At 70.5% G+C, this 115,343-nt stretch carries 69 protein-coding genes and 2 pseudogenes (1 of these 71 running past the window's edge); 47 read left to right on the top strand and 24 right to left on the bottom strand.

The window, feature by feature from the left end; translation table 11 throughout:
* The 3 genes in view from EIZ44_RS17690 to EIZ44_RS17685 are tightly spaced (at most 21 nt apart) and all read left to right on the top strand, a layout consistent with a single transcriptional unit that may run on beyond the window.
* Positions 1 to 823: the 3' end of a DUF2334 domain-containing protein gene (locus tag EIZ44_RS17690; protein ID WP_240691337.1), read on the top strand. It extends 860 nt beyond the left edge of the window; the window shows 823 of its 1,683 coding nt (coding positions 861–1,683); the start codon falls outside the window, past its left edge; it ends in the stop codon at positions 821 to 823.
* 21 nt (positions 824 to 844) lie between these two features.
* Entirely contained in the window at positions 845 to 1,018 is a 174-nt protein-coding gene (locus EIZ44_RS44740; RefSeq protein ID WP_167754176.1) for a hypothetical protein, read from the top strand.
* Complete coding sequence (locus tag EIZ44_RS17685; protein ID WP_134729795.1) at positions 1,015 to 2,283, top strand: glycosyltransferase family 2 protein; 1,269 nt, start codon at positions 1,015 to 1,017, stop codon at positions 2,281 to 2,283. Before EIZ44_RS44740 ends, EIZ44_RS17685 begins: the two co-directional genes overlap by 4 nt.
* A gap of 6 nt (positions 2,284 to 2,289) precedes the next feature.
* On the opposite strand, the gene EIZ44_RS17680 is transcribed toward EIZ44_RS17685, so the two are convergent.
* The 3 genes from EIZ44_RS17680 to pdhA are packed head-to-tail and all read right to left on the bottom strand — an operon-like array spanning position 2,290 to position 5,638.
* Positions 2,290 to 3,525: a dihydrolipoamide acetyltransferase family protein gene (locus EIZ44_RS17680; protein WP_134729793.1), complete on the bottom strand. Its 1,236-nt coding sequence runs from the start codon at positions 3,523 to 3,525 to the stop codon at positions 2,290 to 2,292.
* Complete coding sequence (locus EIZ44_RS17675; RefSeq protein WP_167754175.1) at positions 3,525 to 4,541, bottom strand: alpha-ketoacid dehydrogenase subunit beta; 1,017 nt, start codon at positions 4,539 to 4,541, stop codon at positions 3,525 to 3,527. Before EIZ44_RS17675 ends, EIZ44_RS17680 begins: the two co-directional genes overlap by 1 nt.
* Entirely contained in the window at positions 4,538 to 5,638 is a 1,101-nt protein-coding gene (gene pdhA, locus EIZ44_RS17670) for a pyruvate dehydrogenase (acetyl-transferring) E1 component subunit alpha (RefSeq protein WP_134667403.1), read from the bottom strand. Before pdhA ends, EIZ44_RS17675 begins: the two co-directional genes overlap by 4 nt.
* A gap of 161 nt (positions 5,639 to 5,799) precedes the next feature.
* Here pdhA and EIZ44_RS17665 point away from each other — a divergent pair, with 161 nt between their 5' ends.
* Positions 5,800 to 6,231, top strand: coding sequence for an Lrp/AsnC family transcriptional regulator (locus tag EIZ44_RS17665; RefSeq protein WP_037715277.1), 432 nt, complete (start codon positions 5,800 to 5,802; stop codon positions 6,229 to 6,231).
* Positions 6,232 to 6,238: 7 nt separating this feature from the next.
* Here EIZ44_RS17665 and EIZ44_RS17660 read toward each other — a convergent pair whose 3' ends face one another.
* Both EIZ44_RS17660 and EIZ44_RS17655 read right to left on the bottom strand, forming a co-directional pair.
* The gene (locus EIZ44_RS17660) at positions 6,239 to 6,727 is read right to left on the bottom strand and encodes a GNAT family N-acetyltransferase (RefSeq protein ID WP_106961461.1); all 489 of its coding nucleotides are present in this window, start codon (positions 6,725 to 6,727) and stop codon (positions 6,239 to 6,241) included.
* A 37-nt stretch (positions 6,728 to 6,764) separates the two neighbouring features.
* Positions 6,765 to 7,487 carry a VOC family protein gene (locus EIZ44_RS17655; RefSeq protein ID WP_134729791.1) on the bottom strand — a complete coding sequence of 241 codons (723 nt, stop codon included), beginning with the start codon at positions 7,485 to 7,487 and terminating at the stop codon, positions 6,765 to 6,767.
* 151 nt (positions 7,488 to 7,638) lie between these two features.
* Here EIZ44_RS17655 and EIZ44_RS17650 point away from each other — a divergent pair, with 151 nt between their 5' ends.
* From EIZ44_RS17650 to EIZ44_RS45930, 5 genes are all read left to right on the top strand, one after another.
* On the top strand, positions 7,639 to 8,325 hold the full coding sequence (locus EIZ44_RS17650; protein ID WP_134729789.1) for a GNAT family N-acetyltransferase: 687 nt from the start codon (positions 7,639 to 7,641) through the stop codon (positions 8,323 to 8,325).
* A 254-nt stretch (positions 8,326 to 8,579) separates the two neighbouring features.
* Positions 8,580 to 9,350: a thioesterase II family protein gene (locus tag EIZ44_RS17645; protein ID WP_037810581.1), complete on the top strand. Its 771-nt coding sequence runs from the start codon at positions 8,580 to 8,582 to the stop codon at positions 9,348 to 9,350.
* Complete coding sequence (locus EIZ44_RS17640; RefSeq protein ID WP_134729787.1) at positions 9,343 to 10,911, top strand: acyl-CoA carboxylase subunit beta; 1,569 nt, start codon at positions 9,343 to 9,345, stop codon at positions 10,909 to 10,911. Before EIZ44_RS17645 ends, EIZ44_RS17640 begins: the two co-directional genes overlap by 8 nt.
* 246 nt (positions 10,912 to 11,157) lie before the next feature.
* The gene (locus tag EIZ44_RS45535) at positions 11,158 to 11,424 is read left to right on the top strand and encodes a hypothetical protein (RefSeq protein WP_167754174.1); all 267 of its coding nucleotides are present in this window, start codon (positions 11,158 to 11,160) and stop codon (positions 11,422 to 11,424) included.
* Positions 11,352 to 11,600 carry an acyl-CoA carboxylase epsilon subunit gene (locus EIZ44_RS45930; RefSeq protein WP_276323733.1) on the top strand — a complete coding sequence of 83 codons (249 nt, stop codon included), beginning with the start codon at positions 11,352 to 11,354 and terminating at the stop codon, positions 11,598 to 11,600. Before EIZ44_RS45535 ends, EIZ44_RS45930 begins: the two co-directional genes overlap by 73 nt.
* Before the next feature lie 342 nt (positions 11,601 to 11,942).
* On the opposite strand, the gene EIZ44_RS17630 is transcribed toward EIZ44_RS45930, so the two are convergent.
* Genes EIZ44_RS17630 through EIZ44_RS17620 form a run of 3 tightly spaced genes read right to left on the bottom strand, consistent with a single transcriptional unit; the run spans position 11,943 to position 14,997 of the window.
* Positions 11,943 to 12,596 (bottom strand): response regulator transcription factor, encoded by a 654-nt coding sequence (locus tag EIZ44_RS17630; protein ID WP_037810579.1) that lies wholly within the window; start codon positions 12,594 to 12,596, stop codon positions 11,943 to 11,945.
* 23 nt (positions 12,597 to 12,619) lie between these two features.
* On the bottom strand, positions 12,620 to 13,735 hold the full coding sequence (locus EIZ44_RS17625) for a sensor histidine kinase (RefSeq protein ID WP_167754172.1): 1,116 nt from the start codon (positions 13,733 to 13,735) through the stop codon (positions 12,620 to 12,622).
* Entirely contained in the window at positions 13,726 to 14,997 is a 1,272-nt protein-coding gene (locus EIZ44_RS17620; protein ID WP_134729781.1) for a nucleotide disphospho-sugar-binding domain-containing protein, read from the bottom strand. Before EIZ44_RS17620 ends, EIZ44_RS17625 begins: the two co-directional genes overlap by 10 nt.
* A gap of 235 nt (positions 14,998 to 15,232) precedes the next feature.
* Between EIZ44_RS17620 and EIZ44_RS17615 the strand changes: the two genes are divergently transcribed.
* A complete protein-coding gene (locus tag EIZ44_RS17615; protein WP_037810576.1) occupies positions 15,233 to 16,165 on the top strand; it encodes a proline iminopeptidase-family hydrolase in 933 nt (310 codons plus the stop codon).
* Positions 16,158 to 17,117, top strand: a complete 960-nt coding sequence (locus tag EIZ44_RS17610) for an ACP S-malonyltransferase (RefSeq protein WP_037810575.1) — start codon at positions 16,158 to 16,160, stop codon at positions 17,115 to 17,117. Before EIZ44_RS17615 ends, EIZ44_RS17610 begins: the two co-directional genes overlap by 8 nt.
* Here the strand turns inward: EIZ44_RS17610 and EIZ44_RS17605 are convergent.
* Positions 17,110 to 17,355: a phosphopantetheine-binding protein gene (locus tag EIZ44_RS17605; RefSeq protein WP_037810574.1), complete on the bottom strand. Its 246-nt coding sequence runs from the start codon at positions 17,353 to 17,355 to the stop codon at positions 17,110 to 17,112. The genes EIZ44_RS17610 and EIZ44_RS17605 overlap by 8 nt on opposite strands.
* 235 nt (positions 17,356 to 17,590) lie before the next feature.
* Between EIZ44_RS17605 and EIZ44_RS17600 the strand changes: the two genes are divergently transcribed.
* The 7 genes from EIZ44_RS17600 (at position 17,591) to EIZ44_RS17570 (ending at position 40,768) form a co-directional block, all read left to right on the top strand.
* Complete coding sequence (locus EIZ44_RS17600) at positions 17,591 to 19,090, top strand: AMP-binding protein (RefSeq protein ID WP_134729779.1); 1,500 nt, start codon at positions 17,591 to 17,593, stop codon at positions 19,088 to 19,090.
* A gap of 190 nt (positions 19,091 to 19,280) precedes the next feature.
* The gene (locus EIZ44_RS17595; protein WP_240691336.1) at positions 19,281 to 20,750 is read left to right on the top strand and encodes an AMP-binding protein; all 1,470 of its coding nucleotides are present in this window, start codon (positions 19,281 to 19,283) and stop codon (positions 20,748 to 20,750) included.
* Positions 20,747 to 21,961, top strand: coding sequence for a type III PLP-dependent enzyme domain-containing protein (locus EIZ44_RS17590; protein WP_134729777.1), 1,215 nt, complete (start codon positions 20,747 to 20,749; stop codon positions 21,959 to 21,961). Before EIZ44_RS17595 ends, EIZ44_RS17590 begins: the two co-directional genes overlap by 4 nt.
* A complete protein-coding gene (locus EIZ44_RS17585; RefSeq protein WP_043836784.1) occupies positions 21,958 to 22,434 on the top strand; it encodes a cobalamin B12-binding domain-containing protein in 477 nt (158 codons plus the stop codon). The genes EIZ44_RS17590 and EIZ44_RS17585 overlap by 4 nt, the downstream gene beginning before the upstream one ends.
* A complete protein-coding gene (locus EIZ44_RS17580) occupies positions 22,431 to 23,699 on the top strand; it encodes a methylaspartate mutase (RefSeq protein ID WP_134729775.1) in 1,269 nt (422 codons plus the stop codon). The genes EIZ44_RS17585 and EIZ44_RS17580 overlap by 4 nt, the downstream gene beginning before the upstream one ends.
* Positions 23,696 to 24,892: a cytochrome P450 gene (locus EIZ44_RS17575; RefSeq protein ID WP_134729773.1), complete on the top strand. Its 1,197-nt coding sequence runs from the start codon at positions 23,696 to 23,698 to the stop codon at positions 24,890 to 24,892. Before EIZ44_RS17580 ends, EIZ44_RS17575 begins: the two co-directional genes overlap by 4 nt.
* A gap of 108 nt (positions 24,893 to 25,000) precedes the next feature.
* Positions 25,001 to 40,768 carry a type I polyketide synthase gene (locus EIZ44_RS17570; protein ID WP_205673193.1) on the top strand — a complete coding sequence of 5,256 codons (15,768 nt, stop codon included), beginning with the start codon at positions 25,001 to 25,003 and terminating at the stop codon, positions 40,766 to 40,768.
* A 275-nt stretch (positions 40,769 to 41,043) separates the two neighbouring features.
* On the opposite strand, the gene EIZ44_RS17565 is transcribed toward EIZ44_RS17570, so the two are convergent.
* Positions 41,044 to 41,442 carry an MBL fold metallo-hydrolase gene (locus tag EIZ44_RS17565; RefSeq protein WP_240691335.1) on the bottom strand — a complete coding sequence of 133 codons (399 nt, stop codon included), beginning with the start codon at positions 41,440 to 41,442 and terminating at the stop codon, positions 41,044 to 41,046.
* On the opposite strand from EIZ44_RS17565, the gene EIZ44_RS46275 reads away from it, so the two are divergent.
* Positions 41,365 to 41,649 (top strand): TetR family transcriptional regulator C-terminal domain-containing protein, encoded by a 285-nt coding sequence (locus tag EIZ44_RS46275; RefSeq protein ID WP_439098603.1) that lies wholly within the window; start codon positions 41,365 to 41,367, stop codon positions 41,647 to 41,649. The genes EIZ44_RS17565 and EIZ44_RS46275 overlap by 78 nt on opposite strands.
* Complete coding sequence (locus EIZ44_RS45530; RefSeq protein WP_240691334.1) at positions 41,601 to 41,750, top strand: TetR family transcriptional regulator C-terminal domain-containing protein; 150 nt, start codon at positions 41,601 to 41,603, stop codon at positions 41,748 to 41,750. Before EIZ44_RS46275 ends, EIZ44_RS45530 begins: the two co-directional genes overlap by 49 nt.
* Positions 41,751 to 42,061: 311 nt before the next feature.
* Here the strand turns inward: EIZ44_RS45530 and EIZ44_RS17555 are convergent, their stop codons facing one another.
* Together EIZ44_RS17555 and EIZ44_RS17550 are read right to left on the bottom strand one after the other, a co-directional pair.
* Positions 42,062 to 42,331, bottom strand: coding sequence for a hypothetical protein (locus tag EIZ44_RS17555; protein ID WP_205673190.1), 270 nt, complete (start codon positions 42,329 to 42,331; stop codon positions 42,062 to 42,064).
* Between the two features lie 230 nt (positions 42,332 to 42,561).
* Positions 42,562 to 43,830, bottom strand: coding sequence for an HNH endonuclease signature motif containing protein (locus tag EIZ44_RS17550; RefSeq protein ID WP_134729769.1), 1,269 nt, complete (start codon positions 43,828 to 43,830; stop codon positions 42,562 to 42,564).
* A 288-nt stretch (positions 43,831 to 44,118) separates the two neighbouring features.
* Here EIZ44_RS17550 and EIZ44_RS17545 point away from each other — a divergent pair, with 288 nt between their 5' ends.
* Both EIZ44_RS17545 and EIZ44_RS17540 read left to right on the top strand, forming a co-directional pair.
* Complete coding sequence (locus EIZ44_RS17545) at positions 44,119 to 46,707, top strand: helix-turn-helix transcriptional regulator (RefSeq protein ID WP_134729767.1); 2,589 nt, start codon at positions 44,119 to 44,121, stop codon at positions 46,705 to 46,707.
* On the top strand, positions 46,704 to 46,904 hold the full coding sequence (locus EIZ44_RS17540; RefSeq protein ID WP_134667390.1) for a LuxR C-terminal-related transcriptional regulator: 201 nt from the start codon (positions 46,704 to 46,706) through the stop codon (positions 46,902 to 46,904). The genes EIZ44_RS17545 and EIZ44_RS17540 overlap by 4 nt, the downstream gene beginning before the upstream one ends.
* Positions 46,905 to 46,957: 53 nt before the next feature.
* Here the strand turns inward: EIZ44_RS17540 and EIZ44_RS17535 are convergent, their stop codons facing one another.
* From EIZ44_RS17535 to EIZ44_RS17515, 5 genes are all read right to left on the bottom strand, one after another.
* Positions 46,958 to 47,917, bottom strand: coding sequence for an NAD-dependent epimerase/dehydratase family protein (locus EIZ44_RS17535; protein WP_037810563.1), 960 nt, complete (start codon positions 47,915 to 47,917; stop codon positions 46,958 to 46,960).
* Between the two features lie 15 nt (positions 47,918 to 47,932).
* The gene (locus EIZ44_RS17530; protein ID WP_134667389.1) at positions 47,933 to 49,225 is read right to left on the bottom strand and encodes a nucleotide sugar dehydrogenase; all 1,293 of its coding nucleotides are present in this window, start codon (positions 49,223 to 49,225) and stop codon (positions 47,933 to 47,935) included.
* Between the two features lie 64 nt (positions 49,226 to 49,289).
* Complete coding sequence (locus EIZ44_RS17525; RefSeq protein WP_043836772.1) at positions 49,290 to 49,973, bottom strand: PIG-L deacetylase family protein; 684 nt, start codon at positions 49,971 to 49,973, stop codon at positions 49,290 to 49,292.
* Between the two features lie 205 nt (positions 49,974 to 50,178).
* Positions 50,179 to 51,288, bottom strand: coding sequence for a sensor histidine kinase (locus EIZ44_RS17520; protein WP_134729765.1), 1,110 nt, complete (start codon positions 51,286 to 51,288; stop codon positions 50,179 to 50,181).
* Positions 51,279 to 52,532 (bottom strand): nucleotide disphospho-sugar-binding domain-containing protein, encoded by a 1,254-nt coding sequence (locus EIZ44_RS17515; protein ID WP_240691345.1) that lies wholly within the window; start codon positions 52,530 to 52,532, stop codon positions 51,279 to 51,281. The genes EIZ44_RS17520 and EIZ44_RS17515 overlap by 10 nt, the downstream gene beginning before the upstream one ends.
* 221 nt (positions 52,533 to 52,753) lie before the next feature.
* Between EIZ44_RS17515 and EIZ44_RS17510 the strand changes: the two genes are divergently transcribed.
* A complete protein-coding gene (locus EIZ44_RS17510; protein WP_167754171.1) occupies positions 52,754 to 58,090 on the top strand; it encodes a type I polyketide synthase in 5,337 nt (1,778 codons plus the stop codon).
* Positions 58,091 to 58,190: 100 nt separating this feature from the next.
* On the opposite strand, the gene EIZ44_RS17505 is transcribed toward EIZ44_RS17510, so the two are convergent.
* Both EIZ44_RS17505 and EIZ44_RS17500 read right to left on the bottom strand, forming a co-directional pair.
* Positions 58,191 to 58,451: a hypothetical protein gene (locus EIZ44_RS17505; protein ID WP_063697782.1), complete on the bottom strand. Its 261-nt coding sequence runs from the start codon at positions 58,449 to 58,451 to the stop codon at positions 58,191 to 58,193.
* Between the two features lie 109 nt (positions 58,452 to 58,560).
* Positions 58,561 to 59,376: a thioesterase II family protein gene (locus EIZ44_RS17500; RefSeq protein WP_043836766.1), complete on the bottom strand. Its 816-nt coding sequence runs from the start codon at positions 59,374 to 59,376 to the stop codon at positions 58,561 to 58,563.
* Between the two features lie 296 nt (positions 59,377 to 59,672).
* Here EIZ44_RS17500 and EIZ44_RS17495 point away from each other — a divergent pair.
* The 8 genes and pseudogenes from EIZ44_RS17495 to EIZ44_RS17460 all read left to right on the top strand — a co-directional run.
* Positions 59,673 to 67,889: pseudogene (locus tag EIZ44_RS17495) on the top strand (beta-ketoacyl synthase N-terminal-like domain-containing protein); the annotation flags it as partial.
* A 251-nt stretch (positions 67,890 to 68,140) separates the two neighbouring features.
* Positions 68,141 to 68,557 carry a DUF1707 domain-containing protein gene (locus EIZ44_RS17490; protein ID WP_134729760.1) on the top strand — a complete coding sequence of 139 codons (417 nt, stop codon included), beginning with the start codon at positions 68,141 to 68,143 and terminating at the stop codon, positions 68,555 to 68,557.
* Between the two features lie 143 nt (positions 68,558 to 68,700).
* Entirely contained in the window at positions 68,701 to 69,597 is an 897-nt protein-coding gene (locus EIZ44_RS17485; RefSeq protein ID WP_043836761.1) for a nucleotide disphospho-sugar-binding domain-containing protein, read from the top strand.
* Positions 69,598 to 69,844: 247 nt separating this feature from the next.
* Positions 69,845 to 75,082: pseudogene (locus EIZ44_RS17480) on the top strand (type I polyketide synthase); the annotation flags it as partial.
* Positions 75,067 to 79,842 (top strand): type I polyketide synthase, encoded by a 4,776-nt coding sequence (locus tag EIZ44_RS17475; protein ID WP_439098605.1) that lies wholly within the window; start codon positions 75,067 to 75,069, stop codon positions 79,840 to 79,842. The pseudogene EIZ44_RS17480 and the gene EIZ44_RS17475, both read left to right, overlap by 16 nt.
* 24 nt (positions 79,843 to 79,866) lie before the next feature.
* Positions 79,867 to 90,243: an SDR family NAD(P)-dependent oxidoreductase gene (locus EIZ44_RS17470; protein ID WP_439098604.1), complete on the top strand. Its 10,377-nt coding sequence runs from the start codon at positions 79,867 to 79,869 to the stop codon at positions 90,241 to 90,243.
* 113 nt (positions 90,244 to 90,356) lie between these two features.
* Positions 90,357 to 91,280, top strand: coding sequence for an ATP-binding cassette domain-containing protein (locus EIZ44_RS17465; protein WP_134729753.1), 924 nt, complete (start codon positions 90,357 to 90,359; stop codon positions 91,278 to 91,280).
* Complete coding sequence (locus EIZ44_RS17460) at positions 91,280 to 92,107, top strand: ABC transporter permease (RefSeq protein ID WP_134729751.1); 828 nt, start codon at positions 91,280 to 91,282, stop codon at positions 92,105 to 92,107. Before EIZ44_RS17465 ends, EIZ44_RS17460 begins: the two co-directional genes overlap by 1 nt.
* A gap of 348 nt (positions 92,108 to 92,455) precedes the next feature.
* Here EIZ44_RS17460 and EIZ44_RS17455 read toward each other — a convergent pair whose 3' ends face one another.
* Both EIZ44_RS17455 and EIZ44_RS17450 read right to left on the bottom strand, forming a co-directional pair.
* Entirely contained in the window at positions 92,456 to 93,085 is a 630-nt protein-coding gene (locus EIZ44_RS17455) for a ScbR family autoregulator-binding transcription factor (RefSeq protein ID WP_134729749.1), read from the bottom strand.
* 135 nt (positions 93,086 to 93,220) lie between these two features.
* Entirely contained in the window at positions 93,221 to 93,931 is a 711-nt protein-coding gene (locus EIZ44_RS17450; protein WP_134729747.1) for a helix-turn-helix domain-containing protein, read from the bottom strand.
* A 344-nt stretch (positions 93,932 to 94,275) separates the two neighbouring features.
* On the opposite strand from EIZ44_RS17450, the gene EIZ44_RS17440 reads away from it, so the two are divergent.
* From EIZ44_RS17440 to EIZ44_RS45135, 5 genes are all read left to right on the top strand, one after another.
* Positions 94,276 to 94,506, top strand: a complete 231-nt coding sequence (locus EIZ44_RS17440; protein WP_037810549.1) for a hypothetical protein — start codon at positions 94,276 to 94,278, stop codon at positions 94,504 to 94,506.
* Entirely contained in the window at positions 94,503 to 95,273 is a 771-nt protein-coding gene (locus EIZ44_RS17435; RefSeq protein WP_134729745.1) for an ABC transporter ATP-binding protein, read from the top strand. Before EIZ44_RS17440 ends, EIZ44_RS17435 begins: the two co-directional genes overlap by 4 nt.
* The gene (locus EIZ44_RS17430; protein ID WP_134729743.1) at positions 95,270 to 97,822 is read left to right on the top strand and encodes an ABC transporter permease; all 2,553 of its coding nucleotides are present in this window, start codon (positions 95,270 to 95,272) and stop codon (positions 97,820 to 97,822) included. The genes EIZ44_RS17435 and EIZ44_RS17430 overlap by 4 nt, the downstream gene beginning before the upstream one ends.
* A gap of 94 nt (positions 97,823 to 97,916) precedes the next feature.
* A complete protein-coding gene (locus tag EIZ44_RS17425; protein WP_134729741.1) occupies positions 97,917 to 98,804 on the top strand; it encodes a nucleotide disphospho-sugar-binding domain-containing protein in 888 nt (295 codons plus the stop codon).
* A gap of 59 nt (positions 98,805 to 98,863) precedes the next feature.
* A complete protein-coding gene (locus EIZ44_RS45135; RefSeq protein WP_205673189.1) occupies positions 98,864 to 99,436 on the top strand; it encodes a hypothetical protein in 573 nt (190 codons plus the stop codon).
* 87 nt (positions 99,437 to 99,523) lie between these two features.
* Here the strand turns inward: EIZ44_RS45135 and EIZ44_RS17415 are convergent, their stop codons facing one another.
* Positions 99,524 to 100,291, bottom strand: coding sequence for an AfsR/SARP family transcriptional regulator (locus EIZ44_RS17415; RefSeq protein ID WP_037810546.1), 768 nt, complete (start codon positions 100,289 to 100,291; stop codon positions 99,524 to 99,526).
* Positions 100,292 to 100,566: 275 nt separating this feature from the next.
* Between EIZ44_RS17415 and EIZ44_RS17410 the strand changes: the two genes are divergently transcribed.
* A complete protein-coding gene (locus EIZ44_RS17410) occupies positions 100,567 to 101,184 on the top strand; it encodes a ScbR family autoregulator-binding transcription factor (protein WP_240691333.1) in 618 nt (205 codons plus the stop codon).
* Between the two features lie 128 nt (positions 101,185 to 101,312).
* Here the strand turns inward: EIZ44_RS17410 and EIZ44_RS17405 are convergent, their stop codons facing one another.
* Positions 101,313 to 101,939: a ScbR family autoregulator-binding transcription factor gene (locus EIZ44_RS17405; RefSeq protein WP_037810545.1), complete on the bottom strand. Its 627-nt coding sequence runs from the start codon at positions 101,937 to 101,939 to the stop codon at positions 101,313 to 101,315.
* A gap of 183 nt (positions 101,940 to 102,122) precedes the next feature.
* On the opposite strand from EIZ44_RS17405, the gene EIZ44_RS17400 reads away from it, so the two are divergent.
* The 8 genes from EIZ44_RS17400 to EIZ44_RS17370 all read left to right on the top strand — a co-directional run bounded on the left by EIZ44_RS17400 (position 102,123) and on the right by EIZ44_RS17370 (position 108,194).
* Positions 102,123 to 103,091: a ScbA/BarX family gamma-butyrolactone biosynthesis protein gene (locus tag EIZ44_RS17400; protein ID WP_134729737.1), complete on the top strand. Its 969-nt coding sequence runs from the start codon at positions 102,123 to 102,125 to the stop codon at positions 103,089 to 103,091.
* Positions 103,088 to 104,053, top strand: a complete 966-nt coding sequence (locus tag EIZ44_RS17395; RefSeq protein WP_205673188.1) for an NAD-dependent epimerase/dehydratase family protein — start codon at positions 103,088 to 103,090, stop codon at positions 104,051 to 104,053. Before EIZ44_RS17400 ends, EIZ44_RS17395 begins: the two co-directional genes overlap by 4 nt.
* Positions 104,054 to 104,180: 127 nt before the next feature.
* Positions 104,181 to 105,089 carry a ribonuclease Z gene (locus EIZ44_RS17390; RefSeq protein WP_134729735.1) on the top strand — a complete coding sequence of 303 codons (909 nt, stop codon included), beginning with the start codon at positions 104,181 to 104,183 and terminating at the stop codon, positions 105,087 to 105,089.
* Between the two features lie 8 nt (positions 105,090 to 105,097).
* A complete protein-coding gene (locus tag EIZ44_RS45130; RefSeq protein WP_205673186.1) occupies positions 105,098 to 105,325 on the top strand; it encodes a hypothetical protein in 228 nt (75 codons plus the stop codon).
* Positions 105,271 to 105,909, top strand: coding sequence for a phosphotransferase (locus tag EIZ44_RS17385; protein ID WP_240691343.1), 639 nt, complete (start codon positions 105,271 to 105,273; stop codon positions 105,907 to 105,909). Before EIZ44_RS45130 ends, EIZ44_RS17385 begins: the two co-directional genes overlap by 55 nt.
* A gap of 107 nt (positions 105,910 to 106,016) precedes the next feature.
* The gene (locus EIZ44_RS17380; protein WP_134729733.1) at positions 106,017 to 106,637 is read left to right on the top strand and encodes a dihydrofolate reductase family protein; all 621 of its coding nucleotides are present in this window, start codon (positions 106,017 to 106,019) and stop codon (positions 106,635 to 106,637) included.
* 19 nt (positions 106,638 to 106,656) lie between these two features.
* Positions 106,657 to 106,980: a YciI family protein gene (locus tag EIZ44_RS17375; protein ID WP_134729731.1), complete on the top strand. Its 324-nt coding sequence runs from the start codon at positions 106,657 to 106,659 to the stop codon at positions 106,978 to 106,980.
* On the top strand, positions 106,977 to 108,194 hold the full coding sequence (locus tag EIZ44_RS17370) for an RNA polymerase sigma factor (protein ID WP_134729729.1): 1,218 nt from the start codon (positions 106,977 to 106,979) through the stop codon (positions 108,192 to 108,194). Before EIZ44_RS17375 ends, EIZ44_RS17370 begins: the two co-directional genes overlap by 4 nt.
* 28 nt (positions 108,195 to 108,222) lie before the next feature.
* Here EIZ44_RS17370 and EIZ44_RS17365 read toward each other — a convergent pair whose 3' ends face one another.
* Entirely contained in the window at positions 108,223 to 108,750 is a 528-nt protein-coding gene (locus EIZ44_RS17365) for a GNAT family N-acetyltransferase (protein WP_167754170.1), read from the bottom strand.
* A 283-nt stretch (positions 108,751 to 109,033) separates the two neighbouring features.
* Here EIZ44_RS17365 and EIZ44_RS17360 point away from each other — a divergent pair, with 283 nt between their 5' ends.
* Both EIZ44_RS17360 and EIZ44_RS17350 read left to right on the top strand, forming a co-directional pair.
* A complete protein-coding gene (locus EIZ44_RS17360; protein ID WP_134729725.1) occupies positions 109,034 to 110,005 on the top strand; it encodes an alpha/beta hydrolase in 972 nt (323 codons plus the stop codon).
* 311 nt (positions 110,006 to 110,316) lie between these two features.
* On the top strand, positions 110,317 to 113,667 hold the full coding sequence (locus EIZ44_RS17350) for a TM0106 family RecB-like putative nuclease (RefSeq protein ID WP_134729723.1): 3,351 nt from the start codon (positions 110,317 to 110,319) through the stop codon (positions 113,665 to 113,667).
* Positions 113,668 to 115,343: the final 1,676 nt, after the last annotated feature.

The raw sequence follows: 115,343 nt of genomic DNA, 5'->3' as shown, positions 1-115,343 counted from the left end.
TGAAGTCCGGGCGATCACCGACTACCTCAGCGGGCACGGCGTGCCGTTCTCGCTGGCGGTGTATCCGTATTACGCGGACCCGCGTGGTGCGGCGAACGGCGGCAAGCCGACGTTCGCGCGACTGGTGGACAGTCCGGAACTTGTTGCGGCACTGCGCGATGCGGTCGCGCGGGGCGGAACGTTGGTGATGCACGGCTACAGTCACCAGTACAACGAGACCGACAATCCGTATTCGGGAACCAGCGCCGCGGACTACGAGTTCTATCGCGCGACCGTCGACCACCAGGACAACGTGCGGCTCAGCGGACCGGTGCCGGAGGATTCGCCGGAGTGGTTCCGCGGCCGCGTCGCGACTGGTCTCGCCGAGTTTGACCGAGTTGGGCTGCCTCGGCCGGATGCGTTCGAGTTCCCGCATTACGGCGGGTCCGCTGTGGACTATCAGGAGGCCGGCCGGGTCTTCCCGATGCGGTACGACCGGGGCAGCTACTACGCCGGTCAGTGCGACGGCGGCCACTGTGGACGGACAGACGTGTCCTATCGCGAGGTTTACGGCCAGTTCTTCCCGTATCCGGTCCGCGACGTCTACGGGACTGTCGTGGTGCCGGAGAATGTCGGGAACGTGGCTCCGGCCAAGTTCAACCAGCACGCCGCCCGCACCGCCGACGACATCCTGTCCGACGCGAAAACCCATCGCGTGGTGACCGACAGCGTCGTCAGTTTCTACTATCACTCGTTTCTCGGCATCGGCGACCTCCGGAAGGTGGTCGAAGGCATCGAGGGGCTCGGCTATCGCTTCGTGTCCCCGGCCGCCGTCGCTGCTTGAGTTTGTTCTGGAAGGAAAGAAATGTCTGTCACCCGGGTCGCTCCTGCCGTCGTGTCCGCCGCCGCGATCGGTGTCGCGCCGTTCCACGGGGTGCTGTGGTTTGTCCTGTCGGTCGCCGGATTCGTCGCGATGGCGTTCACGGTCCGTTCGGTCCGGCTGCGTGCCAGTGGTTCCCGGGGCCGGCACGCGGCATGACGCAGCCGTGGTGGTTCGTGCTGCTGCTCTGCTGGTGGCCGGTCCACAACCTAGTACTGGCGGCCTTCGCTTGGCGGGCACCGCGGCCCGCTACTGAACGCGCGTCGCGCCCGTTGCTGTTCTGGATCGTTATTCCGGCGTTGAACGAAGAACGCGTTATCGCCAACACGGTGCGACACGCATTACGGCTGGGAACGCCCGAAACTCCGGTGCGAGTGCTGGTGATCGATGACGGATCTGATGACGCTACGCCAGAGATCGTCGCGGGCATCGCTGATGATCGGTTGCATGTGCTGCGGCGTGACTTGCCTCAGGCACGACGCGGAAAGGGCGAAGCGCTCAACGCGGGTTATCGCTACATCGACGCCATTGCCGAGCAGGAGGGCACGGTTTCCCAGACTGTCGTGGGCATCATCGACGGTGACGGGCGCGGCAGCACGGGGCTGCTCACTGAGGTGGCGGCGATGCTGCGCAGCCGCGGCGTCGGTGCGGTGCAGTGCCGGGTGCGAATCCACAATAGACACCGGTTGCTGGCGTTGCTGCAGGACTTGGAGTTCGGCGCGATCGCGGATGCTTCGCAGTCGTTGCGGGACGTGCTCGGCAGTGTCGGGATGGGCGGCAACGGGCAGTTCACGCGACTGTCGGTATTGCGGAAGTTCGGGCCGTCTCCGTGGAGCGATTGTCTGGTCGAGGATCTTGAATTGGGCCTGCGGCTGCACCTAGCCGGAGTGCGGATCCGGTACACGCAACGGGCTTGGGTGACCCAGCAGGGGCTGGAAGACGCGCGCCGCCTGCTTCGGCAGCGGACCCGGTGGGCGCAGGGGAATCTTCAGTGCTCACGGCATTTGCGCAGTCTCGCGACCTCTCGATTCATTGCCGGGACCGGATTGTTCGACTTCCTGGTCTATCTGGTCGTGCCGTGGCTGACTGTTCCGCTGTCGTTGATCGCCGCGGCGCTGCTGGTGATCGTGCCCGCGGCGCTGCTGACCGGGAACACGTTCGGCGGCTTGGTCGCGGAGACCGGGAACCTGGCGCAGGCGGTGGCGTGGTGGCTGGCGGCCTTGCTGCTGCCCGGGATCATGTGGGCGATCGTCTACTTTGTCCGGTTGCGCGACGAACCCCTGCACCGCGCGTTGCTGGCCGGGTTGTGCTATCCGGCGTTCCTGTTGCTCGGCGTGCTGGCGACGTGGCGGGCGGTGTTCCGGATCGTCTTGAAGCGGAACGTGTGGGCGAAAACGGAAAGGCTGGCAGAGTTGCCAGCCTGACCGTCCTCAGAGAGTGCGCAGCAGTCGCACGGGGTTTTCGATGCAGTCGGCGACGAACCGGAGGAAGCCGCCCGCGGTGCCGCCATCGCAGACGCGGTGGTCGAACGCCAGCGTCAGCTCGGTGATCTTCCGCGCGGTGACCTGACCGTCCACAATCCACGGCCGGTCGATGATCCGGCCGACGCCGAGGATCGCCACCTCCGGGTAGTTGATGATGGCGGCCGAACCGTCCACTCCGAACACGCCGTAGTTGTTCACGGTGAACGTGCCGCCGGTGAGGTCGGCCGGGGCGAGGCGTCCGGCGCGCGCCTGTTCGGTGCGGTCGGCGAGTGCCGCGGAGAGGTCTTCCAGGGTCTGCTGGTGCGCGTTCTGGACGACCGGGACGACCAGACCGCGGTCGGTCTGCGCGGCGAAGCCGAGGTGCACGGCGGACGGGATGACGATCTCGTCGCCTTCCAGATGCGCGTTCAGCTCGGGGAACCGGCGCAGTCCCGCGACGGCGAACCGGCCGATGAGCGCGAGCAGGCTGATCTTCGGGGCGTGCGGATCGCTGTTGAGCGCGGTGCGCAACTGCAGCAGTTCGGTCGCGTCGACATCCACCCAGACGGTCGCCTCGGGGATCTCGCGGCGGGAGCGGGCGAGTTTGTCGGCGACGGTTTTGCGCAGGCCGCGCAAGGGGATTCGCTGCTCGTCCGAGGTGGGGACTGTTGGGGCCTCGGTGGCGGCGATCGCGCGTTCGACGTCGGCGCGGCTCACGATGCCGTCGGTGCCGGTTCCGGTGAGCGCGTGAAGGTCTACTCCGGACTCGCGGGCGAGGCGGCGGACCAGCGGCGACACGACACGAATACGGTCCGAAGTGGACTTCGACGCAGGAACCGGTGCGGTCGCTGGGGCCTTGCTGCCGCGCGGCCGCCGCGCGCGCCGAGTGCGGGTTTGGCTGGTGCCGTATCCGATCAGGACGTTCCCGCTGCCCTCCGGCGTCACGACGCCGGGTTCGGTGAAGTCCGCGGCACTGTCCACTGTGATCAACGGGCTGCCGACGGTCAGTACTTCGCCCGCTGCTCCGTGCAGCGTCGCGACTCGGCCCGCGAACGGCACCGGCACCTCGACGCTCGCCTTCGCGGTCTCGACCTCCACGACGGTCTGGTCCACGGTGACAGTGTCGCCGACCGCGACGTGCCACGCGACGATCTCCGCCTCGGTCAGGCCTTCGCCGAGGTCCGGCAGTTTGAAGACGGCCATCACTTCTCCCCGTCGAGCGGTGCCGCGTCGTCCCACTGGAGGCGTTCGATCGCGTCCAGGATCCGGTCGACGCCCGGCAGGTGGTGCTGTTCCAGATTCGGTGCGGGATAAGGAATGTCGAATCCGGCGACGCGCAAGACCGGCGCTTCCAGGTAATGGAAACAGTGCTCGGAAAGCTGCGCTGCGACTTCGGCGCCGTAACCGCAGAATCGACTCGCCTCGTGCACCACGATCGCGCGACCGGTGCGCCGCGCGGACGCGGCGACGGTCTCCAGATCGAATGGCGCGAGGCTGCGCAGATCGATTACCTCGGCGTCGTAGCCTTCTTCGGCGGCCGCTTCGGCAGCTTCGAGCGTGGTGCCGAGAGCGCCGCCGTAGGAAATGAGGGTGACGTCGCTGCCTGCGCGGCGAATCACCGCTTTGTCGAGACCGGGCGAACGGTGTTGCGGGTCAACGGTTCCCTTTTCCCAATACCGGCGCTTGGGTTCCAGGAAAATGACCGGGTCCGGGCTGTCGATCGCCTCGCGGAGCAGGGTGTAGGCGTCGTCCGGCGTGGCCGGAGTGACGACGCGCAGGCCGGCTGTGTGCGTGTAGTAGACCTCGGACGAGTCGCAGTGGTGCTCGACGCCGCCGATGCCGCCGCCGTAGGGCACGCGGATCACCACGGGCAGTTCGACCTGGCCCTTGGTGCGGTTGCGGAGTTTGGCGAGGTGGCTGGTGATCTGCTCGAACGCGGGGTAGGCGAACGCGTCGAACTGCATCTCGATCACCGGGCGCAGGCCGTTCATCGCCATCCCGATCGCGGTGCCGACGATGCCCGATTCGGCGAGCGGCGAGTCGAAGACGCGAGCGTCGCCGAAGCGCGCGGCGAGTCCGTCGGTGACGCGGAAGACGCCGCCGAGCGTGCCGACGTCCTCTCCGAAGACGAGCACGCGTTCGTCCTCGGCCAGTGCGTCGGCGAGCGCGCGGTTGAGCGCCCCGGCGAGCGACAGCGTCGTGTCCAGAGTGGCGGTCATGCCTGGTCCTCGGTGTTCTCGTGCGCCAGTTCGGCGGCCTGCTGGCGCAACGCGGCGGTCGGTTCGGCGTAGACGTGCCGGAAGAGGTCCGCCGGGTCGAGCTCGGTGTCGACATTCATCCGCTCGCGCAGTGCCGCAGCTTCTTCTTCGGCGCGCGCGTCGATCTCCTGCTGCACCTTGTCGTCGAGGAGACCACGGTCGGTGAGGTACTGCTTGAGGCGGCTGATCGGATCGCGCGTGAGCCACTGCTCCACTTCGGCCTTCTCGCGGTAGCGCGTCGCGTCGTCGGCGTTGGTGTGCGACTCCATGCGATAGGTGACAGCTTCGATGAGCGTCGGTCCTTCGCCAGCCGCGGCGCGTGCGACAGCCTGCTCGACGACAGCGTGTACGGCGGCAGCGTCGTTGCCGTCAACGAGAACGGAGGGCATGCCGTAGCCGACGCCCTTGTACGCGAGCGAAGGTGCGGCGGTCTGCTTCTCGAGCGGGACGCTGATGGCGTAGCCGTTGTTCTGTACGAGGAAGACCACCGGTGCCTTCCAGACAGCGGCGAAGTTCAGCGCTTCGTGCGTGTCGCCTTCGCTGGTGGCACCGTCGCCGACGAGAACGAGCGAGACCGTGTCCTCGCCCTTCACGCGCGCCGCGTGCGCGAAGCCGACCGCGTGCAGCGTGTTGGTAGCGAGAGGCGTGCACTGCGGGGCGACGTTGGCGCGGTACGGGTCGTAGCCGCAGTGCCAGTCGCCGCGCAGCAGCGTGAGCACCTCGACCGGGTCGACGCCGCGCGCGACGACGGCCATCGAGTCGCGGTAGGTGGGGAAAAGCCAGTCCTGTGGGCGAAGCGCGAGGATCGAACCGATCTCGGCGGCCTCCTGTCCGCGCGCTGACGGGTACACCGCGAGCCGGCCCTGTTTGGTGAGCGCGGTGGCCTGGGTGTCGAAGCGGCGTCCGGAAACCATGCCGCGGTAGAGGCGGAGGAGGACGTCGTCCGCGGGCATCGCGAGCGCCGGGTCGGGCGCGGGCGTGCCGTCGGCGGTCACGAGGCCGAGCGGCTCGTCGCTGGGCAGGAAACAGGACGCGGCAGTGCGTTCCGTAGTGGTCACCGACAGCTCCCATCGACAAAGACGAGTAGGCCCTGATACTCGCTGTCGGGCGATCAGGGATCCAGACTTGACGAAGAACTGTGGAATGATGGCCTGGTTGACAGGTTGTGGTTGGACGATTGGCTTGCGAGGTGGCGCGGATGTCCCAGCCGGGTGGACAAATGGCAGCGGCGCTGGACGAGGTCGACCTGAAACTCATCGCTGAGCTGAAGAAAGACGGCCGCGCCTCGATGCGCGCCCTCGCCGAACGCGCGCACATTTCGCGGGCCGGTTGCTACACGCGAGTGGAGCGGCTGCACCGCGAGGGCGTGATCACGGGGTACGCGGCGGTCACCGATCCGCGCCGGATGGGTCAGGGTTTGGCGGCGTACGTGTACTTGAAGGTCACGCAGAACTCGTGGCGCACGGTGAGCGCGGAGCTCAAGCACATCCCGGAAATCGAACACGGCGGCCTGGTGTCCGGCGACAACGACCTGATCCTGTTCGTGCGGACCCGCGACGCGGACAGCCTGCGGGACTTGGTGTTCGAACGGTTGCAGAACATGCCGGACGTGCTCTCGACGCACACCGTGCTGGTCTTCGACGAGCTGTGAGCCTCCGTCAGGCCGGTTTCACCAGGTAGACGGCGAGTTGGTAGACCCCGGTGGCTTCGAACGGCATCGGTGTGCGGCGGTACCCAGCGCGTTCGTAGAGGGCGATGTTGCGCTCGCTGGACGCGCCGGTGAAGAGGACGAACTGCTTCGTCTCCGGCGGAGCGTGCCGCTCGGCGTGTTCGAGGAGCAACCGCCCGAGGCCGCGCCCGGCGAGGTCCGGCGCGACCATCAAACGGCCGATCTCCCAGCCGCCGTCCTCGACGGTGCGGGCCCGGACCGCCCCGACGAGCCGGTGTCCCTGCCGGACGATCCAGCTGCGCCAGGTCTTGATCGCCTCGCGCACCTCGGCGAGGTCCTCCCTCAGCGCGGGATGCTCCAGGGTGTTGTTGAGCAGGGCTTCCTGCACCCAGCAACACCGCTGGAGCACCATCAGCTCGGCGGCGTCGTCGGGGGTCGCGGGGAGCAGGGTCGCGCCGGGGAGGGTTTCGAGGTCCACCTGTTCTGTTCTAGCACCGGTTCCGGGGAGTCGGGGTTCACGAGCCAAGAACGAACTCCGTGCCGAACGGATCCTTGATGGTCACCATGCGTCCGTAGGGGCTGTCCTGTGCCTCGACGACCTCGCCGCCGTGCTCGACCGCCCGTGCGCCTGCCGCGTCGGCGTCGGTGGCGAGGAACAGGGTGCCCCATGCCGGTGCCGCGGCGGACGGATCGCCGAAGACGCCGCCGATTTCGTGGCCGTCCGGGCGGCGGAGGAAGGTGAAGTCGACGCCGGGCAGGTCGTCGTTGCCGTCGAGGGTGAAGGCGAAGACCTCGCAGTAGAAGTCACGTGCTGGTTTGGGGGCTGGCGTGACGAGGTCGTTGCGCAGCAGAGTGCTGGGTTCGTTGACGAGCCGGGCACCGGGGAGCTCTCGGCCTTGCCAGAGCCCGAACCGCGCACCGGTCGGATCTTCCGCGACGGCGATACGGGCGTGCTCTCCGTCGTCGTGGGGTTGGTCGAGGAGCTTGCCTCCCGCGTCGGTGACAGCTTTGGCGGTGCTGTCGCAGTCGTCGGTCGCGAAGTAGACGGTCCAGGCTGGTCGCGGGTCGGTTCCTTGGCGCAGGCCAGCGACGGGTAGGTCGCGGAGCTGGCACTGATCGCCGTCGAAGGTCCAGCCGAGGACAGCGCCGTAGAAGCGCTGCGCGCGGTCCAGATCCGGTACGGCGAGGTCGATCCAGGTCGGGGTGCCGAGCGGCTGGTTGCGGTCGACGGTGCTCATCGGGGTCCCTTCGTCGGTGATGGCGGCGACGCTAGGGCCGATCGCGGACAGCTGCGGTCCTCGGCTGCTCACCATGTGGGAGGCAGTGGCCGCGTCCGGCCCGGGGCACGCATTCTGGACGGGCACCCCGGATCTGGAATGGCAGGCGAGAATGAGCACGTCCCCGCTCGAAAACCCCGCTTGGGCCGCGCTGAGCGGCCCGCACGCTTCGTTCGCGGAGCAGAAGGGGCAGGTGCTGCGGTATCCGGTGGATGTCTCTCCGTTCCTCGCCGTGCCCGACCAGCCGGACGAACACGTGTGGCACGACATCGCCGACCTCGTCGGACCGGGCGCGTCGACCGTCGTGGTCGGGAAGGTCGGGACGCCGCCGCCTGCGGGCTGGACGGTGGAGTCCGAGATCGCCGGTGTGCAGATGGACGGTTCGGCCGCGCCCGCTGCCGCCGACCCGGAAGCGGTGCGCCTGACCGAGGCGGACGTGCCGGAAATGCTCGACCTGGTGTCGCGCACGAAGCCCGGCCCGTTCCTGCCCCGGACGATCGCCCTGGGCGCCTACCTGGGCATCCGCCGTGACGGTGCACTGGTGGCGATGGCGGGCGAGCGGCTGCACGTGCCGGGATGGACCGAGATCAGCGCGGTGTGCACCGACCCGGCGTTCCAAGGGCAGGGCTTGGCGGCCCGGCTGGTCCTCGCGGTGGCCGCGGGGATCCGGGAACGCGGCGAGCGGCCGTTCCTCCACGCGGCCGGGACGAACACCGGCGCGATCCGGTTGTACGAGAAGCTGGGGTTCCGGCTTGCTCGCGAGATGCAGTTCGGCGTTTACCGGGCTCCTTCGCTGTAGTCGGCGGTTCCGGCGGGCGGTGCAGTTGGTCGCGGTGGCCGACCTGCACCAGGTCGGCGTGCGTGATGCCAGCCATCGCTGACGGTTCTTCGGCGAAGGCTCCTTTCGGCCTAGGGGCGGACCTGACTGTCCATTGTGGATCTAGGGGGAGTTAGGGGTCGTTGCGCGCGGTGGGCGCGGTTACCGTGGGTCGGCGAAGAAGGATCCGTGGCCGGGTCGTCCCGGCGCAGACGTCGGAAAGGCGGTGGGACGACATGACGGGTAGCGCGAATTCCGACGAGGACAGCTGGTTTCGCCGCTTCCACACGTCGCCCGAGGCGAAGGCAAGGCTGGTGTGCTTGCCGCACGCCGGAGGTTCGGCTCCGTTCTACTTCCCGGTTTCGCGGGCGCTCACGCCGGACATCGAGGTGCTGGCGGTGCAGTATCCGGGCCGCCAGGACCGGCGGCACGAACCGTTCCTGACCACCGTCGACGCGCTGGCCGACCGGATCGCCGAGCTGCTGCGCGGCCGCGACGACCTGCCGCTCGCGCTGTTCGGGCACAGCATGGGCGCGATGATCGCCTTCGAGGTGACCCGGCGGCTGGAGGCCGCGGGCACCGAGGTGCACACGCTTTTCGTCTCCGGACGCCGGGCACCGACGCGGCTTCGCAACGAGAACGTGCACACCCGCACCGACGACGGCGTGATCGACGAACTGCGCCGGTTGAGCGGCACCGAAATGGACCTGCTCGGCGACGACGATGTCGTGCGGATGATCCTTCCCGTGGTGCGCAACGACTATCGCGCCGTGGAGACCTACCAGTACCGGCCGGGTGCGCCGCTGGCCGCCCCGGTGGTCGCGTTCACCGGCACCGCCGACCCGGTCGCCTCGGTGGACGAGGTCCGGTCGTGGAGCGAGCACACTTCGGCGGGCTTCGAGCTGGTCCCGCTCGCCGGCGGGCATTTCTTCCTGACCCGGCACCAGGACGTGATTCTCCAGCACTTGACCGATCGGCTTGTCGACAAGGGGCGTGCACATGTCTGAGGCACTGGCGGTCGGATTCGACAGCAAGCTCGAGGAACTGCGGGAGATCAAGGAGGACGCGCGCCGCGGGCCGGACGACGCCGCGACCGCTCGGCAGCACGACCGCGGCAAGCTGACCGCGCACGAGCGCATCGAACTGCTTCTCGACCCAGGTTCGTTCACCGAGATCGAGTCCTTGCGCCGGCACCGCGCGACGGCTTTCGGTCTCGAACACCGCAAACCGTACTCGGACGGCGTGGTGTGCGGCTGGGGGACGGTGTACGGACGCACGGTTTTCGTGTACGCCCACGACTTCCGCATTTTCGGCGGCGCGCTCGGCGAGGCGCACGCGCAGAAGATCCACAAGGTGATGGACCTCGCCGCGACGGCCGGGGCTCCGCTGGTGTCGCTGAACGACGGGGCCGGTGCGCGGATTCAGGAGGGCGTGACGGCGCTCGCCGGGTACGGCGGGATTTTCCAGCGCAACACCCGGTCTTCGGGAGTCATCCCACAGATCTCGGTGATGCTCGGCCCGTGCGCGGGCGGTGCCGCTTATTCGCCCGCGTTGACGGATTTCGTCTTTATGGTGCGCGAAACGTCGCAGATGTTCATCACCGGCCCGGACGTGGTGCACGCGGTGACCGGCGAGGAGATCACCCAGAACGGTCTCGGCGGCGCGGACGTGCACGCCTCGACGTCGGGGGTCGCCGCGTTCGTTTACGACGACGAACCCAGCTGTCTCGAGGATGTGCGGTACCTGATTTCGTTGCTGCCGTCCAACAACAACGAGGTGCCGCCAGTGGAGCCGACGGCTGATCCGGTGGATCGCCGCACGGACAAGCTGCTTGAGGTGGTGCCGACGGACGCGGCCCGCGCGTACGACATGTGTGCGGTGATCGAGGAAATCGTCGACGACGGCGAGTTTCTTCAGGTGCATGCCGGTTGGGCGACGAACGTGGTGTGCGCCTTGGCGCGCCTCGACGGGCACGTGGTCGGGATCGTGGCGAACCAGCCGGCGACGCTCGCCGGGGTGCTCGACATCGAGGCGAGCGAGAAGGCCGCGCGGTTCGTGCAAACCTGCGACGCGTTCAACATTCCGCTGGTGACGCTGGTCGACGTGCCGGGTTTCCTGCCCGGGGTGGACCAGGAGCACGGCGGCATCATCCGGCACGGTGCGAAGCTGCTGTACTCCTACTGCAACGCGACGGTGCCGCGTGTGCAGGTGATCCTGCGAAAGGCCTACGGCGGCGCGTACATCGTGATGGACTCGCGGTCGATCGGCGCGGACGTTTCGCTCGCGTGGCCGACGAACGAGATCGCGGTGATGGGTGCCGAGGGCGCGGCGAACGTGATCTTCCGGCGCGAGATCAACGCTGCCGACGACCCGGAGGCGGTGCGGCGGCAGAAGATCAAGGAGTACAAGACCGAGCTGATGCACCCGTACTACGCGGCTGAACGCGGACTGGTCGACGACGTGATCGAGCCCGGCCGGACGCGGGAGATGCTGATCCGGTCGCTGTCGATGTTGCGGGCCAAGCACGCCGACGTTCCGGCGCGCAAGCACGGGAACCCGCCGATGTGATGGCGGCCCGGGTCGCGCGGTTAGGGACGGGGGATGTGATGGGGGCGGCGGAGTTGGAGGTTCTTGCCTCGGTTGGCGAGTCGGGCGGTGCGCGGAGTGGGGCCGGCGGGGTGCCGGGTGGTTCTGGTTCGGTTGCTGGGACGCATGGGGAATGGTGCGAGGGGATGGCAGGGGACGTAGGTGTGGCCAGGACGAGGCTTCCTGCGGTGTCGCGGGGAGTTGCTGGCTTGGGGGTTGCTTCTGCGCGTGATGGACGGCGTGATGCGCTGGCAGCGGCTGCGGATGTGGCGGCCGGGGAGCGCGATGGACGGCGTGATGCGCTGGCGGCGGCTGCGGATGAGGTTGCCGGGGAGCGCGATGGACGGCGTGCTGCGGGGGCAGCGGCTGCGGGCGTGGCTGGCGGGGAAGCTGCTGGGTTGCGTGGTGAACGGCCTGCCCCGGTGGCGGCGTCTGCGGGTGCGGTTGACCGGGAAGCTGCTGGGGAGCACGGTGAACAGCGCGCTGCGGCGGTAGTGCCCGCAGTACGTGTGGTGCGTGGGAATCCGGATGACGTTGAAGTGGCTGCGTTGATGGTGGCGTTGGCCGCTGTCGGTCAGGCTGCGGGGGCTGGGGGCGCGGAAATTGCTGTGCCGTCACCTCGGCGACCGTTGGCAAGGTTTGTTCCGGCGACGAGCTGGCGGGCGCGGTAGCTCGGCTCGTCCAGGGCGTGAGGGAGCGAGGACCGTATCGGCGCAGGGCGATGCGGGCTTTTCGCAGTACCGCGGCTCCGGTTTCGGCGGCTGTGCGGAATGCGGGTCTTCGAAACAGTCGGGCGGGGCGAGAAGCCGATCTGGTAGGCACGAGCGATCGGCGGCGGGTGGCAGAAGTGCGCGTGGCAGCAGCGGCCGCACTCGCGGTGCGAGTGTCAGAAGCCTTGCGCCACAACAGAATGACTACCTCGTCCACAACGGACGACAGGGGAACAGGTCCAAGATCCATATCCCCAAGTTACCGCCGCCGGTCGAACATCTGCACGGTATCGATCCGGTGAATCAGGCGTGTACTGCGGTGCTGTCCAGGTAAGTCAGGACGGCGCGGATGCGGCGGTTCTGGTCCCGGCTGGCTTCCAGGCCGAGCTTCGCGAAGATGTTGCTGATGTGGTTTTCCACTGCTCCCTGAGTCACCACCAAAGCCTTGGCGATGGCCGTGTTCGACAGGCCTTGTGCCATCTGGGCGAGCACCTCGGTTTCGCGCGCGGTCAATGCCTCCAACGGATCCCGGCTGCGGGAAAGCATTTGGGCGACCACGTCCGGGTCGATGGCTGAGCCGCCGTCGGCGACGCGGCGGACTGCTTCCAGGAAGTCCGCTACGTCGGCGACTCGTTCCTTCAGCAGGTAGCCGACGCCGGACGTGCCTTCCGCGATCAGGTCTACCGCATAGCTTCCTTCGACGTACTGCGACACCACCAGCACCGGCAGGCCGGGGATTTCCTTGCGGGCGGCCAAAGCCGCGCGCAGGCCCTCGTCGGTGAAGGTCGGGGGCATGCGGACGTCGGCGATCACCAGGTCGGGGCGGTGGTCTCGGATGGCTACCAGCAGATCGTCGCCGTTGTCGACCGCGGCGGCGGTTTCGATGCCTACGTCCGCGAGCAGGCTTTGCACCCCGGCGCGCAACAGTACCGAGTCTTCCGCGATCACGACGCGCATTTTCCTTGCCTCCACAACAGGATTCACCAGCGGACGGGCAGATCGGCTCGCACGACGGTGGGGCCGCCGGCGGGGCTGACGACGGTGAGCACGCCGTCGATCGTGGCGGCGCGGTCGGCCAATCCGGCCAAGCCGCCGCCGGGGCGCATCGACGCGCCGCCGTGGCCGTTGTCGGTGATCTCGACGACCACGGTGTCGTCGTCGCGGGTCACTCGCACGGACGCGCGGTCGGCGCCGGAATGTTTGGTCACGTTGGTGAGCGTTTCGCTCACGATGAAATAAGTGGTCGTCTCGACAGGTGCGGGCGGACGGGGTTGTACGGTAACCTCGACCTCAATAGGGATAGGCATTCTTGCGGTAAGAGAAGACAATGCTGCGTCCAGGCCGCGATCCTGGAGCACCGGCGGGTAGATGCCGCGCGCGAGGTCACGCAACTCCGAGACAGCGAGTTTGGCGTCGGCGTGTGCGGCTCCGATGAGTTCGCGGACCGCGGTCGGGTCGTCGAGGTCGAGTTTGAGCTGGGCGCGGCCCAGGCTCATCGCGACGGACACCAGCCGCTGCTGCGCGCCGTCGTGCAGGTCTCGTTCGATCCGGCGTCGTTCGGCCTCCACCGCGTCGACTCCGCGCGCTCGCGAGTTCTGCAGCTGCTGCGTGCGCGCTTCCAGTTGCGCGGTGCGGTTCGGGCCGAGGAACGACGTCGCCAGTTCGCCGTGCACGGCCCCGATGCGCGGTGCCACGAAAATACCGAAAGGAGGTACCGCGATGGATACGACGCCCGCCACGAATTCCACGATGCCCAACGGAAAAGCGATGAGCACGAACGCGAACTCGTGCCAGGTGGCGGCGTCGAGCAACCGGGCTTGCCACACCGCGAGCATGCCCGGTCCGGCCGGCTGCCGGCGGACCGGTTCGGCGACGGTGACGCCGAGCATCTGGCGTGCCCAGCGTCGTTCGAAGGTGCAATACGAACGCATCAGCGAGGTCGCGACCAGCAGGACGGGGATGCCGATCCAGAGCATCGTCGTCGCGACGCCGACCAGCATGGTCACCAGGATCAGCACGAACGCGACGAGCCGGATCGGGAGGCTCAGCACGAGAAACCCGATCGCCCGCATGGTCGGCGGCCGCGTCACGGGCATAGCGCCATCCGTTCCAGTTCCGGTACGAGGTCGTCGAGAGTGGGTGTCGCGAGCATCTCGTCGCGCACCTCGACCGCACATTCGCGAAAGGACGGTTCTTCCAGCAACCGGCACACTCCCGCCCGGACCCTCGAAGGGGTTGCGTTCTCGAGGTCCACCAGCAAACCGTTGCCGCGCTTCGCCTGCGCCACCGCCGAGCAGCGTTCGCTCCACGTGGTGCCTGGGATGACCAGCTGCGGGACGCCGTTGACCGCCGCGTTGCTGATCGTCGCGCCGTCGCCTTGGTGCACAACAGCGGAGCACGTGGCGAGGAGTTCGTTCATCGGCGCGGAATCGACCGCGCGGACGTTTTCCGGGATCGCGTGCACGGACGCGAGCTGGCTTGCGTCCGCCGTGGCGATCACCTCGATGTCGAGGTCGGCGAGGCCGTCCAGCAGGTCGCCGATGGAGGGCTCCTCGATACCGGGGGTCTGGCAGTCCGAGCTGCCGAGAGTGAGCAGCACCCGCGGCCGCGTCGGGTGCTCCAGCATCCACGAGGGGAGGGGCATCGGCTTGTCCTGCGGCACGAACCGGGCCGGGAGGTAGTCGACGTCCACGCCGTCGTACCGCAGATACGACGGATGGCAGTCGATGGTCCGCACGCCGTAGCGCAGGGTTTCGTCGTAGTCCGCGCCGAATCGGCCGACCGCGGCGGACATCCACGTCACGAACGGGTCCGGCGATGTGTCGGAGGTGTTTTCGGGGCGGCTGGCTCCGCGATCGCGGTACTGCGCGCCGAGGCGGGCGGTCTGGTCGGCGGCGTCGATCATCCGCAGGTGCGGCACCCCGAGCGCGTGCGCGACGATCGGCGCGGCGTAGACCACCGGGTCCCACACCACGAGGTCCGGCTGCCAGTGGCGCGCGAAGAGCACGAGTTCGTCGAGCAGCGAGTCCGGCGTGGTCCAGCGGAACACGTCGACCCAGTGCTCGTACACGTTGCGCACGTACTCGTCGGTGTAGCACTCGGGACGGCTTTCGGAGATCCGGAAGTCGCCCTGCCTCGCGGTGTTGCCGTCGACCTGGAGCCTGCGGTGCCGGGCGACGTCGAGTTCGTCGCCGAACCACATGGCGTCCAGCCCGGTCTCGGCGAACGACGCGACCTCGCGCGGGTTGCGCTGCCCGACGAAGCGCACCTCGTGCCCTGCCGCGGCCAGCGCCCAGCCCACCGGGGCCATGCTGTACACGCGAGCCCTCGTCGGGAGGACCATCAGCATCACGCGCATCGCGGCGGCTCCCGGGATTCGTAGGTGCGGCGGGACAACGGAAACGGTAGGGCCGGGTCACCGCCCCGCCCACCCGGTAGGGGACCCCTGAATCCGGCGCGGGGAACGCGGATTTGGCTCGGCTTTAGATGCCCCTTAGGGGCTGGTGGCGCGCGGGTGCCGGGGGATAGACAGGTAACCGGATCCGGCCGCGCTGCGCCGGAGAAGGACGAGGGAGGCGAACGAGGTGATGAGCATGGCCGTGGCGCCCACCGCGAAAGGCTGGGTCCCGTTCGGCGAGCACCGCACCTGGTACCGGGTCACCGGGCAACCGGGAGGGGCGGCGCCCGCCGTGGTCGTGGTGCACGGCGGGCCGGGCAGCACCCACGACTACCTGCTGAGCCTGACCGAGCTCGCCGAGCACGGATTCCCGGTCGTGCACTACGACCAGCTCGGCAGCGGCGGATCGAGCAGGCTGCCGGACGCCGACCCCGGATTCTGGAACCCGGAGCTGTTCGGCGACGAGCTGGACAACCTGGTGCACCGGCTCGGCATCGAGGACAACTACGTCCTCTATGGACAGTCCTGGGGCGGGCTGGTCGTCGCGCGGCACGCCGCGGAGCGTCCGGACGGCCTGCGCGGGCTGGTGATCGCCAACTCGCCGGCGTCGTACGAGCTGTGGCGCAGCGAAATGGACCGGCTGCGCGCGCTGCTCCCGCCCGGCGTCGACGAGGGCCTGCGGGCGCACGAAGCGGCCGGCACGACGGACACGCAGGAGTACTTCGACCTCATGCGCGTCTTCTACGACCGGCACGTCTGCCGCGTGCTGCCGTGGCCCGCCGACTATCTCGCGTCCTTCATGGAGATGGCCGACAACAACACCGTCTACTCGGTGATGAACGGCCCCAGCGAGTTCACCGTCACCGGCACGCTCGCGGACTACTCGGTGATCGACCGCCTCGACGACATCGAGGTGCCGACCCTGCTCATCTCCGGCGCGCACGACGAGGCCACCCCGGCCACCGTGCAGCCGTACTACGACCGGATCCACGACGTGCGCTGGGAGATCCTCCCGGAATCGAGCCACGTCCCCCATCTCGAGGAACCGCAGCGGTTCCGCGAAATCCTGCTGGGATTCCTGCAGGAAGTCCATTCCCCCGCCGAAAGAGAGGTCGCCAGTCATGGATGACGCCAGCCAGGCCGGATCGGCGGTCGTGTTCCCCGGGATGAGCCCGTGCCGGTTCGTCGACTTCGGCAAGTTCCTGCTCATCAACCCGTTCGCGCGCAGGCTCATCAAGGACGCCGACGACCGGCTGGGCTACTCGCTGGTCGACCGCTTCCGCGAGGCCGAGGGCGACTACTCTGAGTACGCCCAGGTCGGGTTCATGCTTACCTGCGTCGCGCTCGCCGAATGGGCCGAACAGGAGTACGGGATGAGCCCGGACTACTGCACCGGCCCGAGTTTCGGGGAGAAGCCGGCCAGCGTGTACGCCGGTTCGCTGACTTTCCCGGACGCGGTGTGGATGACCGCGAAGCTCGCGCAGTGCCTCGACGAGTTCTTCGCGACCGAGCACACCGACGTCGTCACGCACTCGTTCGTCCGCACGCCGGAAGAGAAACTGCGCGACGCGCTGACCGAACTGGACGGGCGCGGCGAATGGTCGGACATCTCCTGCTACATCGACCACGACTTCTACATGGTCTCGGTGCGGGAGCGGAACCTCGACTGGCTCAAGCAGACCGTGCGGGGCATGGGCGGGCTGTCGCTGTACACGATGCGTCCTCCGCTGCATTCGCGCGCGTTCGGCGCGTTGCGGCGCAAGGCCGAGGACGAGGTGCTCGGCGGCCTCGACTTCCATGATCCCCTCCTTCCGATCATCGCCGACCAGGACGGTTCGGTGCTGCGGACTGGCGAGCAGGTCCGCACGATGCTGCTGGACAGCATCGTCGAGCCGCTGCGCTGGCCGGACGTCGTCTCGTCGCTCGAACAGCTCGGCGTGCGCAAGCTGTGGGTGGCCGGGCCGGACACGCTGTTCGGCCGCGTCCGTGCCACCACCAGCCGGTTCGAGGTGACCACGGTGAACCCGCGGCTCGCGCTGCAGCCGCGGCGGCGCGGCGCGGGTCCTTCGCGGGTCAGCTAGCCGGCTGCAGCTTCGACAGCGTCGTCCAGAGGCGTCCGGGGTTCTCGAACGTCTCCAGGTTCAGCGCGTCGTCGGAGAACCGGACGTTGTACTTCTCCTCCAGCACCGCCAGCAGTTCCACCGTGGCGAGCGAGTCGAGGCCGTACTCCTTGAGCGGGGTTTCGGCGGTCAGCGCCTCGTCGGCGGGCAGGAACGGAAGGTACGGGCGGAGGGCTTCGTCGAAAGAGCTGTCCCACATGGCTACTCCGGTGGCTGGGTCGGGCACTTCACCCGGGCAGGGAAACCGACCGCCCGGTTCGGTTTTGAACCTTACCCCGCGCCGCCGCTTCCGGGCGACGCACCGGCACCCCTATTACCGATCCGGCCGAAAGCCGCCTGACCCCCGACCCGGCACGGAACCGTTGCCGCGAAGCCACGAGGCCGTGACTGTGGTCGGGTCAGCAGCGATCGGCACAGCAACGCGGAGGACCACGATGGACACGACGACCACCTCGGGACTGCATGCGCGGTTTCTGCGCGGGCTGGCCCGTTCCGAGTCCCGGCCGGCGGTCAGCGTCGGCGGGCAGACGCTGACCTACGGCGAACTGCACGAGCGGGCGTTGCTGTGGGGCGGCGCGCTGGCGGAGTCCGGCGCCCGCACGGTAGGGGTGCTGGCCGGCAAGGGCGTCACCGCCTACGCCGGGATTCTGGCCGGGTTGTACGCGGGGGCGACGGTCGTCCCGCTGCGGCCGGACTTCCCGGCGGCCCGGACCGCGCAGATGGTCGAGGCGGGGGAGGTGGACGCGCTCATCGCCGACGAACGCGGCCTGACCGTGGCTCCGCCGGTGAAGACGCTGCTGGCTCCGGAGGCCGGTCAGAAGGGATTGCTTCACCCGAAAACCGCGCTCAGCGAGCCCGTGGCCGTGCGGCCGGAGGACTCCGCGTACATCCTGTTCACCTCGGGCTCCACGGGTCGGCCGAAGGGAGTCCGGATCGGCCACGGCTCCACCGAGCACTACTTCGGCCTGCTCGACGCGCGGTACGACTTCACCCCGGACGACGTGTTCTCCCAGACGTTCGACCTGAACTTCGACTGCGCCATGTTCGACCTCTTCTGCGCGTGGGGCGCGGGCGCGGAAGCGGTGGTCCTGCCGGGAGCTGCGTACCGGAATGTGCCGGCGTTTGTGGAGGAGCGCGGCCTCACCGTGTGGTTCTCCACGCCGAGCGCGATCGATCTGGTGCGTCGCACCGGACGGCTCACCCCAGATGCGATGCCCGGTCTGAGGTGGAGCTTCTTCGCCGGGGAAGCATTGACCGTCCGCGACACCGCGGACTGGCGGGCGGCGGCGGGCAACTCCGTGACCGAAAACCTCTACGGGCCTACGGAGCTCACCATCACCGTTGCCGGGTACCGGTGGGACGACGAGGAAACCCCGCGGATCGCGGTGAACGGCGTGGTGCCGATCGGCGCGGTGCACGAGGGGCACGAGTACGTGCTCATCGACGAGAACGAGGCGGGAGAGGGCGAGCTCGCCATCGCCGGACCGCAGCTGACGCCGGGCTACCTCGATCCGGCGGACGAGAAGGGCCGGTTCCTCGACCGCGACGGGCAGCGGTTCTACCGCACCGGCGACCGGGTGCGGCGGCTCGGCGGCGGCGACCTGGCGTACCTGGGGCGGCTTGACTCGCAGGTGCAGGTGCTCGGCTGGCGCGTGGAGCTCACCGAGGTGGAGCACGCGCTGGAGACGTGCGGGGTGCAGGCGGTGGCGCTCGGCGTCCAAGGGGACGGCGGGACGGAGCTGTTCGTCTTCTACACCGGTCCGCGGCGGCCGGTGATCGAACTGGTGCGGGCGCTGCGGGCGGTGCTGCCCGAGGGCGTGATCCCGCGGCGGTACGAGCACGTCGAGGAGTTCCCGTTGAATTCCAACCGGAAGATCGACCGGAAGACGCTCGCCGCGCGGGCCGCGGAGCTGCTGAGTCCGGTGCCCGCCTAGTCGTTCGCGAAAGGGCTCCTTGAGGGAATGCGGATTCCCTCAAGGAGCCCTTCGTGTTGTCCGGGTCGGAGCGGCAGAGTGCCAGCTAGGGGCCGTTAGGGGTGTGGATCACCGCCTGCGCGCGGATAACTTTCCGGACGTCGGGGAGCGATCCCGCGCAGGCACGGTGATTCTACGAATCCTTTCGGGAGTGGCAGTCGTGAACGAATCCGGTTCTCTCGTCCATGCCCTGCTCGACGCGGCGGCGGCCAGTGCGCCGGATGCCGCCGCGGTGCGCGACCGGGCGGGGGTGTGGACGTATGCCGAGCTGGCCGCTTGGAGTCACGCGGTGGAGGCGGTTCTCGCGCGGCGCGGGGTCGGGCGCGGCGATCGCGTCGTGGTGCAGTTGCCGACGGATCGGGCGCTGGTCGCGCTCTTCCACGGGACTTCGCGGCGGGGCGCGGTGTTCGTGCCGATCAATCCGGCGATGAAGCAGTTCCACTTCGATTCCGTCGTCGCGAACGCCGAGCCGGTGCTGATTATCCAGCCGGACGAGTTCGCTCCACTGTGGACGGAGGTCGAAGAAGCTCACCGCGAGCAGACCCGTGTCGAGCCGACTGAGGTCGATTTGGACGACGTCGCGGTGCTCGTGTACACCTCCGGCAGCACGGCCGCGCCCAAGGGCGTCATCGGGCCGCACCGGCAGGTCACCTTCGCGGCGGGCGCGATCCAGGCGGTGCTCGGCTACCGCCAGGACGACGTCGTCTTCTGCCGGTTCCCGATGTCCTGGGACTACGGCCTGTACAAAGTCCTCCTCTCGACACTCGGCCGCAGCGAGATCGTGCTCGCCGACGCCGAATCCGATCTTCGCCTGCTGCAACGGATGCGCGAGGTCGGCGCGACGGTCGTCCCGATCGTGCCTTCGCTCGCCACGATGATCGCCACCCTCGCCGAGCGGGAGCAGGGCGAATCGGCTCCGGTGCGGCTGTTCACCAACACCGGTGCGGCGCTGCCGGATTCGACGATCGCGAAGCTCCGCGCCGCTTTCCCCGGCGTCCGCGTCGTCCGCCAGTTCGGGCAGACCGAGTGCAAACGGATCACCGTCATGCCGCCCGAGGAGGACACCGAGCGTCCGGGTTCGTCGGGTCTTCCGCTGCCGGGGACGACCGTGTACATCCTCGCTGCCGACGGAACTCCGTTGCCCGCCGGGGAAATCGGCGAGATCGTGGCCGCCGGACCGCACGTGATGCCCGGCTACTGGCGCGCTCCGGAGCTGTCGGCGCGAGCGTTCCGCCGCGACGAGGCCACCGGCGAGCTCCGCCTGCACACCGGCGACTACGGCCGGCTCGACGAGGACGGCTACCTCTACTTCGAGGGCCGCCGCGACGACATGTTCAAGCGCAAGGGAATCCGGATGTCCACGTTGGAGATCGAGGCCGCCGCGATGGACATCCCCGGCGTGCGCGCGGCGGGCGCGATCCCGCCGAGCGAGACCCGGGACCTGGCGATCTGCGTGGAGAGCGACCTGCCGCCGACCACGGTGCTCAAGGAACTGGCGCAGCGGCTCGAGCCGCAGAAGGTGCCCGCGCTGTGCCACGTCGTGGACGAGTTCCCGCTCACCGCGCACGGCAAGAACGCGACGAAGGAACTCGCCCTGCTGGTGGAAGGTGCCCGCAAATGAGCAAGTACGACGAGCTGGCCGCACGGTTCGGCACGCCGGCTTACGTGTACGACCTTGACGTGACCGCGCAGTCGCGCGATCAGCTGTTCGGCCTGCTGCCGGAGGGCTTCGCGGTCTACTACGCGCTGAAAGCCAACCCGCATCCGGAGATCGCCCGCGAACTCCGCGAGGGCGGCTGCCGCGCGGAGATCAGCTCGACCGGCGAGCTGGCCAACGCGCTGACCGCCGGGTTCGCGCCGGAGGACATCCTCTACACCGGCCCGGGCAAGACTGACGGCGAGCTGGACGCGGCGATCACCGCGGGCGTCCGGCTGTTCTCCGTGGAATCGCTGACTGACCTGCAGCACATCGGTGCGGCGGCGGAGCGCCAGAACACCGTCGCGCGGTGCCTGTTGCGGATCAACACCACGCAGGGCAGTGCGTCGACCGGGATCCGGATGATGGGCCGCCCGTCGCAGTTCGGCGTCGACGCCGAGACCTTGCCCGAGCTGATGCCGCTGTTCAAGGCGGTCGCCGGGGCGAAGATCGTCGGCGCGCACTTCTTCACCATGAGCAACGCCCAGGACGAGGACGCGCTGCTCGGCGAGTACGAGTTCGTGCTGCAATCGGCCGCGCAGCTGCGTCAGGAGACGGGGCTGCCGCTGGAACTGCTCGACATCGGCGGCGGGTTCTCGTCGCCGTACGCGGTTCCCGGCGAGCGCACCGACTATCCGAAGCTGCGCAACGGTTTGGAACAGCTTCTCGACCTCTACCTGCCGGAATGGCGCGGCGGCGAGGTCGAGCTGGCCTGCGAATCCGGCCGCTACCTGTCCGGCACGTGCGGGACGCTGCTGGCCGGGGTCGTGAACGTGAAGGAGAGCCGGGGCCACCGGTTCGTCATTCTCGACGCCGGGATCAACGTGGTCGGCGGGCTTTCCGGGATCGGCCGTCTGCTGCCCGCCGCGGTCGGTGTCGACCAGGTCGGGGACAACCCGGGGCAGCTCGTCGGTCCACTGTGTACTCCCGGGGACTCGCTTTCGAAGGCCGCGAAGCTGCCCGAGCTGTCCGCTGGAGATCTGCTGACCGTGCCGAATGTCGGTGCGTACGGGGTCACCGCGAGCCTGATCAGCTTTCTCGGTCGGCCCGCGCCGACCGAAGTCGTGGTCCGCGGCGACGAGGTCATCTCGGTGTCGCGATTGGATTATCAGCGAGCTTATGAGGTGTCGCCATGAGCGAGGAAGTCCACGCGTACAGCGGCAGCGTCATCGAAGAACCCGCCGGGCGCACGGTGATCGTGAGCAGCATGGCGTCGGACTCGCACACCTGGAATCTGGTCTACCTCGAACTTCTCGTGGCGGAACTCGGCTTCGAGGTCGTGAACCTCGGTGCGTGCGTGCCGGACGAGCTGCTGGAGTCCGAATGCGTCAGCCGCCGTCCGGCGATGCTGGTGCTGAGCAGCGTCAACGGGCACGGCTACCAGGACGGGCTGCGGGTCGTGCAGCGGCTTCGCGCACAGCCGGAGCTGCGCCGGCTGCCGATCGTCATCGGCGGCAAGCTCGGCACCGGCGGACCGCTTTCGGACGAGCAGACCGCGGAACTGCTGTTCGCCGGGTTCGACGGAGTCTTCGACGAGCAGAACGCCGCCGCCTTCCGGCATTTCGCGGCCACGCTTCCCGGCGGCGTCAGCCAGTTGGAGGAGGCGTGAGCTTCGAGCGGTTCGTCGCGCAGCGGCACGCGGCCGGGGAACTGGTCGTGCAGCCGCGCATGGGCTTCGACAGCCCGGCCGCGATGCGCGCCGGTCTGGTCGCGACGAAACAGGCGAACGCCGCGACCGTCGGCACGCTCACGCTCGACAGCTACACCCGCGTCCGCGACACCGATTCCGCGGCACACGCGTTGCGGAACGGAATTCCGCTCAATGGCTACCCGATCGTCAACCATCCGCCCGAGGTGACCCGGGCGATGCTCGACGGTCTCGAAGGCCCGGACTTCCCGGTGCAGGTCCGGCACGGTTCGGCGCGGCCGGTGGACATCTTCCGCGCGATGATCGCCGCCGGGCTGCACGCCACCGAGGGCGGACCGATTTCCTACTGCCTGCCCTACAGCCGCACGCCGCTCGACGAGTCCGTGCGGAATTGGGCGTATTGCTGCGATCTGCTGGTCGACGCCGAACATCCGGGCGGCCGTCCGCATCTGGAGACGTTCGGCGGCTGCATGCTCGGGCAGTTGTGTCCGCCGAGCGAGTTGGTGGCGATCAGCGTCCTGGAGGCGTTGTTCTTCTACCGCAAGGGCGTGCGCAGCATCTCGGTGAGCTACGCGCAGCAAACGAATCTGCACCAGGACCGCGAAGCCGTCGCCGCGCTGCGCCGGTTGTGCGCCGAGCTGTTGCCGGAAGCGACCTGGCACGTGGTGATCTACGCGTACATGGGCCTCTTCCCGCGCACGCCCGACGGCGCGATGCTGTTGCTGGGCAAGGCCGCTGAGCTGGCGATGAGCACTGATTCGGAGCGGTTGATCGTGAAGACCGCCGCCGAAGCGCACCGCATCCCGACCGTCGAGGAGAACGTGACCGCGCTCGAACACGCGGCTGCGTCGGCGAGGGGGATCAAAGCCATCGTGGACGAGGACAACCAGGTCTACCGCGAGGCCTACGCCCTGGTCGACGCGGTTCTGAACAGTCACGCGGATCTCGACCGCGCGCTCGTGGTCGCCTTCAAACGCGGTCTGCTCGACGTGCCGTACTGCCTGCACCCGGACAACGCGGGACAGGCGCGCAGCACTCTCGACGCGGACGGCAGGCTCGGCTGGTCCGAGCTCGGTTCGCTGCCGTTGCGCGGGATCGCCGAACGCGCGCCGAGCGGCCGGATCACCTCGTCGACGCTCATGTCGGCGCTTTCCTACGTCCAGCACACCCATGACACCCAGGCATTGGAGCAGCCGATGACCGCGATCGGAGGGGAACCGCGATGAGCACTCGCCGGACTGTCCGGGCGTATCCGTTCGACATGCACGAGACGTCCGTTTCCGAGACCTACCACCAGTTGCAGCGCGACGAGCCGATGAGCCGGGTCCAGATGCCGTTCGGCGAACAGGCTTGGCTGGCGACGAAGTACGCCGACGTCAAGCTGGTGACCGCCGACCCGCGGTTCAGCCGCGAACTGGCACAGGGTCTCGACCAGCCGCGCATGCGTCGCCAGCAGATGGGCGACGGCATCATGGGGATGGACCCGCCGGACCACACCCGCCTGCGCCGCCTGGTGATGAAGGCGTTCACCGCGCGCCGGCTGGAGGCGATGCGCGAGAGCGTCCGCACCCTGGTGCACCAGCTGATCGACGAGATGATCGAAAAGGGCGCGCCCGGCGACCTCGTCGAGGACCTCGCACGGCCGCTGCCGGTGACGGTGATCTGCAAGCTGCTCGGCGTGCCGAAGGAAGACCATTCGATCTTCAGCGAGTGGACCCAGGCGCTCGTCGGCGATGCCACGGCGAAGGGCGACGTGCTCGACGTCTACGGCGACAAGCTGGACAACTATGTGGCCCAGTTGGTCGCGCAGCGCCGTGAGGAGCCGACCGACGATCTCCTCGGCGCGCTTGTGTATGCCCGTGACGCCGGCGACAAGCTCACTGAGAACGAGCTGATCGCGATCGCGGGCGCGGGGCTGCTCACTGGTGGCGTGGAGACGGTTTCCACGGCGCTGCCGAGCTTCATTTTCACCCTGCTGACCCAACCGGAACTGCTCGCGCAACTGCGGGCGCAGCCGGAGATCATGCCGACCGCGGTGGAAGAACTGCTGCGGTGGGTGCCGATCAACACAGCCGCGATGTTCGCGCGTTACGCCACCGAAGACATCCGGATCGGCGACGTCGTGGTGCGGACGGGCGACCCGGTGCTGCCCGCGCTGCACGCGGCGAACCGCGACCCGGAGGTCTTCGCGAACCCGAACGTCATCGACCTGACCCGCAGCCCGAACCCGCACGTCGCGTTCGGACACGGCCCGCACCACTGCATCGGCGCGCAGCTCGCGCGGCTGGAACTGCAGGAGGGGCTGAAAGCGATTCTGGAACGGTTCCCGGAATTGCGGCTCGCTGACGGGCGCGAGGGCGTGAAGTGGGAGTACGGGGTGATCGTGCGCGGCCCGTCGCTGCTGAGCGTCGCCTGGTGATTTCCCGCCCCTAACAACGTTTTCTGGGGATCCGGCGCGGCCCGAGTCCGGCCTACGATCCGATCGACGACCCATGAATGCTGCCTGGCTACCGCGGTGGAGTGCGCAATGCGTGAGAGTGACAAGAATCGGGAATCCGGCTTCGCGGAGCGGCTGACGCTTCTGCCGCCGGCGGACCGCGCGGGGTTCCTCGCCGACGTGGTCCACGACGCGACGCGGGCGGCGCTGCAGGCCGCGCTGCCTGAGGTTCCGGCCGTCCTCGACCCGGAGAAAGCGTTCTCCGACCACGGTTTCGACTCGCTCGCGGCGGTGGAGCTGCACGCGCAGCTGATCGACGCGACCGGGCTCGAACTGCCGGTGACGCTGGCCTTCGACTATCCGACCCCGGCCGCGGTCGCCCGGTTCCTGCACGCCGAGGTGTTCGGCGCGGAGGAGTCCGTCGCGGCGCTGGCCGGCGGTGCGGCGGACGACGAACCGGTCGCCATCGTCGGCATCGGCTGCCGATACCCGGGCGGCGCGGTGTCGCCGGAAGCGTTGTGGCAGCTGGTCGCCGACGAGGTGCACACGATCTCCGGCTTCCCGACCGACCGCGGCTGGGACCTCGACAGCCTGTATGACCCGGACCCCGACAAGCCGGGCAGCAGCTACGTCACCTCCGGCGGATTCCTGCCCGGCGCCGGGGAGTTCGACGCCGGGTTCTTCGGCATCGCGCCGCGCGAAGCGTCCGCGATGGACCCGCAGCAGCGGCTCGTGCTGGAGACCGCGTGGGAAGCGTTGGAGCGGGCCAAGATCGATCCGTCCGCGCTGCGCGGCACCCCGGCGGGCGTGTACATCGGCGCGGAGGCGCAGGAGTACGGACCGCGGCTGCACGAAGCTCCCGACGGTCTCGACGGCTACATGCTCACCGGCAACGCGCCTAGCGTCGTCTCCGGTCGCGTCGCTTACGCGCTCGGTCTGGAAGGGCCGACGCTGACCGTCGACACTGCTTGCTCCGGTTCGCTGGTCGCGCTGCACTTGGCGATGCAGGCGTTGCGGCGCGGGGAAACTCAGCTCGCGCTGGCCGGTGGTGTCGCGGTGATGGGCGCGCCGGGCACGTTCACGGCTTTCAGCCGTCAGCGTGGTCTCGCGGAAGACGGCCGGTGCAAGGCATTCGCCGCCGCCGCGGACGGCACTGGGTTCGCCGAGGGTGTCGGTGTCCTGGTGCTGGAACGGCTTTCCGACGCTGTCGCGAATGGACGCACGGTGCTCGCCGTGGTCCGCGGGTCGGCGATCAACTCCGATGGCGCGTCGAACGGCCTTACCGCGCCGAACGGTCCGTCGCAGCAACGCGTGATCAAGCGTGCGCTGGCTGACGCTGGTCTGGAAGCGTCCGATGTGGACGCTGTCGAGGCGCACGGAACCGGCACCCGGCTCGGCGACCCGATCGAGGCGCAGGCGCTGCTGTCCGCCTACGGTCAGGACCGCGAGACGCCGCTGCTGCTCGGGTCGATCAAGTCGAACATCGGCCACACGCAGGCCGCGGCGGGTGTCGCGGGCGTGATCAAGATGGTCGAGGCGATGCGGCACGGCGTGCTGCCGAAGACGCTGCACGTGGACGAGCCGACGCCGCACGTCGACTGGACCGCGGGTTCCGTCGAGCTGCTGACCGAGCAGCGAGAATGGCCCGCGAACGAACGTCCGCGCCGCGCTGGCGTTTCGTCGTTCGGTGTCAGCGGGACCAACGCGCACGTCATCATCGAGCAGGCTCCGGCTGTCGAGACCGTGGAAACCACCAGCGACGAGCTGCCGGTCGTGCCGCTCGTTGTCTCGGCGCGCAGCGAGGAAGCGCTGAAGGCGCAGGCTGCCGCGCTGGTGTCCACTGTGGAATCCAGCACTCTGACTGACCTCGGCTTCTCGCTTGCCACCACCCGCGCCGCGCACGACCAGCGCGCCGTGGTCGTTGCGGAGAATGTCGCCGAGGCTGTGCGCGGGTTGCAGGCGCTGGCGGCGGGGGAGCAGGACCCGAACGTCGTCCTCGGCGAACGCACTCCGGGCAAGCTCGCGATGCTGTTCACCGGACAGGGCTCGCAGCGCCTCGCGATGGGGCGTGAGCTGTACCTGGCGTACCCGAAGTTCGCCGAGGTCTTCGACGAGGCTGTCGATCACCTCGACGTGCAGATGGAAACCCCGTTGCGCGACGTCCTCTTCGGTGACAACGCCGAGGAACTGAACGAGACGCAGTACACGCAGTGCGCGCTGTTCGCGGTCGAGGTCGCGCTGGCGCGGCTGCTCGAATCGTGGGGCGTGCGGCCGGACATCCTGCTCGGCCACTCGATCGGCGAACTGGCCGCCGCGCACATCGCGGGCGTATGGTCGCTCGCCGACGCGTGCCTGGTCGTCGCTGCTCGCGGACGGCTTATGCAGGCGCTGCCGGAAGGTGGTGCGATGGTTGCCATCGCGGCGACCGAGGACGAGGTCCAGCCGCTGCTGGGCGACCAGGTCAGCCTGGCCGCGGTGAACGGTCCGACGTCGGTCGTCGTCTCCGGCGAGCGCGAAGCGGTGGAAGCCGTCGTGTCGGTGTTCCGCATGCAGGGCCGCAAGATCAGCGAGCTGCGCGTGTCGCACGCGTTCCACTCGCCGCTGATGGAGCCGATGCTGGCTGAGTTCCGCGAGATCCTCGAGGTGGTCGAGTACGCGGCCCCGGCGATCCCGGTCGTCTCGAACGTGACCGGCCGGATCGCGACCGCCGAGGAACTCTGCTCGCCCGGGTACTGGCTGTGGCACGTCCGCCGCGCGGTGCGGTTCGCCGACGGGGTCCAGGCCCTGGTCGACGCGGGCGTGACGACCGCGATCGAGGTCGGTCCGGACGCCGTGCTGTCCGCGATGGCCGCGGGCACCAGCGACGCCATCGCGTTCACCCCAGCGCAGCGCCGCGACCGGCCCGAGGCCGCGACCCTCGCGACCGCGCTCGGCCGTCTGCACACCCGCGGCGTGGCGATCGACTGGACCGCGTTCTTCGGCGAGGCGCAGATTGTCGACTTGCCGACGTATGCCTTCCAGCACAAGCACTACTGGCTCACCGCGCCGACCGGCCACGGCGACGCGGCCGACCTCGGCCAGCTGGCTTCCGGACACCCGCTGCTCGCCGCCGAGATCGGCTTGGCCGGCGACGACGGCCTGGTCCTCACCGGTCGCGTCGCATTCCGGACGCACCCGTGGCTGGCCGACCACGCGATCGCCGGTACCCCGGTTCTGCCGGGCACCGCGTTCGTCGAGATGGCTCTGCATGCCGCTGCGCAGGTCGGCTACGGCGTGGTTGACGAGCTGACGCTGCAGGCCCCGCTCGCGCTGCCGGAGACCGGTGGCGTCGCGCTGCAGACGCTGGTCGGCCCGGACGTCGACGGCCGCCGCACGATCGAGTTCCACTCCCGTCCCGACCACGACGCCGACGCGGCCTGGACCCGGCACGCCGTCGGTGTTCTCGCCGCCGGCCCGGTGGTCGAGCCCGCGCCACGCAGCGAATGGCCGCCTGCCGGTGCCGAAGTGGTCGCGACGAACGAGCTGTACACCGAGCTGGCCGAGCAGGGTTACGGCTATGGCCCCCTGTTCCAGGGGCTGCGTACCGCGTGGAAGCGCGATGACGTCGTGTTCGCCGAGGTCGCGCTGCCCGCGACTGGGCGCGACGCGGCGTTCGGCGTCCACCCGGCGCTGCTCGACGCGGTTCTGCACGCCACCGACTTCGCCCCGGGCGAGGCGCGCGAGCCGGACGAGATCCGGCTGCCGTTCGCGTGGACCGGCGTGCGGCTGCACGCTTCCGGCGCGACCGAGGTCCGGGTGCGGATCACGTCCCCGGCCACCGGCGGCGTCTCGATCGACGTGACGGACGTGGCCGGTACGCCGGTGCTGTCCGTCGAGTCGTTCCGCTCGCGGCCGGTCCGCGAGGCCGACCTCGGCACCCAGGCGCGCGACCTGCTGTACACCGTCGAATGGACCCCGGTCACCGTCACGGCCGAGCTGCCGTCGCTGGCTTCGCTGGGTTCGATCAGCGGTTTCGACGTTCCGGTGGTCGACTCGCTGGTGTCGCTGGTCGAGGTGCCCGACGTCGTGCTGCTGCCGGTTTCGGTGCCGGGCAACAACATCGCCGCCGCTGCCAAGCAGACCGCGCACCGCGTCCGGACTGTGCTGCAGCAGTGGCTGGAAGGCGACCGCTACGCCGGTGCGCGCTTGGTCGTGCTGACGCGCGGCTCGCTGGCCGACTCCGCCGTCCGCGGGCTGGTGCGTTCGGCCCAGGCCGAGCACCCCGGTCGCGTGGTCCTGGTCGAGGGCACCGCCACGGCGGCGACCCTGGCCACCGCGCTCGGCTCGGGCGAGCCTGAACTGCGCATCGACGGCGACACGGTCTCGGCCGGCCGGATGGTCCGGCTCGTGGCTGAGGCCGGGGAGCCGACCTGGCGTTCTGACGGCACCGTGCTGATCACCGGCGGGACCGGCGGTCTCGGTGCCCAGGTCGCGAAGCACCTCGTCACGAAGCACGGCGTCCGCAGTCTGTTGCTGCTCAGCCGTCGCGGGCTTAACGCGCCGGGCGCGGCGGAGCTGGTCGAAGAGCTGGCCGAACTGGGCGCGACCGCGAAGGTGGTCGCCTCGGACGTCAGCAAGAAGCGTTCCCTGTCGGCGGCGATCAAGAAGGCCGAGCACCCGCTGTCGGCCGTCGTGCACACCGCTGGCGTGCTCGACAACGCGATGATCGGTTCGCTGACCGCCGAGCAGCTCGACGCAGTGCTGGCCCCGAAGCTCGACGCGGCGTGGGCGCTGCACGAGCTGACCGCGGAGCTGGACCTGTCGGCGTTCGTCCTGTTCTCCTCCTCGGCGGGGCTCGCCGACGGTGCCGGACAAGCGAACTACGCCGCTGGCAACACCTTCCTCGACGCACTGGCCGAGCATCGGCACGCCGCTGGCCTTCCCGCGACGTCGCTGGTCTGGGGGCTGTGGGCCCCCGACGCCGGTCAGGCGATCGGCATGGGTGCGACACTGTCCGAAGTGGACCGTAACCGCATCGCGCGCCTCGGGCTGGCTCCGCTGACCGTGTCGGAAAGCCTTGCCGCGCTTGATGCCGCGCTCGGCACCGGTGTTCCGACGGTGGTCCCGACCCGCGTTGACCGCGCTGCCCTGCGGTCGCGTGGCGAGGACGTTCCGGCCGTGCTGCGCGGGCTCGTGCCCGCCGGCCGCCGCCGGATCGCCGTCGCCAGCGGGGAAGTCACGCCCGAGCAGCAGTTCGCCGAGCGGTTCGCGCACCTCGCCGAGGCCGACCGCGACCGCGCGCTGCTCGACCTGGTCCGCACGCACGTCGCGGCCGTTCTCGGCCACGACAGCGCGGACGCGATCAGCCCGGCCCGCCCGTTCGGCGAGATCGGCTTTGATTCGCTGGCCGCGGTGGAACTGCGCAACATCCTCGACTCGGTCACCGGCATGCGGCTGCCCGCGACGCTGGTGTTCGACTACCCGACGCCGCGCGCGCTAGCCGAGTACCTGGCGTCGCGGCTCGCCGGGCTGGCTCCGACTCGCACGATCACTCCGGTGACCACGGTCGACCCGGAGGAGCCGATCGCCATCGTCGGCATCGCCTGCCGCTACCCGGGCGGCGTCGAGACGCCGGAAGACCTGTGGCGGCTCGTGTCCGAGGGCGAGGAAGCGCTGTCCGGCTTCCCGGTCGACCGCGGCTGGAACGTCGACTCGCTGTACGACCCGGAGCCCGGCAAGCCCGGCCACTCCTACGTCAAGCACGGCGCCTTCTTGCACGACGCGGCCGAGTTCGACGCGGACTTCTTCGAGATCAGCCCGCGCGAGGCGGCCGCGATGGACCCGCAGCAGCGGCTGCTGCTCGAGGTGTCCTGGGAAGCCTTCGAGCGCGCCGGGATCGACCCGGTCGGCCTGCGCGGCAGCGCGACCGGTGTGTTCGCCGGCGTGATGTACCACGACTGGGGCACCCGCCTCGGCACGGTTTCCGACGACATCGCGGGCTACCTCGGCAATGGCAGCCTCGCCAGCGTCGTGTCCGGTCGCGTGTCGTACGCACTGGGGCTGGAAGGTCCGACGGTCACCGTCGACACCGCGTGTTCGTCGTCGCTGGTCGCGCTGCACTGGGCGGTGCAGGCGCTGCGTCGCGGCGAGTGCACGCTGGCGCTGGCCGGCGGTGTCACCGTGATGTCCACTCCGGACACTTTCATCGACTTCAGCCGTCAGCGCGGGCTTTCCGCCGACGGCCGGTGCAAGGCGTTCGCCGAAGCGGCGGACGGCACCGGCTGGGGCGAGGGCGCGGGTATGCTGCTCGTCGAGCGATTGTCTGACGCACGTCGCAACGGGCACCCGGTGCTCGCGGTTCTGCGCGGCTCTGCGGTGAACCACGACGGCGCGTCGAACGGCCTTACCGCGCCGAACGGTCCTTCGCAGCAGCGGGTGATCGCCAAGGCGCTGGCTGACGCTGGTCTGCGGCCGTCCGAAGTGGACGCTGTCGAGGGCCACGGCACCGGAACCACGCTGGGCGACCCGATCGAGGCCCAGGCGCTGCTGGCCACCTACGGGCAGGACCGTTCCGAGGACCAGCCGCTGTGGCTCGGGTCGATCAAGTCCAACATCGGCCACACGCAGGCCGCGGCGGGTGTCGCGGGCATCATCAAGATGGTCATGGCCATGCAGCACGGCCAGTTGCCGCAGACGCTGCACGTCGACCGTCCGTCCACTGTGGTCGATTGGGAGACCGGCGCGGTCCGGCTGCTGACCGAATCGCGGGAGTGGCAGGTCGACCGGCCGCGCCGCGCCGCGGTGTCGTCGTTCGGCATCAGCGGTACGAACGCGCACGTCATTCTGGAGCAGGCGCCGGCGATTCCGGTCGAGCGGGCTTCGGAGACGCAGACGATCGTTCCGGTCGCGCTGTCCGGCCGGTCCGCTGCCGCGGTGCGCGGACAGGCGGCGCGGCTGCGTTCTTGGCTGGCAGAAGGCGTTTCCGTCGCGGAGATCGCGCGTTCGCTGGCGGCGACGCGTGCCTCGCTCGAACACCGCGCGGTGGTGGTCGCCGAGACCGCGGGAGAACTCGCCGACGGACTCGACGCGCTGGCTGGCGGCGACGCACCGACCGGTCAGGTCGTGGACGGAAAGCTCGCCTTCCTGTTCTCCGGACAGGGCGCGCAGCGAGTCGGCATGGGTCGCGAGCTTTACGATGCGTATCCGGCCTTCGCGACCGCCTTCGACGCGGTGTGCGCGGCAATCGACCCGTTGGTCGACGTGCCGCTGCGGGACGTCGTGTTCGGCACCACCGAGCTCGCCGACCGCGGACTGCTGGACCAGACGCAGTACACCCAGACCGGGCTGTTCGCGGTCGAGGTCGCGCTGTTCCGGCTCGCCGAGTCGTGGGGCTTCCGGCCCGACGCGCTCGCGGGGCACTCGATCGGCGAACTGGCCGCGGCTCACGTCGCGGGCGTTCTTTCCCTTGCCGACGCGGCAAAACTGGTCGCCGCGCGCGGCCGGTTGATGGGTGCGCTGAACGACCGTCGCGGCGCGATGGTCTCGCTCGCCGCGACCGAAGAGGCGGTCCGGGAACTGCTGCGCGGCCATGAGGACGAGGTCAGCATCGCAGCGGTCAATGGTCCGGCCGCCGTGGTCGTCTCGGGCGACGCAGATGTGGTCGCCGAGATCGAGCGAGCCGCTGGCGATGTCCAAACGCGACGGTTGCGCGTGAGCCACGCGTTCCACTCGCCGTTGATGACGCCGATGCTCGACGAGTTCCGCGAGATCGCCGCCGGGCTGACCTACGAGGCGCCGAAGATCCCGATTGTCTCGACGGTCACCGGGAAACTCGCCACCGACGACGAGCTGCGTTCGCCGGAGTACTGGGTCAACCATGTCCGCGAGACCGTCCGATTCGGTGCCGCGGTGTCGACGCTGGCGGAGAGCGGCGTCCAGACGTTCCTGGAGATCGGGCCGGACAGCGTGCTGTCCGCGCTAGGCCAGCAGAGCGTCGACGCGGAGTTCGTCCCGTTCGGACGGCGCGACCAGGACGAGGTGCGCACCGCGCTCACCGCGGCCGGTCGCCTGCACATCCGCGGCGCGGTGAAGCTCGGCCCGCTGCTGGGCGACGGTCCGGTCCGGCTCGACCTGCCGACGTATGCCTTCCAGCACAAGCGTTACTGGCTCGACGCGACACCGTCCGGCGATGTCACTTCGGTCGGTCAGCAGCCGCTGGCGCACCCGATGCTGGGTGCCGTCGTGGCACTGTCCGGTTCGGACACCACTGTCCTCACTGGACGGTTGTCAGCCTCGTCGGTGCCATGGGTTGCCGACCACGTGGTGAAGGGCGCGATCCTGGTGCCCGGCACCGGATTCGTCGAGCTCGCGGTCGCCGCCGGCGACCAGGTGGGCCACCCGACGGTGGAGGAGCTGACGCTGCAAGCGCCGCTCATCCTGTCTCCGGACGGCGCGGTCGCGCTGCAGGTCGTGGTCGGCCCCGCGAACGGCGACCGCCGCCCGGTCACCGTGTTCTCCCGCCCGGTCGAATCGGACGGCGACTGGACCCAGCACGCGCTGGGCACGCTGTCCGCGACTGCCCGGCCGGAACCCGCTGGCCTCACCGAATGGCCGCCGGCGGGCGCGACCCCGATCCCGGTCGAGGGCGCGTACGAGCGGTTGAACGACCGCGGCTACGGCTACGGCCCGGCGTTCCAGGGGCTCACCGCCGCGTGGCGACGGGGCAACGAGGTGTTCGCCGAGGTCGCGCTGCCGGAACCGGCCGCGTCCACGGCGGGTTCCTACGGCCTGCACCCGGCGCTGCTCGACACCGCGATGCACGCCGACCTGCTCGGCGACCCGAGCGGTTCGACGCTGCTTCCGTTCGTGTGGAACGGAGTCACGCTGCACGCCGTCGGCGCTTCGGTGCTGCGGGTGCGGATCGTGCGGCTGGACGGCGACGAACTGTCCTCGATCGAGGTCGCGGACGGCGAAGGCAACCCGGTCGCTTCGGTGGAATCGCTGGTCTCGCGGCCGGTGCGGACCGAACTGGCCGCGCAGGCGGAGACCACGGACGGTTCGCTGCTCAAGATCGGCTGGCAGTCCGTGCCGGTCCCGGCCGCGGAGCCGGGCGACGTCGTCGCGATCGGCCGTGGCCGAGTCGGCGTGGCTGCCACCTACAGCGGGTTCGCGGACCTGCTCGGAGCGGTGGACCGCGGCGAGCCGGTGCCCGGTCTCGTGACGCTCTCGGTGCCTGCCGCGGAGGGTGCGGTGCCGGAAGCGGCCCGGGCCAACGCGACCTGGCTGCTTGCCGAGATCCAGGCGTGGCTGGCCGAAGCGCGGCTGACCGACACGAAGCTCGCCGTCATCACGCAGTCGGCGGTCTCGGCAGGTGAGTCCACTGTGGACGTCACCCAGGGGCTGCTGTGGGGCCTCACCCGGGCGGCGCAAGCCGAGCACCCCGGACGCGTGTTCCTGATCGACGCGGACGCGGAGACGAAGGTCGAGACGATCGCCGCGGTGGTCGCCTCGGGCGAGCCGGAGTCGGCGATTCGGGCTGGCTCGGTGCTCGCTCCGCGCTACACCCGCACCGAATCGACCGGCACCACGGCGTGGGACGGCACGGTCCTGATCACCGGTGGCACCGGCGGTCTCGGCAGCCTGCTGGCGCGCTACCTGGTGGCCGAGCACGGGGTGCAGAGCCTGGTGCTCACCAGCCGTCGCGGGCTTGACGCACCGGGTGCCGCGCAGCTGGCCGAAGAGCTGACCGACCTGGGCGCGACCGTCCAGGTGGCGGCCTGCGACGTTGCCGACCGCGAGGCGGTCGAGCAGCTGATCAACGGCCTTCCGGACCTCGGCGCGGTGGTGCACGCCGCCGGTACCGCAGACAGCGGCGTCTTCGACTCGCTTACCGCGGAGCAGCTCGCCGCAGTGCTGCGACCGAAGGTCGACGCGGCCTGGCACCTGCACGAGCTGACCGCCGACCGGCAGCTGTCGGCGTTCGTCATGTTCTCCTCGGCGGGCGGCCAGGTGCTGCCGGCCGGACAGGCGAACTACGCGGCGGCCAACGCGTTCCTCGACGGGCTCGCCGAACACCGGCGCGCGGCCGGGCTTCCGGCCACCGCGCTGGCCTGGGGCTTGTGGGCGGAGAACACCGGACTCGGCGGCGACCTCGCCGAAGCCGACCTCGCCCGGATGGCCCGCCTCGGCCTGCCCGCGGTGACCGCCGAGCAGGGTCTGGCCCTGTTCGACGCCGCCGTGGCCACCGAAGACGCGGTCATCGCGCCGCTTCGCGTGGACGTTCCGGCGCTGCGGGCGCGCACCGACGAACTGCCCGCGCTGCTGCGTGGTTTCGTGCCGCCGAAGGCGCGTCGCGTGGCGAAGGCGGCCAAGGCGGCGGACAACGCGCTCGCCGACGAACTGGCCGCGCTGGTCGAAAGCGAACGGGACCGGGTGCTGCTCGACCTCGTCCGCACGCAGGTCGCTACGGTGCTCGGCTACGCGGACAAGTCCGAAGTGGACGGAACGCGGGCGTTCAAGGAGCTGGGCTTCGACTCGCTCGCCGCGGTCGAACTCCGTAACTTGCTCGGCACCGCGACCGGCCTCACGCTGCCCGCGACGCTGATCTTCGACCACCCGACCGCCAAGGCCGTCGCGGACTTCGTCAAGGGCAAGCTCCTCGGCGCTGTCGCGAAGACTCCGGCGACGATGGCCCGGACGAACGCGTCGATGCAGGAACCGATCGCGATCGTCGGCATGGCCTGCCGCTACCCCGGCGGCGTCCGGTCGCCGGAGGACCTGTGGCAGCTGCTGGTCGACGAGGTCGACGCGGTCTCCGGCTTCCCGACCAACCGCGGCTGGGACATCGAAGGCATCTACGACCCGGAACGCGGCAAACGCGGCAAGACCTATGCCAACCAGGGCGGCTTCCTGCACGACGCGGCGGAGTTCGACCCGGCGTTCTTCGGCATCGGCCCGCGCGAGGCGATGGCGATGGACCCGCAGCAGCGGCTCCTGCTGGAAACCGCGTGGGAGGCCATCGAACGCGCCGGGATCGACCCGACCGTGCTGCGCGGCAGCCTGACCGGCGTCTTCACCGGCGCGATGTACGACGACTACGGCAGCCGCGCCCCGGGCGCTCCGGCCGACGTCGCCGCCTACATCCCGAACGGCAGCTCCGGCGCGGTCGTCTCCGGCCGCATCTCCTACCTGCTCGGCCTCGAGGGCCCGAGCATGACGGTCGACACCGCGTGCTCGTCCTCGCTGGTCACGCTGCACCTCGCGGTGCAGGCGCTGCGGGCGGGGGAGTGCGGACTGGCGCTCGCCGGCGGTGTCACGGTGCTGTCGCAGTCGGATCTGTTTGTCGACTCGAGCCGCCAGGGCGTGCTTTCGCCCAACGGACGGTCGAAGTCGTTCTCGGCGGCTTCCGACGGTGTCGGCTGGGCTGAGGGCGCGGGTCTGCTCCTGCTGGAGCGGCTGTCCGACGCGCAGCGCAACGGGCACGAGGTGCTCGCGGTGGTCCGCTCCAGCGCGGTCAACCAGGACGGTGCGTCCAACGGCCTGACCGCCCCGAACGGCCCGTCGCAGGAACGCGTGATCCACGCGGCCCTCGCCGCCGGTGGCCTGCAGCCGTCCGATGTGGACGCTGTCGAGGCGCACGGTTCGGGTACGAAGCTGGGCGACCCGATCGAGGCGCAGGCGTTGCTGGCCACCTACGGCCAGGACCGCGACCGGCCGCTGTACCTGGGTTCGGTGAAGTCGAACATCGGGCACGCGCAGGCGTCCGGTGGCGCGGCTGGCGTGATGAAGGTCGTGCAGGCGTTGCGGCACAACATGTTGCCGAAGACGATGCACGTCGACGCGCCGTCGCCGGTCGTCGACTGGACCACGGGCAACATCGAGCTGCTCACCGAACCGCGGCCGTGGGTGCGCAACGGTCACCCGCGTCGCGCCGGCGTCTCGTCCTTCGGCATCAGCGGCACCAACGCGCACATCATCATCGAGGAGGCACCGCCCGCTCCGGCCACCGAAACCCGGCGCACCGCACCGGAACTCCCGGCGATCCCGTTGCCGCTGGCCGGTTCAGTCGCGTCGGCGCTCGCCGACCAGGCCGCCCGGCTGGCCGCGCACCTGCGGGCCAACCCGGACGTCAGCCTGACCGACATCGGCTACTCGCTGGCCACCGGTCGCGCCGCGCTCGACCACCGCGCGGTGGTCCTGGCGGCCGACCGCGAAGCGGCGCTCAAGGCGCTCGACGGACTGGCCGACGGCCGGACCCCGGCGGGCACCGTGGCCGGGACGGTCAGCGCGGCCGACCTGACGGCGTTCCTGTTCACCGGGCAGGGCGCTCAGCAGCCGGGCATGGGACGCGGGCTGTACGAGGCGTTCCCTGCCTTCGCCGGAGCGTTCGACGAGATCTGCGGACTCTTCGACGCCGAGCTGGAAACCCCGCTCAAGCAGGTGATCTGGGAAGACTCGCCGCTGCTCAACCAGACCGCGTACACGCAATGCGCGCTGTTCGCGATCGAGGTCGCGCTGTACCGGCTGGTCGAATCCTGGGGTGTGACGCCGGATTACGTCGCCGGGCACTCGATCGGCGAACTCGCCGCGGCACACGTCTCCGGAGTGTTCTCGCTGGCCGATGCCTGCTCGCTGGTCGCCGCTCGTGGCCGGCTCATGCAGGCGTTGCCAGCCGGAGGCACGATGGCGGCGATCGCCGCGACCGAGGACGAGGTGCGTGCCTCGCTGCCTGACGGGGTCGACATCGCGGCGGTGAACGGGCCGCGGTCGGTGGTCATCTCGGGTCCGGAAGAGGCGGTGCTTGCCGCCATGGCGACTTTCTCCGACGCTGGTCGCCGGACGAAGCAGCTGGTCGTGTCGCACGCGTTCCACTCGTCGCTGATGGAGCCGATGCTGACCGAGTTCTCGGTGGTGGCGGAGAAGCTCACCTACTCCGCGCCGTCGATCCCGGTGGTGTCGAACGTGACCGGCAAGATCGCGACCGCCGCCGAGTTGTGCTCGCCGCAGTACTGGGTGGGCCACGTGCGGGAGGCCGTCCGGTTCGCCGACGGGGTCGGCACGTTGCTCGCCTCGGGCGTGACCCGGTTCGTTGAACTGGGTCCGGACGCGGTGCTCACCGGGATGGCCCGCGAGTGCGACACCGCGGTCGCCGACCGGCCGGACCGGGTCGTCCAGGTGCCCGCGATGCGCCGCGGGCGGGCCGAGGTGCCGACCGTGTTCACCGCGCTGGCCACGCTGTTCTCCCGGGGCGGGAAGATCGACTGGAAGGCGCTGTTCGCCGGGCAGGGTGCGTCCACTGTGGACCTGCCGACCTATGCGTTCCAGAACAAGTCGTACTGGCTCGACGCGACGAAGCCGACTGGCGACGTCAGCACTTTGGGCGCGCAGTCCGCCGGACACCCGCTGCTGGGTGCGCTGGTGGAACTGCCCGATGGCGGCGCGGTGCTGACCGGACGGCTGTCGGTCGCGACGCAGCCGTGGCTCGCCGACCACGTGGTGATGGGGCGGACGATGCTGCCCGGCACCGCGTACGTCGAGCTGGCGATGCACGCCGGTGACCAGGTCGGCTGCGACCTGCTGGAGGAGCTGACCCAGCAGGCACCGCTGTTGCTGCCGGAAGACGGGGTCGACCTGCGCGTGGTCATCAGCGCGCCGGACGGCAGCGGTCGCCGGGAGCTGTCGGTGCACTCGCGGACCGAGGCGGGCTGGGTTCAGCACGCGGCGGGCACGCTGGCCAATGGCTCGGCTGTGGACTTCTCGCTGAGCGAGTGGCCGCCGTCCGGTGCCGAATCGGTTGACCTGACCGGGTTGTACGACGACCTGGCCGACCTCGGTTTCGGTTACGGGCCGACGTTCCGCAACCTGCGGGCGATCTGGCTGCGCGAAGGCGAGGTGTATGCCGAGGTCGCGCTGCCGGAAGGCACCGCGGCGAACGACTTCGGCCTGCACCCGGGCCTGCTCGACTCGGCGCTCGGCGCGACGGACTTCCTGATCCCGGGCGGTCCGAAGGCGTTGACCGAGACGACGATCCCGTTCGCGTGGAACTCGGTGTCACTGCAGGCCAGCGGCGCTACCGCGCTGCGGGTGCGGGTACGGAAGACCGAGAGCGGTTCGTCGCTTGACCTGGCTGACACTGCTGGTGCTCCGGTCGCTCAGATCGCTTCGCTGGTCACGCGGCCGGTGTCGGAAGGCCAGCTCGGCACGAAGGTGCCGGACTCGCTGTACCGGATCGAATGGCAGCCCGCTTCGGGCGTGCGGCTCGTGCCTTCGCTGGACGGCTGGGCTGTGCTCGGCACCGACGATCTCGGTCTGGGCGTGCCGCTGAAGGCCGAGCCGGTCGACGCGGAGGTGCTGGTGCTGCCGGTCGGCTCCGGTACCGGTTCTATTCCGGCGCAGGTGCACCAGATCGTGCAGGACACGTTGCGGCACTTGCAGAACTGGCTGTCGATCGGGGACGGCAAGCTGGTCGTGGTCACTCGCGACGAGCTGGTGCAGGCTCCGGTCTGGGGCTTGGTGCGGGCCGCGCAGGCGGAGAACCCGGGCCGGATCCAGATCGTGGACCTCGACGCTTCTCCCGCGTCGGCTCGGGCGCTGCCCGCGGTCGTGGCCTCCGGCGAACCCGAAGCCCGGTTGCGGAACGGCGAGGTGCGCGTGCCGCGGCTGACCCGGGTCACCGAGGTTGGCGAGCCGGTCGACTGGGACCCGAACGGCACGGTGCTGATCACCGGCGGCGCGGGCCTGCTCGGCGGACTGCTGGCCCGGCACCTGGTCGCACGCGGTGCCCGTGACTTGGTCCTGACCAGCCGCCGCGGTCTCGACGCGGCGGGGGCGCGGGAACTGGTCGACGAACTGGCCGGCGAGGGCGCGAAGGTGACTGTCGCCGCGTGCGACGTCACCGATCGGGACGCGCTGGCGAAGCTGCTCGACACGCTGCCGCGGCTGACCGCCGTGGTGCACGCGGCCGGGCAGATGGACAGCGCGGTGCTGAGTGCCTTGACGCCGGAGCAGGTCGAGAACGTGTTGCGGCCCAAGGTCGACGCGGCCTGGAACCTGCACGAGCTGACGGCAACTCGGGACCTGGCGGCGTTCGTCCTGTACTCCTCAGCGGGTGGTCTGCTGCTCGCTGCCGGACAGGCAAACTACGCGGCGGGCAACGTGTTCCTGGACGCGCTGGCCGAGCACCGGTCTTCCCTCGGCCTCCCGGCGACGTCGCTCGCGTGGGGCCCGTGGGAAGGCACCGACGGCGAAGTGGACCTGGCACACATCGCCCGGTCCGGGGTCGCGGAACTGTCGGCGGCTGAGGGTCTGGAACTGTTCGATGCCGCGTTGGCTGCTTCGTCGGCGGCGTTGGTGCCGGTGAAGCTCGACCTCAAGGACGCGGACCGCGCTTCGGCCCTGCTGAAGGGCCTCGCCACTGCCGCCCCGCGGCGGGCAGCGGTTGCCTCGTCGGCGTCGGCAGCGCCGGAGGCCGGGTTCGCTGACAAGCTCGCCACGCTCCCGACGGACGAGCGAGACTCGGCGGCGCTGGAGTTGGTGCGCGAACACACGGCGGCGGTTCTCGGGTATGACGACGCTTCAGCGGTCGGGGTGGAGAAGGGCTTCACCGACTTGGGCATCGATTCGCTAGCCGCGCTGGAGCTCCGCAACCGGCTCGGTGCTGCGACTGGCCTGCGGCTGCCTGCGACGTTGATCTTCGACTACCCGAGTCCGTTGCCGCTGGCTCGGCACCTGTTGGAGGAGCTGGCACCTGCTGTTGCGGAGGAGGTCGTCGAAGAACTGAACGGCACTGATGAGGCGGCGGCTGCGGTGGCTTCGATGGATCTGGCCGACCTTGTCCGGTCGGCGATGGGTGGTGCCGAGGAGTCGGGTGAGTCGCAGTGATCGGTAGGTGCGCTTTTTTAGCTGGGCCGGTTGTCGCCTTGCGGTGGCTGGTTGGGGCGGATAGCTAACGGTTCTGTGCGGCCAGTTAGTGCTGGTTGTCTGGCAGCCCGTGTCGATCGCGATGATCGGCACGGGCTGCTGGCGTTCCTGGCGGGTGCGACCTGCCTGGCTTGGCGCGCTTGGTCAGGCCCGACCCGGCTCGTCCTGCATGGTCCGCTCGAACGAAGGCGGTTTCCTTTACACCGCCGCCGCTTCCGAGCTGGAGTTCTTCGGCATCAGCCAGCGTGCGCCGGATCCAGCCATTCTCCGAGGGGTGACACGTGCGCGCGTCGTCCTGCGTGCGTGTGGAACTCGTTCTCCGGGTCGGAAGCCTCGACGTAGTTCGCGACTTTGTCCGGCTGCTCCGCTTCGTAATGCATCGGGGCCGCGTACTGGGCGTCGAGGATTTCCCCGGCCGCGGCGGCCTGCATCGGGTCCATCGCAGCGGGCGGCGGACTCGGCGGCTGGAGGTGCGGCGCGTCGACCACCGCGCCGTTGGCGGGCAGGAATGCCGAGTCGAACGGGCTGAAGCGGCGTGCGATGAGCCACCAGGAACCGTGGAAGATTGTGTCGCCGTCGTGGAAAACGCGTGGTCCGTCGGCCTCGACTGCCCAGTTCAGCTGCGGGCCGCCCAATCCGTCGACCGCAAGGAGCGCGGTGACGCGGAACGGCTGCGCGCGGTCTGCGCCAACTCGGTGGCCTATCGGGAAGAACCACTGCTTCCCGGCGGCTGCCTGATGACTGCGGCGCTCACCGAGTACGGCGGCCGTCCCGGCCGGCGCCGCGCGATGCGGTGGCCGAGGTGTGGTCGCGCTGGCGGGAACAGCTGCGCGCCGACTTGACCGCCGCGGTGGCGAGCGGTGAGCTGCCGGGCGGGTTCGATGTCGATGAGGCGCTGTTCGAGATCGTCGCTGCCGGGCTGGCGTTGAACGCTGCCACGTAGCTCCAGCACCACCGGGCGGCTGCGGGCCGGGCGCGCCGTGCGGTTGAACGGGCTCTCGACCAGTCCTGACTGGCTGGCTGTTCGCTTCGCTTCGGGGATGTGACCGCGTTCCAGCTGCCGGGCTAGTCCGGGGTTTCCCGGTGCCGGGGCGTGCTGGGGCGCTTCGGCCGAGTGCGTCGCGTGGTGCGTTGTGCAGTGCGGCCGAGGGTTTGGTTCGGTCGGAGGGCTGGGGTGCGGATGTCGGCCCAGGCAGGGGAGTGCTGCTGTGGGATCGGTCCGCGGGTGTCACGGGCCGGCTCAGGCCTCGCCGGTTACGACTCGGTGGCCATGCCCAGGGAGCACAGGGAGCCGGCCAGGGCGATCAGGTCGTAGCGGGTGTCGTCTTCGTTCGTGTGCCACAGGGCGGAGAGGGTGCTTGCTGCCCGGTCGACGTCGCCGTTGTGCTGTTTCAGGGCGATCCACATCGCGGCGGCTACCGGTTCGCACTCGATGTGGCGGTTGGACGTGCGGCAGGTGAGCTCCAGGTGGCCGTTGGAGAGCATGCGCTGGGTGACGCCGGGGGCGGTGGTGATTGCCATCATGATGGCCTCCTGGTTGAGAGGGGGTGTTTCCTTGATGTACCTAGTTTCTCGGAAGCGGGCCGCCGGGACCATGGGGTGTGCTCCTGAAGCTTCCCTGGGGTTTACCCACCCTTATCCCCGGTAGATCCCTGGTTGTCAGCGGATCAGGGTTGTGGTGTGCGGGCGCGTCAGGGGCACCCGGGCCTTGGTGGGCGGGTGGGAATGGTGGCTTCATAGCCCCGCGTGCGGGCTCATGCTGTGGCTCGCAAGGGGGTGGGCGGTGGGTTGTGGGCGGTGTTGCGGAGTGGTTTCTGCTCTGGATCGAGGAGGGACGGCGGGATCCAGTGCACGGTGCCGTCGTGGAGGGCGATTTTCCAGCCGCTGTGGTGGAGGAGGCGGTGGTGGCGTTCGCAGCACGAGGCCAGGTTGTCCAGGTCGGTGGGGCCGCCGTGGGCCCAGTGGACGATGTGGTGTGGGGTGGTCCACTTTGGACCGCGGTCGCAGCCGGGGAAGGTGCAGCCGCGGTCGCGGATTGCCAGGGCTCGGCGCTGGGCGTTCGTGGCGGTGCGGGCGGAGCGGCCCAGGTCCAGGACCTGGCCTTCGGTGCCCAGGACCGCGGGGTAGACCTTGGCGTCGCACAGGATTCGGCGCAGGTCGGCGGCGGACAGCACAGATTCGTCTCCTGTCACGACCGTTTTCGCGGTGCCCTGCAGGGTTTCCAAGTCGACCGTCACCGTCGCGACTGCTCGTTCGCCGGCTTTGGCGGGCAGGTCGGGGGTGCGGGCGGCAAGGTCGACGATCGCGGCGAGGGCGTCGCCGTGGCGTTCGGCTGGGGTGCGGGGGTCGGGGGTGTCCGGCGCGGTCGCGGGGTCCGGTGCGGCCAGGGGGACCAGCAGTTGTTCGATCAGGGTGCCGGTTTCGTGGTCTACGTTGCCGCTGAAGCGGAAACGGCCGCTCTGGGTCCACTGCCAGCGGAATTCCCGCCACGGGCGGGCGGCTTCCTCGGGCCGCGGGTCCGAGTCGGGAACCGAGTCCGGGTCAAGGTCGTGGTCCACATCAGGGTAGGCGGGATCGCTGTCCCAGTAGATCTTCAGCCGGGTCGCGGCGCGGCGGACGATGCTGGGGTTGGCCTGGGTCGCGAGGGTCACCAGGGTGTCTTCGGCGACGGTGTAGTCCTCGGGGGTCAGCCACCTCGGGGCGGCGGCGAGGAATTCGGCGATGACCGCGGCGTGCTGGGCGGTGATTTCGCCCGAGGACAGGGCTTTCCAGGTCAGCGGGAGGGTCCCGGTGGCTTGGGCGAGCCGGGAGCGGGCCTCGCGCGGGGTTACGTGCAGGATCGTCGCCAGGTACGACGACGTCGAGGTGTAGCCCTCGGGCAGGGCGCCGCGCGAGTGCAGTTCCCGGATTGTCTCCAGTTGCGCGGCGTAGGCGACGTTCTGCTGTCGTTGGGTGGTCAGGAGTCTGGTGGTCAGGTCCCGGTCTGACAATTGCCAGGCGGGGAGCGTCGCAGTCGTGCTCACCCCACAATTCAATCGAACGCGCGTTCGATTACGCTATCGCTCGAAGTGGTCAACCCGTACTGCCGACACAGTGCGCACAAGATCACCTTCCGGAGCCAAAGCCCAGTCGCAGCAGTGGAAATCTGCCACTCGCCTCCAGGCGAAGGCCAACAGAAGCCAGAGCAAAAGCGACGCTTGGTAATCGTGATCACCTGATTGAGTGACTTTAGATCGCGGTTGGCTGGGCTTAGGGGGCGGCTGCGACCGTGGTACCCGCAGGAAGATGACCGTTGGGTCGAGGAGCTTGCGATGGGCGTGAACTGGGGGCAGAACCGCCGCACCGAGCCGAATGAAGCAGTGTCCCTTCTCGAGGGCTTGCTGATCGAATGCGATGCGGGGGCAGGAGACACGGTATTGGTCGGCGGAGGACCGGCCAGCGGGAAAACGCAAGTGCAGAACCAAGTGGTGGCGCGGGCCCGTGAACTGGGCGTTCTCACGCTCACCGCGGCGGGTGCGGCCGACGAGCGCGACGTCGACGGAGGTGTGCTCGACCAACTGCTGGCCAGCCCGGCATTGCCGCGCGAAACACTGGCCGCCGCGGACGGCGAGGACCGGATCGCCGCGTTGTGCAGTGCCTTGCACCGGTTGGCGCGAGAGCGGTCGCTCCTGATCGCGGTCGACGATCTGCAGCACGTGGACGAGACGTCGGCGCGGTTGTTGCTGCGGTTGCAGCGGCGGGCGCGGTCGGCGGGGATGCTGCTGGTGCTGACGCAGCCGGACGGCTGGTATTCCGGCGAGGGCATGACCTTCGCCGCGCAGCCGCACCGGTACGTGCATCTCACGCCGTTCACCGTGGAGGCGATCGCACAGCTGGTCCCGGACCACGGCGAAGCTGAGCGGATCCACGGACTGAGCGCGGGAAATCCGTTGCTGGTCAGCGCTTTGGTCGACGCCCGCCGTAGCTCGGTGGACGACGGACCGGCGTATTCCGATGCGGTGCAACGGCTTCTGCATCGCTACGGTTCGCCGCTGCGGGAGGTGGCGACAGCGATCGCGGTGCTGGACACCGACGTCACGACGGACGCGGTCGCGACAGTCGCGGGCGTGGACCCGGTCGAGGCGGAGACGTCCGCGGGGTTGCTCGTGGAGACCGGGCTGGTCGACGGCGTGCGGTTCCGGCAGCAGCCGGCCGCGGCGGCGGTGGTCGGCGGGTTGCGCGGGTCCGAGAAGGTGCAGCTGCACATCCGGGCCGCTGAGGTGAAGCACGCACGCGGGTTGCCCGCACCGGAGGTCGCGCGGCATCTCGTGGCGGCGGGCGAAGCTCAGGCGGAGTGGGCGTTGCCGGTACTGGTCGCGGCGGCGGAGCAGGTGATGCTCGGCGACGATGTCGACTTCGCGACCCGTTGCCTGCAACTGGCGGCATCGACGACCACCGCGTCGTGGGAACAGCAGATGATCTCCCAGATGCTGGCCAAGATCACCTGGCGGGTCAACCCGGCGGCGGCCGCTCCGCATCTCGCGGCGTTGTGCGAAGGGGCTTCGCTCGACCAGTCCGACCGGATCGCGGTGGTGCGCCAGTCGTTGTGGTTCGGCGACCGGGAAACCTTCGAATCCGCGCTGGTCCGGCTGGGCGACGACCTCGAGCCGCTGCACCCGCGGACGGCTGCCGAGCTGACCCTCGCCGCGCATTGGCATTACGGCACGGCACCGGAGTTGTCGGTCGACGCCTCGGATCCCTGGGTGCGCACGGCGAAAACGCTCGCGTCGGTCTGGCAGGTCGGTGGCAGCGAAGAGACTTCGGTATGCGCGGAGCGAATTCTCCAGAACTGCCGACTGTCCGACACCTCGCTGGAAGCGCTCTCCACCGCGATTCTCGCTCTGGCATATGACGGCAAGGCCGACCGCGCGGAAGGCTGGTGCACGTCGCTCGCCGAGGAGGCGGAGTACCGCGGCGCGGTGACGTGGAAGGCGATGCTTGACGCAATCGGCGCGAGTCTTCTGCTGCGTCGCGGCGAGCCGGCCAGCGCGGCGGAGGCGGCGAGCCGAGCGCTTGCGCTGCTTGACGAACCGAACTGGGGCGTCGCGATCACCTATCCGCTCGCCACGATGCTGACCGCGCACACCGCGGCAGGCGCGTTCAAGGCCGCGGCTGGGGTTTTGCGCCACGCGCTGCCGGAATCGGTGTTCACGACGCTCGGCGGGGTGCGGTTCCTCCGGGCGCGCGGGCAGTTCCATCTGGCCACGAACCGAGGGCTTTCCGCGGTGAGCGATTTCCAGCAATGCCAGCGGATTCTCCGCGAAAACGACCTTGACCTGCCCGCCGTCGCACCGTGGCGGACCGACCTCGCCGAGGCGAACCTCCGGCTGCGCAATCCGACCCTGGCGGTCGAGCTTGCAAAACAGCAGCTGGCGGACACGACGGACTCGTTCTCGCAGGCGGTGGCGCTGCGGGTGCTGGCGTTCGCGGGCGACGCCGGCGCGCGGTCCGGGTTGCTGAACCGGGCGGCGGAGGCGTTCAAGGAATCCGGCGACCGGCTCGAACTGGCCCGCACCGTCCGCGCGATCAACCAGCTCGGCCAGCGCGCGGAACGTTCGGCAGGCCTGGTGAAGCCGGTGCAGGTGCCGCGGCAGCCGTTGCGCCCGCTCGCGCCTCGCCCGGTGGCGTCGAGACCGGAGCCGCCGCGCGCGGATCCGGAGGGACCGGCGGCAACCGCGTTGAGCGACGCGGAATTGCGGGTCGCGGAACTCGCGGCACACGGTCGGACCAATCGCCAGATCGCGGAAACGCTCTACATCACGGTGTCCACTGTGGAGCAACACCTGACCAGGGTGTACCGGAAACTCGGCGTCGCCGGGCGGCGGGGGCTGGCGGGCGAACTGGCCGGTGCCGGACAGTGACCGAAAAGCTTACGGAAAGCGTGCCGGAGAGCCTGACCGAATGCGGGGCGAGAGTGCTGACCGAGGTCGAGTTGCGGGTCGCGGAACTGGCCGCGCAGGGCACTCCGGTCGGGGTGATCGCGGAGGTACTGGGAGTGTCCGCGAACACCGCCGCCAGCCACCTCGCCGCCGTCTACGTTAAGCTCCGGAACGCGTGAAGGGCCTCTCGCGCGAGATCCGCGAGAGGCCCTTCACCGGGGGCGGGAACGGGTCAGGATCGGCGGTCGGCGACCACCGCGGCGATGATGTCGTCCAGCGAGCGCGTCGGCACGAAGCCGATCTGGTTGTACGCGCGGGTGCAGTCGGGGATGCGGCGCTGCATGTCCTCGTACCCGTCGCCGTACGCCTCCTCGTACGGCACCTTCGTGATGGTGCTGCTCGAACCGGTCGCGCCGATCACGCGCTCGGCCAGCTGGGAGATGGTGGTCTGCTCGTTGCTGCCGAGGTTGAACACCTTGCCGTACGCGGAATCGTCGGCGAGCAGGTCCGCCAGCGCGGGCACGACGTCGTGCACGTGGCAGAAGCAGCGGGTCTGCTGCCCGTCGCCGAACACGGTGATCGGTTCGCCCGCCAGGGCCTGGGTGACGAAGCGGGGGATCACCATGCCGTAGCGGCCGGTCTGGCGCGGGCCGACCGTGTTGAACGGCCGCACGATCACCGTGCGCAGGCCGTGCTCGACGGCGTACAGGTGGGCGAACGTCTCGTCCAGCGCCTTCGCCTCGGCGTAGGACCAGCGGTTCTTCAGCGGCGACCCGATGATCCGGTCGTCGTCCTCGCGCAGGCCGTCCGCGGTGTTCTTGCCGTAGATCTCGCTCGTCGACGCGACCAGGATCGGCACGTCGTGCCGCAGCGCCGCGTCGAGCATGTTCTCGGTGCCGTGCAGGTTGGTGCGGAGGCTGTCCATCGTCTTGTCGAGGATGGTGAAGACGCCGACCGCGGCGGCGAGGTGGAAGATCGCGTCGATGCCCGCCATGCACGATTCGACCGCGTTCGGGTCGGTGATCGAGCCGCGCACGAACTGGAAACCGGGGTGCCCGGCGACGCCGGCGAGGTTGTCCAGGGTGCCGGTGCTGAGGTTGTCCAGCGCGACGACCTCGTCGCCGCGGGCCAGGAGGTGTTCGGTGAGGTGGGAGCCGATGAACCCGGCGCCTCCGGTGATGAGGTAACGCACGTTAGTGTCCCTTTCTCAGTTCGTGAAGAGCGCGGGGTCGAGGCGGTAGGTGGCGTCGATGACGGTCGGGCAGTCGGCGAGCCATTCGTAGTCGTGGCCCGGTTGGATGGTGTGGATGAGCGCGACGTCCCAGTCCTCGCCGTCGGGCTCGGGGACGGTGTCGAGCGAACCGCCGGTCACGCGGACGTTCGGGACCAGCGGGTCGTAGTAGCCGACCTTCGCGCCCTTCGCGGCGAGCAGGTCGATGATGTCGAGGGCGGACGACGAACGCACGTCCTGCACGCCGGGCTTGTAGGTCACGCCGACTACCAGCACGCGCGTACCCGCCATGCCCTTGCCTTCGCGCGACAGTGTGTTCAGTACGCGGTCGACAACCTGCTTCGGCCGCTCCGCGATGGCGTGCATCGCCTGGGTCACCAACGGCGCGTTGCTCTGCGTCGCGCGCAGCTGCCACAGCAGGTAGTGCGGGTCGCAGGGGATGCAGTGGCCGCCGACGCCGGGGCCGGGGTGGAAGGCCATGAAGCCGTACGGCTTGCTCGCCGCCGCGTCGATGACCTCGATCGGGTCGATCTCGAAGCCGTCGCTGATCTCGGCGAACTCGTTGGCCAGCGCGATGTTCACCGCGCGGAAGGTGTTCTCGTACAGTTTGGTCATCTCGGCCGCCTCCGGCGAGCTGACGCAGTGCACGCTCGGGGTCAGCACGTTGATCACGCGCTGCGCCATCGCCGTGCACACCGGGGTCACGCCGCCGAGCACGCGCGGCGTTTCGGCCTGGGTGTGCGTGACGTTGCCCGGGTCGATGCGCTCGGGGCTGGACGCCACGAACAGGTCGCGGCCGATGGTGAATCCCTTGGCCACCAGCGGTTTCACCAGCAGCCGGTTCGAGGTGCCGACGTAGCTGGTCGAGGTGAGGATGAACGTCTGGCCGCGGCGGGCGTTCGCGACCAGTGCCGTGCACGCCGCCTCCAGCGGGCCGAGGTCGGGCATCAGGTACTCGTCGAGCCCGGTCGGGACGCAGACCAGCACCGCGTCGGCGTCGGCCATCCGCGCGGAATCCGTGGTGAGCTGGAAGTCCTCCTGGTGCACGGCTTTCTCGAGCCGGCGGTGGTCGGCTTCGATGAGGTCGACCTCGCCCGAGCGGATCGAGTCGAGCCGGTTCTGCGACAGGTCGATGCCGATCACGCCGACGCCGCCGGCGTGCAGGCCGAGCGCGGTCGGCAGGCCGACGTAGCCCATCCCGATCACGGCGACCGACGTCAGCTCGTTCCGTTCGGCGATGGTCTCGAATTCAGCGACAGTACTGGTCATTCCTGGTCACCCGTTTCTGGATGGGCAGTGGAAAAGCGAGCGGGAAAAGCGGAGGGAAAACCGGTCATCGGACGGAACGGACGATTTCGAAGGCTTCGGCGAGCCCGGCGCTGACCTGTGAGCCGCGGTATTCGGCCAGTGCGCGGACGCCGCGTTCGCTGCGCGGGTTCGGCCACGGCTCGAGTTCTTTGCCGTAGGCGCGCAGGGCTTCGATTTTGCGCTCGAGGTGGCTTTCGTCGAGAAGCTGCCAGCAGTTCGGCCGGAAGGTGACCGGCAGCCCGGAGGCTTCTCCGACGTCCGTGGCGGAGCGGATCTCGAAGGTGCGGACTTCGCGCACCGGGCCCTTGCCCGGCCGGCCGGCGACTCGCGCGGCGCGGCTGACGAGGGCGTGGTCGGTGCTCAGGTCGCACATGCTGGTGGCGAAGATGGTGTCCGGCTCGAATTCGCGGACCTCGCGTTCGACGACCTGGTTGAGCGCGAGGTGGCTGACGGTGTCGAGCCGGTTGTCGCCGAATTCGTGGACTCGCACGCGTTCGATGCCCAGTGTTTTGGCGGCGAGTTCGATCGCGTCGGTGCGGTTGGTGACTTCGGCGCCGGCGGCTGAACGCGAACCGTCGTCGTTGGTGAGAATGCAAAGCGAAATGGAGACGCCTTCGTCGGCGAGCCGGGCGATGGTCCCGCCCGCGCCGAGCGTTTCGTCGTCGCCGTGGGCTCCCACCACCAGCAGCCTGCGTGTCAACGTGTGCATACGATTCCCCAGTCCTTGTCCGGGCGGTGAAACCCCCAGCGGAAACGAGCCGTGCGAAATGGCTTGGAACGCAAGAAAAATTTGACATCCGGCGGTGCTTGCGACAACCCCTAAAGACCGTCTAAAGCGGACCTTGGCCGCGCGGGAGGACAGGCGCGGCAAGCGCGTTAGGGGTGGGCCGTCGCGACGTCGGAAGCTGGTCGCTTTACCAGCGCACGGGAAGGTCGGCGCGCACGACGGTAGGCCCGCCCGCCGGGCTGACCACGGTGAGCACGCCGTCGATGGTGCCTGCCCGGTCGGCGAGGCCGGCCAATCCGCCGCCGGGACGCACGGACGCGCCGCCGTGCCCGTTGTCGATGATCTCGACGACCACCGTGTCGTCGTCGCGAGTCACGCGCACCGACGCGCGGTCCGCGCCCGCGTGTTTGGCGACATTGATGAGGGTTTCGCTGACGATAAAGTACGTCGTGGTCTCCACGGGCGCGGGCGGCCGGGGTTCCACCGTCACCTCGACGTCCACGTGGATCGGCATCCGCGCGGTCAGGGCGGACAACGCGGCGTCCAGGCCGCGGTCCTGCAGCACCGGGGAGTAGATCCCCCGGGCGAGGTCGCGCAGTTCGGACACGGCGAGTTTCGCGTCCGTATGGGCCGCGCCAACCAGTTCGCGCACCGCGGCGGGATCGTCGAGCTTCAGCTGCGCCCGGCCCAGGCTCATCGCCACCGCGACCAGCCGCTGCTGCGCCCCGTCGTGCAGGTCGCGTTCGATGCGCTTGCGCTCGGCCTCTACGGCATCGACGCCGCGGGCCCGCGAGTCCTTCAACTGCCGGGAGCGTGCCTCCAGCTGCGCCGTCCGGTCCGGCCCGAGCATTGACAGCGCCAACGCGCCGTGCATCGCGCCGATCCGCGGGGCCACGAAGATGCCGAACGGCGGCACGGCGACGGACACGATCCCGGCCACGAATTCCACGATGCCCAGCGGGAACGCGAGCAAGGCGTAGAGCAGTTCGCGCCACGTGGCCGGGTCCACGAGCCGGGTCTGCCACGTCAGCAGCAGGCCGGCGCCGTGCGGATGCCGGCGGGGCGGCGGGACGTCGACGCCGAGCATGACGCGCACCCAGCGGCGTTCCGCGCGGGCCAGGCCGCGGGCCGTCGAGGTCGCGGTGATCAGGATCGGGATGCCGATCCACAGCATGGTGGTGGCGATGCCGAGCAAGGTCGTGGCGAGCACGAGCACGAACGCGACGACGCGGAGGGGGAAGCTCGCGATGAGGAAGCCGATGGTGCGGACGACGCGGGGCCGCTGCGTCACCGGCATCGAGCGATCCGCTCCAGTTCCGGCACGAGGTCGTTGAGGGTCGGCGTGGCCAGCATCTCGTCCCGGACCTCGAGCGAGCACTCGCGGAAGGACGGTTCCTCCAGCAATCGCTGGAGTCCATTTCGGACGGATCCCGGCGTGACCTCCTCCAGATCGATCATCAGGCCGTTGCCGCGCTTCACCTGTGCGAGCGCGGAAATCCGCTCGCTCCACGTGGTGCCGGGGATCACCAGCTGGGGGACGCCGTTGACCACCGCGTTGCCGATCGTCGCGCCGCCGCCCTGGTGCACGATGGCCGAGCAGCTCGCGAGGAGCTCGTACATCGGCACGAAGTCCACCGCGCGCACGTTGTCCGGAACCTTGTCGACCGACGCGAGCTGCTCCGCGTTGAGCGTCGCGATCACTTCGACGTCGAGGTCGGCAAGGCCGTCGAGCAGCGCGGAAACCGAGGTCTCCTCTTCGCCGAGCGTCTGCCGGTTGGAGATGCCGAGGGTCAGCATGACGCGCGGACGCGACGGGGGCTCGACCACCCAGCGCGGCAGCGCCATCGGCTTGTTCAACGGCACGAACCGCGCCGGGAGGTAGTCGACGTCGACGCCGTCGTACCGGAGATAGGACGGATGGCAGTCGATGGTTTTGACGCCGTAGCGCAGGTTCTCGTCGTAGTCCGCGCCGTAGCGGCCCACCGCGTCCGACATCCATTCCACGAACGGGTCCGGGCTGGTGTCCTCGGGCTTGCTCGCGCGCAGGTCCCGGTACTGCGCGCCGATCCGCGCCGTCTGGTCGGCCGCGTACATCATCCGCAGGTGCGGGACGCCGACCGCCTGCGCGACGATCGGCGCGGTGTAGACCAGCGGGTCCCACACGACGAGGTCCGGCTGCCAGTGCCGGGCGAACCGGACGAGGTCGTTGAGCAGCGGTTCCGGCGAGTTCCAGCGGAAAACGTCGACCCAGCCGTCGTAAACGGTGCGCACGTACTCCTCGGTGTAGCGCTCCGGGCGGCTTTCGGAAAGCTGGTGCCTGGTGTGCGCGGTGTCGTCGCCGCCGGCGCTGAGCCGCCGGTGCTCCGCGATGTCGAGGTCCTCGCCGAACCACATCGCGTCGAGGCCGGTTTCGGCGAACGGCAGGACCTCGCGGGGATTGCGCTGGCCGACGAACCGCACCTCGTGGCCGGCGGCCGCCAGCGCCCACCCGACCGGGGCCATGCTGTAGACGTGCGTCCTAGTCGGGAAGACCATCAACATGACTCGCACAACGCACTCTCCGATGCCGGGGTCCGGGAAACACTGCTGGGGAAACGGTAATCGCGGCGGGCCGCTCGGCAGACCCGGCATTACGGCGTTAGGGGCCGTTAGGGGTGGGGATTCGCGGGCAGGCGCGAATAGCTTCGGCGAGGTCGTGGTGCGCGCGGGCGACCCGGCCCGCGACGGCAGGTGCCGAGACCGACGAACGAGGGGACTTCCCAGTGACCGGCCACGAGCAGAACACCGCACCGTCCACCGAGCAGATCGTCGCCGCGCTGCGGCAGTCCATGGTGGACAACGAACGGCTCAAGGCGGACAACCAGAAGCTCGCCGCGGCGATGAACGAGCCGATCGCGATCATCGGGATGGGCTGCCGGTACCCCGGCGGGGTCGCCACGCCCGCGCAGCTCTGGGACCTGGTCGCGGGCGGTGTCGACGCGGTCGGCGAGTTCCCCGAGGACCGCGGCTGGGACACCGAGTCGATCTTCGACCCCGCGGGAAGCCCCGGCACGACGTATTCGAAGGAGGGCGGTTTCCTTTACGATGCCGCCGACTTCGAGCCGGAGTTCTTCGGTATCTCCCCGCGCGAGGCTCGCACCCTCGACCCGCAGCAGCGGGTGGTGCTGGAGACCGCGTGGGAGGCGGTGGAACGCGCCGGGATCGTGCCGTCGACGTTGCGGGGCAGCAAAACCGGCGTCTTCGCCGGCGTGATGTACCACGACTACGGCGCGGGCAGCAGCGACGGCAGCCTGATTTCCGGCCGCATCTCCTACACCCTCGGGCTCGAAGGTCCGTCGGTGTCGGTCGACACCGCGTGCTCGTCGTCGCTGGTCGCCTTGCACTGGGCGGCCCAGGCGCTGCGCCGCGGCGAGTGCTCGCTGGCGTTGGCCGGCGGCGTCACCGTGATGGTGACCCCGGACATGTTCGTCTACTTCAGCGAGCAGCAGGGCCTCTCCCCGGACGGCCGCTGCAAGGCGTTCGGCAGCGGCGCGGACGGCGTCGGCTGCTCCGAAGGCGCCGGAATGCTTCTGCTGGAACGGCTTTCCGACGCGCGCCGCAACGGCCACCACGTCCTCGCGGTGCTGCGCGGCAGCGCGGTCAACTCCGACGGCGCGTCCAGCGGCATCACGGTCCCGAACGGGCCCGCGCAGCAGCGGGTGATCCGCGCGGCCTTGGCGGACGCCGGGCTGAAACTGTCCGATGTGGACGCTGTCGAAGCACACGGCACCGGCACGAAGCTCGGCGACCCGATCGAGGCGCAGGCGCTGATCGCCACCTACGGCAAGGCGGCCACCGCTGATCGGCCGCTGCACGTCGGGTCGTTCAAATCGAACGTCGGCCACACGCAAGCCGCGGCGGGCGTCGGCGGCGTGATCAAGATGGTGGAGGCGCTGCGGCGCGGCGTGCTCCCGCGCACGCTGCACGCCGACGAGCCGTCGCCGCACGTCGAATGGACCGATACCGTCTCGCTTCTCCGTGAGCCGACGCCGTGGCCGGAGACCGGGCGGCCGCGTCGCGCGGGCGTTTCGTCGTTCGGCATCAGCGGGACCAACGCGCACGTGATTGTCGAGCAGGGCGACCCGGTGACGCGTTCTTCGGACGATGGACCCGTGACCTGGCTGCTGTCCGCCAACGACGCGGAGGCCCTGCGGGCACAGGCGGGCAACCTCGCGTCCGTCGCTGCCGAATCGTCCACTGTGGACATCGGATTCTCGCTGGCGACCACCCGGACCCAGTACGAGCACCGCGCCGGGATCGTCGCGGGCGACCGGGCCGCCGCGATCCGCGCGCTGACCGAGTACGCGGCGGGCCGCACATCGGCGGGTGTCGTCGAAGGCGTGGCGAGCACCGGGCGCACGGCGTTCCTGTTCACCGGCCAAGGCGCCCAGCGCGCCGGGATGGGTCTGGAACTGGCCGCGGCCTACCCGGCGTTCGTCGAGGCCTTCGACGCAGTGGCGGCCGAATTGGACAAGCACCTCGACGTGCCGGTGCGGACCGTGCTGGGTTCCGACGAGACCGGGTATACACAACCGGCGTTGTTCGCCGTCGAGGTCGCGGTGTTCCGGCTGCTCGAATCGTGGGGCGTCACTCCGGATTACCTGCTGGGGCATTCGATCGGCGAGCTGGCCGCGGCGCACGTCGCCGGGGTGCTCTCGCTCGAAGACGCGTGCACGCTCGTGACGGCGAGGGCGCGGCTCATGCAGGCTCTTCCTGCCGGCGGGGCAATGGTCGCCGTCGCGGCGGCGGAGGCCGATGTCGTGCCGCTGCTGACCGAGGGCGTGTCGATCGCCGCTGTCAACGGACCGGCGTCGGTGGTGCTGTCCGGCGACGAGGACGCGGTCCTCGCGGTGGCATCGACCTTCGAGAAGACTTCGCGGCTGAAGGTGTCGCACGCGTTCCACTCGGCGCTGATGGAGCCGATGCTGGCCGATTTCGCTCTCGTCGCCCGGAAGCTGACCTATTCCGAGCCCGCGATCCCGATCGTCTCGACGGTTTCGCCGGACGCCGACCTGACTTCGCCGGAGTACTGGGTGAACCAGGTGCGCGACGCGGTCCGGTTCGCCGACGGTGTGCGTACGCTGCTCGACGCTGGCGTCACGACGTTTGTCGAGGTCGGCCCGTCCGCCGTGCTCACCGCGATGGGCCAGCTGTGCCTTGGCGCGGACGACCGGGCGACGTTCGTTCCGGTGCTACGCAAGGATCGGCCCGAAGGCGAGTCGGCTGCCGCCGCAGTGGCGACGCTGTTCACCACTGGGTCCACTGTGGACTTTTCGGCGTTCTACGCTGGCGGGGCACCGGTCGAGCTGCCGACGTATGCCTTCCAGCGCAAGCGTTACTGGCTGGAGAACCCGACCGGGGCCCGCGTCCGCGGGGTCGCCGAGGTCGGGCAGGTCGACGCCGGGCACCCGCTGCTGGGCGCGGTCGTGGCGACCGCCGACACCGGCGGCGTCGTGCTCACCGGGGAGCTTTCGCTGCGCGCGCAGCCGTGGCTCGGCGACCACGTCGTGCAGGGGGTTCCACTGTTCCCCGGCACGGCTTTCGTCGAACTGGCCGTGCGGGCGGGCGACGAGGTGAGTTGCGCGCGGCTCGACGAGCTGACGCTCGCGGTCCCGCTGATCCTGCCCGAACACGGATCCGTCCCGGTTCAGGTGACGGTGGGCGCGGAGGACGAGTCGGGCACCCGTGCGGTGGGCATTTACTCGCGGGCCGCGGACACCGGGGAGTGGACGCACCACGCCAGCGGGAGGGTGTCGCCGACGGCGGACACGCCCGTTGCCGCCGCGGAGTGGCCCCCGGCCGGTGCGGTCGAGATCGACGTGACCAGCCGCTACGACGAACTCGCCGCCCAGGGTTTCGACTACGGGCCGGTCTTCGCCGGGCTGCGCCGGGTCTGGCGCGACGGGAACACTCTCGCCGCCGAAGTCGCGTTGCCGGAGCACACCGACGGTTCGGCTTTTGCGTTGCATCCCGCCCTGCTGGACGCCGCGCTGCACACCATCGGCCTGGCCGGGCTGACCGAGGACAAGCCGGCGCTGCCGTTCGCGTGGAGCGGGGTTTCGCTGCACGCCGCCGGGGCATCGAACTTGCGCGTGCTGCTCTCCGCAGACGTCGAGAACACCATCTCGCTCACCGCCACCGATCCCGCTGGCGCGCCGATCGTGACCGTGGGGGCGCTGGCGCTGCGGCCGATCGCCGACGACGCGTTCGCCCGTCCGGCGGCCGGGGACTCGCTGTTCCGGGTGGAATGGCAGCCTTACTCAGGCGATGCCGCTTCCGGCGTTTCGCACGCAGTGCTCGGCGCGGATCCCTTCGGCCTCGGCGGGGAGTCCTATGTGGACCTTGCCGCACTGATCGACGCGGTGGGGACGGGAAAGGCCGCTCCGGACGTGGTGTCCGTGTCGTTCGAGGCACCCGAGGAGGCTGCGCCCGAACTGGCGCGCGAGGCCGCCCACCGGCTGCTGGACCTGGTCCGGACGTGGGTCAGCGAACCAGCGCTGGCCGCTTCCCGGCTCGTCGTGGTCGCGTCCCACGCCATCGCGACGCGTCCCGAGGAAGACGTCGCCAACCTGGTGCATGCCGCGCTGTGGGGCATCGTCCGGTCGGCCGAGTTGGAGTACCCGGACCGGTTCGCGGCGGTCGACCTCGACGGCAGCGAGCCGCCGCTGGCCACCGTGCTCGGCGCGATCCAAGCCGGTGAGCCCGGTGTCGCCGTCCGGGACGGGGCAGTGCTGGTGCACCGGCTGGCGAAGTTCGCCCCCGAGACGTCGGCACCGTCGCTGAACCCGGACGGAACTGTGCTCGTCACCGGCGGCACCGGGGCGCTGGGCGCGTTGATCGCGCGGCACCTGGTGACCGAACACGACGTGCGTCACCTGCTGCTGACCAGCCGTCGCGGCGAGGCGGCATCGGGAGCGACGGAGCTCAAGGCGGAACTGGAGGAGCTGGGCGCTTCGGTTTCGCTGGCGGCCTGCGATCTCGCGGACCGGACCGCGGCGGCCGCGCTGGTGGCGGGCGTGCCTGCCGAGCATCCGCTGACCGCGGTCGTGCACACGGCGGGCGTCCTGGACGACGGGGTGCTGCTCGCGCTGACCCCGGAGCGGATGGACGCGGTGCTGCGGCCGAAGCTGGACGCGGCCTGGCACCTGCACGAGCTGACCGCGGAGCTCGACCTGGCCGCGTTCGTGCTGTTCTCCTCCGTCGCGGGCACGTTCGGTTCGGCCGGGCAGGCGAACTACTCGGCCGGGAACGTGTTCCTCGACGCGTTGGCCCACCGCCGGGCGGCGCTCGGGTTGCCCGCGGTGTCGCTGTCGTGGGGCTTGTGGTCCGGCGGCATGGCGGGCGCGCTCGGCGACACCGACCTGGTCCGGATGGCACGGTCCGGCGTGGCCGGGCTGTCGTTCGCCGACGGGCTCGAGCTGTTCGACGCGACGTTCGGCACCTCGCAGCCGGCGCTGGTGCCGGTCCGGCTCGACCTGGCCGGGCTGCGGTCCGCCGCGGACGGTGTGCCGCCGATGCTGCGCGGCCTGGTGCGCGCGGGCACGCGGCGGCGTGCCGCGGCCGCCGACGACTCGTGGGCCCGGATCGAGGCCCTGCCCGCCGGGGAACGGGAGCGGGCGCTGCTCGACCTCGTGTGCGGCACGGCAGCGGTGGTGCTCGGGCACGACCGCCCGGACGCGATCGACCCGCGCAAGGGATTCATCGAGCTCGGCTTCGATTCCCTGACCGCGATCGAGCTGCGGAACCGGCTGGACGAGCTGTCCGGCCAGCGCCTGCCCGCGACGCTGATCTTCGACTATCCGTCCCCGGGCGCGGTGGCGGGGCTCCTCGGAACGGGCCTGGCGGACCAGCCGTCTATTGTGGACTCCCGGTTGGCCGCTCTCGAATCCGCATTGCGGGACAACGCGTTGGCCGAGGACGACCGGGAGAAGCTGGTCAGCCGCTTGACCGCGTTGCTGGCGGCGTACTCGGCTCCCGAGAAGTCCGCGGACATCGAGAACGCCAGCGCTGAGGACCTCTTCGCGCTCCTGGACGAGGAATTGGACACCAAACCGGTGTGACCCTGCGAGTCCCCGCTGACGCCAAGCCAATGGCGCAGCGGGGACTCGTGCCATGCGGCGGGCAGAGAAGCAGTTCACGACCGCAAGCGGCCGGGGGTGCTCACACCTCGGTGAGAAGTCCGAGAGAGCAGAGGGAACCGGCCAGCGCGATCATGTCGTAGCGGAGGTCCTCGACGTCCGTCTCCCACAGTTCGGCGAGGACGGCGCTGGCGCTGTCGATGTCGCCGTTGTGCTGCTTGAGGGCGATCCACATGGCCGCGGCGACCGGTTCGCAGTCCACCTGGCGGCTGCTGCTGACCAGCTCGAGATGCCCGTCGGGGAGCATCCGCTGGGCGACGCCGTGAGCGGGTCTGATGGCCATCATGGCTGCCTCCGAGGGGCGGTGGTCCGGTCTGTTTCCTTGCTGTGCCAAGTTTCGCGGACCCGGGCCCTTCCGGCCATGGGGGCGGCACCTGAAAGCGGCCTGGGGTTTACTCCCCCGTCAGCCGTCCGAGATCAGGGGTTGCGGACGCGAGTGCCTCCCCGCGCCATTCGCGCAAGCGCGCGGCGACAGTCGTGAGCACGCCGTCGAGCTGGGCGTTCAGGTAGAAATGCCCGCCCGGCAACACCTTCACCGCGCAGCCGCCGCGGGTGTGGCCACGCCACGCTTCGGCCTCGGCGAGGTCGACCACGGGGTCGTCCGCGCCCAGCAGCACCTGGACCGGGCAGTCCAGCGCGAGCCCGGGCTCGTGGCGGTAGGTCTCGACTGCGGTGTAGTCCCCGCGGACGGCGGGCAGCACCAGGCGCAGCAGTTCGTCGTCGCCGAAAACGGCGCTGCCGGTGCCGCTCATCTCCTTGAGAGCCGCGATCAAACCGTCGTCGCCGAGCTCGTGGACGTCCTCGGGCCGCGGCACGGACGGCGCCGGGCACGCGGACGCGAACAGCCCCAGCGGCCGGGCGCCCCGGGCCTCGAGCCGGCACGCGACCTCGTACCCGAGCGTCGCGCCCATGCTGTGGCCGAACAGGGCCACCGGCCGGTCGATCCACGGGCCCAGGTTGTCGGCGATGACGTCGGCCATCGCGGCGAGGTCGTCGAAACACTGCTCGTCGCGGCGGTCCTGCCGGCCCGGGTACTGCACGGCGATGACGTCGGCGTCCAGTCCGCCTTCACTGGCCGCGCGCGAGAACGGGAAGTAGGCGGTCGCCGACCCGCCCGCGTGCGGCAGGCACACCAGTCGCACCGCGGCCTCGTCGGACGCGTGGAATCGCCGGAGCCATCGGCTCGATTTCTCGTTCAGGGCAGTCACAGTTCAGGAAGTCTCCGGCCCCTTCGCGCGCCCGGCAACCCCTAGCCCGGCGTCGCCGTGCCCGTCCGCCGTGCGGCGATCCAGTCTCGCTCAGGGGGCCGGGCGGCCGGTTAGGGGTGGGTATGCCCTGTTCACCGCTCGTAACGTACGGCGTCAGGTGGGTGCATTGGGCGATCACGGAAAACCCCGCCGAAGCCGTTCCCGGGGACCTCCCGGCAGCCGTGCCCGGGCGAACCGGCCCGCACCGCGCCGACGACCACGCGACTCAGGAGAAGGTCTGAATGAACAAGTCCGACGACAAGCTGGTTCACGCCCTCCGTGCGTCCCTGAAGGAGACCGAGCGTCTTCGCGCGCAGAACAAGAAGCTCAGTGGGGCCGGCCACGAGCCGATCGCGATCGTCGGCATGGCCTGCCGGTTTCCCGGCGGTGTAAGCACGCCGGAGGACCTGTGGCGGCTGCTGGCCGACGGCTCCGATGTCGTCGGCGAATTCCCCACCGACCGAGGCTGGGACACCGACCGCCTCTACGACCCGACCGGCGAGCGGCCCGGAGCCAGCCGCACCCGGCACGGCGGTTTCCTTTACGACGCGCCTGAGTTCGATGCCGGGTTCTTCGGGTTCGGCGAGCGGGAAGCGCTCACGATGGACCCGCAGCAGCGCCTGCTGCTGGAGACCACCTGGGAGTCGTTCGAGCGGGCCGGGATCCAGCCCGCGTCGGTGAAGGGCAGCCCGGTCGGGGTGTTCACCGGGGTGATGTACCACAACTACCCGGGCCACTACGGTTCCTCCGCGGTGGTGTCCGGACGGCTCGCCTACGCGTTCGGTCTCGAAGGGCCCACGGTGACCGTGGACACCGCGTGCTCGTCCTCGCTGGTGACTCTCCACATGGCGGTGCAGGCCCTGCGCCAGGGCGAGTGCTCGCTCGCGCTGTCCGGCGGGGTCACGGTGATGGCCTCCCCGCAGACTTTCGCCGAGTTCAGCGTCGACGACACGCTGTCGGTCGACGGCCGGTGCCGGTCGTTCTCCGAGTCCGCGGACGGCATCGGCTGGTCCGAGGGCGCCGGAATGCTGTTGCTGGAACGGCTTTCGGACGCGCGCCGCAACGGCCACCCGGTGCTCGCGGTCGTCCGCGGCAGCGCGGTCAACCAGAACGGCGCCTCGAACGGGATGATGTCGCCGCGCGGCCCGGCTCAGCAGCGGGTGATCCGCCAGGCGCTGGCCAACGCCCAGGTGTCCGGCGACCAGGTCGACCTCGTGGAGGCGCACGGCACGGCGACCCCGCTCGGCGATTCGGTGGAGGCGCAGGCACTGCTGGCGACCTACGGCAAGGAACGACCGGACGGTCGGCCGCTGCGGCTCGGCTCGATCAAGTCGAACCTCGGGCACACCCAGGCGGCGGCGGGGGTCGCTTCGCTGCTCAAGGTCGTGCTCGCGCTGCGCAACGACCTGCTGCCCAAGACGTTGCACGTGGACGAGCCGAACCACCGGGTGGACTGGGCGTCCGGCGGCGTCGAGCTGCTCACCGAACCGGCGGACTGGCCGCGCGCCGACCGGCCCCGCCTCGCCGCGGTGTCCGGCTTCGGCATGAGCGGCACCAACGCGCACATCATCCTGGAGGAGGCTCCCGAAGACACTGCGGTCGAACAGCCGGACACCCCTGCGGGCGGCGCGATCCCGTGGGTGCTGTCCGGCCGGAACCCGGAGTCGCTGCAAGCGCAGGCCGCTCGGCTGCTGGAGCACGTTCACGGCAATCCAGGTCTCGACCCGCTCGACATCGGCTACTCGCTTGCCACCGGCCGGTCGGCGTTCCCGCACCGGGTCGTGGTCACCGGGACCGGCCGCGAGGAACTGGTTCGCGGCCTGACCGCTGTCGCCGCGGGGGAGACTTCCGCCGAGGTCGTGCACGGGGTTGCCCGCGGCGAGACGTCGACGGCGTTCCTGTTCTCCGGTACCGCGTCCGACAGCCTCGGCCAAGAGCTGAGCGCCGCGTTCCCCGCGTTCGCCACGGCGTACGAAGAAGCCCGCGCGACGCTGTCCGAGAACGGCACCGCGTTCGCTGTCGAGGTGGCGTTGTTCCGGCTGCTGGAGTCGTGGGGGATCACCCCGGACTTCGTTACCGGGCACGGAATCGGCGAGCTGACCGCCGCACACGTTTCGGGTGTGCTGTCGCTGGCGGACGCGGCCGCGCTGGTGGCGGCCGCCGACGCCGGACCCGACGCAGTCCGGAAGGCCGCCGAGCCGTTGACCTACGCGGAGCCGGAGATCCCCGTGCTGCCGGGCGGCGGAACGGAGCTGGCGACCGAGGAAGAGCTGCGCTCACCGGAGTACTGGGTCCGGCGGCTCGGTGGGAAGGCCCGCTTCGCGGACGGGATCCGGCACCTGGAAGCCCAGGGCGTGAACCGGTTCGTCGAGTTCGGACCCGCAGGCGCGCGGGAAAGCCTGACCGGGAGCGCCCTCGTTGTGTCGACGCCGAGCGGGGACGCGGAAGCCCTGACCGCCATGGTTGGAGCACTGCACACGCACGGGGTGTCCCCGGACTGGCAGGCCTTCTTCGCCGGCCGTGGCGCACGCCTCGCCGAACTGCCCACATACGCCTTCCAACGGCAGCGGTACTGGATGCAGTCGGCCAAGATCTACGGCGACCCGGTCTCCCTCGGCCTGGAGCCGGTGGACCACCCGCTGCTGGGCGCGGCCACCGTGCTCGCGGACTCCGAGGGCGTCGTGCTGTCCGGACGCGTCTCCGTCAGCACCCACCCCTGGCTGGCCGACCACGCGATGGGCGGCTCGATCCTCTTCCCCGGCACGGGTTTCGTGGAACTCGCCATCCGCGCGGGGGACCGGGTGGACTGCTCCCGGCTGCGGGAGCTGACCCTGCAGGAGCCGCTGGCGCTGCCCGCGGAAGGCGGCGTCCGAATCCAGGTCAACGTCACCGCCCCCGACGCGTCCGGCGCGCGCTCGTTCGTGATCAGCTCGCGCACCGACGACCTGACCGGCGAAGGAACGTGGACCCGGCACGCCAGCGGGGTGCTGGCCGCCGCGAGCGGCGCGGCGTCCTTCGCACCGGCTTCCTGGCCGCCCGCCGAAGCCGAGCAGCTGGAACTCGCGGACCTGTACGAGGAAATGGCGGACCGCGGCCTGGACTACGGACCGGTGTTCCGCGGCTTGCGGGCCGCGTGGCGCGGTGCGGACGAGATCTTCGCCGAGGTGAGCCTGCCCGAACGGGCCAAGCGGGACGCGGCGGGCTTCGGACTGCACCCCGCCGTGCTCGACGCGGCCCTGCACGCGCTCGGCCTCGCGAACGACGCAGAAGGCATCTCGTTCCCGTACACCTGGTCCGGCGTCGAGCTGTTCGCCTCCGGTGCCGCCGCGGCGCGGGTGCGGTTGCAACGCACGGCGCCAGACACCGTGACACTGGAACTCGCCGACGTGGCGGGGAATCCGGTCGCCTCGGTCGAAGCGCTGACGCTGCGGCAGATCTCCGAGGAACAGCTCGCCGCCGTCCGCGCCGCCGCACCCCGCCGGGAGTCCAGCCGCGCGCCGGAACCGGTCGCGCGCCGCGCCGCCAGCGCGCCGGAAACCGCCACGCAGGCCAGCGCTGAAGCCGACCCGGATTCGTTGCGGGGCAAGCTGCTCGCGCTTCCCGCCACCGAACGGCTCAAGGCCGTGCGCGGGGTCGTCCTCGCCACCATCGCCGCGGTGCTCGACCAGGACTCGGCGGACCTCATCGACGTCGACCGCGCGTTCAACGACCTCGGCTTCACCTCGCTGCTCGCCGTCGAACTGCGCAACCAGCTCGGCGCGGCCACCGGGCTGTCCCTGCCGCCCACCCTCGTGTTCGACTTCCCGACCGCGGCGGAGCTGGCCGAGCACCTGTACCAGTCGCTGCTCGGCGAGCTGGACGGCAAGCAGGAGACGGTCACGCTGACCGCCCTTGCCGGGGACGAGCCGATCGCGATCATCGGGATGGCCTGCCGGTACCCCGGCGAGGTCGCCAGCCCGGAAGACCTGTGGCAGCTCGCGTCGTCGGGCGGGGACGGGATCTCCGCCTTCCCCGCCAACCGGTCCTGGGACATGGACTACTGGCTCGGCCTGGTCGAGGCGAGCGGACGGGTGCCGCAGGGCGGGTTCGTGCACGACATCACCGACTTCGACGCGGCCTTCTTCGGGATCGGCCCCAACGAGGCCCCGATGATCGAGCCGCAGCAGCGGATGCTGATGGAGACCTGCTGGGAGGCGCTGGAGCGGGCCGGGATCGACCCGGTTTCGCTCAAGGGCAGCGACACCGGCGTGTTCGCCGGGGTCATGAAGTCCGACTACGACCCCGGGCCCGCCGGCGACCTGGAGACCAACGGCCTGTTCCGCAGCACCGGCGTGCTCGGCAGCGTGGTCTCCGGCCGCGTGTCCTACGCGCTCGGCCTGGAGGGGCCGTCGGTCTCGATCGACACGGCCTGCTCGTCGTCCCTGGTGGCACTGCACTCCGCGAGCCAGGCGCTGAACCAGGGCGACTGCTCGCTCGCGCTGATCGGCGGCGTTTCGGCGCTCACCTCGCCGAGCCCGTTCGCCCACTTCGATTCCGGCGGCACCGCGGCCGACGGCCGGTCCAAGTCGTTCTCCGCGGACGCGGACGGCATCGGCTGGTCCGAAGGCGTCGGCGTCCTCGTGGTCGCGCGCCTTTCGGACGCCGTGCGCGACGGCCGCGAGATCCTCGCGGTGATCCGGTCGAGCGCGGTGGGCCAGGACGGCGCGTCCAACGGGCTGACCGCGCCCAGCGGATCCTCGCAGGAACGCGTGATCCGCAAGGCGCTCGCGCTCGGCGGGTTGAAACCGTCCGATGTGGACATTGTCGAGGCGTCCGCGACCGGCTCCACCCTCGGCGACCCGATCGAGGCGCGCGCGCTGCTGTCGGTCTACGGGCAGGACCGGCCCGGCGACAGCCCGCTGTGGCTGGGCTCGGTCAAGTCGAACATCGGCCACAGCCAAGCCGCTTCCGGGGTCGCCGGCGTCATCAAAATGGTGATGGCGCTGCGGAACGAGCAGCTGCCGATGACCCGGTACGCGGACAACCCGACCACGCAGGTCGACTGGTCGGCGGGCCAGGTCCGGCTGCTGGCGGAAACCATCCCGTGGCCGGACGCCGGACGTCCGCGCCGCGCCGGGGTCTCCTCGTTCGGATACAGCGGCACCAACGCGCACGTGATCATCGAGCAGGCGCCCGCGCGGGAGAAGGACGAGCCCGCGGCACCCGAGTCGCACGGGCCGTTGCCGCTGCTGCTTTCCGCGCGCAGCAAGGAAGCTCTGCCGTTGCAGGCGGAGCGACTGCTGTCCCGGCTGACCGCCGGTGACGAACCCGGTCTGGCGGACGTCGCGTACTCGCTGGCCACTTTCCGCGCCCCGGCCCCGCACCGTGCCGTTGTGGTCGGTACGGACCGGCAGGAACTGCTCGCGGGGCTCGCCGCGCTGGCGAACGACGAACCCGCCGCCACGGTGCTGCGCGGCAGCGTCCGGGCGGGTGCGAAGACGGCGTTCCTGTTCGCGGGCAACGCCGCCGTCCGGCCCGGCAGCGGCAAGGACCTCTGCGCGGCCTTCCCCGCGTTCGCCCGGGAATTCACCGACGTGAGCGAGAAGTTCGCGGCGTACCTGGACCGGCCGCTGCTGGACGTCCTGTTCGCCGAGGAGGGTTCGGTGGACGCGCAACAGCTCGCGCGGATGTCGTTCACGCAAGCGGCGCTGTTCACCGTGCAGGTCGCCCTGTTCCGGCTGCTCGAATTCTGGGGGCAGCGGCCCGACTACGTGCTGGGCCGTTCCGGCGGCGAGGTGGCCGCCGCGCACGTCGCGGGCGTGCTTTCGCTGCCCGACGCGGTCAAACTGGTCGCCAGCCGTGCGCAGCTGCTCGAGGAAATGCCCGGCGGCGCGATGGTCGAGGCGAGCGAGGAGGAAGTGGCGCACTCGCCGCGGATGGACGAGGTCCTGGCGGAACTGGCCGAGATCGCTGGCGAACTGTCGTACGGCACCCCGCGCGTGCCGGTCGTCTCAACGGTGACCGGAGCCCTGGCCGGGGACGAACTGTCCGATCCCGCGCACTGGGTCGCCACTTTGCGGGAGCCGGTCCGTTTCCTCGACGCGGTCCGCAGCCTCGAAGCGGCCGGGGTGAACCGGTTCGTGGACCTCGGCCCCGGCGGCGCGCTCGCGCACGACGTGCGGCCGTGCCTGACCGGACCCGGCGAGGACGTCGCCGAACTGCCTGTGCTGCCTGGCGAGCTCGGCGAGACCGCCGCGGTGCTGCGCGCGGCCGGACAGTTGCATGTGGACGGTCTCGCCCTCGACGGCACGCGCCTGTTCGCGGGCCTGCAGGTGCGGCGGGTGCCGGTGCCGCCGTACGCGTTCCACCGCAAGCGGTACTGGCCGGATGTCGACATGGAGGCGATCAGGTCGAGCGGCGACCTGGGCGTCACCGGACTCGAGTCGACCGGGCACCCGCTCGTCGGCGCGGCGATGTGGCTGGCGGACTCGGACGGCATCGTGCTCAGCGGACGGCTCTCCGCCGGGACCCACCCGTGGCTGGCCGAACACACCGTGGGCGGCGAGATCATGGTGCCGGGCGCGGCTTTCGTCGAGATCGCCGTCCGCGCCGGTGACGAAGCGGGCTGCTCGCGGGTCGAGGAGTTGGTCGTGCACACGCCGCTCGTGCTGCCGGAACGCGGCAAGGTGCAGGTGCAGGCCGTGGTCGGCGCTCGGGACGAGGACGGCGCGCGGTCGCTGACGGTGTATTCGCGTCCGGACGACCCGATCGCCGGATGGACCCGGCACGCGACCGGATCGCTGACCGGCGGGACGGCCCGGCCGGAAGGGCTCGAGGAGTGGCCGCCCGCCGCCGAGCCGGTGTCGGTGCGATACGAGGCACCGGCAGACGGAGGGCTCAGCCACGGCCCCGCGTTCCAGGGCCTGCGCGCGGGCTGGCGTCGGGGCGACGAGGTGTTCGCCGAGGTGAGCCTCGGGCAGGAGACGAGCCAGCAGGCCAGTCGGTTCGGCCTGCACCCGGCCGCGCTGGACGCCGCGATCCAGGCGTTCGGTCTGCTGCCTGGCGGCGAGCCGGGACTCGCGGTCGCGTGGGCGGGCGTCGAACTGCACGCCACCTCGGCGGCGAAGCTGCGCGTGCGGATGACCCCGGTCGGCGAGGACGCGGTCGCGGTGACGCTGGCCGACCAGGCGGGCAAGCCGGTGGCCTCGATCGAGGCCGTGACGGTGCGTCCTGTCACCGAGGTGCGCGAAACCGTTGCCGCGCCGGTGGAAGCCGTCAAGGCCGGTCCGGTCCGGGTGCGCCGCGCGGCGAGCGCCGGCGTCGCGGCCGACCCGGACGCGCTCCGCAAGCGGCTGGCCGGGCAAACCCAGGCGCAGCGCGAGAAAATCCTCCTGGAGGTCGTGCTCGAACACACCGCGGCCGTGCTCGGTTACACCGACTCCGCCGAGGTCGACCCGAACCGGCATTTCCTCGAATCGGGCTTCGACTCGGTGACCGCGGTGGGCCTGCGCAACGGCCTCAACGAGGCCACCGGGCTGAGCGTGTCCCCGACGGTCATCTTCGACCACCAGAACCCGATGGCGCTGACCGTCCACTTGCTGTCCGAATTGGACGGTGCGGGCGCTTCGCCGGAGGACCCGGCTTCCGACGGGCTCAAGCAGATGTTCACCGAAGCGGTCCGTTCGGGACAGACGGAGGACGGGATCGGCTTGCTGAGCGCGGCGGCCCGGTTGCGGAAGTCGTTCCGGTCGTCGGCCGACATCGACCAGCTCCCGGCACCGGTCCGGATGGCCGAAGGACCGAAGCAGCCGCACCTGCTGTGCCTGTCCACCCCGGCGGCGATGGGCGGCGCGTACCAGTACGCGCGGTTCGCCTCGCACTTCCGCGGCGTGCGCACGCTGTCGGCGTTGCCGATGCCGGGATTCCTAGCGGGCGAGCTGCTGCCCGAGTCGGCCGAGGCCATCGTGGACGTGCTCACCGAGAGCGTCCGCAAGGCCGTGGGCGACGAGCCGTTCGCGTTGCTGGGCTACTCGTCGGCGGGGATCTTCGCGCACGCCATCGCGGGCAGGCTGGAGGAATCGGGCACCGGCCCGGCCGCGGTCGTCCTGCTGGACACCTACGCGGCCGGCGGCGAGGACATGCAGCGCAGCGACCAGGCAGAACGGGACGAGGCCACCCTCGGCCTGGTCTCCGGGCTGCTCGCGAACGAGGACCGGTACGGGCCGTACGACCGGACCAAGCTGACCGCGCTCGCCAAGTACCTGGAGGTGCTTCCCGAGGTGACCCTGCCCAAGATCGCGGCGCCGAGCCTGCTGGTGCGCCCGGAGGACCGGTTCGACGCGGGCGAGGCCGTGACCGGGGATTCGGAGGCGTGGCGGACGGCCTGGAGCCTGTCCGACGACACCGCGGTCGTCCCGGGCGACCACTTCAGCCTGGTCGAGAGCAGTTCGGCGACGACGGCGCAGGCGGTGGAGGAGTGGCTCGGCTCGCGGTAGCCGCGTAACTCAGGCGGCGGAGGTGCCCCGTTCGGCGGGGTGCCTCCGCCGTTTCCGCGCGCGGAAACGGCGCTGCACGCCGAGCGTCACCGGAGGCCGACCCGATCGTGCCCAGCTGCCGCCTTCCGCTCCGCAGCGCCCTTCGAGTAAACTGTGCAAGCCATACACTAATCAAGCTGAGAGGCTACGGGAATGGTCGTGGCGGCATCCAAGCCCGCGCCGGAACGCGTTCTGGCCGAAGGTCCGCTGTCGTGAACGCGACCCGCCGGTTCGCGGGCCGGGTCACCGAGCTGGACCGGAAACTGGCGGCCACCGAGATCGAGCACGCCCGCTCGCAAGGCGAGTACGACGTCGCCGAGGCGGCCCGGCGGCTGGCGCGCGTCCAAACCGCGACCACGCAAGCCGCGCTGCGGGTCGCGGTCGCCGGACAAACCGGGGACGTCATCCCGCCCGCGCTCGAGGCGGCGCCGCGGGTCGCGATCGCGCTGTGGCTGCTCGTCAGCGTCGTCCACATCGTGATCTGGCTGCTGGACGGCGTCCTCAACGGGGACTGGGACCCGTCGTGGCTGCTCTGGGTGCTGTTCGGCGGCGGCGTGCTCGCGGGCGGCGTGTGGGCCGCGCGCGAGTGGGATCGCCGCCTGCGCGCGGTGTCCGGGACGGGCGGATAAGGCCGGCCGTCGACGGCGAAGCACGACCGGGGTGTCCCTGATCGGCTGCGCAATAGGGGTACTGGGGCATCTCCGGCGCGGTTAATCTCGGATCAACCATTCGCGCCGGGCGTGCCCGGTTTCCTTTTCCTGGAGTGGATTCCATGCGTGTGCTCATGGCCGCCCCGTCTTCGCCCGCCCGGCTGCACAATCTCGCGCCACTCGCGTGGGCATTGCGGACGGCGGGCCATGACGTGAAAATCGCCGGACGTCCTTCGTTCACCGAGGAGATCCTCCGCACCAGTTGCGTGGCCGTCGAGCTGGAAAACGGCACCGAAGAGGCGCTCGCCGAGTCCGCGGCCTTGACCGAGTTCGCCGAGTTGTGGCGCCCCCAGGTCGTGGTCTCCGACGCCCTCGCCCCGGCGGGAACGGCCGCCGCGCGAGCGGTCGGAGCCGTCGCCGTCCGCGTCCTCGGCGCACTGGACGAGCCGGACGCGGACGACACCGCAGACGTCACTTTGGACACCGTGCCGCCGTCGCTGCGGACCGGTGAAACAGCCGTGCGAGCGGTGCGGCACGTTCCTTACTTTGGTCCCGTGGTGGTGCCGAACTGGTTGCGCCGCAAGGCACGGCGCAGTCGCGTTCTGCTTTCCCTCACCGACGAAACGCTGTTCGGCCCGCTGTTCGACGCGGTCGCGGGAGCGGACTTCGAACTCGTCTGCTCGGCCCGCGTGCCGGAGGGGGTCACGCTGCCGGCCAACGCTCGGCTGGTCGACTCCGTGCCGCCGGCCGCGCTGTTGCCGACGTGCGCCGCGGTCATCCACGACGGCGACGCGGCCCTCGCGCTCGCGGCGGCAGCGCACGGCCTGCCCCAGCTTTCCCTTGCCGAATCGGCGATCACCGCGCGCATCGCTGCGGCCGGCGCCGGGAAGACCGGCTCCAGCGAAGCGGCCCGCACGCTGACGGCCGATGAGGAGCTCGGCCGCGCCGCGAAGGCGTTGCAGGAAGAGATCGCGGCACTGCCCGCCCCGCGCACCGTGGTGGACGAACTGATTCGCTGACCGCACCGCAGAAGTCCGTGAGGGCCGCCTTGAGGGAATGAATTTCCCGCAGGGCGGCCCTCCCGCATGTCCGCCGGTCGCCGACCCCGGACTCCGCCGGTTAGGGGTGGGACGGGGCACCACATCTGGATAGCGTTTTTCCCGGAATCACCTGGAAATCGCGGCAACTTCCCGAGGCGGTCGATTACGTGAGTGCCAATTTCTGCTTCGCCCGCGCCGGACTGGGGGCAATGACGTGAGCACGGAAAACGAGGGCAAGCTGCTCGGTTACCTCAAGCGCGCCACCGCGGAACTGCGCGAGGCGAAGCAGGCGCTGCGGGACGCGCGGGAGGCCGAGACCGAGCCGATCGCGATCGTCGGCATGGACTGCCGCTACCCCGGCGGCGTCGCTTCCCCGGAAGACCTGTGGGAGCTGGTGGCGACCGGCACCGACGCCATCGGCCCGTTCCCGGCCGACCGCGGGTGGGCGCTGGACGCGCTCTACGACCCTTCGGGCGAGCGGCCCGGCACCACGAACACCCGCGAGGCAGGCTTCCTCTACGACGCCGCCGAGTTCGACCCCGAGTTCTTCGGCATCTCGCCGCGCGAGGCACGGGCGATGGACGCGCAGCAGCGGCTGCTGCTGCAGACGTCCTGGACCGCGCTGGAGCGGGCCGGCATCGTGCCGGAGACGTTGCGCGGCAGCAACACCGGTGTGTTCGCCGGGGTGATGTACCACGACTACCTCGGCCACGAAGCCGCTGGCAGCGTCGTCTCCGGCCGGGTCGCGTACGCGCTCGGGCTGGAGGGCCCGGCGGTGACGGTGGACACCGCGTGCTCGTCCTCGCTCGTCGCGCTGCACTGGGCCGCCCAGGCGCTGCGCCGCGGGGACTGCGCGTTGGCTCTCGTCGGCGGGGTCACGGTGATGGCCACGCCCGGGACGTTCGTGGACTTCGCCGAGCAGCGCGGCCTGTCGGACGACGGCCGCTGCAAAGCGTTCGCCGCGAGCGCCGACGGCACCGGCTGGGGCGAGGGCGTCGGCGTGCTCGTTGTCGAGCGGCTGTCCGACGCCCGCCGGCTCGGTCACGACGTGCTCGCCGTGGTGCGCGGCAGCGCGGTGAACTCGGACGGTGCCTCCAGCGGGCTCACCGTCCCCAACGGACCGGCGCAGCAGCGGGTCATCCAGCAGGCGCTCGAATCGGCCGGACTGTCCACTTCGGACGTCGACCTGGTCGAAGGACACGGCACCGGGACGAAGCTGGGCGACCCGATCGAGGCGCAGGCCCTGCTGGCGACCTACGGTCAGCGCTCCGAAGCAGCGGGCGAGCCGCTCTGGCTCGGCTCGCTCAAATCGAACATCGGGCACGCGCAGGCCGCCGCGGGCGTCGGCGGCGTGATCAAGGTCGTGCAGGCCATCCGCCACGGCGTGCTGCCGAAGACCCTGCACGTGGACGCGCCCTCGCCGCACGTCGACTGGTCGGCGGGCAAGGTCGAGCTGCTCACCGAGTCCCGTGCGTGGCCCGAGGTTTCCCGGCCGCGACGTGGCGCGGTGTCGTCGTTCGGCATCAGCGGCACGAACGCCCACGTGATCGTTGAGCAGGCCGAGGCTGCCTCGGAGGAGCCGACGACCCCGCTCGCGCTGCCGGTCGTCGCGTGGCCGGTGTCGGCCGACTCGGCGGACACCCTTGCCGCACAAGCGCAGCGGCTCGCCGAGCACGTCGATACCGAAGGTTCGCCTGCCGACATGGGTTTCTCCCTCGCCACAACACGTTCGGCGCTGGACCACCGGGCCGTCGTCGTCGGTGCCGACCACGCGGAGCTGCTTGCCGGGCTGAACGCGCTCGCCGAGGGCGCCGACGCGCCCGGCGTAGTGCGCGATCGGCGGGGCAACGGCCGCATGGCGTTCCTGTTCACCGGTCAGGGTGCCCAGCGCGCCGGGATGGGCCTGGCGCTCGCCGAGCAGTACCCGGCCTTCGCCGAGGCGCTCGACGCCGTCGCCGCCGAACTGGACCAGCACCTGGACCATCCACTGAGGACGGTTCTCGAAGACGAGGAAGCACTGCAGCAGACCGGCTTCACGCAGCCGGCGCTGTTCGCCGTCGAGGTCGCGTTGTTCCGGCTGCTGGAAACCTGGGGCGTGCGTCCGGACTTCCTCCTCGGGCACTCGATCGGTGAGCTGGCCGCGGCGCACGTCGCCGGAATTCTCTCGCTGCGCGATGCCTGCACGTTGGTCGCCGCGCGCGCGAAGCTCATGCAGGCCCTGCCCGCGGGCGGCGCGATGGTCGCGATCCAGGCCACCGAAGCCGAGGTGACGCCGTTGCTCACGGACGAGGTGAGCATCGCCGCGATCAACGGCCCGGACGCGCTCGTGGTTTCCGGTACCGAAGAAGGAACCGCCGCGGTCGCCGCTCAGTTCGAGGGCCGCAAGACCTCGAAGCTCCGTGTCTCGCACGCTTTCCACTCGCCGCTGATGGAGCCGATGCTCGCCGAGTTCGCCTCCGTCGCGAAGAAGCTTTCCTATTCCGCGCCTGCGATCCCGATCGTCTCGACGGTCTCGGCCGACGCCGATCTCACGACCCCGGAGTACTGGGTGCACCAGGTCCGCGCGGCCGTCCGGTTTCACGACGGCGTGCGCACGCTGGCCAGCGAAGGCGTCCGGACGTTCGTTGAGATCGGACCGTCCGCGGTGCTCACCGCCGCCGCGCGGACCGCACTGGATGACGACGCGCTTGCCTTCGTCCCGGCTCAGCGCAAGGACCGCGCCGAAGCCCACACCGTCGTCACCGCGCTCGCGACTCTGCACGCCCGGGGGATTCCCGTGGACTGGTCCGCGTTCTACGCCGGTGCCCGCCGAGTCGCGCTGCCCACCTACTCGTTCCGCCGCACCCGCTACTGGGCACCGGCCACCATCGCCGCCGGGGACGTCGCGGACCACGGCCAGGAGCCCGCTGGACACCCCGTGCTGAGCGCCGTCGTGCGGGTCCCGGACTCGGACACGCTCGTGCTGACCGGCCGACTGTCGACCAGCACCGCGCCGTGGCTCGCCGACCACGTCGTCCTCGGCACGATCCTGTTGCCCGGCACGGCTTTCCTCGAACTGGCGCAGCGCGCCGCCGACGAAGCGGGCTGCTCCCGGATCGAGGAGTTGACGCTGCACGCCCCGCTGACCCTCGCCGAGGGCGCGGGCGCGGCGATCCAGGTTTCGGTGGACGCCGAGGACGACGGCCGCCGCCGGATCGCCGTCCACTCGCGACCCGACGGCCAGGACGCCTGGATCCGGCACGCCGAGGGGTTCGCCGGGACCGAGGCGGAGCCGCCCTCGTTCGACTTGGCCGAGTGGCCGCCGGCCGGCGCCGTCGAGGTCGAGCTGGCTGACCCGTACGAGCGGCTCGCGGAGCTGGGCTACGACTACGGCACCGCGTTCCAGGGCCTGCGGGCGATGTGGCGCGACGGCGACGACGTGTACGCCGACGTCGTCCTGCCCGACGCCGCCGACGCCGTCGGCTACGGTCTGCACCCGGCGCTGCTCGACGCGGCGATGCACGCCCAGCTGCTCGGCCCGGCACCCGAGGACGGCGAAGCGAAGCCGATGCTGCCGTTCGCTTTCAGCGGCACCACCCTGCACCGCGCGGGAGCTGCGGCGTTGCGGGTGCACGTCTCGCCGACCAGTCCGGACACCATCACGCTGCGGATCGCCGACGACGCGGGCTCACCCGTGCTGTCCGTCGAATCCCTTGCCGCGCGGCCGATCTCGCTGGACAAGCTGGCGTCGACCCGGGACTCGCTGTTCCGGGTGGAGTGGGAACCCGCCGGGAACAACGGGAACACCGCGGGCGCGAAGGTGCTGGAGGTGTCCACTCCGGACGGTCCGCCGCCCGAAGCTGCCCGCACGGTCACGCGACAGGTGCTTACCGCCGTCCGGGAACTGCTCGCCGAGGACGGCGAGACCCGCTTGGCCGTGGTCACGCGCGGCGCGGTAGCGGTCGACGGCGAGGACGTCGACCCGGTCCTCGCTCCGGTGTGGGGCCTGGTGCGGGCGGCCGAAGCCGAGAACCCGGGCCGCTTCGCGCTCGTCGACCTCGACGGGAACGGCACCGCCGAAGCCGCCTTGGCCACCGGGGAACCGGAAACCGCCGTCCGCGGCGGCAAGGTTCTCGTGCCGCGCCTGACCCCGGCGTCCCCGCCAGCCGGGGAGCTGAACTGGAACCCGGACGGGACCGTCCTCATCACCGGCGGCACCGGCGGGCTCGGCGCGGTCGTCGCGAAGCACCTGGTGACGCGCCACGGCGTGCGCCGCCTGCTGCTCACCAGCCGCCGGGGTGCCGACGCGCCCGGCGCGGCCGAGTTGCGCGAAGAACTCCGGCAGCTGGGCGGCGAGGTGACGATCGCGAGCTGCGACGTCACCGACGCGGCGTCCGTGCGGTCGCTGCTCGACGCGATCCCGGCCGAAGCGCCGCTGACCGCCGTCCTGCACGCCGCGGGCGTCCCCGCCGCCGGCCGGGTCGAGGCCCTCGCCGACGACGAACTCGACCGCGTCTTCGCCCCCAAGGTCGACGGCGCGTGGAATCTGCACGAGCTGACCGGCGACCTGGCCGCGTTCGTCCTGTTCTCCTCGGCCGCGAGCACCGTCCTCGCCGCAGGTCAGGCCGGGTACGCCGCCGCCAACGCCTACCTGGACGAGCTGGCTCGCCACCGCCAGGCCCGAGGGCTCGCGGCGACGGCACTGGCCTGGGGTGCCTGGGCCGAGGACGGCGGCATGGCAGGCGAGCTGGACGAGGCCGACTTCCGTAGGCTGCGCCGCCTCGGCACGCCGCCGATGGCCACCGAGGAAGCCCTCGCCCTGCTCGACGCTTGCCTCACCGCCGAGGACGCCGTGCTCGCGCCGGTGAAGCTCGACCTCGCGTCGCTGCGCGCCCGCAGCGACGCTCTTCCGCCGGTCCTGCGCGGGCTCGTGCGGCCCGCGCCGAGCCGCCGCCCGGCCGCCCGCTCCGGAGCTGCGGTCGCCGCCCGGCTGGGCACGCTGCCCGAGTCCGAGCGCGAGGCCTACCTCCTGAACGTGGTGGCCGAGCAGGTCGCGGCGGTGCTGGGCTTCGCCTCGGCCGCGTCCGTCGAGCCCGAGCGGGCCTTCCAGGAAATGGGGTTCGACTCGCTCACCTCGGTCGAGCTGCGCAACCAGCTCGGCGCGCTGACCGGTCTCAAGCTGACCGCGACCATCGTGTTCGACCATCCGACGCCCGCCGCGCTCGCCCGGCGCCTGCACGAGCTGCTCGGCCCGGCCCGCGGCGCCGCCGAGCCGCTGCTGACCGAGATCGACCGCCTGGAAACCCTCCTCGGCGGCGCGGCCGGAACGCTGAACGGCTCGACCGCGAAGGTCGCCGCGCGACTGGACGCCCTGGTGCGCAAGTGGACCGACGCGCACGCGGGAGCCGAAACCGAAGCCGGTCTGGACGAAGCCACCGACGACGAGCTGTTTGCCGTGCTGGACGACGAATTGGGCATCTCATGAACGGGCAGACCATGAGCAACGAGGACAAGCTCCGCGACTACCTGAAGCGTGCGACGGCCGATCTCAAGCAGGCCCGCCGCCGGCTGCACGAGCTGGAGGCGCGCGACACCGAGCCGATCGCGATCATCGGCATGAGCTGCCGCTACCCCGGGGGCATCGCGACGCCGGACGACCTGTGGGACGTCGTCGACGAGGGCCGCGACGTGATCGGCGAGTTCCCGGCCGACCGCGGCTGGGACATCGAGGGCGTCTACGACCCGACGCCCGAGCGGCCCGGCAAGACCTACACGCGCCACGGCGGTTTCCTTTACGACGCGGCGAATTTCGACGCGGAGTTCTTCGGCATCAGCCCGCGCGACGCCCGTCGTGCCGACCCGCAGCAGCGGATCCTGCTCGAAGCGTCCTGGGAGGCCATCGAGCGCGCCGGGCTCGACCCGCACGCGCTGAAGGGCAGCCCCACCGGCGTCTTCGCCGGCGTGATGTACCACGACTACAGCGGCGGCAGCCCCGAAGGCAGCCTCGTGTCCGGTCAGGTTTCCTACACGCTCGGTCTCGAAGGACCGTCGGTGTCGGTGGACACCGCGTGCTCGTCTTCGCTGGTGGCACTGCACATGGCCGCCCAGGGACTGCGTCGCGGAGACTGCACGCTCGCGCTGGTCAGCGGCGTCGCCGTGATGGGCACGCCCGAGATGTTCGTGGACTTCTCCAGCCGCCGCGGTCTGGCCGCGGACGGCCGCAGCAAGTCGTTCTCCGACGACGCGAACGGCACGTCGTGGGCCGAGGGCGTCGGCGTGCTCGTGCTGGAGCGCGTTTCGGAAGCGCGCCGCAACGGGCACCAGATCCTCGCGCTCTTGCGCGGTTCCGCGGTGAATCAGGACGGCGCGAGCAACGGCTTCTCCGCTCCGAACGGCCCCTCGCAGGTCCGGGTGATCGAGGCGGCGCTCGCCGACGCCGGGCTTTCCGTGTCCGATGTGGACGCTGTCGAAGCACATGGCACCGGAACCGCGTTGGGCGACCCGATCGAAGCGCAGTCGCTGATGGAGACCTACGGGCAGCGCACGACGGGGGAGCCGCTGCTGCTCGGCTCGATCAAGTCGAACATGGGCCACCCGCAGGCCGCCGCCGGCGTCGCCGGGGTGATCAAGATGGTGCAGGCGCTGCGGCACGCCAAGCTGCCGAAGACGCTGCACGTCGGCACCCCGTCGACGCACGTCGACTGGACCGCGGGCGCGGTGGAACTGCTGACGGAGCCGCGCGAGTGGCCCGAGGTGAACCGGCCGCGCCGCGGGGCCGTGTCCTCGTTCGGCGTGAGCGGCACCAACGCGCACGTGATCCTGGAGCAGGCACCGAGCCAGGAACGGGAAGAACCGCCCGCACCGGTGGTCCACCCGCTTGTGCTCTCGGCGAAGACCCCGGCCGCGCTCGCCGTGGCTGCGGGCCGGATCGCGTCCCATGTGGACAGTCAGGCCGACGGGCTCGCCGACATCGCGCACACCCTCGCCACTGGACGAGCTCGGCTCGACCACCGCGCGGTTGTTGTCGCGCAGGATTCCAAGCAGGCCGCGGAAGCCCTGCGCGCGCTCGCTGCGGGCGGATCGCGCCCGGACGTCGTCACCGGCACCGCCGACGCACGCGGCAAGACCGTGTTCGTGTTCCCCGGCCAAGGCTCGCAGTGGACCGGAATGGCGACCGCGTTGCTGGAGCAGTCGCCGGTGTTCGCCGAGCGGATGGCCGAGTGCGACGCGGAACTGCGGAAGTTCGCGGACTGGTCGGTGCTCGCAGTGCTGCGCGGCGAACCCGGCACTCCGCCCGCCGACCGCGTAGACGTGGTGCAGCCGATGCTGTGGGCAGTGATGGTCTCGCTGGCCGCGCTGTGGCGGGCGCACGGTGTGGAGCCGGACATGGTGATCGGCCACTCGCAGGGCGAAATCGCCGCCGCGAGTGTCTCGGGTGCACTGTCCCTTGAGGATGGTGCTCGCGTGGTCGCGTTGCGCAGCAAGGCGATCGGGGACGTCCTCGGCGGCCGGGGCGGCGGGATGCTCGCCGTCGGGCTGCCCGCCTCCGGCCTCGGCTCCCGGCTCGACGCCTGGGACGGCCGGATCTCGGTGGCCGCGGACAACGGCGCCACGTCGGCCGTGCTGTCCGGCGACGGCACCGCCCTTGACGAGTTGCGCGACCAGTTGGTCGAGGAGGGTTTCCGCGCCAAGCGGGTGCCGGTGGACTACGCGTCGCACTCCGCGCACGTCGAGCACCTCGCCGACCGGCTGCTGGCCGACCTCGCCCCGATCACCCCCGGCGCGGGGACGGTCGCGATGACCTCCACGGTGACCGAGGAGCCGGTGACCGAGTCCACTATGGACGCCAGGTACTGGTTCACCAACCTGCGCACGACGGTCCGCTTCGCGCCGGTGGTCGCGAAGCTCGCCGAGGCGGGTTACACGCGATTCATCGAGATCAGCCCGCATCCGGTGCTGGCCATGAGCATCCAGGAGACCCTGGACGAAGGCGGCCACAACGGTTCCGTCACCGGGACCCTGCGCCGCGACGAAGGCGGTCTGACCCGGTTCGCGACCTCGCTGGCCGAGCACTCGGTCCGCGGCGGCGCGGCGGATTGGGCCTCGCTGGTTCCCGGCGCACAGCTCGTGGAACTGCCGACGTATCCGTTCCAGCACAAGCGTTTCTGGCACGAAGAAGAGGCCGCGGCGGTGCCGGTGACCGGAGCCCAAGTCGCCGACCAGGACTTCTGGCAGGACATCGCCGCGGGCGACGTCGACGCGCTCGCCACCCGGCTCGGCGTCGAACCCGCCCCGCTGGCCGAGGTCGTCCCTGCATTGGCCGCCTGGCACGGCCGCCGCACCGATCTGTCCACAATAGAATCCTGGCGCTACCGAGTCTCCTGGGCGCCGGTGAGCGTCGCGGGCGAACTGGCCGGGACCTGGTTGGTCGTCGTCCCCGCCGACGTTCCGGAAGCGGCCGAGCTGGCTGATGCACTCGCCGCGCAGGGCGACGTCGTCCGGGTGATCGCGACGGCGGACCGCGCCGAACTGGCCGGGCAGCTCACCGAGGCGACCGCGGTGCGGCCGTTTGACGGCGTGCTGTCGTTGCTCGCGCTCGACACCCGCGAACACGCGGAGCACCCCGCGCTCACCACTCCGGTCGCCGGCACCGTCGCGCTGCTGCAAGCCTTGCGCGACACCGGGGTTGACGCCCCGGCGTGGGTGGTCACCCGTGGTGCGGTCGCGGTGGACGCCTTCTCCGACGCCGACCCGGCCGCCGCGGCGGTGTGGGGACTCGGCACGGTCGTCGCGCTCGACCAGCCCGCCGCTTGGGGCGGCCTGGTCGACGTCGAGGGCCCCGCGGACGCCGCGCGGCTGGCCGCCGTGGTGTCCGGAACGGACAACGAGGACCAGGTCGCGATCCGGCCGTCCGGGGTGTTCGCCCGGCGCATGGTCCGCGCTCCGCTGCCCGCGACCGACGCGGAGTGGAAGCCGCGGGGAACGGTGCTGGTCACCGGCGGCACGGGCGCGGTCGGCGCGCACGTCGCCCGCTGGCTGGCCGGACGGGGCGCCGAGCACCTCGTGCTCACCAGCCGCCGCGGTCTCGACGCTGAAGGCGCGCGGGAGCTGGTCGAAGAGCTGGCTGGCACCCGCGTCACGGTCGCGGCCTGCGACGTCACCGACAAGCAGGCGCTCGCGGCGCTGCTGGCCGAGCACCCGCCGACGGCCGTGGTGCACGCCGCGGGTGTGCTGACCGACGAGCCGGCCCTTGCCGACGTCACGCCCGCGGAGTTCGCCGCCGCCACCCGCGCCAAGATCACCGGCGCGGCGCTGCTCGACGAGCTGCTGGGCGACACCGAGCTGGACGCGTTCGTGCTGATGTCCTCCGGTGCCGCCGTGTGGGGCACCTCCGGTCAGCCCGCTTACGCCGCGGGCAACGCCTACCTCGACGCGCTCGCCCGCCGTCGCCGCGCCGCGGGACGCACCGCGACCGCGGTCGCGTGGGGCTCGTGGGGCGGCGGGGGCATGGTCGACGCCGAAGCGAGCGACCTGCTGCGCCGCATCGGCCTGGCCGAGATGGCCCCGGAACTCGCGGCCGAGGCACTGGGCCAGGCGCTGGACCGCGACGAGACCCACCTGGTGGTCGCCGACATCGACTGGACCGCGTTCGCCCCGGTGTACCAGCTCGCCCGGCCGCGGCCGCTGCTGCGCGCGCTGGCCGAGGTCGCCGAGGAGGAGACCGGCCCGGTCGAGGACACCGGCGACCTGAAGGGGAAGCTCGCCTCGCTGACGCCCGCCGAACAGCAGCGGACGCTGCTGGAGCTGGTCCGCGGCCAGGTCGCCGTGGTCGCCGGATACGACAACGGCTCGGCGGTCGAACCGGCCCGCGCGTTCAAGGAACTCGGGTTCGACTCGGTCACCGCGGTCGACCTGCGCAACCGGCTCGGGGCCGCCACCGGCCTCAAGCTCCCGGCCACCGTCGCGTTCGACCACGTCAACCCGCAGGCGCTCGCCGAGCATCTGTGGACCCAGCTGGGCGGCGGCGAAGCGGCGGTCCCGCTGGAGGCGGAACTGGACCGGCTCGAGGCGGTCGCGTCCGCTCTGGACGCCGCGGAGATCGACCGGTCCCGGATCGTCGTCCGCCTGCAGGCGATGGTGACCGCCCTGCACCAGACCCTGGCCGGCACCAAGGCCGCCGACGTCCTGCAAACCGCGACCACGGACGAGCTGTTCGCCCTCATCGACAACGAGCTCGGCGCCTGAGCGCACCCACCCAGCGACAAGAGGATTCTGGCGATGACTGACGAAAGCAAGCTGGTCGACTACCTGAAGCGGGTGACCGCCAACCTGCAGGAGACGCGTGAGCGGCTTCGCGCGGTCGAGGCGGCGGAGGCCGAGCCGATCGCGATCGTGGCGATGGGCTGCCGGTACCCGGGCGACGTGCGCTCGCCGGAGGACCTCTGGGAGCTGGTGGCCGGCGGCCGGGACGCGATCGGCGCGTTCCCGTCCGACCGCGGCTGGAACCTCGACACACTGTTCGACGCCGACCCCGACAGCCCGGGCACGAGCTACGTCTCCGAGGGCGGCTTCGTGCACGACGTCGGCGAGTTCGACGCGCCGTTCTTCGGCGTCTCCCCGCGCGAGGCGCTGGCTATGGACCCGCAGCAGCGGATCGTGCTGGAGCTGGCGTGGGAGACGTTCGAGCGGGCCGGCATCGCGCCGCACTCGCTCGCCAAACAGCAGGTTGGGGTGTTCGTCGGCAGCGGCGACCAGGACTACTACGACGAGCTGCCGCCGTCCGTGCTCGCGGGCGAGGTCGCGGACTACCTGAGCACCGGCAACGCCGCGTCGGTCATTTCCGGCCGGGTCGCCTACGCGCTCGGGCTGGAAGGACCGGCGCTCACGGTCGACACGGCGTGCTCGTCGTCGCTGGTCGCCCTGCACCTCGCCGTGCAGGCGCTGCGGCAGCGCGACTGCTCGCTGGCGCTGGCCGGCGGCGTGATGGTGATGTCGCGGCCGGGTCCGTTCCTGGCGTTCAGCCGTCAGCGCGGGCTCGCCGCGGACGGCCGGTGCAAGGCGTTCTCCGACAGCGCGGACGGCACTGGTTGGGCCGAGGGTGCGGGAACCTTGTTGCTGGAACGGCTTTCCGATGCGCGCCGCAATGGTCATCCGGTCCTCGCTGTCGTGCGTGGTTCCGCGGTGAACTCCGACGGCGCGTCCAATGGGCTCACCGCACCGAACGGTCCTTCACAGCAGCGAGTCATCCGGCAGGCGCTGGCAAACGCGCGACTCTCGGCGTCCGATGTGGACGCTGTCGAAGGCCACGGCACCGGCACCACGCTCGGCGATCCCATTGAGGCACAAGCCTTGCTGGCCACCTACGGCCAGGACCGGGACCGTCCGCTGTGGCTCGGTTCGATCAAGTCGAACATCGGCCACGCGCAGGGCGCGGCTGGCGTCGGCGGGGTGATCAAGATGGTGCAGGCAATGCGCAACGGCCTGCTGCCTCGCACGCTCCATGTCACCGAACCGTCCACCGAGGTCGATTGGACCTCCGGCGCGGTCGAACTGCTGACGGAGGAGCGTCCGTGGGCGGCTGGGGAACGCCCACGGCGCGCGGGCGTGTCGTCGTTCGGCGTCAGCGGCACCAACGCACACGTGATCGTCGAAGAAGCTCCCGCCGTTGAAGCGGAAGAAGTGACGCCGACCTGGCCGGAAGGCGTCCCGGTCCCGTGGCCGCTCGCCGGGCACGGTGCCGCCGCGCTTAAGGCGCAGGCGGCCCAGCTGCTGTCCGTTGTGGACGGTGCGGCGCCGCTCGACCTCGGTTTCTCACTGGCGACGTCCCGGTCGCCGCTCAGCCACCGCGCCGTCGTGCTCGACGGGAAGGCCGGGGTCGCCGCACTTGCCGACGGCTCGACGTCGCCCGCACTGGTCACCGGCACCGCCGTCGAGGGGCTCACCGCGTTCCTCTTCTCCGGTCAGGGCGCTCAGCGCGCACGCATGGGAGCCGAGCTGGCCGCCGCGTTCCCGGTGTTCGCCGAGGCACTGGACGAGGTCTTCGCCGCGATCGACCCGCACCTCGACCGTCCACTGAAGACGGTCGTCTTCGAGAACCCGCGGCTGATCAACCAGACCGGCTACACCCAGCCCGCGCTGTTCGCGATCGAGGTGGCGCTCTTCCGGTTGCTGTCGTCGTGGGGCATCAAGCCCGACTTCCTGCTCGGCCACTCGGTCGGCGAGCTGGCCGCCGCGCATGTCGCAGGGGTGCTGTCGCTGGCCGACGCCTGCGCTCTCGTCGCGGCCCGGGCGAAGCTCATGCAGGCCTTGCCGACCGGCGGCGCGATGGTCGCCCTGCAGGCGACCGAGGACGAGGTCGCCCCGCAGCTGACCGACGACGTCAGCATCGCCGCGATCAACGGCCCGGACTCGGTGGTGCTTTCCGGCACCGAAGACGCGGTCGCCGCGGTGGTGGCGAAGTTCGAGGGCCGCAAGTCCTCGAAGCTCAAGGTGTCGCACGCGTTCCACTCGCCGCTGATGGAGCCGATGCTCGCGGAGTTCGCCGCCGTCGCCCGCACGCTCACCTACTCGCGGCCCGAAATCCCGGTGGTCTCCAACGTTTCCGGCGCGCTCGCCGGGGCCGAGATCGCCACGCCGGAGTACTGGGTTTCGCACGTCCGCGCCGCCGTCCGGTTCCACGACGGGCTGACCGCGCTGAGCGCACAGGGCGTTTCCCGCTTCGTCGAGGTCGGACCGGACGGCGTGCTTTCCGCGCTCGCCCGGCAGAGCTTCGACGCGGTGGTCGTGCCGGTCCTGCGCAAGGACCGGCCGGAGCCGCAGGCAGCGCTCACCGCACTCGCCGAACTGTTCGTCAGCGGGCTCGTCCCGGACTGGGCCGCGGTCTTCGCCGGCCGCGGTGCCCAGCGCGTCGACCTGCCGCCGTACGCCTTCCAGCGCAAGCGCTACTGGATCGACGCCCGCGCCAACCGCGACGAGGTGACCGCGGCCGGACTCGCCTCGGCCGGGCACCCGCTGCTCGGCGCCGCCGTCTCCCTCGCCGACACCGACGGCGTGGTGCTCACCGGGCGGCTTTCGGCGGAAACGCACGCGTGGCTGGCCGAGCACCGGCTCGGCGAGGTCATCACCGTGCCCGGCACGGCGTTCCTCGAGCTGGTGGTCCGTGCCGGCGACCAGGTCGGCAGCGGCCGGATCGAAGAACTCACGCTCAGCAGCCCGCTGGTGGTGCCGGAGCGCGGCGGTGTGCAGGTCCAGGTGACCGTCGGCGCGGCGGGGGAGCACGGCGTCCGCTCCGTGACGGTCCACTCGCGCGCGGAAGGCGCCGACGACGAACCGTGGACGCTGCACGCGAGCGGCACGGTCACGCCACCGTCGTACCGCGGCGGGGTGGAGCTGGCCGACTGGCCGCCCGCCGGCGCCGAGCCGGTCGGGATCGACGGCGTGTACGACGACTTCGCCGACACCGGTCTGACCTACGGGCCGCTCTTCCGTTCCCTGCAGGCAGTGTGGCAACGCGACGGCGAGATCTTCGCTGAAGTCGCGCTGCCAGAAGACAGCGACGCTGACCGCTTCGGCTTGCACCCAGCGGCGCTCGACGCCTGCACCCACGCCCTGCGTGTCGCGGGCGGCGGGGACGGCGGCGTCGGCCTGGTTCCGTTCTGCTGGACCGGCGTCGAGCTGCACGCCACCGGTGCGTCCGCGCTGCGCGTGCGGTTCAAGCCGACCACCGAGGACGGCTACGAGATCGCCCTCGCCGACCCGACTGGCGCTCCGGTCGCGACGGTCGCCGAGACGGTGTTCCGCGCCTTCGCCGCCCCGGTCGCCGAGCAGGCCGCTCCGCTGTACCGGATCGAATGGCAGCGGTCGACGGAAACCGAATCCACTGTGGACACTGCCGACGTGCAGGTTCTGGAGTGCGTCGGCGAATCCGGCACCGCCGCCGAGACGCACGAGCTCACCCACCGCGTCCTGGACGCCCTCCAGACCTGGCTGTCCGAGGAACACTCCGAGCAAGCGAGGCTCGTGGTGGTCACCCGCGGCGCGGTCCCGGCCGCTGGAGACGTCACCGACCTCGCCGCTTCGGCGGTCTGGGGCCTGGTCCGCTCCGCGCAGGAGGAGAACCCGGACGCCTTCGTCCTGCTCGACCTCGACGCCGAAACCACGCCGGAAGCGGTATTGCCGCAGGTGCTGGCTTCGGGCGAAACGCAGGCGGCGGTCCGGCTCGGCACGGTTCTCGTGCCGCGGCTGGTCCGCACGACGCCGGAGCTGGACCGGCCGTACTTCTGCCCGCACGGCACGGTGCTGGTCACCGGCGCGTCCGGCGCGCTCGGCGGAAAGCTCGCCCGGCACCTGGTCGCCGAGCACGGGGTGCGCAGGCTGCTGCTGCTCAGCCGCCGGATCACGCCCGCGCTCGACCAGCTGGCCGCCGAACTGCGCGAAAGCGAGGTCGACGTCCGGCTGGAGCGCTGCGACGTCGCCGACCGCGAGGCGCTGGCCAGCGTGCTGGCGTCGCTGCCGGAGGAGAACCCGCTCACCGCGGTCGTGCACGCCGCAGGCGTTCTCGACGACGGTGTGGTCACCGCGCTCACCCCGGAGCGGGTCGACGCGGTGCTCGCCCCGAAGGTCGACGGCGCGCTGAACCTGCACGAACTCACCCGCGAGACCGCGCTGTCCGCGTTCGTGCTGTTCTCGTCGGTCTCCGGCGTGCTCGGTGCGCCCGGCCAGGGCAGCTACGCCGCTGCCAACGCGTACCTGGACGCCCTCGCGTCGCACCGCGTCGCGCACGGCCTGCCGGGTCTGTCTCTCGACTGGGGCCTGTGGGGCGAGGTCGGCGGCATGGGCGGCACGCTCACCGAAGAGGAGGTGCAGCGGCTCGCGGCCAGCGGCATCGTGCCACTGTCCACTGCGGACGGGCTGGCGCTGTTCGACCGCGCGCTCGCGGTCCGCAAACCGACCGCCGTCCCGGCCAAGCTCGACCTTCCGGTGCTGCGCAAACTCGACCGGCTTCCGCGCACGCTGGAGCAGCTTGTCGGCCGCACCGCGCGCCGGGTCGCCGCGGCGGCCGGGTCCTCTGTGGACTCTTTCGCCGGACGGCTGCTGGGCTTGCCGGAAGAAGACCGCCGCGACGCCGTGCTGGAACTGGTGCGCGGACACGCCGCGACCGTGCTCGGGTACAGCGGCGCGGACGAAATCGAGTCGTCGGCGCAGTTCTCGTCGCTCGGCTTCGACTCGCTGACCGCGATCGAGCTGCGCAACGGCCTCACCGCGGCCACCGGGCAGCGGCTGCCCGCGACCCTGATCTTCGACTACCCGACGCCGACCTCGCTGGCCGCGCACCTGCTGGCCGAGCTGGCCGGCACGGCGGTCGAGGTCAGCACAGTGTCCACTAAGGACAACTCGGACGAGCCGATCGCGATCGTCGGCATGGCCTGCCGCCTGCCCGGCGGTGTCACCTCGCCGGAACAGCTGTGGGAACTGGTCGCCGAGGGCCGCGAAGCGATCGGCGACTTCCCGGCCGACCGCGGCTGGGATGTCGACGGCCTGCTCGACCCGACCGGCCGCCGCCCCGGCACGACGTATGTCGCACGCGGCGGGTTCGTCTACGACGCGGGTGATTTCGACCCGACGTTCTTCGGCGTCTCGCCGAAGGAAGCGCCGATGATCGACCCGCAGCAGCGGCTGCTGCTCGAAGCCTCGTGGGAGGCGCTGGAGCGGTCCGGGATCGACCCGGTTTCGCTCAAGGGCAGCCCGACCGGGGTGTACGCGGGCGTCCAGTACCACGACTACGCGGGTGCGAGCAGCGCTGGATCGATCGTCACTGGCCGGGTGTCCTACTCCCTCGGCCTCGAGGGCCCGGCCGTCTCGGTGGACACGGCGTGCTCGTCGTCGCTGGTCGCGATGCACATGGCGGCGCAGGCGCTGCGCGGCGGGGATTGCTCGCTCGCGCTGGCCGGCGGCGTCACGGTGATGGCGACTCCGGAAACCTTCGTGGAGTTCAGCCGCCAAAAGGGACTGGCCCCCGACGGCCGGTGCAAGGTGTTCTCCGACGACGCCGACGGCACGACCTGGTCCGAAGGCGTCGGCGTCCTGGTGCTGGAGCGACTCTCCGACGCCCGCGCCAACGGGCACCCGGTGCTCGCGGTTCTCAAGGGCAGCGCGGTGAACCAGGACGGCACCTCGAACGGCCTGACCGCGCCGAACGGTCCCGCGCAGCAGCGGGTGATCCGCGCGGCGCTGGCCGACGCCGGACTGGAACCGTCCGATGTGGACGCCGTCGAAGCGCACGGCACGGGCACGAAGCTGGGCGACCCGATCGAAGTCCAGGCGCTGCTGGCCACTTACGGCACGCAGACCTCGGCGGACCGTCCCTTGTGGATCGGATCGGTGAAGTCGAACATCGGGCACACCCAGGCCGCCGCCGGCGCCGCTGGCGTGATCAAGATGATCGAGGCGATGCGGCACGGCGAACTCCCCGCGACGCTGAACGTGGGCAAGCCGTCGAGCGAGATCGACTGGTCCTCGGGCGCGGTGCGGGTGCTGGCCGAGCCGGTGAAGTGGCTGCCCAACGGCCACACCCGCCGGGCGGGCGTCTCCTCCTTCGGCGTGAGCGGCACCAACGCGCACGTGATCCTGGAGGAAGGCGACCGGCGCGAGGTCGCCGCCTCGACTGGTCCGGAGTACGACGGCCCGGTCGCGTGGCCGGTCTCCGGTCGCGGCGCCGCGGCGTTGCGGGCACAGGCCGAGCAACTGATGTCCTATGTGGACGAAGAGCCGGAAGGCAGCCTCGCCGACATCGGCGTCTCGCTGGCCACCACGCGCGGCGCGTTCGACCGCCGGGCGGTGCTGATCGGCAGCCGGTCGCCGCAGTTCGTGCGCGGTCTCGCGGCGCTGGTCGACGAGGAAGAGGCGCGCGGGGTCGTCAGCGGGACCGCCAGCGCGGGCGGGCGCACCGCGTTCCTGTTCGCGGGTCAGGGTTCGCAGCGCGCGAAGATGGGGGCGCGGCTCGCCGAGCAGTACCCGGCGTTCGCCGCCGCGTACGACGAAGCCTGCGCCGCGGTCGACCGGCACCTGGACCGCCCCATCCGGCCGATCATCGACAGCGGGGAGGGCCTCGACGAGACCCGCTACACCCAGCCCGCGCTGTTCGCGCTGGAGGTCGCGCTGTTCCGCCTGGTCCGTGCGTGGGGCGTCAAACCGGACGTGCTCGCCGGGCATTCGATCGGCGAGATCGCGGCAGCTCACTGCGCTGGCGTGCTTTCTCTCGAAGACGCGGCGAAGCTGGTAGTCGCTCGCGGTGCGCTGATGCAGGCACTGCCGACCGGCGGTGCGATGGTAGCGATCGACGGAACTCCCGAAGCGGTTCGCGAAGCCGCAGGGGACACTGTGGACATTGCCGCGGTGAACGGTCCGACCTCGGTCGTAATCTCCGGCGCTGAAGAAGCGGTTGCCGAGGTGGCGGCGAAGTTCGAGCGCACCAAGAAACTCCGTGTCTCGCACGCGTTCCACTCGCGACTGATGGACCCGATGCTGGCCGAGTTCCGCACTGTCGCGGAAGGACTGTCCTATGCGGACCCGAGGATCCCGGTCATCTCGACGGTCACCGGCGGCCCGGCGGACCTGACCTCGCCGGAGTACTGGGTGAACCAGGTCCGCGCAGGGGTGCAGTTCCGCGACGCGGTCACTCGGGCCGCCGCGGACGGCGTGACCCGGTTCCTGGAGCTGGGCCCGGACACCACGCTCGCCGCGATGGCCGCGGGTTGCTTCGACGAGCAGCCCGAGGCGCTGGCTTCGCTGCTGCACAAGGAGAACGACGAGGCCGTGGCCGCGCTGACCGGTGTCGCGCAGCTGCACGTCAGCGGCGTCGACGTGGACTGGTCCGCGATCTACGAGCCGACCGGCGCCCGTCCGGTGCCGGTGCCGACGTATCCGTTCCAGCGGCAGCGCTTCTGGCTGGAGAGCACCTCCGGTGCGGTCGGCGAGGAAGACCACCCGCTGCTCGGGACGGCACTGGAACTCGCCGACGCTGAGGGGCTGCTGTTCAGCGGACGGCTTTCGGTGGGCACACACCCGTGGCTGGCTGACCACGTCGTCGGCGGCTCGATCCTGTTCCCCGGCACCGGTTTCGTCGAAATGGCGATCCGGGCGGGCGACGAGGCGGGCTGCCCGCGCCTGGAGGAACTGACCCTGGAGTACCCGCTGGTCGTCCCCGAACGCTCCGGCGTCCGTGTGCAGTTCGCCCTCGGCGCGCCCGACGGCAGCGGCAGCCGGACGTTCAGCGTGCACTCCCGGCCGGAAGGCGACAGCGCCGCCTGGACGCGGCACGCGATCGGCAAGCTCGCCAAGGCGGGCAAGGCCGGGAAGTTCGAGCTGTCCGAGTGGCCGCCCGCCGGTGCCGAGGAGGTCCGGCTGGAGGGCACCTACGAAGAGCTGGCCGCCGACGGGCTCGCCTACGGTCCGGCGTTCCGCGGGCTCGTCGCGGCCTGGAAGCGCGACGGCGAAGCCTTCGCCGAGATCCAGCTCCCGGCCTCGGTGTCCGATGTGGACCGTTACGGCATCCATCCCGCCGTCCTCGACGCCGCGCTGCACACCATCGGTGTCTCGGGCGCGGCCGGGGACGAACCGGCGCTGCCGTTCGCCTGGGAAGGCGTCCGGTTGCACGCCGTCGGGGCGACGACCCTGCGGGTCCACGTCCGTCCGGTCGGCTCCGGCGCGGTCTCGCTCGACGTCGCCGACGGTGCCGGAGCTCCGGTCGCATCGGTGGAATCCCTGCTGCTGCGCCCGATGTCGGCCGTACCGCAGGCGGCACCGACTGGCGGTGGCGACTCGTTGTTCCGCGTCGCCTGGGAGCAGGCCGACCTCGACGCGGTCGCCGAGGTCACCGACTGGACCGTGCTCGGCCCGGACGCCTTCGGGCTTACCGAAGCGCTGGGCGCCAAGGCCGCCGGGACGGTCGCCGAGGCGAGCGGACTGGTCGTGCTTCCTGCAGGCGGCACCGACGACGTCCACGCCGAACTGCACCGCGTGCTCGGCCTGCTGCAGGACTGGCTCGCCGGGTCCACCGGTTCGCTGATCGTGGCGACCCGGGGCGCGGTGGCCGCCGAAGAGGGGGAGAACCCCGACCCGGCCGGCGCCGCGGTCGCGGGCCTGGTGCGCTCGGCACAGGCCGAACACCCCGGCCGGATCACCCTGGCCGACCTCGGCGCGGGCACCCCGGCCGGCCGGACGCTGGCCGCGGTGTCGGCCTCGGACGAGCCGCAGGTGGCGTTGCGAGCGGGCGCGGTGCTGGTGCCGCGCCTGGTCCGGGCGGCCGACGCGGCGGCGGCCCCGGTATGGGACGCCGAGGGCACCGTGCTCGTCACCGGAGCCACCGGCGCGCTCGGCACGGCCGTGGCACGGCACCTGGCGACCGAACACGGCGTGCGGAACCTGCTGCTGGTCAGCCGTCGCGGTGCGGACGCACCGGGCGCGGCCGAACTGCGGGACGAACTGTCCGGCCTCGGCGCCGAGGCCACGTTCGCCGCCTGCGACGTGGCCGACCGGGACGCGCTGGCTGCGCTGCTGGCCGGAATCCCGGCCGACGCGCCGCTGCGGGCGGTGGTGCACGCGGCCGGCGTCCTGGACGACGGGGTGCTGACTTCCCTTACGCCGGAACGACTCGACAAGGTGCTGCGCCCGAAGGTCGACGCGGCGGAGGCGTTGCACGAGCTGACCCGCGAGCTGGACCTCACCGCGTTCGTGCTGTTCTCGTCGGCCGCCGGGGTCCTCGGCGCACCGGGGCAGGGCAGCTACGCCGCGGCCAACGCGTTCCTGGACGCACTGGCCGCCCGCCGGCGCACCGAGGGCCTCACCGGCACCTCGCTGGCGTGGGGCCTGTGGAGCGACGGCATGGGCGCGGCGCTGGAAGACGCGGACGCGCACCGCATCGGCGAGACCGGCATCACCGCACTGTCCACTGAGGACGGTCTGCGGCTGCTGGACGCGACGGTCGGCGCGGCGGAGGCGCAGCTGGTGCCGATCGCACTGGACACGCGGGTGCTGGCGTCGTCCGGCGGCGACGACCTCCCGGCCGTGCTGCGCGGTCTGGCAGGCACGCCCGGCCGCCGCGCGGCGCAGGACACGGCGGAGGACACCGAGTCGCTGGCCAAGAAACTGGCTGGCCTGGCGGCGAACAAGCGCGTCCCGCTGGTGCTGAACCTGGTGCGCACGCACGCCGCGGCGCTGCTGGGCCACGCCGGTCCGGAGGCGGTGGAAGCGGACCGTTCGTTCAACGAGGTCGGCTTCGATTCGTTGTCCGCCACCGGGTTCCGCAACAAGCTCAGCCTCGTCACCGGGCTGAAGCTGCCGGTCAGCCTGATCTTCGACTACCCGACCCCGCGGATCCTTTCCGAGTTCCTCGTCGGCGAACTGGCTCCTGCCGAAGAAGCACCCGCCGAAGAAACCGTTACGGAGCAAGGAGTCCGGGAGGCGCTGGCGGAAATCCCGCTGGAGAAGCTGCGCGCGGCCGGATTGCTGGACGGGCTGCTGGAGCTGGCCGGCGTGCGCCTTGCCGAAGACCGCGCCGAGGAGCCGGAAGCCGTGGAGGAGGCGTCGATCGACGACCTCGACACGGACGCCCTGATCAGCATGGCGATCGGCGCCGGCGACGACTGAGCGCACCGGGCGCGAGGGGCGGGAACCCCTAACCCGGCAGGCCCCGGCCACTGTTGTCCGGCCCTGCCGGGTTGTGGCCCACTGACAAGACCCGAACGAGGAGAGGTAACCCCATGGTCACCGGCTACGCAATCGAAGCACGGGGGCTGCGCAAGTCCTACGGCGACGTGAAAGTGCTGGAAAGCGTCGACCTGAGCGTGCGGCGCGGCACGATGTTCGCGCTGCTCGGCCCCAACGGCGCCGGGAAGACCACGACGGTGCGGATCCTCAGCACCCTCCTGGACGCCGACGGCGGCACCGTGACCGTCAACGGCCACGACCTCGCCGGGTCCAAGCGGACGGTGCGCGAGCAGATCGGCCTGACCGGACAGGACACCGCGGTCGACGAACTGCTCACCGGCCGCGAGAACCTGGAGATGATGGCCCGGCTGTTCCACCTGCCCGCCACGCGGGCGAAGGCGCGGGCCACCGAACTGCTCGCGCAGTTCGACCTCGTGGAGGCCGCGGGCCGCCAGGTCAAGACCTACTCCGGCGGCATGCGGCGCAGGCTCGACCTGGCGATCAGCCTGATCACGTCGCCGCCGGTGCTGTTCCTCGACGAGCCGACCACCGGCCTCGACCCGCGCAGCCGCTCGGCGATGTGGGACGCGATCCGCGAGTTGCTCAACGGCGGCACCACGATCCTGCTCACCACGCAGTACCTCGAGGAGGCCGATCAGCTCGCCGACCGGATCGCGGTGATCGACAAGGGTCGCGTCGTCGCCGAAGGCACCGCCGCCGAGCTCAAGCGCAAGGTGGGCACCGAGCGGCTGAAGCTCACCTTCGCCACCGCCGCCGACGCGGCGCGCGCGCACGACGTCGCCGGCGGGGTGCTGACCGGCGACACGGTCAGCGTCGCGATCGACCAGCCCGCCCAGGTCCGGCAGGTGCTCAACCGGATCGACGACGCGGGCCTCGAGACCACCGGGCTGGAGCTCTCCGAACCGACCCTCGACGACGTTTTCCACACCCTCACCGGAACCGCGGGAGCGAACTGATGACCCAGACCCTGTCCAGGGAGATCGAGGGGACGCACATCCCCGGCTCCCCGAGCCGCTCGTCGTTCGCGCTCGCCCTGTCCGATTGCCGGGTGCTGGTCGCGCGCAACGTCAAGCACATCGTCCGCAACCCGGAGATGCTGATCCAGGCGTTCTCGCTGCCGATCGTGCTGCTGCTGCTGTTCCGCTTCATGTTCGGCGGCGCGATCAACCTGCCCGGCATGGCCTACGTCGACTATCTGGTGCCCGGCCTGGTGGTCGTCAGCATCGGCTTCAACTCGACGACCACCGTGGTCGGCGTGGCCGCTGACCTGACACAGGGCCTGGTCGAGCGGTTCCGCTCGATGCCGATGGCAGGTTCGGCCGTGCTGGTCGGCCACGTCGTCTCCGGTGTGCTGCGCAGCATGCTTTCGCTCGTGGTGATGGTCGTGGTCGGCCTGGCCATCGGATTCCGCCCGGCGGGCGGCGTGCTCGGCTGGCTCGCCGCGACCGGACTGCTGGTGCTGTTCGCCGCCGGCGTGTTCTGGCTCGCCACGCTGGTGGGGTCGATCGCCAAGACCGTCGAGGGAGCGGGCGGCCTCGGCATGATCTTCGTGTTCGTCCCGTACGCCACCAGCGCGCTCGTCCCCACGGGGTCGATGCCGTCGGTGCTGCGGGCCGTCGTCGACAACCAGCCGGTGACGGTGGTGATCGACGCCGTCCGCGGCCTCATGAACGGCACCGCGGTGGCGTCGACGGTGTGGCTGGCGTTCGCCTGGTCGGTCGTCCTCACCGCGGTCGGCGCGTACCTCGCGATTCGGAAGTTCCACCAGCGCGCCCGCGGCTGACCCCCTCGCCGCGGTGGCGAAGGCGGCCCGTGCCCCCGAGCACGGGCCGCCTTTTTCTTGAACCCGAGACGCGGGCTGCGTCAGACCGCCCAGGTTGCTGTGGGGCAGCTTCCGCACGGCGGCAACCCGGGACCGGCCTAGCTCGTAAAGGCGGGTGAAGCGGTCGGCGTCGAGTTCGCCGTCGGAGATGTGCAGCGAGCAGCCGCCCGGCCTGACACCCCCGGCAGCGTACTAAACCGACTCCCCGGTTTTCCCAGTAAAACAGGCCGGTCGGTTTGGTTGCTGATCACAGTGCGCCGCACGAAAAAGGGCGACCCCGCACCGCCGGGCCGCCCTTTTTCCGAAGCCTCAGACCGCGGCCGCCTCCTGCTCCGCGCCGCGCGGATCGAACCGGTGCAGCCGCCGCGGCGGGACCACCGAGTTGAGGATCAACGTCCACATGTACGCCGTGCGCTCGAGCAGGTCGTTGCGGCCGGTCAGCACCTGGGAACTCAGCTGGATCCCGGTGAACGACGCCTGCACGTACACCGCGAGGTCGTACGCGTTGATCTCCTTGCGCACATCGCCCGCCGCCTTCGCCGCGAGCAGGCAGCCGTGGATCGTGTCGATCCACCGCTTGTACGCGGCACCCGCCGGCGCGATGAACGAACCCTGCTCGATGACCAGCCGGACGCTCGCCCTGACCCGCACGTCGGACTGCAGGCTGGCCGCCATCCCCTGGGTCAGGTCGATGACCGTCTGCAGCCCCGGGCGTTCGATCGCCGCGAGCGGCTCCCACACCGTGAACTGCTCCTCGATCAGCGCGTCGGCCAGGTCTTCCTTCGACTTGAAGTGGAAGTACAGCGCACCCTTCGTGACCCCGGCTTCGGCCAGGATCTCCGACAGGCTCGCGCCGAGGAAGCCGACGGCGTCGAACCGCGAGGCGGCCGCCTCGAGGATCGCGTTCCGTGTCTGCTCCGCACGCTCTTGGCGAGCCACGGCGGCCCCTCTCGCTTTGGCGGCTCGGTCCACAGCAGACCCCCGCCCAGAAGGACAGTCTACGTCCCGGCGGCCCGGAAAGCCACTAAAAACCGCTCGGTTGGTATGGTTTCAGCGGGGGAGCAGGGGTGCCGGTCAGGGGAGCAGGGCGGCGATTCCGTCCAGGACTCGTTCCAGCGCGAAGTCTTCGGGCGCGGCGGCCGGCCAGCCGTGGGATTCGGCCAGTTCGGCCAGATGCGGATAGCCGCCTTCGGACAGTCGCGGTTGCAGGAAAGCTCGTACTTCGGCGGAGTATTCGGCGGATTCGGGGGAATCCGGGTCGGCCGCCGTCCGGCGGCGGTCCGCGGTGGCCCGGACGACCGCCGAAACCAGCTCCGCGCACCCCAATGCGTCCACAGTGGACAAACCGGCCCCGGTGAAAATGTCCAGGAGCTGTTCGGTCCAGCGGAGGCGGTGCGGGGTCAGGCTCTCGCGGACGTCCAGCAGCCAGGGGCGGGCGGCGTACCGTTTGGCGGCCGCGTCCGCCCAGGCCCGGACCGCGGAGCGCCACTCCAGGCCCGCGGCGGGTTCCGGGGGCGGGCCGAATCCGGTCTCGGCCAGCAGGATCAGCAGTTCGTCTTTCGAGCTCACGTAGCGGTAAAGCGCGTTGGTCGTCAGGCCGAGCGCGGACGCGATGTTCGGCAGCGACGCCGCGGCCAGGCCCTCGGTGTCGGCCAGTTCGACGGCGGCCGCCACCACCGCCTCGACGGTGTGCGACGGCTTCGGCCCGCGACGGGGGCGCGGGCCGCCTTGCCATGCCGGGGACAGACCTGGGGGCAGGGCGCGGGGGTCGGGCTCGATCGGCATCTTTCGCTCCGGGACGTCTTTCAGTAAACTGTGCAAGTCTTACACCGATCTGGCCTGGGGGCGAGCCAACGTGAGCGAGACCAATCGATCCGGGGCCGGGAGCGCCGCCGAGGCTGAACGGCGCACCCCTGTTTCGCGACGGCCAGCGCGCTGACCTGGTCCGGCATCGGCGGGAATCCGGACCCGCCGCAACTGCTTCGCGCCCTGTCCGGCGGTGCCGTCTGAGCTGCTCCGAGGCCCTGTTGCCGGGGTCTGGGGTTTCCCGATCATCCGGGGTCCGCTAAACTGTGCAAGCCTTACACAATTAATCCCGACTCCGCCGAAGCCGTATTGGGGGGCCTCTCATGTCGGAGAGCACCGAGAAGACCCGTTCGGGGAGCGGATCCGCTCGCCTGATCGTCACGATCGCCTGGGCGGCCGTCCTCGGCGTCCAGTTCGTCATCTGGCTGCTGATGTGCCTCATCAGCATGTCCTTCAAATGGCCGTTCTGGCTGTGGACGCTGGGCGGCGGCGTGATCGTGCTCGGGGTCTGGTGGTCGCTCGACCGCCGCGGTTCCGGTAACGGATCGGAGTGAACGACGTGTCCACCACCACCACTTCCGTGGCAACACCGGTCCAGCTGGACGCGGTGCACAAGACCTACGGCCGCGGCGAGAGCGCGGTCGAAGCGCTCGCCGGCGTGTCCGTCGCCTTCCCGGCAGGCACTTTCACCGCGGTGATGGGCCCGTCCGGTTCCGGCAAGAGCACGCTGCTGCACTGCGCGGCCGGGCTGGACACGCCGACCTCGGGCACGGTCACCCTCGTCGGGACCGACCTCAAGGGCAAGAACGAAACGAAGCTCACCGAACTGCGCCGCGAGCACGTCGCATTCATCTTCCAGTCGTTCAACCTGATGCCCGCGCTGAACGTGGAACAGAACGTCACGCTGCCCACGCTGCTGGCCGGCCGCACGCCGGACAAGGCGTGGGTGGACCAGGTGATCGCGCGCGTCGGACTGTCCCAGCGCGTCAAGCACCGGCCCGGCGAACTGTCCGGCGGGCAGCAGCAGCGCGTCGCGATCGCCCGCGCGCTCGCCGCCCGCCCCGCCGTGGTGTTCGCCGACGAGCCCACCGGTGCGCTCGACACCACCACCGCGCTCGAGGTGCTCGGCCTGATGCGCGAATTGGTCAGCGCGGGCCAGACGATCGTGATGGTCACGCACGACCCGGTCGCCGCGTCCCACGCGGACAACGTGCTGTTCCTGGTCGACGGCCGGATCGTCACGCAGATGGCGAGCCCGAGCGTCGACGCGGTGGCGAGCACCCTGGCGCACCTCGGCGAGCAAGCGAGGAGGCAGCGGTGAGTTCGCGGCGAGTCGTGCTCGCGCTCGCGCTGTCGAGCCTCCGGTACCGCGCGGCGGCGTCGCTCGCGTCGTTCATCGCCATCTTCGTCGGCTGCGGTCTGCTGATCGCGTGCGCCGGCCTGTTCGAAACGGCGATCGTGCTGAAGGCGGCCCCGGAACGGTTGTCCGCCGCGCCGCTGGTCGTCGGCGGGTCCGCCGGGTTCAAGCTGCCGGACGAGGAATCGCAGGTCGTCCCGTACGCCGAGCGTGCGGTGCTGCCGGAGGACCAGGTCGCCAAGATTTCCGCGGTGCAGGGCGTCGGACAGGCGGTGCCGGACGTTTCGTTCGCGACCGTGCTGCTGCACGACGGTGCGCCCGAGCCGGGCGCGTCCGTCCTTTCCGGGCACGGCTGGGATTCCGCTTCGCTGGGCGGATACAAGCTGACCGAGGGCGCGGCTCCGAACACGCCGGGCCAGGTCGTGCTCGACGCGGCCACCGCGTCCGCGGCCGGCCTGCACGCGGGTTCGGCCGTCGACCTGGCGGTGAACGGACAGCGCCAGTCGTTCCAGATTTCCGGCGTCGCACAGCCTTCGCAGGCCGTGCGCGCGCCCGCGTTCTTCTTCTCCGTCGCGGACACCCAGCGGTTCAACCCGCATCCCGGCACTGTCGGGCTCGTGGGCGTGTTCCCGGCCGACGGGATCGACGCGACTGAACTGGCGGGCAAGATCTCCGAGCAGGTTCCGGCGCTGACGGTGCTGACCGGCGACGACCGCGGTTCGGCCGAATTCGTCGGCGTGAGCGGAAGCCAGCTGCCGCTGATCCTGCTCGCGGCGATCTTCGGCGGCATGGTGCTGGTCGTGATGGCGCTCGTCGTTTCCGCGACGATCAGCCTCACCGTCCGGCAGCGGCAGCAGGAACTCGCGTTGCTGCGGGCGACCGGGGCGACGCCGAAACAGGTGCACCGCATGGTCGTCATGGAGACGATGGCGGTCGGTGCGCTCGCCGCGGTGTGCGGGGCGTTCCTGGGCAGCCTGCTCGGGAACTGGATCTTCAGCACCAGCGGTTCGCTCGGCATCGTGCCCGACGAACTCGCCTTCACCCAGGACATCATCGCGTTCGCGGCGGGCATCGTCGTCACGCTCGCGATCACCTTCGGGGCCGCATGGTTCGCCGCGCTGGCCGCCGCCCGGGCCCGGCCGATCCAGGCGCTGGCCGAGGCGGCGATCCCGGGGGCCAAGGTGAACGCGGTGCGCCGCATGGGCGCGCTGATCTGCGGTGCGGCCACCGTGCTGCTGGCTTCGACCACGATCTTCATGCCCGCCGACAGCGCGGCGGCGATCGGCGGTCCGGCGCTGCTCACCGGTGCGATCGGCGTCGCGCTGCTCGGTCCGGAGATCATCGCGTGGGTGGTGGACCGGTTCGGTCCGTTCGTGCGCCGGGTCGCCGGCCGCGACGCCACGCTCGCGGTCATCAACACCCGGGCGCGGGCCGTCGCGTTCGCCGCGGTGCTCACGCCGATCACGCTCGCCAGCGCGGTCGCGCTCGGCAACGTGTATTCCGAGACCACCGCGCAGAAAGCGCAGGTCAACGCGTACGCCGGGCAGTTGCAGGCGGACGCCGTGCTCACCTCGACCGCGGGCGGGTTCTCGCCGGACCAGCTCGCGCAGATCCGCAGCACGCAAGGGGTTTCGACCTCGTCGCCGCTCGTCACCAGCTCCGGCTGGATCGAAGATCCGTACGACGGCAACGGCAGCGACCCGTTGCGGCTGCTGGGCGTCGCCCCGCAGGACCAGGGCGGCACGGTGCTCTCCACCGAGGTCACCGAAGGCTCGCTGACGGCATTGCGCGGGGATTCGGTGGCGCTGCCCGCGTCGGTCGCCGACAGTCTCGAGATCAAGGTTGGTGCCAAGATCAAAATGCGGCTCGGCGACGGGGCACAGGTCCCGGTGACCGTGGTCGCGCTGCTGGACAGCCCGTCCAGCTACGCGAGCATGGTGCTGCCCGCAGACCTGCTGGCCGCGCACACCACCAGCGGCCTGGCGTCGCAGGTGCTCGTGCGGGGCGGCGACGCCAGCGCGATCGTGTCGGCGCTGTCCGACCGGACGAAGGACTGGCCCGGGGTCACGGTCGGCGACGACAGCACGCTCGCCGCGAGTTTCCAGGCGAGTGCCGACGTCGAGGCGCTGATCAACTACCTGCTGGCCGTGCTCGCCATCGCGTACGCCGCGATCGCCGCGGTGAACACGCTCTCGGTAGCGGTGCTGGCCCGCCGGCGGGAGTTCGGCGCGCAACGGCTCGCCGGCGCCGACCGCGGGCAGGTGAAGCGGATGTTGTTCGTGGAAGGCGGGATCGTGGCGGTGACCGGGCTCGTGCTCGGCATCGTGATCTCGCTCTTCACCGTGGTGCCGATGGCGCTGACCACCGGCGAGATCATCCCGTCCGGACCGGTCTGGGTGTTCCTCGCCGTGGTGCTCGCGATCTTCCTGATCGTGTGGCCGGCGACCGCGCTCTCGGCGAGGCTGGCGATGCGCCGCAACGCCGTCGAAGCGGTGAAAATGCCCGGCCAGTAACGATTTCTAGGGGTACGCCGGGCCGGCCCGGGGTGGATAGTCTCGAAAAGACTGTCCATCCCGGCCCGGCTTTTGCCGTCTCTGGAGCTATCCCATGCGTGTACTCCTGGCCGCGCCGTCCTCGACCGCCCGGCTGCACACCCTGGTGCCGCTGGCCTGGGCGCTGCGGACCGCCGGACACGACGTGAAAATCGCAGGACGCCCCCCGTTCGTCGAGGACATCCTCCGCACCGGCTGCGTCGCGGCCGAGCTCGAAGACGGCGACGCGGAACTGACCGAATCCGCCGCGCTGGTCAAGTTCGCGCGACTGTGGCGGCCCGCTGTAGTCGTGTCGAACGCACCCGCCGGAATCACCGCCGCCCGCGAGGTCAACGCCAAGGCAGTTCGCGTGCTCGGGCCGTCGGACTTCAGCATCGCTGCGGACCACACGCTCGACGTCGTCCCTCCTTCATTGCGAGACAAGGACTCTCCTGGAACTTCAATACGGCACATTCCGTATTTCGGTCCGGCCGTGATCCCCAACTGGCTGCGTCGCAAGGCATGCCGCCCTCGCATTCTCCTGTCGCTGACTGACTCTTCCTGGTATGAGCCAGTCTTCAGTACACTGTCCGATGTGGACGCCGAGTTCGTCTGCAAAGCGGAACTGCCAGCCGGGCTTACCCTGCCGCCGAGCGTGAAACTAGTGGACTCCGCGCCTCCTGCCGCCGTGCTGCCGACCTGCGCGGCGGTGGTGCACGACGGTGACGAGACTTTGGCCCTTGCCGCAGTGGCGTACGGGCTGCCGCAGTTGTCGTTGACCGAGTCCGCTTTCGGTACCCGCGTCACCGCGGCGGGCGCGGGGCTTACTGGTTCGGTGGAAGAGATCTCCCGACTCACCGACGACACACTTCGCGCGGGTGCGGATGCGTTGCGTGCGGAGGTAGCCGCGTTACCGGCCCCTCGCGCGGTCGTCGCCCCCCTGCTCCCGCTAGGTCCGCTTTAGATCGCTCCGGCACTCTCTGTGGAGTAGAGAGGACCACTGCGTGAAGTGAGGTGGCGGCAATGCCGACCCGGGTGATGGAAAAGCCGGTCGATCCAGTGGCAGCGTGGCTGGCCCCGCTGGCGGACGACCCGGCGGGCGCGGTCGCGTTCCTCTCCGAAGTGACCGACCGCGTGTCGCGGCGCCACGGCTCGGGCAGAGTCCTGGTCCCCGGCGGCGGCCCGGTAGCGGACGCACTGGCCGGCGAAGGCTACGAGGTCCACCTCGAACCCGGCTCGCGCTTCGACACCGGCTACCTGGGCGCGGACGTGCTGTCCCGCCTGCCCGACCAGCGAGACCAACTGCGCGCGATCGGCCGCTACAGCCGCCTCCTGCGCCCAGGCGGTGCCCTGGTAGTCCAGGGCCGCCACCCGGACCCGGCCTGCTGGACCGCGGACGCCCGCGTACGCGCGGTAGACGACGTCCGGCAAATCGTGCACCTGACTGACGCGTCGCTGCCCTTGCGGTACGTGTGGCCCGCCGAACTGGACCTGATGGCCGAACTGGCGGGCCTGGCCTTGGACAGCCGCTGGGGCGGCTGGTACGGCGAACCAGTCACGGGCGGCGGTTTCGTAGTGTCGGTTTACCGCAGCTGAGGCTCTCGCCCTAGCCCCACAGCACAAAAGAACGGCCCGGTCTCCCGCTTGTGGCGGAAGACCGGGCCGAATCCGGCGCGGTCAGGATCAGACCGCGTCCGACATCTCGCCGACAAGAATGCTGTGGTGCAGCTTCCGCAACGAGCTCCCGGGCTCGATCCCCAGCTGCTGCACCAAATTCTGCCGAGCCGAAGCGAACGTCTCCAACGCCTCGGCCCGCCGGTTGGACCGGGCCAGCGCGGTCATCAAATACTCGGTGAACGTCTCGCGCAGCGTGTGCTCCTTCGCCAGCGCGGACAGCTGCCCGACGACCTCGCGATGCCGCCCGATCAACAGCTCGGTCTCCATCAGCAGCTCAAGGCAGCCAAGCCGGCTCTCCTCGAGCAGCGTCGCGTAAGCCTGCACATCCGGCGAGTCGGCGAACCCGCCGAACGCCGCACCGCGCCAAAGGCTCGTGGCCTCCCGCAGCACCTTCGCCGCCTGCCCGTAGCCGCGGTCCCAATGCAACGTCCGCCCCTGCTCGTAAAGCCGGGTGAACCGGTCGGCATCGAGCTCGCCGATGCCGACGTGCAGCGAATACCCCCGCGGACTGGTGACCACCGGGCTCTCTTCCGCATCCTTGCTCGTGCCGCGCAGCAGTTTCCGCAGCTGCGACACGTACACGTACAACGCCGCGCTCGCCCTTGCCGGCGGATGTTCGCCCCAGATCTCGCTGATCAGGTGCTCGGCGGTCACGACCTGGTTGTTCTTGGCCAGCAGCACGGACAGCAGGGTCTCGATCTTGCGGGCCCGCGGGGCGCAGACGCCGGGCCGGCCGCTCACTCTGATCTGTCCGAGAATTTCGTAGTTGAGCATGACTGCCCTCCGATGTCTCTCGCGCCGGACCCGTCCGGCGGCGCCCCCAGCGCCGCTGCCTGCCGGTCCGAGCCGGGTCCGTGACAGGACCATAGCAAACCGGGAGGTCGGTTTTCAAGGTAAAACCGGGTGGTTGGTCTGTTCCGGTCGCGACCTGCCGGATACGGCCAGGCAATCGGCCCTGCCGACTAGTAAACCGGGCGGTCGGTATGTCATGATGAGCAGGCCGGGAACCCACGCCGTGCCGTTCCCGGCGCGAGACGATGGGGAAGACGGTGACTAAACAGGCCCGTGCGGAGCTGACCAGGCTCCTGCTGCTGGACGCCGCGGCGACACTGTTTTACCGCGACGGCTACGCGGCCACGAGCATGGTGGACATCGCCCGCGAGGCCGGCGTGACCAAGGGCGGCCTGTACTTCCACTTCTCGTCGAAGGACGAGGTCTGCGACGAGGTGCAGTCGGCGGCCGTCGCGGTGCTGCACGGGCACGTCGCGCGAGCGCGCGGGAGCCGTCCGCATCTGCGCAGGCTGGCCGGCCTGAGCCGGGCGCTGATGGGCTGGCTCGCCGAGGACGCCAAGGTGGGCGCGAGCTTCCGGTTGGCCCGCGAAATGGGCTCGAACGACCCGCGGTTCGTCGCCTTCGTCCGCGCGTGGATGGGCCAGGTGCGCGCACACATCGCCGCGGCGCACGGGGCGGGGGAGCTGAGCCCGCGCGTCCGCCCGGACGTGGCGGCGCTGCTGGTCGTGGTGACCTGCGTCGGTCTCGAAACGGCGGCGGCGAGCGGCACGATCCCGGCGGGCACGGATCTGGCGAGCACGCTTTCCGAGCTGTGGCGGGTGATCGAGGTGGCGCAGCCCGCGGATTCGTCCGCCGCCGAGGCAACAGGCACCTGAGCGGCCGCGACGTCTACGAGTCGAGAATTCCCTGCACTGCGCCAGTCAAAAGAACCGCCTGGATCCGCCGAAACCCGTTGCGTGGCAACGCCTTCACTGAGAAGACCGACCGCCCGGTTTTCCCAGTCTCACACCGCGTCGGCGGGAGGAGTCCCGGCCGGATCGAACTTGTGCAGCCGCCGCGGCGGGACCACCGCGTTCAGGATCGTCTGCCACATGAACGTGATCCGCTCGTGCAGATCGGTCCGCCCGGTCAGCACCTGCGAACTGAGCTGGGTCCCGGTGAACGACGCGACGACGTACTGCGCGAGATCGTGCGCGTTGACCTCTTTCCGCACGTCGCCCGCGGCTTTCGCGGCGAGCAGCAGGCCGTGCACGGTGTCGTTCCACTGCTTGTAGGCGTTCGCGGCCGGGGCGACGAACGACCCCTGTTCGATGACCAGCCGGATGCCCGCGCGCACGCGCACGTCGGTGCGCAGGCTGTGGCCCATGTTCTGGGTGAGGTCGATGGCGGTCTGCAGCCCCGGGTTTTCGACGTCGGCCAGCGGGTCCCAGACGATGAACTGCTCGCGGATCAACGCGTCCGCCAGTTCTTCCTTGGACTTGAAGTGGAAATACAGCGCGCCCTTCGTCACCCCTGCCTCGGCGAGGATGTCCGACAGGCTCGCACCGAGAAAGCCGACCGCGTCGAACCTGGACGCGGCCGCGTCGAGGATGGCCTTGCGGGTCTGCTCCGCGCGTTCCTGGCGAGCCACTGCGCACACTCCTTTCGGGAAGCCGCGGGCCCGGAACGGCCGCGCAGGCACGCCAGTCTACCTCCGTCCCGGCCATCGGATCCAGAAGAAAAAAACCGGTAGGTAGGTATGGTTTTGTCCGGCCGTATCCGCTAAACATGGTGTGGGGGTACTGGGGAAGTTCTTTTTTCTGGGAGGACCGACATGGTCGGTATGTTGTTAGAGGAGTCTGTCCGAGGAACCTTCAGCACCGATGGCGAAAGTTCGCCGGGCGGACGCCCGGTCGACTTCCAGCAGACGATCCCGCGCAATCTCGTGCACCGCGCGGCCGTCTCGGAAGTTTTCGTCACTGATCTGAACATCGTGGGCGAGGGGCAGTTCGAGGTCGGCGCGCAGTGGCCGCGCCGGCACGGCTTCTTCGGCCCGCGCACCGCGGGGTCGCACGACCCCATGCTGTATGCGGAAACCACCCGCCAGGCGTCGCTGCTGATCGCGCACCGCGCCTACGGCGTTTCGCTCGGCAACGCGTTCATCTCCGACTGGAAGACCAGCTCTATCGCCCCCGAAGGGCTGGTCACCGAAGGTCGGCCGATCGACGTGGTGCTGCGGGCGAGCGCGCACGACCCGGTGTTCCGGGGCAAGAATCTCATCGGGATGCGGACCGAGTTCGGCTGCTTCCGCGACGACGAACTGGTCGGCACCGCTTCGGAAACCTGGCGCTGCGTGTCCCCGGCGGTCTACCGCCGGCTGCGCGGCGACCATTTCGCGGCGACGCCGTTCCAGGCCCGTGCGCTGCCCACGGTGGCCCCGGCGCTCGTCGGCCGGGACCGGGGGGAGGACGTGCTGGTCGCGGAAACCGCGGTGCCGGGCACCTGGTCGCTGCAGTTCGACCCGGACCATCCGGTGCTGTTCGACCACTCGGTGGACCATGTCCCGGGCATGGTGCTGATCGAGGGCGCGCGGCAGGCGGCGCTGCTGACGCTCGGCGATCCGTACGCGCTTCCGCTGCGTTCGGATTTCGAGTTCTCCGCCTACGTCGAGTTCGATTCCGAATGCCTGCTGGTGGCCGAGGAACTCGAACCGGACGCGGACGGCTGCCGCGTGGTGCGGGTGGTGCTGGAGCAGAAGGGCCGCGCGGCCGCCACCGGCATCCTGGCGATGCGCAGGTCATGACTGCCGGCCTGGGGGCGGACAGTACGACCGGGGACATCCTCGTCACCGGAGCGACCGGGTTCATCGGTTCGGCGGTGCTGCGGGCGTTGCTCGCCCGCGGCGCCGCGGTGCGGGTGCTGGCGCGCGGTGCGGTGCCGGAGTGGATCACGCGATCCGGCGCGCGGATCCACCGAGGCGATCTCACCGACGCCGCCGGGCTGGCCGGGGCGTGCACGGGCGTCGCGACGCTCGTGCACGCCGCGTCCCGGATCGGCGGCACCGAAGAGGAATGCGCCGAGGTCAACGACCGAGGCACGGCCCGGCTGCTCGCGGAGGCGCACCGCGCGGGCACGCGGCGCGTCGTGTACCTCAGCACCTGCGCGGTCTACCGGGACGGCGAGCATCGAGGCGCGCCCGAGGACACGCTCGACCTCGGGCCCGCCTCGGCGACCAGCCGCACCAGGCTGGCCGGAGAACAGCAGGTCCGCGCCGCGGGCGGGATCGTTCTGCGGCCGCACCTGGTGTACGGCGACGGAGACCGGCACGTGGTCCCCGCGCTGGTGAAGTGGCTGCGAGCGGTGCCGGCGTGGGCCGCGGGCGGCATGGCTCGTACATCAGTGGTGTCGTCGTGGGATCTCGCTGCCGTGCTCAGTGCGTTCGCGCTGGACCCGGCACTGGGCAGCCCCGGCGAGGTGTTCCACGTGGCCGACCCCGAACCGGTGCGGATGCGCGAGCTGCTCGAAGCCGTCTGCGGCACGCTCGACCTGCCGGTTCCCGATGCGGACCTGCCGCTTGCCGAGCACCGGGCGCGCACGCCGTGGCTCAGCGAGCACCAATGGTCGCTGCTCACCCGGGATCATTGGTACGACAGCGAAAAGGTCTGGAAGCTCACCGGAGTGCCGCCGGGGCCGGGGCTGCGCGTCCGGTTGGCCCAATCCCGAAACTGGTATCGGGAAACGCTGGCAATTCCCGCGCCGGTCTGATCGGAGCGAATTCATTCGGCGATAAACGACGGCGGCCGTCCGGAAATTCGTCCCGGACGGCCGCCGCCGTTTCCGCGGAGTTCATTTCGGTGGCGGCGAACCCGGGCGCGGCGCGAAGATGATCGTCATGTCCCGACGCGAGCTCGTCGTGCTGGGCTCGGCGAGCCAGACGCCGACCCGGCACCGCAACCACAACGGCTACCTGCTGCGCTTCGACACCGACGGCATCCTCTTCGATCCGGGCGAGGGCACCCAGCGGCAGATGATGTACGCCGGCGCGACGGCGAACGAACTCACGCACCTGTGCGTGACCCACTTCCACGGCGACCACAGCCTCGGCCTCGCCGGCATCATCCAGCGGCTGTCCCTGGACGCCGTCGCGCACCCGGTGCGCTGTCACTACCCGGCGTCCGGCCAGGAGTACTTCGACCGCCTGCGGCACTCCACGTCGTTCCACGAACGCGCCGAACTGGTCCCGCTGCCGATCTCCGCCCCCGGCCCGCTCGGCGGCGCGCTGTCGGCGTACCCGCTGGAACACCGCATCGACTGCTTCGGCTACCGCTACGCCGAACCGGACGGCCTCCGGATGCTGCCCGACGCACTCGCCGCAGCCGGCGTCCAGGGCCCCGCGGTCCGAAAACTCCAGGCCGACGGCGTACTCGAGACCGCGAACGGCCTGGTCCGGCTGGAAGACGTGAGCGTGCCGCGCCGGGGCCAGGTGGTCGCGTTCGTGATGGACACCCGCCTGTGCGCGGGCGCGTTCGCCTGCGCACGAGAGGCGGACCTGCTGATCGCCGAATCGACCTTCCGCGCCGCCGACGCCGACCTGGCCTACCGCTACGGCCACCTGACCAGCACCGACGCCGGACGGCTCGCCGCGGAGTCGGGTGCCCGGGAACTGCTGCTGACGCACTTCTCGCAGCGCTACCCCTACGAGGAGGCGGACCGGTTCCGCGACGAAGCCGCGAAGGTGTTCGACGGAGAGATCCACGTGGCACGGGATCTGGACGTGGTGCCGCTGCCGCCGCGCCGATGAGGAGTGGAATGGTGCCACCGGTCCCCGCTGACCTGCTGGAAATCGCCGAGGCGCTCGTCCCTGGTGCCCCGGTCGGCTCCGCTCGCCTTGCCACGCAAGGGAATATGCACCACGTGGTGCTGCTGCCCGGCGTCGCCGCGGTACGGATCAGCAAGCGTCCCGATTCCGCCGCCGAGCCGAGATCCTCCACACGATCGCGGCGGCCGGCCTGCCGTTCGCCATACCGGAGCCGCTGACCCCGGTCACCAGCTTCGGCGATCGCACGGCCGTCGCGCTTTCCTGGATAGACGGCGAGGGGTTGCCGGAAGGCGTCGGCGATCCAGCAGCGTTCGGTCCGCTGTTGACGGCACTGCGCGAGGTCGAGATCTCCCCGGCGCTGGAAGCCGTTCTCCACCGCCCGCGCTCGGACTGGGAGGAGGTCCTGCACGACGTCGTTCCCCGGCTGCCGGCGAAGTGGCAGGACGACGTCCGGCAGCGGCTCGACACGCTGCTCGCGCTCGAAGACGTCCCGGCAAGACTCGTCCACGGCGACCTCGGCGGCACCAACGTCCACTTCTCCGCGGACGGCAAGCTGACCGGCGTCCTCGACTGGGACCTGGCGATCCTGGCCGACCCGGCAATCGACGCCGCGCTCGTCGCGACCTGGCACGGCTGGGACGTCCTCCGCGCGGCCGCCGACGAGGAGACCTGCCGCCGCGCCCGGGCCTGGAACGACCCGATCGGCGTCGAACACCTCCACCCACTCCTCGCCGGCAAGCCGCTGACCAGCATCGATGGCTTCATCCGTGCCGTCGTGACCTGGCTGGAGACACACCGCTAAAAAATCTTCTCAAGAATTTTCGGCCGCGCTGTCGGATCGGGTCGCCGGTGTTCGTAGCAGTAGTGAAGCCGCCCGCAAGGGGCAGCACCGAAGCGAAGGAACCGACCATGAAGCTCACGACCGTGACCCAGCTGACCGTCGACGGAGTCGTGCAGGGCAACGGCGGCGCGTCCGAGGAGGACCGCCGAAACGGATTCGACCGCGGCGGATGGGCGCTGGGCAAGGGCGACCAGGACACGCTCGCGTTCATCAACGACACCTACCACCGCGCCGACGCCTTCCTGTTCGGCCGCCGGACGTACGACCTGTTCGCGGCCTCGTGGGGGATGATGAGCGCCAACGCCGCCCCCGGCCGCGAACGCATCCGGCTCGCCCTGAACGAGCGGCCGAAGTACGTGGCCTCGAAGACGCTCACCGCCCCGGCGTGGTCCGGCACCAGCGTCCTGTCCGGCGACCTGGCGACCGCCGTCGCGGACCTCAAGGCCCGGCCCGGCGGCGAACTGCAGGTGCACGGCAGCGGCACCCTGGTCCGCCGGCTGCTGGAAATGGACCTGGTCGACGAGATGATTTTCCTGGTGATCCCGGTGGTCGTCGGACAGGGCCAGCGGCTTTTCCCGCAGAACGGCCCGGATCTGGCCCTCGATCTGGTTGAGTCACGAGTGGACACGAAGGGCGTGACGACGCAGGTCTGGCGCCCGGCCGGGCGTCCGCAGTACGCGGGCCGCTGACCTCAGAAAGGATCCTGCGATGCGGTACCTGATTTCCGTGATCCACGACCAGCCCCCTTCCGTCACGCCGGAGGAGGACGCGGCGATCGACGTTTTCAACGAGCGCCTCCAGACCGGAAACCACTGGGTCTTCGCGGGCGGTCTGGCCGCGCCGGAAACCGCGACCGTCATCGACAACCGGGACGCGGCGGGAATGGTCACCGACGGCCCGTTCCTGGAATCGAAGGAATACCTGGCCGGCTTCTGGATCATCGAGGCGCCGGACCTCGACGTCGCGCTCAAGCTCGCCGCCGAAGGGTCGAAAGCGTGCAACCGCAAGGTCGAGGTGCGACCGTTCCAGTGAGCGACGTCCGGGAGGCGATCACCCGCGCCCACCGCGAGGAGTGGGCCCGGGTGGTCGCCGGTCTGACCAAACGTTTCGGCGACCTGGACATCGCCGAAGAAGCCGCCGCCGAGTCGTTCGCGACCGCGGTGGAGCGATGGCCGTCCGACGGCGTGCCGCCCAACCCCGGCGCCTGGCTGACCACCACCGCCACCCGAAAAGCCATCGACCGCATTCGCCGCGAAAACAAACGCGACGACAAGCAACGGGAGGCCCAGCCGGTGTACGACGCGACGCCTCCCCACCTCATCGACGACGACCGCCTCCGCCTGATCTTCACCTGCTGCCACCCGGCGTTGGCCGCCGAATCCCGGGTGGCCCTGACCCTGCGCATGGTCGGCGGCCTGACCGTGCCCGAGATCGCCCGTGCCTTCTTGGTGTCGGAAAGCACTATGGGACAACGGATCACGCGGGCGAAAGCCAAAATCAAGGCCGCCCGCATCCCGTACCGAGTGCCCGCCGCCGAAGACCTCCCGACGCGCGTCTCCGGCGTCCTGACCGTGCTGTTCCTGGCCTTCAACGAGGGCTACCTGGCCACTGGCCCCGACACCGACCCCGTGCGCCAGGACCTGACCGCCGAAGCGATCCGGCTGACCCGCCTGATCCGCACCCTGCTGCCCGACCACGGCGAGGTGACCGGCCTGCTGGCGCTGATGCTCCTCACCGAAGCCCGCCGCCCCGCCCGAGTGTCCGCCGACGGCGAGCTAGTCGCCCTGGACGAACAAGACCGTGCTCTCTGGGACGTGTCGCTGATCGCCGAAGGCCACCGCCTCGTACGCGAGCGCCTCGCCACCGGCGTCGCTCCCGGCCGGTACCAGCTCCTGGCGGCGATCAACGCCGTGCACACGTCCGCGCGGGACATGCGCGAGACCGACTGGTCGCAGGTTCTCGCCCTCTACGACCAACTCGTCCGCGTCGATCCGTCGCCGATCGTCGCCCTGAACCGCGCCATCGCCGTCGCCGAACTCGACGGCCCATCGGTGGCGCTGGGTTTGGTCGACGGTCTCGGGGACCGGTTGGCCGGATATCACCCGTACCACGCCACCCGCGCTGACCTGCTCCGCCGGTTAGGCCGCGACGAGGATGCACGTACGGCGTACGACCGGGCGATCGAGCTGGCGGGCAACACCGCGGAGACTGCTGCGCTGTCTCGTCGACGGGATGAGTTGCGGTAGGGGCGTCGACGCACGAAACGCCGGTCAGTCAGCACCCCGACGTGCGCACATGCCGGTGCCCCCTGGCCGGGAAGTCCGGAGGCGCGGGAGGCAGCAATTCAGCGAGCATGTAGCGGCATTTTTCCGCGACCCGGCAGGACGCCGGATTGTCTTCGGCATGCAGCAAGTCCAAGCGGTTCACCCGGACGATCTGCTGCGTGTCGAGCGCCCACCGCGACGTGACTTCCAGCGCCTGGGCAGCGATGCCACGCCCCCGAGCTTGGGCAGCCGTCCAATAGCCGACCTCGGCGGCACCAGCGTCCCGGACTTTCACGACGACGTGACCGACCGGCGTGTCATCGACGGCCGCCACCGCGAAGCTGAACTGCGACGCGGAGTCCCAGCCGGATGCTTGTGCGTCCAGCCACCGCTGAGCCTCGGCGTGGTTGGCAAGGGAAGTCGTCAACCGGCGGCGCAACAGCGGATCGCGATGTGCGTCAACCAACACCTGCCGATCTTCCGACCGCCACGGGCGCAGTCGCAATGTGGTCCGGGGGATGGGGAGAAGGACGGTCACGACTTTCCATTCTGCACCGCCCAGACGTCTCGCGCCCGAATACGGACCGAGCAATATCCTTGCCCGACAGCGAATTCAGTTGTGCTGCCCGGGAATGTCGCCGCAGTAGGGTAATCTCACCGCATGCTCATCGAGGTGGACAGAGGCTAGCCGCCGGGTTCTCGGCGGCGTACCGGCCGACGAGTGCCCTGGCCCGACTCTTTCCCACCCAATTCCCCTTCGCGCCCTTGGCGTGCGCTTCGCTGTGCGCTAGTCGCGGGGACGATGACCTTCAGGAGCACTCATGACGCACGATTCGCCGCGTCCGCCATTCGACCCAGAACTCGCCGCGGTGCTGCCCGCACTAGCCGACCACGCGCCGGTCGGCATGACCGCGGACCGCTTGCCGCACTACCGGAACCTCCCTTTCCCCAGCATCGAAGACCAAATCGGCGACCGCCCGGTCCGCTGCGCCCACCACACCATCACCGGCTACGACGGTGCGGAGATCGCGGTCTCCGTCCTGTCCCGCGCGGACCACGAGACCTCCGGCCCCGGCATCTACTACCTCCACGGCGGCGGAATGGTGATGGGAGACCGCTTCGCCGGAGCGAGCCCGCTGATCGAATGGGTGCTGAAGTACGACGCGGTCGCCGTCACCGTCGAGTACCGGCTGGCCCCGGAACATCCCGACCCGGTCCCCGTCGAGGACTGCTACGCGGGCCTGCGCTGGACGGCCGCCAACGCGAACGCCCTGCGCTTCGACCCGCTACGCCTAGTGATGTTCGGCGGCAGCGGCGGCGGAGGACTAGCCGCAGGCACCGCGCTGCTGGCCCGCGACCGAGGTGCCCCAGCGCTGCTCGGCCTGCTGCTGCAATGCCCGATGATCGACGACCGCAACGAGACGGTGTCGTCCCGCCAGTACGACGGCACCGGCGTCTGGGACCGGACCAGCAACCTGACCGCGTGGACAGCCGTCTTGGGCGACCGCCGCGGAACCGCCGACGTCTCGCCCTACGCAGCAGCCGCCCGAGCAACCGACCTGAGCGGCCTCCCGCCGACCTTCATCGACGTCGGCGCAGCGGAAGTCTTCCGAGACGAGGACGTCGCCTTCGCAACCGCGATCTGGGCCTCAGGAGGCAACGCAGAACTCCACGTCTGGGGCGGCGCGTTCCACGGCTTCTACGACCTCGCCCCGGACTCCGCGCTGGCCCACGCGTGCGTCGCGGCGCGTGAGTCGTGGCTCGAGCGGTTGCTCGGCCGCCCGATGCCGTAGCGGACCGCGCGCCGTCCTGCCGAGGTTGGCGGGGCGGCGCGTTCCACGGCTTCTACGACCTCGCCCCAGAATCCAAGCTGGCCCACGCGTGCGTCGCGGCTCGTGAGTCGTGGCTCGAGCGGTTGCTCAGCCGCCCGATGCCGTAGCGGACCGCGCGCCGCCCTGCCGTGGCTGGCGAGGCGGCGCACACCTCCCATCACACCCGTTCCCGCCCACTCCAAGATCATCCCACCCGCCACCGACAATTCCGGGCGGCGTGTCGGCACCCGCCTCGCCAGAGCCCTCCCTCGGCCGTGACAGACTGCCGGGCGATGTACACGCCGTCTGATCTCGCTGACCTGCTCGAATGCGAGCACCGGAGCATCCTCAAGCAGGCATTGGCGGCGGGGATACCCGGCGCGCCGCGGCCCACTTCGGCACCCGATCGGCTGGCGGTGAAGCACGGGCGGGCGCACGAGGCGGCCACGCTCGGACGGTTGCGCAGCGAGCGGACGCAGGTCGTCGAGATCGAGGAGCACGATCCGGTCGTCGCGGCGAAGGCCACCGAGGAAGCCTTGCGCGCGGGCGCGCCGATCGTCTACCAGGCGGTGTTCCACGACGGCGAGTTCTCCGGCCGCGCCGACTTCCTTCTGCGCGACGACCAGGGCCGCTACGAGGTCTACGACACGAAGCTCGCCCGGCACGCCAAGCCGTCGGCGGTTGTGCAGCTCACCGCGTACGCCGACGCTCTGCGCCGCGGCGGCTGGCCCGCCGGGCCGGAGATGCACCTGCTGCTGGGCGACGGCAGCACGCGCAGCCTGCGCGTCGACGACTTCCTTCCGCTCGTGGACCGCCTCCGCGACCGGCTGGAGGACCGTCCGCCGCAGCTGCCCGACCGGATCTGGGCAGACGAACGTCCGGCGTGCACCGGATGCGCGTTCGCCGACCACTGCTCGTCCGCGCGCGAGGCCGACCGCGACCTGTCGCTGGTCGCCGGGATGCGCAGCGAGCAGCGGCGCAAGCTGGTAACCGCCGGGCTCGGCACCATCGACGCGCTCGCCGGCGCCGAACCCGCCGACCGCCCGCGCGACATGTCCGAGGGCACGTTCGCCTCGTTGCGCGCGCAGGCCGCGATCCAGGTCCGGCAGGACGAAACCGGAGAGCTGGCCTACGAAATCATCGCCCCGGACGCGCTCGCCGAACTGCCCGAAGCCAACCCCGGCGACGTCTTCTTCGACATGGAAGGCGACCCGTACGCCCTGGCCGGCACCGGCCTGGAGTACCTCTTCGGCGCGGTCACCCCGGACGAGCGCTTCACCCCGTTCTGGGCACACTCGCGCGCGCAGGAGAAACGAGCGTTCGAGGAGTTCGTCGACTTCGCCACCGCACGGCTCGCGGAACACCCCGACGCGCACGTCTACCACTACGCGCCGTACGAGGTCACGGCGATCAAGCGGCTCGCCGCCGTCCACGGCACGCGGGAGGAAGCCGTGGACGAGCTGCTGCGCAGCGGCGCGATGATCGACCTGTATGCCGTGGTACGCAAGGCTTTGCGGGTAGGACAGCGGTCGTATTCGATCAAGTATTTAGAACCACTGTACATGCCGGAAGCCCGTGCTGGCGAGGTAAAAACGGCGGCGTCGAGCATCGAGGCGTACGAGGATTACCTGACGCTCTCGTCGGCGGGAAACACCGAGCAGGCCGAAGAAGTGCTGCGCGGCATCGCGGACTACAACGAGTACGATTGCGTTTCCACCTTGCGCCTGCACGAATTCCTGCACCGCGTGCGCGCCGAAGCCGGGATCGCCCTCGCCGAGCCGGATCCCGAGTCCGAAGTGGACGCTCTGCTCCGCCGCACCGAAGAAGAGGAAGCCGCCCAGCGCCGAGCCGAACGCGCCGCCGCGATGGCCGCGCTGGTCGACCCGCTCCTGGACGGCCTCCCCGACGACCCCGCGGATTTCACCCCCGACGACCACGCCCGCGCGCTGCTGGCCGCCTCCGTCGGCTACCACCGCCGCGAGACGAATCCGGCGTGGTGGGAGTTCTTCCGCCAGCTGGCCGCGCCGATCAGCGATCTCGAAGTAGACACGACCTGCGCGGTCCCGGTGTCGGTGACCGCGGGCGAGTGGGTGCCGCCGTCCGGCCGGTTGCGCACCGCGAAACGCACGCTGGTCGTGAGGTGCGACCCGGACCGTCCGCATCCGTACGCGCCTGGTGACGACGTGCGTTTGCGCTACGGCGCCGACGCGCGCGACGCGAAAGTCGTGTCCGCGACGGCTGTCGAAGTGACGCTGGAAGAGAGCAGCGCTCCGGACCGGACGTCCAACGACCTCCCCGCAGCGGTCCTGCCCGGCAGCCCGGTCCGCCCGTCGCCGAAGGACGAGGCAGTAGCCGATCTCGCCCGGCTGGTAGGGGAAACGCTGCCTGCGCTGCCGTCACACCCCGGCGTCGACCTGCTGCGCCGCATCCCCCGGTTGCGCGGCGGACTGCCCGAACCAGGCGAAGATCTGGTCGCCACGGTGATCACCGCAGTCGACCAGCTCGACGGCTCCGTGCTCGCCGTCCAAGGCCCGCCCGGAGCCGGAAAGACTTACCTGGCAGGGAAACTCATCGCCCATCTGGTGCGTTCGGGCCGGACCGTCGGCGTCACGTCGAACAGCCACAAAGCGGTCGAGAACGTGCTCTCGGCGGCCATGGAAAACGCGCCGGAGATGGCCTGCGCCAAGCGCGCGAAGCGGACGCCGGACCCGTCATTGCCTTGGGAGCAGCCGAAAAACAACACCGCGCTGGTACGCTGGCGTGAAGAACACGACACCGGCCACCTGGTCGGCGGCACGGCGTGGACCTTCGCCAACGCCGCCGTGCGCGAGGAACCCTTCGACGTTCTCGTCATCGACGAAGCCGGTCAGTTCGCCCTCGCGGACGCACTGGCGGTGTCGATGTGCGCGAAAAACCTGGTACTACTGGGGGATCCGCAACAACTGCCGCAAGTCGTGCAAGGCACGCACCCGGCCGGTGCGGAGGCGTCGGCGCTCGGCCACCTGATCGGCGAGGCGGACATCATCCCGCCGGAACTGGGCTATTTCCTAGACCTGACGCGCCGCATGCATCCCGCGGTCTGCGCCCCGGTTTCCAACCTGTCGTACGCGGGTCTGCTGCACTCGCATCCCAGCGCGGAACGTTCGGTCGACGGCTTCCCGTCCGGTCTCTATCTGGCATCGGTCGAGCATCGCGGGAACACCACGCGTTCGGTCGAAGAAGCCGAGCAAGTGGTCGCGGTGATCAAGTCCCTGCACGGCCGTTCGTGGGAAGGCCGACCGCTCACGGACGCCGATTTCCTTGTCGTAGCCCCGTACAACTTGCAGGCGCGAGTCGTGACGCGCGCACTCTCCGACGCCGGCTTCGCCGACGTCCGAGTCGGCACAGTGGACCGGTTCCAGGGTCAAGAAGCACCCGTTGTGGTGACGACAATGACCTCCTCGTCGGCGGTAGACTTGCCGCGAGGCCTTGATTTCTTGTTGTCCCGTAACCGGTTGAACGTCGCTCTCTCCCGCGCGCAATCCGTCGCTGTCCTGGTGTGCTCTCCGAAGCTGCTCGAAGCCGACATCAGAACGGTAGACCAGATGCGGCTGGTCTCCGGAATGCTCGGATTGCTCCGCGACGCCCGCGAATGGATCGGCTGAGCCAGGCGCTTGGCGACGGGTGAGTTCACCCGTGCTGGGACGCGTCACTGAGTGTGGGGCGTCCTTGCCAGTGGCGCGATGCGTTGCTCGGTGAATGGTGCGTTGCCTGTGCCTGGGGCGTCACCCGGTGTGGGTGTGCATGCCTGTGCCGTGATGTGGGCGTGCGCGCCTGCGGGTGGTGTGTCGCTCAGCGAGGGTGCGCTGCGCGCGTGGGGACGCGTTACTAGGTGAGGGCGTGCATGCCCGTGCCTGGATGCGTTGGTCAGTGTGGAGCGTGCGCCCGACCTCGGATGCTTCCCGGTGTGGAGCGCCCACGAACGGTCCGGAGTGCGTTCCTGGGTGAGTCGTGCGTGACTGCGGCGGCGACGAGTTGCTCGGCGAAGGAGGACTGCCCGCGCTGGCTGCCCGCGCTCGGAAGCGTTGCTCGGTGACAGGCGAGCATCCCCCGCACCGTGATGCGGTCACTCAGCGAGGGCGGGTATTGCTGTGCCGTGATGCGTCATTCGGTGCGGGAGCGCCCGCGATGCGTCGCTCAGCAAAGGCAACGTCTGCCCGCGCTGCAGGGCGGGTGGGCGCTACGAGGGGCACCCACCCGGCCGATCCGGTCGGGATCCGGCGGCCGGGCGGGCGCATGTCCCCGCTCGCGCGACCGTGGGGGAGGGGTGGCGCGGCGAGCGAGGTGGTTTGGGCGCCCCGCGCGTCCGGCTTGCGGGAGCCGGAGCGGGGGCGCGGGGTCCCCGTCCGCGCGGGGCACTGGGGAGAGATGCCGCAGCGGACGGGGTGGCTTGGGAAAACGGCGTGTCCGGTTCGGACGGTCTCAACCGGACTGCCCGGCACACCGACGAGCGGCGCAACCCAGCTCGTCCGGACTGCCGACGTGCATCTGCGGCCGAGCTCGGTTCGAACTCTGACCGCATTTGCGGCCGAACCCGATTCCTCCGAACTCTGCGGCGCAACCCGGCTTATCCGGACTCCGACGCGCACCCGCGGTTGAACTCAGCTCAACCGGACTCAGCTGCGCATCCGCAATTGAACTCGGCTCAACCGAACTCATCTGCGAACCCGCAGTCGAACCCGGACTCATCCAGTGGGCAAAGCCTGCTCCCCCACACCCAATACAACCCCTTGCGGGCCAAGAACATTCCCGCGGCCGGGGGTGTGCTCCCGCTCTCCGTCCGGACCGGCTGGGGGTTACCGGCCGGCGGGAGCAGGAGCACCGGATCCCGTTCCGCGTCTGGGGGGAGCAGTCACGCGGAGCGGGTAGTTCTGCGCCGGTACGGGGGCCGCCTCGCGGCGAGTGGCACGACCAGGCTCCGGCCGGACCGGTATTCCTGGAAGGCAGAAGGTGAGGCCCGGGGGCACCTCCGTACCGACACCCTGTACAACGCTCCAACCGCCCGAATGTTCCGGCCCCCTCAGGTGATCTGGATCGCCACCAAGCGAGTGACCGCTTGGTTAAACCAGGCGGACCTCGATCAGGTTGCGCTCTCTGGCGAATCGTTGTCCATTCGCCGCGCGCCCGGACGCGCGAACCGTCCCAAGCCACCGACCTGGATCGGGGGTTGACCGGCGTCACCCGGTAGCGAACTTGTTCGTAACGAACATGTTCGTTAAGCTGAGAGCCAACCACAGAGAAAAGGAGCTTCTCAATGAAGTTGTCAAGCCGCCGCGGTGAC

Origin of the sequence: Amycolatopsis nivea, from assembly GCF_004522235.1 — a bacterium.
Classification (GTDB): domain Bacteria; phylum Actinomycetota; class Actinomycetes; order Mycobacteriales; family Pseudonocardiaceae; genus Amycolatopsis; species Amycolatopsis nivea.
Note: the sequence above shows the minus strand (reverse complement) of the source record. Positions and strands in the feature narration are given on the sequence as shown.

Bases quoted from the DNA above. Each gene is read 5' to 3' on its own strand.
- EIZ44_RS17515 (WP_240691345.1), bottom strand. From the start codon at position 52,532: ATGTTGATGGTCTTCCCGACTAGGACGCACGTCTACAGCATGGCCCCG.
- EIZ44_RS17485 (WP_043836761.1), top strand. From the start codon at position 68,701: ATGCGTGTGCTCATGGCCGCCCCGTCTTCGCCCGCCCGGCTGCACAAT.
- EIZ44_RS17625 (WP_167754172.1), bottom strand. From the start codon at position 13,735: ATGCCCGTGACGCGGCCGCCGACCATGCGGGCGATCGGGTTTCTCGTG.
- EIZ44_RS17655 (WP_134729791.1), bottom strand. From the start codon at position 7,487: ATGAGCACCGTCGACCGCAACCAGCCGCTCGGCACCCCGACCTGGATC.
- EIZ44_RS17390 (WP_134729735.1), top strand. From the start codon at position 104,181: ATGTCCCGACGCGAGCTCGTCGTGCTGGGCTCGGCGAGCCAGACGCCG.
- EIZ44_RS17505 (WP_063697782.1), bottom strand. From the start codon at position 58,451: ATGGCCATCAGACCCGCTCACGGCGTCGCCCAGCGGATGCTCCCCGAC.
- EIZ44_RS17530 (WP_134667389.1), bottom strand. From the start codon at position 49,225: ATGACCAGTACTGTCGCTGAATTCGAGACCATCGCCGAACGGAACGAG.
- EIZ44_RS17415 (WP_037810546.1), bottom strand. From the start codon at position 100,291: ATGCTCAACTACGAAATTCTCGGACAGATCAGAGTGAGCGGCCGGCCC.
- EIZ44_RS17640 (WP_134729787.1), top strand. From the start codon at position 9,343: ATGTCTGAGGCACTGGCGGTCGGATTCGACAGCAAGCTCGAGGAACTG.
- EIZ44_RS17630 (WP_037810579.1), bottom strand. From the start codon at position 12,596: ATGCGCGTCGTGATCGCGGAAGACTCGGTACTGTTGCGCGCCGGGGTG.
- EIZ44_RS17400 (WP_134729737.1), top strand. From the start codon at position 102,123: ATGGTCGGTATGTTGTTAGAGGAGTCTGTCCGAGGAACCTTCAGCACC.
- EIZ44_RS17380 (WP_134729733.1), top strand. From the start codon at position 106,017: ATGAAGCTCACGACCGTGACCCAGCTGACCGTCGACGGAGTCGTGCAG.
- EIZ44_RS17650 (WP_134729789.1), top strand. From the start codon at position 7,639: ATGAGCACGTCCCCGCTCGAAAACCCCGCTTGGGCCGCGCTGAGCGGC.
- EIZ44_RS17460 (WP_134729751.1), top strand. From the start codon at position 91,280: ATGACCCAGACCCTGTCCAGGGAGATCGAGGGGACGCACATCCCCGGC.
- EIZ44_RS17600 (WP_134729779.1), top strand. From the start codon at position 17,591: ATGGACACGACGACCACCTCGGGACTGCATGCGCGGTTTCTGCGCGGG.
- EIZ44_RS17620 (WP_134729781.1), bottom strand. From the start codon at position 14,997: ATGCGCGTGATGCTGATGGTCCTCCCGACGAGGGCTCGCGTGTACAGC.
- EIZ44_RS17685 (WP_134729795.1), top strand. From the start codon at position 1,015: ATGACGCAGCCGTGGTGGTTCGTGCTGCTGCTCTGCTGGTGGCCGGTC.
- EIZ44_RS17520 (WP_134729765.1), bottom strand. From the start codon at position 51,288: ATGCCGGTGACGCAGCGGCCCCGCGTCGTCCGCACCATCGGCTTCCTC.
- EIZ44_RS17610 (WP_037810575.1), top strand. From the start codon at position 16,158: ATGGATGACGCCAGCCAGGCCGGATCGGCGGTCGTGTTCCCCGGGATG.
- EIZ44_RS17645 (WP_037810581.1), top strand. From the start codon at position 8,580: ATGACGGGTAGCGCGAATTCCGACGAGGACAGCTGGTTTCGCCGCTTC.
- EIZ44_RS17375 (WP_134729731.1), top strand. From the start codon at position 106,657: ATGCGGTACCTGATTTCCGTGATCCACGACCAGCCCCCTTCCGTCACG.
- EIZ44_RS17425 (WP_134729741.1), top strand. From the start codon at position 97,917: ATGCGTGTACTCCTGGCCGCGCCGTCCTCGACCGCCCGGCTGCACACC.
- EIZ44_RS17605 (WP_037810574.1), bottom strand. From the start codon at position 17,355: ATGTGGGACAGCTCTTTCGACGAAGCCCTCCGCCCGTACCTTCCGTTC.
- EIZ44_RS17675 (WP_167754175.1), bottom strand. From the start codon at position 4,541: ATGACCGCCACTCTGGACACGACGCTGTCGCTCGCCGGGGCGCTCAAC.
- EIZ44_RS17450 (WP_134729747.1), bottom strand. From the start codon at position 93,931: ATGCCGATCGAGCCCGACCCCCGCGCCCTGCCCCCAGGTCTGTCCCCG.
- EIZ44_RS17615 (WP_037810576.1), top strand. From the start codon at position 15,233: ATGGCCGTGGCGCCCACCGCGAAAGGCTGGGTCCCGTTCGGCGAGCAC.
- EIZ44_RS17350 (WP_134729723.1), top strand. From the start codon at position 110,317: ATGTACACGCCGTCTGATCTCGCTGACCTGCTCGAATGCGAGCACCGG.
- EIZ44_RS17360 (WP_134729725.1), top strand. From the start codon at position 109,034: ATGACGCACGATTCGCCGCGTCCGCCATTCGACCCAGAACTCGCCGCG.
- EIZ44_RS17525 (WP_043836772.1), bottom strand. From the start codon at position 49,973: ATGCACACGTTGACACGCAGGCTGCTGGTGGTGGGAGCCCACGGCGAC.
- EIZ44_RS44740 (WP_167754176.1), top strand. From the start codon at position 845: ATGTCTGTCACCCGGGTCGCTCCTGCCGTCGTGTCCGCCGCCGCGATC.
- EIZ44_RS17585 (WP_043836784.1), top strand. From the start codon at position 21,958: ATGAGCGAGGAAGTCCACGCGTACAGCGGCAGCGTCATCGAAGAACCC.
- EIZ44_RS17590 (WP_134729777.1), top strand. From the start codon at position 20,747: ATGAGCAAGTACGACGAGCTGGCCGCACGGTTCGGCACGCCGGCTTAC.
- EIZ44_RS17570 (WP_205673193.1), top strand. From the start codon at position 25,001: ATGCGTGAGAGTGACAAGAATCGGGAATCCGGCTTCGCGGAGCGGCTG.
- EIZ44_RS17680 (WP_134729793.1), bottom strand. From the start codon at position 3,525: ATGGCCGTCTTCAAACTGCCGGACCTCGGCGAAGGCCTGACCGAGGCG.
- EIZ44_RS17440 (WP_037810549.1), top strand. From the start codon at position 94,276: ATGTCGGAGAGCACCGAGAAGACCCGTTCGGGGAGCGGATCCGCTCGC.
- EIZ44_RS17555 (WP_205673190.1), bottom strand. From the start codon at position 42,331: ATGATGGCAATCACCACCGCCCCCGGCGTCACCCAGCGCATGCTCTCC.
- EIZ44_RS45135 (WP_205673189.1), top strand. From the start codon at position 98,864: ATGCCGACCCGGGTGATGGAAAAGCCGGTCGATCCAGTGGCAGCGTGG.
- EIZ44_RS17575 (WP_134729773.1), top strand. From the start codon at position 23,696: ATGAGCACTCGCCGGACTGTCCGGGCGTATCCGTTCGACATGCACGAG.
- EIZ44_RS45130 (WP_205673186.1), top strand. From the start codon at position 105,098: ATGGTGCCACCGGTCCCCGCTGACCTGCTGGAAATCGCCGAGGCGCTC.
- EIZ44_RS17465 (WP_134729753.1), top strand. From the start codon at position 90,357: ATGGTCACCGGCTACGCAATCGAAGCACGGGGGCTGCGCAAGTCCTAC.
- EIZ44_RS17395 (WP_205673188.1), top strand. From the start codon at position 103,088: ATGACTGCCGGCCTGGGGGCGGACAGTACGACCGGGGACATCCTCGTC.
- EIZ44_RS17545 (WP_134729767.1), top strand. From the start codon at position 44,119: ATGGGCGTGAACTGGGGGCAGAACCGCCGCACCGAGCCGAATGAAGCA.
- EIZ44_RS17665 (WP_037715277.1), top strand. From the start codon at position 5,800: ATGGCAGCGGCGCTGGACGAGGTCGACCTGAAACTCATCGCTGAGCTG.